The sequence below is a fragment of the Vibrio aquimaris genome, from assembly GCF_009363415.1.
GTDB lineage: Bacteria > Pseudomonadota > Gammaproteobacteria > Enterobacterales > Vibrionaceae > Vibrio > Vibrio aquimaris.
Map to the genome: position 1 here is coordinate 2247885 of NZ_CP045350.1, position 115343 is coordinate 2363227.

The window sequence follows — 115343 nt, forward strand, 5'->3', positions numbered from 1 at the left end:
ATGGAAAACATAAACATCAAATACATGATGACAAAAAAGAATGGAACACCAACCCACTTGTTAAGAATGATACTATCCACTTTTTCAGTAAAGCTATGGCTAAGCTTACCTTCCGCCCTACGTACTCGCTTACATTGCTGATGCAAAAAGGTATACTTGGTATCAGCAACCAATAAATCTATATCAATTTCTAAAGCTTTCTGAGCCTGAATAACTCGATTTCTATCTTCTGCAGCTAAAGCATTGAGTACTAATAGATCATTTTCCAGTCCGCGAATTGATAAAGCCCTAGGGGATGCTTGCTCATGATCTTGGAATATCGATTGAAGACTATCGATAGCGCTTTCAAATTCCTCAGGATAGGTAATATCCAATTCATCTAAAGCGACTCCCAAAACCAAGGTTTTGTGTAAACATTCTTTAAATCGTTGAACTTGACTACGATTATTTGCTGATAAAGCAAAAACAGGGCAGCCGAGCATTTTTTCTAATGCTTTGACATCTATGGTTTGGCGTTCACGCTTTAGGGCATCCATCTTGTTTAGGACAACCAGCATAGGTCGTCCTAACTCTCTAAGTTGAAGCGTCATGTACAAACTGCGCTCTAAACAAGTTGCATCTACAACATTAATGATTAAATCCGTTGGATGCGTCAGGACAGCTCTGGAAGCAATCGACTCGTCGATACTATTTCCATCATTACCGCTATCGAGGGCATAAATACCGGGTAGATCGGTTAGAAGAAAGTCATCCCCCGAATGAGTATATCGACCCGTTTTCTTTTCGACTGTTACTCCTGCCCAATTACCCACTTGTTGTTTTGAACCAGTCAAGCCATTAAATAATGTTGTCTTACCGCTATTTGGGTTTCCAACAGTGAGGATTTGATACTCCATTATTGAATCTCCACCACTATTGAGTCTGCAATCTTTGTTCTTACCGCAAGGGACACTCCCCTGATCTCAACTTGAAGTGGATCTCCCATAGGTGCTTTACGAATAAGGGTTACAGGTGTGTTAGGCAGTAGCCCCATAACCATGAGCTTTTTTCTAACATCATTTGATAGCTGTGAAAAACCAGTAATCTTTGCTTTCTGCCCTTGGCTTAAGTGTGACAATTTCATAAAAGAGGCCAATTAAAGATAAAAATGAGAAATATTAGCATTAAGACTTTCGATCTTAACTTGTGTAAATTTTGTAAATCTTGTCCGAAATCAAACATTGCAGATTTGCAACGTTGTTTACGTTAATCCAAAGCCGTTAATTACGTTAAAACATATAAAACCGAATGTTCTATTCTTGTTGTTTCCATTCGAATAACAAATCAAATTTTAAAAAAAAACATTAAATATCAACAAAGTAGATAATATGTCGTTTTTTTATTATTAGCTTGGCGTTAATTTTATAAGTAAAACAATGACCTAGCTTTATAGTTAACCGAGTCAACAGGGAACGCCCCTGGTGGCAATTCCAGAGGTGGTGCAACCCGCACCACTCCGGCAGCAAGCGAAGGTGTCATTGACGCCCGTGGTATAGTCCCCCGGCTATACCACGTAATTTTTTACGCATCATGCCAGAATCCCAAGCCTTAGCAACTCTAAAATACCTCTCAATTAAAACTCAGATGACGCAAAAAAAGCCACTTGAACTTTACAAGAAAGTAAGTCAATGAATTCACAATAGTTTAGATTGATGCGGCTTTTCGAGTGTTATGATGGGTAACAATTTAAATAATCTTTGTTGAATAAAACACTAGTCTCGTGCTGCCACAAATTGCGTTGGAGATACGCCAAATCTGTGTCTAAAACGCCGACTAAAATACGATGGGTCGTTGAATCCACATTCAAACGCGACATCGGATACTTTTTGTCCATTTAACAAACGGCGGCATGCGTAATCAAGACGAATTTCAGTCAGGTAATCAGTAAATGTTCTTTCGGTAGCTGACTTGAACCTACGCTGCAAACTCCGCTCTGAAGTGTACATCTGCTTAGCAGCTGCCGCTGTTCCAAATTCAGAGTCAGAGTAGTTGGTAATCACCAAATCCTGCAGTTTTTTTAGCCACTGATCACTTGGATTAAGATCCGTAAAACTTGGGTCAATACGTTGAGTTATCGAGTCTTCATCAGACTGACTGCTCTTAGGCCAAGTAAACTCTGTCAGTTGTAATCCATTAGAGATATATCTTCTGAAAGTTCCACCGCTTTCTTTTACTAAGGCTTCTATTTCACTCCATGTCTGACAAGAATGGAGCAAAACGTCATCCATTCCCTGAACATTTTCTGACATAGAAAATGTGACCGTCTCTTTTTCATGACGGTACGTCATGTAAACTCTTTGCCCTTTAGCGCAGCGACGAATTAAATTATCGACAAGCAAGTTAAATACACGATCCAGATTTGCAATATAAAGGGTGACGTACGTGTCTTCACTGTGTTCTAAGTCAGTCTCAATCGACAAGCCGACATTAATGATCTCTTCTTGCCAACCATCAAGTACAGACTTAACGATAAGAGCTAGACTGTAAGCTGGTAATGTACCACTGCTCATCGCTCTGTAATTAAGAAGTAAGTCCAACTCATGGTTAATGTAACGATAAAGCTGCTGCTTACTTTTCTTGTTATCTGCCGTAATCTTTGCTGAAAAGTCCTTCAGTCTTACTTTCAGATCCTCTATCAGTTGCTGATACAGAATACGACGGACTTGCAGCTGCTTTCTTAGATGCTCATTGTTGGTTAGGAGGATTCTGCTTTGATGACGCAACTGGTTTGTTTTCAGTGCAATTTGTGATTTGAGTATTCTGTTGGTTTTGACCGCTAAACGAGAACGCCAATTTATCAAGCTAATCACAAAAGCAATAAATATCAGAAGGTAACATAGAGCAGCATATCCTCCCATATACCAAGGAACATCGACAGAAAAAATAAACTTCTCTGTGTCGGTTACCACTTCTCCATTCACCTCACCTCTCACTTCCAATACATAATGACCAGGTAAGGAATGAGCGAGTGTGATAGAAAACCCTGAGATTGATATCCAGTTATCATTTTTGCTCAAACGGTATTCAAGTTTTAGATCGCTCACACTGGGAAGAGCACCAAATTGAAAAGAAAGTGAATCACCAAATTCTGCGTGTGGAAACTCTAAAACACTACCCAGAGAATACCGAGATTGATTAATTCTCACTTCGCTTAGAATAATACGAGTTTTTGGAAGAGAGCTAACATTGAGTTTTTCAATATCAACTGTGATTAGATCATTCTTGGAACCAAGAAGAATACTTTCATGGCTAAATAAAGCACCAGAAGCACAGAGCCCCGTCTGAAGTTCATTATCAATCAAGCCAAAAGGTTCACCATAGTGTTGGCGGAGTTGCCCACTTGAATCATACCGTGTTAAACCACCGGTGGAGCTTAACCAAACTGCACCTCTTGTGCTGGTGAGACATTTCAACACAAGATTAGGGTTCGCCAAGCTTAATGCGTTAATCTGCAATTTATTTACATCAAGAATAAAAGCACCATAGCGGCCTGCAACAGCAAAATATCCGGGCTCAATCCCATCAATACTGACTATGGCCCCATGCTTATTTGATTCATTGATATAGTGAACTTGACCATTATTAACCACGTAGACGCCATGATCGGTACCCAGTACCAATTTACCTTCTTTGTCGATATCCATATCGTTTAACTGAGCATCTAATTCCCCGTTTGTCATCCACTCTGAAGCAAACTGCAGTAGCTCGCCATTTACCGTGTCGTATCGCCAAATACGCTTCTCATCAGCCCCCCATATACCTTCATTGCGATCAATGACCAACAGATCGGCAGAAATAGTTTGCATAAAACTTGGTAGTTTATCTAGAAGTAAAGAACCAGAGGAAATATCAAGAGATAATACCCCTTCATCAGTGGCCAGCCAAAGCGTTTCATTAAGTTCAACCGCATCGTTAACCTGTCCTTCAAACACAAGTTGACTTGAGTTTGGGTTATCGACGAAAAATTTACGCAAACCAAGCCTCGTCACAAGCCAAAATCTATTTTCCTGATTGGCCTTTTTAAAACGGATAAACTTTTCTTTGGTCAAACCATCATTTAACAAAGAGCTGGGTAATCGACTGAAAAAACGAGAAAATTCTGAGAAAAAATAGATACCCGAATCACTAGCAACCCAGATTTCGCCTCGTTTGGAATGAATAACAGAGTATATTTCTTGTCCCACAAAATACTCTATTTGCCTTAAGCTATCTTTGGAGGTGCCTGCAAAAGAGAGAAACTCTAAACCATTAATCGTTCCTATCCAAAAACCTTTTGGTGCTCCCGCCAGACTTAAGACTTGTCGACTTGAGACTTGATAGCTCGGTAAATCAGGATGTTGTAAATCTATGATATAAGCACCTATATCGGTACCAACAACGAGTTTTTGACCAACTAACGAGTAGTGAAGGTCTGTAATATTTTTTGTATCTAAGTTTACAAAACGTTTAAAGCTAACTGATTGCGAGTCCGATGCATAAAGGCCATGATTTGTCGCTAGCACCCATCCAACATTGGTTAACTCCGCATCACTCACGCTTAAATCAGAAAATTGACTGTATTGCTCCAATTTATCAAGTGAGTAGGAGGAGAAAGCCTTACTGTCGACTTGGTAGGTATAAAACCCTGATTGATCGGCAACCCATACATAGCGCCCTGATGTACCAATGTTTCTAATTTCAGAACCAGATGACAGGCTAAATACTAACTGTTCAGGTTTCCCTGGGAGAACACGATAAACTTCATGTCCTGAAGAAAGCCAAAATGTATGATCCAAAAAAGCTAACTGACTAGGCTGTATTGGAATGTTAAATTCTGAGTTAGGTAAAACGTTTTGCCCATCAAAAAAGAACAATTTGTTATTCTGGTCTTGGAACCAAAGACCATCCGTTTCGCCAGGAAAAAGCGTCTTAGCAACAAACACTTGGCCTTTTGATTGTGTGGGAATTGGGTAAGGAAGTGGAGAAAACCACTCTTCTGCCATGGCTAGGCGAACTAAAAGTGAGAGTACTAAAAAGCAAATTGCCCTTTTCACTGCACATTCCTTTGCGCTGTTACCACATCCAAAAGAGTAAAAATCCCAAAATAAGTATTGGGATCTTATTTTTATTACTTACAATTGAATCATTTAATTAATTGATTGTTCGATAAAAAATATCTTATTTGTAGTCCAGAAACAAGATATTGATTCAAAAAACACCTGCCTAATAACAAACTCCGAGAAAAGTGATATCAAGCTGTGTTTCGAAGCAACACTCTTAATTGCTCAAACATGTAACAAAACTATCAGCCATAGACTGAATAAAGACAAAGTAACTATCCGGACCAACTTTTATATCAGTGCCAAGTGGATCAAGTTCACCTTTTTTCGCAACGCTACCACGAAGTACTGAATCAATCACGGCTGGTGAAAACTGTGGCTCTGAGAATACACATTTAGCATCACCTTTAGATAGTTTCGTTTTGATATCAATCAGCGTCTTAGCTCCCGGTTTCCTCTCCGGACTCACTGTAAACTCTCCAATATGATTTAGGCTATAATCTTGCTCAAAGTAGCCATACGCATCGTGAAATACGTAATATCCAACTTCTTTAACTGGATCTAACTGCGCCCGCCATTTGTTAGCATACTCTGCAAGTTTGTTGACAAAACTTTGATAGTTGGACTGATAAACAGTCTTATTTTCAGGATCAATCAGCGCAAGCCTTTCACTCAAAGCCTTTGCTATTTGCGCACTTTGTTTTAAACCAAGCCAAACATGAGGATCATGGCTACCATGATCATGGCCTTCATGGTGATGTTCCTCTGGTGCAAATGCCCTGAGATCGAGATCGTTTATCTCGCTAATCGTAAGAATATTTTGACGACCTTCGAGCACTTTAGCTAAAAAGGGTTCTAAGTCGTGGCCATACCATACAACAAGGTCGGCTTTCTTCAGGCGTTTAACATCCGATGGTTTTAGGGCATAATCATGCGGAGAAGTTCCAGCGTCTAGCAGTACCTCTGGGTTGGAAATTCCTCTGGTAATTTCGAAACTAATCATCTGTATAGGCTTAATACTGGTCAATACTTGACTCGCATTAACGCTACCAATAAGTAGCATGGACAGAAGAGGGGCAAGGTATTTCATAAGTCAATATCACTAATCTGTGGTGTTAAAGTTTGACAGATGTTACATTATAACAATAGTTTTTTGCAAATGAGTCCTATTCATGTCGACATTAGTCGAACTACAACAAGTCAGTGTTCAATTTGGTGAGCGTAAAGTTCTTGATAAGGTCAGCCTAAGCATCAAAAAAGGTGAAATCACTACTTTAATCGGTCCAAATGGTGCTGGGAAGTCTACCTTAGTTAAAGTACTTTTGGGGCTTCAAGATCAATACCAAGGTACTGTCACCAAAGTAAATAACATCAAGATTGGCTATGTCCCACAAAAACTTAAGCTCAACGATTCTCTTCCTTTAAACGTTCAACGTTTCATGAAACTTGCGGGTAAATATAGCATTCAAGAACTAAGGGAAGCCCTTAACTTGGTTGGCGCTGAACATTTAATAAAAGCCAGCATGCATTCACTCTCTGGAGGAGAATGTCAACGCGTATTACTTGCAAGGGCGCTGCTTCAACGGCCCGATTTATTGGTGCTTGACGAACCTGCACAAGGTGTAGATGTGCAAGGTCAAATCGATTTATACGATCTAATTGACACTATCCGCCATCGTTTTCAATGTGCTGTTTTTATGGTCTCTCACGATTTACACCTTGTTATGGCCAAAACTGACGACGTCATTTGCCTGCATCATCATGTTTGCTGCTCTGGTGCTCCCGCAGTGATAACAAAACATCCCAGTTATATTGCTTTATTTGGTGCAGCAAAAAGTGAATCTCTTGCGTTTTATCATCATCAGCACGATCACCATCACCATGATCTCGCCGGTGAGCCTGTTTCAGGCAACGCCGCAACATGTTCAAACCATTCACACGGTCACCACCATGATTGAATTTTTATTGCCTTCAATGCTTGCCGGACTTGGCATTGCCATTATTGCCGGCCCACTTGGTTCCTTTGTGGTATGGCGAAAGATGGCATACTTCGGAGACACCTTAGCTCACGCCTCACTGATGGGTCTAGCGTTAGGTTTCTTGCTCGATATCAACCTTTATTTAGCTTTAACGGTTTGCTGCCTAGCCTTGGCATTGATTTTAGTAACGTTACAAAGGCAACAGTTGGTCGCAACAGACACATTATTAGGAATATTGGCACACAGCGCTCTTTCTTTGGGACTCGTCGCGGTGAGCTTTCTTGACAATGTGAGAATTGATTTAATGAGCTATTTATTCGGTGACTTGCTGGCCGTCACACCAGAAGACCTTCTCTATATTTTCTCCGGTGTTATCATTATCTGTGGCGTGCTTTATTATTTTTGGCAGTCCTTACTCGCAACGACAGTAAGCGAGGACCTCGCCGCCGTCGAAGGACACAATATAGAATTAATGCGTCTAGTCCTTATGATTTTAGTCGGATTAGTCATTGCCATTGGGATGAAGTTTGTTGGCGCACTTATCATTACTTCGTTATTGATTATCCCAGCCGCTACTGCAAGGCGTCTAGCTCAAACCCCAGAGCAAATGGCATCGATAGCCTCGGTCATAGGTGCAATTGCGGTTTTAGCGGGTTTGAGTATGTCTTGGTATTATGACACTCCAGCGGGTCCCTCAGTCGTAATAAGTGCCACAAGCATGTTTATGTTGGCTCAGCTTTATCGACCACGAGGCTAAAAGAAAAAGGCTGATGTAAATACATCAGCCTAATAGCAATCAAACTAGACACCAATCATTAAGCGCCTTCGTTATGTAGCTCCAGATTCGCTAGGTCTTGCTGAATTTCTCGCTGAGTTTTAACATCATCGCTGCGCAAAGACTCTAAGAAATCAAGATACTTTTGATCTATATCCCCGGTGACATAATCACCATTAAAAACTGAAGTATCAAATCTAGTTATATCGGTATTTCCCATACCTACGGCGGTGATCAAGTCTTCTAAGGTCTGAAAAATGAGTTCGTCTGCTCCTATTTGCTTACAAATCGCATCATTATCACGACCGTGAGCGATTAATTCATTCGCACTTGGCATATCTATCCCATATACGTTAGGGAAACGTACCTCTGGCGCAGCAGAAACCATGAAGACCTTTTTCGCTCCTGATTCTCTGGCCATTTCTATAATTTGCTCAGAGGTGGTTCCTCGAACAATAGAATCATCGACTAGCAGCACATTTTTATCCTTAAACTCAGAACGAATCGCATTGAGCTTACGACGAACAGACTTTTTGCGTTGCTGCTGTCCAGGCATTATAAACGTTCTACCGACATAACGGTTTTTCACAAAACCCTGGCGATACGGTTTATCTATGGCCTGAGCGATTTGCAGGGCAATGTCACATGACGTTTCCGGTATAGGTATTACAACATCAATATCCAAATGGCTGAAATCTTCGTGAATACGAGCACCAAGTTTTTTACCCATTTCAACACGGGCACTGTATACCGAGATTTTGTCGATAAATGAGTCCGGGCGCGCAAAATAAACAAACTCGAAAATACACGGATTCAGTGTAGGATTATCAGCACATTGTTTGGCATGTAACTTCCCATCAAACGTGACATAGATCGCTTCACCAGGAGCAAGGTCGCGCACAAAATCAAACCCAACAGCATCAAGAGCAACAGACTCTGACGCAACCATATATTCTTGCTGGTCGCCAACCTCACGCTTACCTAAACAAAGTGGCCTGATTCCATTTGGATCACGAAAAGCAATCATGCCATGGCCGATAACCATAGCAGAAACCGCATACGCCCCCTTAATAGTACGGTGCACATTAGTTACAGCTCGGAACACATCCTCTGCCGTTACATTGCCTTTAACCGTGTCAATTTCGTGGGCAAGGACATTGAGCAAAACTTCAGAGTCTGAGGTTGTGTTTACATGACGGCGGTCTTTCTCGAATAGTTTCTCGCGAACTTCAGCGGCGTTAGTCAGATTTCCATTATGGGCAAGAGTAATACCAAATGGTGAGTTGACGTAGAAAGGTTGTGCTTCTGAAGCGCTAGAGCTGCCTGCAGTTGGGTAACGCACATGACCTATTCCCACCGTCCCTTGAAGACGTTGCATGTGCTTAGCTTCAAACACATCTTTGACTAAACCATTCGCCTTTCTCAGACGAAAACGATTGCTTTCTATGGTACAAATACCCGCGGCATCTTGGCCACGGTGCTGCAACACAGTCAGTGCGTCATAAATAGACTGGTTTACAGGCGTTGCACCCACGATTCCAACAATACCACACATGTCCTAACCCTCGATTTGCGACAATGGCTGGCGCACTAACGTGCACCAGATAAGAAACTCGACGTAGCTTGTATGTGCTCAAAAAAAGGCTCAATGATACGGCTAAATTCCGGCACCAACTGCGAGCCTTTCCACCACTCTGAATCTGAAAACGAGGTAAACGTATCCATAAAAAACAGCGCAGCGGAAACAATGAGAACACCTCTCAAGCCACCAAAAACAACACCTAACACTCTGTCTGTTCCGGACAAACCTGTCTTCTGCACGAGTTGAGCAATGACATAATTAACTATAGCGCCCACAACAAGTGTTGAAACAAACAATACGGCTATCGCAGCTCCGTTGCGAAACATATCGTCTTGTATATTGGAAAAATACACTGCTAACTTAGCATAGTACTGGCTGGCGATAAAAAACGCCGCAAACCAAATAACTAACGACAATGCTTCTTTTGCGAAGCCACGAACTAAACTGATCACCGCCGATAGGCCGATCACACCTAAAATGACAACATCTAATGAATTCATCGGTTCTAACATCTTAAGTTGGCGCGCATTTTAACAGAAAAAACGCTAACGCAAACGTTTTCTTATGGATTTAATGGTTTAAATTTGAGCAATTGGCCTTTTGAGCCGGTAATTTTATCCAACTCTACGAGTTGACGCTCAAGTTTACTCTTCGATACATCAGGACCAATAATCACTCGTGTAAAACCATTTTCGAGCTTCGCATGGGCCTGATATCCCCTTTTCTGTAAATCTTTCACCACATTTTTTGCGTTTTCAGCATTCTTTAGTGCCATAAGCTGAATAATCCACGCGCTATCAACATAAGCATTTTGATTTGGGAGTTCTTTTGTCGACACAGCCACCTGATCTTTGACCTCAGTCGATAGTGACTGAGGAGATTCTTGCACAACTTCAATAGGACTCTCAGGCAAACTAACTGGGTCTTCAATAGGTTGCCGAATTTCAAAGCTCTCAACTGCGCTATCAAGCTCAGGTTTTATTGGAATACTAGCCACACCCTCTTTGTAATGCGTTTTTTTACCATCAAGCACATCAGGTAATACAATAACTCCAATGGAAACCAATACTATGGTTCCCATTAAACGTTTTTGAAACTTACTGGCCATTTATTCTCCTCGGCTCTTCCAATACTCAAGCACTTCCCCAACTGTGAGAAAAGATCCAACAACAAGTATGACGTCATTCGCCTCAGCGTCTTCCAATGCGGTTGTGAAAGCATGCGTCGGGGTTGAAAATGTCTTAACATTATCCGGCAAAAATTGACACAGTTCGTCTGCATTCGCTGCTCTAGGACCGTTTAACGAAGCTGGATACCATTCATCTGCTACCGAAGATAGGGTATCCAAAGTCGCTTGAATATCTTTATCATGAAGCATTGCGACAACAGTTCGAACTCTCCGGTTAGAGTATTTAAGCTGGATTTGCTCAACCAAATACGCAGCAGAATGAGGGTTATGCGCCACATCTAGAATGATACAAGGCTTATGTTGAAGGACCTGCATCCTCCCAGGAAGCTGTGCTGCCTTTAACCCTTTGACTATATTGATGTCTGATATATCTAAGTTAGCCGTTGCCAAAGCCATAAGTGCCGTGGCTGCATTTGGCAAAGGCAATGATGGGATGGGAAGCTGCTCTAAACGATAAGAACCATGACTCCAACACCAATTATGCTCATCTATAACTTGGTAATTATACTGAATTCCAACCTGATATAACTCTGCACCAATGTCGTCGGCATGAGCAGCAACTGTCGATGGAGCTTTGGGTTGACCACATACGGCTGGCTTACCAGAACGATAAATGCCCGCTTTTTCAAAGCCGATTACTTCAATATCATCGCCAAGCCAGTCGACGTGGTCGATAGCCAGGCTTGTGATAACAGAAACATCATGTTCAACGACATTGGTCGCATCTAGCCGGCCTCCTAAGCCAACTTCAAGTAGCACCACATCAACACGCTCTTTTTGAAACATACGCAGTGCCGCCAAGGTCCCAAATTCAAAAAAGCTTAAACTGGTATCTCCACGTACAGTTTCAATGTAGTCAAAAGCCTGAGTGTGCTTCTCATCTGCCATTTCTAGTCCATTGATGCGGACACGCTCGTTGTAACGGATGAGGTGTGGTGAACTATATACACCTACGGAGTAACCTGCATCAAGGAGTATAGCCTCCATCAAAGCACAGGTTGAACCTTTGCCATTCGTCCCAGCGACAGTAATGATAGTTGGAGCAGGCTTGGTTAGATTGGCCAATTCAGCGACGGCCAAAACACGCTCAAGGTCGAGATCGATTGCGGAAGAGTGGATATTTGTCAAATAATCAAGCCACATCGATAATGGGGATGTGGCTTGAGGTGTTTGGAGATGATTCATCTAACGTTAACCAAATAATTGAGGTTGTTTGTTAGTGACTACTTTACCCTTTTTCACCCGCTTCTGGTACAGAATAAGCGGCTTCATTTTGTGAGTTGTTTATAGAAACAACGAGAGGTGAAGGTTTATTGGTCATTTTAGCCATCAAACTACCAACACGCTGACGCATTTCTCTACGATCAACTATCATATCAATCGCACCGTGGTCAAGTAAGAACTCACTACGTTGGAAGCCTTCTGGTAAATCTTCTCGTACTGTTTGTTCAATCACTCGACGACCAGCAAATCCAATTAATGCTTTAGGCTCACCAATATTGACATCGCCAAGCATAGCTAAACTCGCTGAGACTCCGCCCATAGTTGGGTCTGTCATGACAGAGATAAAGGGTAAACCTTGTTTCGACAAACGCTCAAGTGCAGCACTGGTTTTTGCCATTTGCATAAGAGACATGAGCGCCTCTTGCATACGTGCTCCACCACTGGCTGAAAAACATACTAGGCCGCATTTATTTTCTATCGCTGCCTCTACAGCGCGAACAAAACGAGCGCCAACTACAGAGCCCATAGATCCACCCATAAAGGAGAATTCAAACGCACAGGCTACGATTGGCTGTCCCAGCAGTTCACCTTTCATAACAACTAAAGCGTCTTTCTCACCGCTGCTCTTCTGAGCAGAAGAAATACGATCTTTATATTTCTTAGAGTCTTTAAACTTCAGTTTATCTTGCGGCTCTAACTCATCCGCTAGCTCAACTCTATTATTTTCATCCAGAAATGTCTCTAAGCGACGACGCGCAGGCATGCGCATGTGATGGTCACATTTCGGACATACTTCTAGGTTACGCTCTAATTCAGCATGATAGAGTACCTGCTCACATGAGGTACACTTAGTCCATACACCTTCTGGTATAGATGCTTTACGAGAACTAACAATATTGCTTTTTTCTAAAATCTTTTCAAGCCAACTCATGGAAGACCTTTTCTTTAACTAGCCTTCGCTGTAGGCGAAGGACAAAAATTCTCAATTTACGCGAGAGGATTAAAGCATATTAAATGCCAAGTGTAGACAAAAAACTGGTTGTACCTATTAACTACCTAACCTCTCAAACCCTATAAAGAATTGATCATTCGAACAATTTATTACAGCTTAGTTCAAATCATCTGGCAAAAACAGTGGCCCCAGTGGTGGTTGAGGCAGTTCAAATTGCTGTGGATAATCCACACTGACTAGGTATAGACCTTGAGCTTTCGCCGTCGCACCGGCTAGCTTGCGATCTCTTGCTTTCAGCAGCCAATCGATCCACTCAGGAGCTTGCTCACCTCGCCCTACGCATATCAAGCTACCCACAATATTACGTACCATATGGTGAACAAACGCATTGGCCTTAATATCAACCACTACATATTGACCATGTCGTGTCACATTCAGGTGCATAACGTTTCGCCAAGGGCTTTTGGACTGGCAATGAACGGCACGAAAAGAGGTAAAGTCATTTTCGCCTAGTAAACATTGACCAGCTTGGTGCATTTTAGCGATATCAAGCTCACCATGATAATGGCTCACACCCGAAGATAGAATCCCAGGTCGTAGAGCATTATTGAATATGATGTACCTATATCTTCGTGCGGTTGCAGTAAAGCGAGCATGAAAGTCTTTAGGGACTTCTTTAGCCCATCTTACGCAAATATCACTGGGAAGATTAGCATTCACTCCCATAGTCCAAGCCACCATTTTTCTACTTGCATCTGTATCAAAATGAATGACTTGCCCTGTACCATGAACGCCTGCATCAGTGCGACCTGCACATTGAACTTCTACTGGATGGTTAGCGACGATAGTCAAAGCATGCTCCAGTTTTTCTTGAACACTTTGAACTTCCTTCTGACGCTGCCAACCAAAGTACTGACTACCATTGTACTCAATACCTAATGCAATTCTCATTGGACTACTCTCTTCGAAAGTTGGCCAAGGAGTATATACATTTTGGCATCAAATGGTAAGAGGCTAAGTGTTAGTCACTTACCCTCGGCCATTGATTGTATCAATCAAGTTTTTAGCCTCTCGTCGAATTTCGTCACTACCGTCAACAATCGCTTCCTCTAATAACTTAATCGCTCCTTCTGGATCATTCATTTCAATGTATATTTTCGCCAAGTCGAGCTTACCAGCAGCCTCAGAGTTATCATCAACATCAACATCTCCCGTATCGCCAATAACATCAGGAAAATCACTTAAACCAACATCAAGCTGAAGATCTTCTTCCTGTATATCCTGCTGCTCATCGTTATCAACTTCGGCCATTAATTCGTCAATGGACTTGAACTCGCTTTCATCTGGAACGAAGTCCTCGAGTTCTTCTTGATCTTCCCAATTTTCGTCTAAAATTTGAGCTTGCTCTGGGCTGTTGTTTTCATCCCAAATGCCCTGTTCATCTTCGGGGATATCATCTGTAATCTCTGCCTGCTGTTCTGGGGAAAGATTAAAACCATTCCAATCTTCTCCGCCCACTTCCAGCATGGCTTCAATATCTAAGCCAGCACTGTCGGAAGTTATTGAATCTGGAGACTCAAAATCAAAACTCCCCTCTAACTCATTAGTATTCTCAGACAGCAACTCTTCAAAAGCCGACTCATTGTACTCGTTATTTGCAAGCTCTTGAGCAGCTTCAGATGGGATCTCACTCAGTGACGGTATGTCAACTTCATCAAGCTTAAAATCTTCCTCATTACTTTCTGGCTCTGGCTCTGGCTCTGGCTCTGGCTCTGGCTCTGGCTCTGGCTCTGGCTCTGGCTCTGGCTCTGGCTCTGGCTCTGGCTCTGGCTCTGGCTCTGGCTCTGGCTCTGGCTCTGGCTCTGGCTCTGGCTCTGGCTCTGGCTCTGGCTCTGGCTCTGGCTCTGGCTCTGGCTCTGGCTCTGGCTCTGGCTCTGGCTCTGGCTCTGGCTCTGGCTCTGGCTCTGGCTCTGGCTCTGGCTCTGGCATTTTAGGATGGTCGCCATCATCTGTGTCAACTGATAAAGGCGCTTCTGGACCAATTTCTTCTGTAGAACCCTCACCATATTTAGGTATGTCTAAATCGGAGAGATCAAGAGAGGGCTTCTCTTGCGTGACACCTGATGGTGATACTTCTTCGCCTAACTCAGCTGCCGCGTCTTCTTCGGTAAATTCTGGAAGCTCTGCATCATCAAGCTGGGCCATCTCTTCAGATTCTGCTGGTGCGTCTGGCTCTGCTTCTTCGCCTAACTCAGCTGCCGCGTCTTCTTCGGTAAATTCTGGAAGCTCTGCATCATCAAGCTCGGCCATCTCTACAGATTCTGCTGGCGCATTTAACTCTGTTTCCTCGCCTAACTCAGCTGCCGCATCTTCTTCGGTGAATTCTGGAAGCTCTGCATCATCAAGCTCGGCCATCTCTTCAGATTCTGCTGGCGCCTCTAACTCTGTTTCCTCGCCTAACTCAGCTGCCGCGTCTTCTTCGGTGAACTTTGGAAGCTCTGCATCATCAAGCTCGGCCACCTCTTCAGATTCTGCTGGCGCCTCTAACTCTGTTTCCTCGCCTAACTCAGCTGCCGCGTCTTCTTCGGTGAACTCTGGAAGCTCTGCATCATCAAGCTGGGCCATCTCTTCAGATTCTGCTGGTGCGTCTGGCTCTGCTTCTTCGCCTAACTCAGCTGCCGCGTCTTCTTCGGTAAATTCTGGAAGCTCTGCATCATCAAGCTCGGCCATCTCTTCAGATTCTGCTGGTGCGTCTGGCTCTGCTTCTTCGCCTAACTCAGCTGCCGCGTCTTCTTCGGTAAATTCTGGAAGCTCTGCATCATCAAGCTCGGCCATCTCTACAGATTCTGCTGGCGCATTTAACTCTGTTTCCTCGCCTAACTCAGCTGCCGCATCTTCTTCGGTGAATTCTGGAAGCTCTGCATCATCAAGCTCGGCCATCTCTTCAGATTCTGCTGGCGCCTCTAACTCTGTTTCCTCGCCTAACTCAGCTGCCGCGTCTTCTTCGGTGAACTTTGGAAGCTCTGCATCATCAAGCTCGGCCACCTCTTCAGATTCTGCTGGCGCCTCTAACTCTGTTTCCTCGCCTAACTCAGCTGCCGCGTCTTCTTCGGTGAACTCTGGAAGCTCTGCATCATCAAGCTGGGCCATCTCTTCAGATTCTGCTGGTGCGTCTGGCTCTGCTTCTTCGCCTAACTCAGCTGCCGCGTCTTCTTCGGTAAATTCTGGAAGCTCTGCATCATCAAGCTCGGCCATCTCTTCAGATTCTGCTGGCGCCTCTAACTCTGTTTCCTCGCCTAACTCAGCTGCCGCGTCTTCTTCGGTGAATTCTGGAAGCTCAGCGTCATCAAGCTCGGCCATCTCTTCAGATTCTGCTGGCGCCTCTAACTCTGTTTCCTCGCCTAACTCAGCTGAGGGATCATCTTCAATTAGCCAATCATCATCTTGAGGTATGCCAAATTCATTTGGAATGGCTTCAGGCATTGGAGCTACCTGAGAAGTTTCTGATTCAAGATCTACGTCTTCATCAAGCGTGGCTGGCTCTAGCTCCTCGGCAGGCGCTTCCATTTCCGGCAACTCAGGCTCTTCAGAGACTTCGGCTTCTGCCGCTTCTGGGTCAAGAGCAAGGTCTTCATCAAGCGCAGCTGGCTCTAGCTCCTCGGCAGGCGCTTCCATTTCCGGCAACTCAGGCTCTTCAGAGACCTCGGCTTCTGCCGCTTCTGGGTCAAGAGCAAGGTCTTCATCAAGCGCGGCTGGCTCTAGATCCTCGGCAGGCACTTCCATTTCCGGCAACTCAGGCTCTTCAGAGGCCTCGGCTTCTGGGTCAAGACCAAAGTCTTCATCAAGCGTGGCTGGCTCTAGCTCCTCGGCAGGCGCTTCCATTTCCGGCAACTCAGGCTCTTCAGAGACCTCGGCTTCTGCCGCTTCTGGGTCAAGAGCAAGGTCTTCATCAAGCGCGGCTGGCTCTAGCTCCTCGGCAAGCGCTTCCATTTCCGGCAACTCAGGCTCTTCAGACACCTCGGCTTCTGCCGCTTCTGGGTCAAGAGCAAGGTCTTCATCAAGCGCAGCTGGCTCTAGCTCCTCGGCAGGCGCTTCCATTTCCGGCAACTCAGGCTCTTCAGAGACCTCGGCTTCTGCCGCTTCTGCGTCAAGAGCAAGGTCTTCATCAAGCGCGGCTGGCTCTAGATCCTCGGCAGGCGCTTCCATTTCCGGCAACTCAGGCTCTTCAGAGGCCTCGGCTTCTGGGTCAAGACCAAAGTCTTCATCAAGCGTGGCTGGCTCTAGCTCCTCGGCAGGCGCTTCCATTTCCGGCAACTCAGTCTCTTCAGAGACCTCGGCTTCTGCCGCTTCTGGGTCAAGAGCAAGGTCTTCATCAAGCGCGGCTGGCTCTAGATCCTCGGCAGGCGCTTCCATTTCCGGCAACTCAGGCTCTTCAGAGGCCTCGGCTTCTGGGTCAAGACCAAAGTCTTCATCAAGCGCGGCTGGCTCTGGCTCCTCGGCAGGCGATTCCGGTTCTGGCAGATCAGACTCTTCAGACACCTCGGCTTCTGCCGCTTCTGGGTCAAGAGCAAGGTCTTCATCAAGCGCGGCTGGCTCTAGCTCCTCGGCAGGCGCTTCCATTTCCGGCAACTCAGGCTCTTCAGAGACCTCGGCTTCTGCCGCTTCTGGGTCAAGAGCAAGGTCTTCATCAAGCGCGGCTGGCTCTAGATCCTCGGCAGGCGCTTCCATTTCTGGCACATCTGATTCTTCAGAGGCCTCAATTTCTGCCGCTTCTGGGTCAAACTCAGGTTCTTCACCAAGCGCAGATGAATCTTCGTTTTCCTTTGGTGCTTGTGACTGTTCTTGCTGAGCGAGAATATCCTCTTCTACGGCATCACCATCTGAAGAAGATAATGAGTCTGTACGTGCAGAAACCGGCGCATCATTAACTGCCTGGGAACTGATCTCGGACGGTTCTTCTTCAGCGAATGCTGAGGTCGTCTCATCACTGTCTGGCTCTGGCTCTGGCTCTGGCTCTGGCTCTGGCTCTGGCTCTGGCTCTGGCTCTGGCTCTGGCTCTTCAGAGCTTATTTCAGGCTCTGATTGATTCACAACCTCTTCTAGAGCGTTTTCGCTTTCTGACGACGTCTCAAGGTCAAGCTCATCCAGTAAAGGATCACCTTCAGGAGCAGCACTTAGCATGTCGTCCATAAAGTCTTCACTAGAGAAGTCATCTTCGACCATTGCAGAATCGACTGTGCTGTCACCTGCGATATTTTCCAGCTCATCGCCTGCTGTAGTGTCAGTCTGACTATCGATATCTACCAATTCTTCGAATAAATTGGTAGCTTCATCACCAAGATCTTCTGTTAATGCCCCTTCTTCTTGCTCATCTACCAACAACTCGTCGAGAGTTTCTGTCGAATCGAGGTCAAGAGTATCATCAGCAGTAATTAGTTCATCAAATGCACTTTCATCACTTACAGCCTCTGTATCGCCGATATCATCTATTGTACCGACGCTGTCGTCATGGTCACCAAGAGATTCGTCGAGAAGCTCAGTTTCGCCCGGTAACTCTGCATCTCCATCTTCATCAATAAGCTCATCAAGCAAATCAATGCTGTCTTCTGAAACGTCTACCGAGTCTTCACTTAGGGCTTCGTCGAGAAGTTCGGTCTCACCGGGTAGCTCTGTGCCTGCGTCTTCGTCAACGAGTTCATCGAGCAAATCCGTACTATCTTCTGAGACATCTACCGAGTCTTCACTTAGGGCTGCGTCAAGAAGCTCAGTTTCACCGGGTAGCTCTGTACCTGCATCCTCGTCAATAAGCTCATCGAGCAAATCCGTACTATCGTCTGAGACATCTATAGAGTCTTCACTTAGGGCTTCGTCAAGAAGTTCGGTCTCGCCGGGTAGCTCTGTGCCTGCATCCTCATCAATAAGCTCATCGAGCAAATCAATGCTATCGTCTGAAACATCTACCGAGTCTTCGCTTAGGGCTTCGTCGAGAAGTTCGGTCTCACTGGGTAGCTCTGTGCCTTCATCTTCATCAATAAGCTCATCGAGCAAATCAATACTATCGTCTGAAACATCTACCGAGTCTTCGCTTAGGGCTTCGTCGAGAAGTTCGGTCTCACCGGGTAGTTCTGTGCCTACGTCTTCGTCAACGAGTTCATCGAGCAAATCTGTACTATCTTCTGATACATCTACAGAGTCCTCAGCGAGGGCTTCGTCGAGAAGCTCGGTCTCACCAGGCAGTTCAGTATCCGAGCCTTCATCTAAAAGTTCATCTAATGTAGATGCCGGATCCTCATCAGTGTCAGCGCTTCCGGGCTCGTCAAGTAAGGTATCAAAATCTAAATCGTCATCTGAATCACTTTCGTTAAATAAGTCGTCCAACAAAGATTGATCTAACTCGTCAGCGCCTAAATCCTCTGATTCACCGTCCGCAGCAAGCAAAGAATCCAGTTCATTATCAGTTATGTCATCACTGTCGTCGGATAAATCAAATGCGCTTTCAGGTTCATCGCCTTGTGTGGGCGCTTCATCAGCGCCAGATTCATCACTACTTTCATCCAACTCGGCAAGAGATTCATCTAACTCTCCATCATCTCCGATACCTGCGAATGGATCTTCACCATCTTCGCCTTCAAGATTAAAGTCGAGATCATTATCTTCTAAGTCAGCAAAGACATCCTCTTCGTCTGAAGCTCCTTCTTCAAGCTCATCAGAGAATAATTGTTCTTCATCTGAAGACTCTCCGAACAAATCATCATCGAGTAGGAGGTCATCTTCCACATCATCATCAATTGGTGGAGGAGCAACTGGCGCCGTCTCAGGTGCTGGCTCAGCTGATGCAGACGCTTGTGGCTGCTCTTGGGCCTCTTTTTTACGACGACCAAGAAGCGTCATAAGAACCAATCCGATCAGCAGACCTGGTATAATCGCCATAGCCGCGACAAAAGCCGTGCTCGAAAGTAAATCGTCCAAAGCTGTAGGCTTAAGTCTTTGTTCCTCAGCAAGCCTCTCTCGCTCTGCTTCGATAAGCTTTTCAACTTCACTGCGAATACGAGATTCATCGCCTAGCTCATCTTTAAGTACGTCAACTTCAGATTGAACATCGGCTAGCATTAGCCTCAGCTTGTGATTTTTCTCTTCCAGAGCTAACAGTTCGCTTTCTGAATTTTCAAGCTGTTTCTCAAGAGATGTAACTTGATGCTTGTGCTCTCTTTGGACAATTTTCTCTAAGCTACTTGTTGGTTTCTCTGAACTGTCTTTAACCATGGACTCTTTCGCCATGGTCTCTTGTTGAAGTTCTTTCGCTTCAGCTTCCACCACTTGAGGGGGAACAGGCGCCTGAGCTTGTGGTCTACGCACTGTTGGCGCAGCAGTACCCGACAAACGAGCTTGGTGAGCAGCCATAATATTAACGGCTTCTTGAGTTGAGACACCTTGAGCTTGGGCAAGAGAGGGGATACGAAGCGTGCTGCCGGGGATCAATTCGTGTATATTTTGGTTAGCAAAAGCTTGGGGATTAAGTTGGTATATGGCAAATAGCGTTTGCTGAACAGTAACACTAGCCGAAGGTCGTAAACGGCTGGCAATGGACCAGAGGGTTTCTTGTGATGTAGTAGGTCCATAGAAACGTGAAGGCTCGTTGACATTGCGTCTTTGCCCTGAAGCAAGGTCGGAATATCGTGATGTAGCCCGAGGTTCATTGTCTGGTCCCGTTAGACGAATGCTCTCGGCAATAACAGTCGATGACTGAGTCACGACTGCCAATAATAAAGGCAGCAATAGACACTTAAAAATTCGAAGCATAGAAGGCTCAGCTATGTGCTCAATAAATTTTACTGTAATGATCTGTTAAATATATCGGATAAACACGCTAAAACTATAGACGCATAGCTAAAAAATGTGTTGCTGGCGCCATATTCGTATTAATCTCACGCTAAATTTGGAAATTAGATTAAAAAAGCCTCACGCGAATGTGAGGCTTTGCTATGGAAAACGTCTAGGGTAAAAGCCCCACAGACACTCTTGTTAGTAATAATCCCGAATTAATACTTCGGCAATCTGGACTGCGTTGGTCGCAGCACCTTTACGTACATTATCAGCAACCACCCAAAGATTAATCCCGCTATGATGACTAATGTCATTGCGAATCCGACCAACCATGACATGGTCTTTACCTCCGCCATCTCTTACTTGGGTAGGAAAATCTGCACCGTGAAATACTTCAATACCTTCTGTTTGTTCCAGTAAGTTAACAACTTCTTGGGCATCAATTGGAGAACGAGTTTCGATATGAACCGCTTCCGCATGCCCATAAAATACGGGAACACGAACACAAGTAGGATTTACCATGATTGTTGAGTCGTTGAAAATCTTTTGCGTTTCCCACACCATTTTCATTTCTTCTTTGGTGTAGCCGTTATCCATAAACTTATCGATTTGAGGAAGGCAGTTAAAAGCTATCTGCTGAGAAAATTGTTCATTTTCCGCTGGCATACCATTGAGAAGCTTTGCCGTTTGACCAGCAAGTTCGTCGACTCCTGATTTACCGGCACCAGAAACGGATTGGTATGTAGACACGTTGATCCGCTCTATACCAACCGCATCTTGGATCGGTTTCAGAGCAACGAGCATTTGAATCGTAGAACAATTTGGGTTGGCAATAATATTACGATTACGAAACTCCGCAATCGCCTCTGGGTTCACTTCAGGCACCACGAGCGGGACATCATAGTCGTAGCGAAAGTTAGATGTATTATCTATAACAATCACACCGTCATCTGCTGCAATCGGCGCCCATTTTGCAGACAAGTCCCCACCTGCGGAGAATAAGCCAATATGAGCTTGAGACCAGTCGAAGTTTTCTACATTTTCAACTTGCACTGTTTTACCGTTAAAACGATAAGTTTTACCTTCACTGCGCTCACTTGCTAAAAGAAAAATATCGCCAACAGGAAATTTACGCTCTTGGAGTACTTCCAAAATGGTTTCACCTACTGCACCAGTAGCGCCTAAAATGGCAACGTTATATTTTTGGCTCATTGACTTCTTACCTCAATTTTAAAACCTAGTTCTGCTAGCGGCCCAAGGTTCGCTTCTATGCTGCCTCGTAGCGTTACTGCACTGTATTCTCTGCGGTTCCAATAGTGTTTCCGCATTTTATCAAAGGCCCCTTGGTTATCAATCTCACGACGAAATAGAGCATCATCCTTACGCACATCATAAACAAGCTGAGTTAAATTATGTAAAACTGCTTCATCCCATTCCCGATCGAGAACTAATTCAGGCACAGGCGCGTTAGGCAACAGCTTATTTTCATGTGCACGCAAATCGTCATTCAAAAATTCACAATAGCGATTAAAAATCATAGTTGTGCCGCGAGCTTTACCCTCGAGTCCATATCCAGCAATATGAGGAGTTGCAAATGCGAGTAAAGGTAGTAGGTCCATATCTACCTCTGGTTCAAACTCAAATACATCAAGAGCAGCTATAAAGCCGTCTTGTTTAATCAAACGTGCTTTCAACGCGGTGTTATCAACCACAGGTCCCCGAGCAGCGTTGATTAAAATTTGGTTGCCTCGGAGTTTATCCAATACATCCTTATCGAACAGGTGATAAGTCGGGTTTTCACCATCACGCACTATGGGTGTATGGACAGTAATGATATCAGCTTGTTCAATTAACTGCTCAAATGGCGTAAATGCACGGGAATCCCCTTCTTTCTCCTTAGGAGGATCATTGACAAGTACCTTAACCCCTATCCCTTGGAGGCATTTTTGTAAGTAGCTACCCACTTGACCGGCCCCAACAATTCCAACCGTTTTATCGAATATAGAAAACCCGTGCTGCTGGGCAAGCACCATAATGACACTCACCACATACTCTGCGACTCCAACTTTGTTACATCCAGGAGCAGCAGTAAAGACAATACCTTTTTCATCAAGTAAGGCTTTGTCAACATGGTCCATACCCGCAGTGGCAGTGCCAACAAATCGAAGCTTATTTGCCTTGGATAATAGTGATTGATTAATTTGAGTGACCGAACGAATCATAAGCGCATCAACATCGATCAGATCATCTGCAGTCAATGTACGACCCGGTTTTAAAACAACTTCTCCTAATTGACTGAACAATTGCTCAGCATAAGGCATATTTTCATCTATGAGGATTTTCATGGCTTGACAAGTTTACGATTAGAAACTGATACGATTGTGCAGAAAAGCACGACTGGTGTCGAGCATTAGCTGATCATGACAACAAACGCCGTTTATTGAAAAAGAAAAATGCCTAGCAAATGCTAGGCACTAAAAAATAGATTCAGCCTCAGCTGACTTATAATTTAAGCTTGGTACTTTTTGATGACCAAAGTAGCGTTTGTGCCACCGAAGCCAAAGCTGTTTGACATGACAGTAGTAAGCTCCGTTTCACGCGTTTCCATCACGATATCTAGGCCTTGCGCGGCTTCATCAAGGTTCTCAATATTAATGCTCGGTGAGATAAAGTTATTATCTAGCATTAGAGTTGAATAAATAGCTTCGTGAACACCTGCAGCACCTAAAGCATGACCTGTCATTGCCTTAGTTGCAGAAATCGCAGGGCTATCATCACCAAACAACTCTTGAATTGCACCAAGTTCTTTAACATCACCTACAGGCGTTGAAGTACCATGGGTGTTGACATAGTCTATGGTTTCAACATCTTGCATCGCCATTTTCATACAGCGAACCGCTCCTTCACCAGAAGGCGCAACCATATCATAACCATCCGAAGTCGCCCCGTAACCGACAATCTCACCGTAGATTTTCGCTCCACGAGCCAGTGCATGTTCTAGCTCTTCGACCACCAACATGCCGCCACCACCTGAGATGATGAAGCCATCTCGATCCGCATCATAAGTACGTGATGCTTTCTCTGGCGTATCATTGTACTTAGTCGACAAAGCGCCCATAGCATCAAACATCATGGTTTGAGACCAATCTAGTTCTTCACCACCGCCAGCAAAAACGATATCTTGCTTACCAAGCTGGATAAGTTCCATCGCATGTCCAATACAATGTGCAGAGGTTGCACAAGCAGAACTCATCGAGTAGTTAACACCGCGAATTTTAAACGGAGTGGCAAGACAGGCAGACACAGTAGATGACATGGTACGTGGCACCATATAAGGTCCAACACGCTTAACCCCTTTAGCTCTCATAGTGTCAACCGCTAAAGCTTGGTTCAATGCAGAAGCACCACCAGAACCGGCTACGATACCCGTCCGATCGTTAGAGACTTGTTCATCAGTTAAGCCTGCGTCTTCTATCGCTTGCTGCATTGATAGGTATGCATATGCAGCCGCATCACCCATAAAGCGCATCTGTTTACGGTCGATGTACTCAGCTGGATTGATTTTTAAATCACCCCAAACTTGTGAACGTAGACCTTGTTCTTTAAACTGCTCAGAGGCAGTGATACCAGATTTACCTGCTTTAAGAGACGCTAAAACTTCTTCGACGTTGTTACCGATACTTGAAACAATACCCATACCGGTGATTACGACTCGTTTCATTATGACATTCCTATAATTCAAAAATCAGCTAGATGATAACTAAGTTGCCTGTTAAAAGTGGTCAGCTTTCCCTGAAAACCGTACAATCGCAACAAGTTTATTGTCTACATCACAAAAATTCACGGATTATGACCTCGATTACCAATGCTAAATTGGACTGGAACGACTCAGGTACCCCTGTGTCAGACACGTTTGATGATGTCTATTTCTCTAATGTTAATGGTCTTGAAGAGACCCGCTACGTATTTCTGCTACAAAATAATCTACCTCAAAGATGGCAAGATTATGACCAACGTCGATTTGTTATTGGAGAAACAGGCTTTGGTACTGGTCTTAACTTCCTTGCGGTTTGGCAGTGGTTTGAAAAATTTAGAAGTCAAAACCCAAATGCGCCACTAAAAGAACTGCATTTTGTGAGCTTTGAGAAATACCCATTGAGTCTAAAAGACCTAGTCACAGCACACCAAGCTTGGCCAGAATTAGCTCAATATGCACAAGAGCTCCAATCACATTACCCAACCGCAGTCCCTGAGTGCCATCGTATTGTCCTTGCTGATGGTGCAATTACGCTTGATCTATGGTTTGGAGACATAAAAGATTGCTTACCTAAAGTCCCTGTTGAAAGAAATGGAATAGTTAACGCGTGGTTTTTAGACGGCTTTGCTCCAAGCAAAAACCCTGATATGTGGAGCCAGACCCTTTTTGATGGAATGGCAAAGTTAGCCAAGATAGATTGCACATGCGCCACATTTACCGCTGCAGGCTTTGTAAGGCGAGGACTCATAGAAGCTGGCTTTACTATGAAAAAAGTCAAGGGCTTTGGCACTAAGCGAGAAATGATAACGGGCCATCTAGAACAGAGAAAATTACACACGAACTACAAACCTTGGTTTCAGCGCCACCAAAGCAGTTCTGCAGAGTCCATTGCCATTATAGGTGGAGGAATAGCCAGCGCCACATTGGCAAAGGCACTCATTCGTAGAGGGAAACGAGTGACCTTATATTGCCAAGATTCGAAACCTGCACAAGGCGCTTCAGGCAACCGCCAAGGTGCTGTATATCCTTTACTTAATGGATCGCACACTGGCGTTTCACGAGTATTCGCCCCTGCTTTTTTATTTGCTCGTCAATTTTTTCAGCAAGTGGCTACCTCAGTTTCCTTTGATCATGATTGGTGCGGTGTCACCCAGTTGATGTGGGATGAAAAATCACGGGCCAAACTAGAGCGTATGTTGAATGCCAATTTCAGCCCTGAGCTTGTGAAAAGGCTCGATGCTGTTCAAAGCAATCAAAAAATTGGATTAGATGTTGATGTTGACAGTGTCCACTACTCTCTCGGAGGTTGGTTATGTCCTGCGCAACTGACACAAGGACTGATTGATGAGCTCTCAGAGCAAGCGCTATTTGAAGCGCACTTTAATTCAAAAATCACCGATATGATTCTTAATGATAACGGTTTTAGCTGGACTCTAAAGACTCATAATAACGCTTTTGTTCATGATACCGTTATTGTTGCTAACGGCCATCTATTCGACGAACTTAAACAAACAAAGTCTATTCCTCTGGGCAAAGTAAAGGGACAAGTTAGTCATATTCCAACAACACATAAGTTAAGTCGCTTGAAAACCGTTCTTTGTTACGATGGCTATTTAACCCCTGTAAATGTGAACAATGGTCACCACTGCATTGGTGCGAGCTATGACAGAAACAAGATTGACGACCAATTTGATCCTATCGCTCAGCAAGACAATGGTGAAAAAATCATCAGGTGTGTGAGTAACCAGAGTTGGCCAAAGCAAGTAGATACTTCAGAAAACCTTTCGCGCCAAGGCATCCGCTGCGTAAGCCGAGATCATCTGCCTTTTGTGGGTAATGTCGGTGATTTAGAGCAGATAAAAAAAGAATATGTCAATTTAGTGCATGATACTGTAGAGGATGCTAAGGAAGTTCCACACTATCCTAACCTATTTTGCATGTTAGGTTTGGGATCTCGCGGATTAACTTCTTCTCCTTTGCTCGCAGAAACACTAGCATCACAAATTTGTGGCGATCCTCTTCCTTTACCCATTGACGTATTAGAAGAACTGCATCCAAGTCGAATGTGGGTGCGGAAACTAAGAAAAGGCAAGTCGATTAGCGAAGGATAGTCGCGCTCAGTAATAAAAATGAGGCAAATCAGCTGGGGGTATTCAGCCCCCGCGAGGATGACCTTAAGTTACAACGAGAGAAATCGTTGTAGGGCTGCTAGTCCGAATTTAGCTTATCAATTGCAGACTCTAATTGAGAGCTCAACGACGAATTGGTCAACTTGCCTGATTCCATGTCAAAGTTATCGTAAAAGCTTGGAATAGATAGCGATGCTTTAACTTTTGCCCCAAAATAAGGTGCTGATACTGTCGCTGCTGCTAACACACTTGCAGCGCCCCCAGGTCCTGTAGAGGTAGCGAGATATAATGCAGGCTTATCGGCAAACACATTTCTTTCGATGCGCGTCGCCCAATCAAACAAGTTTTTGTACGCCGCAGCGTAGGACCCATTATGCTCGGCAAAAGAAATAACGAGTGCGTCAGCTTGAGCAATATCAGATAGAAACTCTTTCGCGCCGCTTGCTTGGCCAATCTCTTTCTCTTTATCTTCACTAAACAAAGGCACATCGTAGTCGTTCAGGTTTAACACCTTAACTTCAGCACCTGAAACTAGGTTAGCAGCATAGCCAGCCAGTGTCTTATTAATGGATGTCGAGCTGGTTGACGCTCCAAAAGCAACAATTTTCATGAACAAACTCCTTGTTATAACTTATTATGCAAACAAGAGAGTATCGATAAATGCTAGGTCTAACAAGAACAAAAAACACAACAGGACATTCGAAAATTCCGAACAATCAAAAAGATGATGTTAACTCTAGACTATGCTTGATTTACCAACTCTAGCCAAAGATCATTAACAATAGTTCTATCCGCAGGGGTGAGTTCTGAACGTGCATCATCCAAGCTGGCCTGTATACGCAGTTTCAGTTCTTCCACATCACTAATACCTTCTTCTTCGCATGCGGCGGCAGACAGAGATATGTGCCCTCGCAAGTACCCCCCAGCAAATAATTCATCATCGGAAGCAGTGGAAATTCGTGTATCAATCAACTCTAGTAGCTGCTCTTCAAATTCAATAATCATTGTACTCTCATATCTAATCAGTTTGCTTCTCAAAAAGAATGGCAAGCTTCTCACATTGAGAATTTCAACGCAAACCCTTGCAATATCAAGGCCTCATTATGGCACGCCGTGTACTTTGATGTAGATGGTGACTTCTATGCGAGCAACAACAGTAATGGTTATGTCTTTAAAGTGAGCATCAATGGGACAAGTTCTTCATCAGAGTTTTTTACTTATGGTCCATCGAGCAGCTCAAATGATGGTGCACGTTGTGCTCTTGCACCTGCAGAACCAACAGAATATATGGAAGCATCCTTATTACTCGAAGCGTATGATAAGTTTGATGATTATGCTCAAGATGCCAGTGGACGCACAGAACCAACTTGGTACGAATACTTTCAAAATAACAAAATATTTATAGACTAACGGAGATAGGATTATGCATAACGTACACATAAAATTCCTACTAGGACTTGCGATGCTAATGACTATCTCAGCATATGGTGGAGGCGGCGGTGGTGACGGTAGTGGCGGTAATACAGGAAGTACAACTCCTAGCACATCACCCAGCAATGCAGCAACAAGTACAGTTCGCTTAGCAGATATAAAAATCGACCCTAACAACAGTTTAACGTCAGTATATGAGGTTGATATTAATGTGCCTCTACCGCACCTAGCGACTTCTCAAGTATACATCTCGATATGTGACAATTCGGGTGGTGGTATTGAATCAATTAACTATGATAATTGCCTGCTTAAAGCAGCACTTCAATTAGGAGCAGGGAGTTACCAACTCCGAGTCCCTAATCGTTGCGAGTCATTAATTGCTGTCGTCAATGTTATAGAGCCTAACACTAGTCCTCTGGTTTACACACTGAATCATAATAATCAACCTGAGACCATTTGGCTGATTCAATAGTGCACTAGCAAAACAAAAATGAGCCATCAAATACCGCTCGTTTTTATTTTACTTCAAATAGAGAGTAATCAAGCTCTGGTTGATGATAAAAGGACCTCAAGGCGGTTGACAACATATCCACTCGTAGAGGTAAGCCATTAGTCAAAATATCACCGACTTCTTTATGTACTCTTTTCATAAATGCCAATCTATCGGGCTCAAACTCACCGTTAAGATTGTCACAGCTTACGGTGAATGGAAAACCCGCACTGACAGATAAAATCCATTCATAAGCTTGTGGACGTACCTCCACTTTTTCAAATTCAGCTTGAGTAGATTGATTTCGACCGTCAGGCTCATACCAGTAGCCAAAGTCTTCTTGTAAACGACGCTCTGGACCTGCTACGCACCAATGCGCTATTTCATGAAGCGCTGATGCATAGAATCCACGAGCAAAAATAATCCGATGATGGACATTTACATCATCTGCCGGTAGATATATGGGTTCATCCTCTCCAAGCTCTAAACGAGTGTTGTACTCTAGAAAGAATGTAGCATTAAAGATACTGATTAAATCTTGATAGTGGTGGTGCATTAATTGAAGCGTTGTTATAGATAGATCTCAGACTATTGTCTCATGTCCACTCTCAGTTGCAACATTTGAATTCATAACATTAGAAATAGTTATGCGAAAGCCTATTTTCTAGTGAGAAAATATCATTCGTCATAGATCACATTTCCGACTAAAATCCTATTGATTATTTTCAGAATAGTCAATTTATCTGTCATTCATCACCAAAGGTGAAACAATGTTATTAAGCATTTTATATATCATTGGCATCACGGCTGAAGCCATGACTGGAGCGTTAAGTGCTGGTCGAAGAAAAATGGATTGGTTCGGAGTCATGCTCGTCGCTAGTGCAACAGCCATTGGTGGTGGAACAGTGCGTGACATTTTGCTCGGACATTACCCTTTAGGCTGGGTTGAAAACCCTCACTTTCTGGCCATCACTTGTATTGCAGGGATAATAACCACTGGCTTAGCTCGATGGATTATTAAACTCAAAGGGCTGTTTATACGTTTAGATGCGCTTGGACTAATCGTTTTCAGTATTATTGGAACTAAGGTCGCGATGGGGATGGGTCTCCATGCTCTAATTTGTATCGTATCAGCATTGGTTACTGGTGTATTTGGAGGACTACTGCGCGATCTGATTTGTCGCCAAACGCCTCTGGTATTGCACGAAGAGCTTTATGCATCAGTGGCAATAATTGCCTCTGGTTTGTATCTAACACTCCTTGAATTTGGGGTGCATGATGTAACAGCAACCATCTCTACTTTAGTGATTGGCTACTTGATTAGGATGGCTGCTGTTCGTTTCAAATGGCGCTTACCTTCTTTTCATCTTGAAGGTGAAGGCTCTGTTCATTGAGCCCACATTGACTTGAACTAAAAAGGCTCCAACAGGAGCCTTTTTAACAATTAGATTTTAGGAGTATCAGTGTGAACCCCGAAATTTTGCCCACGATGGCGCAGTAAGTGATCCATAACCACTATCGCCAGCATAGCCTCAGCAATTGGGACAGCACGAATACCAACACATGGATCGTGACGCCCCTTAGTGATAAGTTGAGTAGATTCACCTTGTTTAGTGATCGTATCTCCCGGCACCGTGATGCTTGACGTAGGTTTGAGTGCGATATTAGCAACAATATCTTGTCCAGTGGAAATACCACCCAAAATTCCACCAGCATGATTACTACCAAAACCATCTGGGGAAAGCGTATCACGATGCTGGCTGCCTTTTTGGCTAACTACATCAAACCCATCACCAATTTCAACACCTTTAACGGCATTAATGCTCATTAATGCGTGTGCTATGTCAGCATCTAATCGATCAAAAACAGGCTCTCCCAAACCAACAGGAACATTGGTAGCTACAACTTGTAACTTTGCACCAATAGAATCTCCTTGTTTTTTTAGATCTCTTATCAACTGATCGAATGCTTCAACTTTGTCTACATCAGGACAGAAAAAGGCATTGTTTTCAATTTCATCCCAATCAACTGAATCGATCGATACATCCCCCATCTGAGCAAGATAAGCTCGAATTTCAATGCCAAACTCTTGTTTGAGATACTTTTTCGCCACAGCACCCGCTGCCACTCTCATCGCCGTCTCTCGTGCTGAAGAGCGGCCTCCCCCACGATAATCACGAATTCCATACTTTTGGTGGTAGGTATAATCCGCATGACCAGGGCGAAATTTATCTTTTATCTCGGAGTAATCTTTCGAGCGTTGATCGGTATTTTCGATCACTAAACCAATCGATGTGCCTGTCGTTTTGCCTTCAAATACACCGGAGAGAATTTTCACTTCATCAGGCTCTCGACGCTGAGTCGTATAGCGAGAGGTACCAGGACGACGGCGGTCAAGATCGATCTGTATATCTGATTCTGTAATTTCTAATCCCGGTGGGCACCCGTCGATAATACAACCTAATGCGATACCGTGACTTTCTCCAAATGTGGTTACTCGGAAATGTTGTCCGATACTGTTTCCTGCCATTCCTTCCTTTACCTCAGACTGTAAATAATAACTTACACTTTAAATGTTAATAATTTCATAGTCGCTTTATTAGAGATCGATGTAAACCCCTAAACCGATCTATTTTGCTTTTAACAATACAAAAACGCCAAGCTATAACTAGCTTGGCGCGACTTTCAGGACAAGCCATTACCATTAATCTTTATAGATGGAAAATTCTTGAGCATGTTCCAGTAGCTGTGCATGAGTCAGCATAAACACACCATGGCCTCCATTTTCAAACTCTATCCAAGTAAATGGTATATGTGGATATTGCTCTATCATATGCACCATAGAGTTACCAACCTCACAGATAAGAATACCCTTTTCTGTAAGGTAGTCAGGTGCGTTCGCAATAATACGCCTTACTAATTTCAAACCGTCAGTGCCAGCAGCTAAGCCAAGCTCAGGTTCGTGAGTAAACTCATCTGGTAGGCTGTTCATGTCTTCCTCATCCACATAAGGTGGATTAGAGACAATTAAGTTGTATTTCTCTTGGGCAAGATCTCTAAATAAGTCTGAGCGGATTGGGAACACTTGCTGCTCCATGCCATGGTCCTGAACATTTTGCTCGGCCACCTGCAATGCATCAGTAGAAATATCGATCGCATCCACTTCAGCTTCTGGAAAGGCATGGGCACACGCAATAGCAATACAGCCACTTCCCGTACATAGGTCCATGATACGAACTGGCTCTTCAATAAGCCATGGCTGAAATTCCGCTTGAATAAGCTCTCCGATTGGGGAACGAGGAATAAGCACTCTTTCATCAACAAAGAACTCTAGACCACAAAACCAAGCTCGATGGGTTAAATAAGCGGTGGGCGTTCGCTCATTGATACGCTTTACCACTCTTTCAACAACGCGCAGACGTTCACTGCTAGTTAATCGGGAGTTTAGAGCATGTGGAGGAACATCGATAGGCAAGTACAATGTAGGAAGAATAAGCTGTAACGCCTCATCCCATGCGTTATCAGTGCCTTGTCCATAAAATAGGTTAGCGGCGTTGAACCGACTTACCGTCCAACGAATCATGTCCTGAAGGGTGTGTAACTCTGACACAGCCTCTTCTACAAAAATCTTATCCAAATTTACCTCCGAAAAGCGCTACAATACTGCCAATAGCATTTTATTTAAGTATCTATAACCGAATGAGTAAGAAAGACACCGAAATTAATGACGATTTCGCCCTTTTTAAGGATGCAGTACAAGGCGTTAAAAAGTTACGTCAGGATACCATAGTCCAGCAACCAAAAAGAAACACTAAGCAAAAAGAAATCACACGCCAAGCCCGTGAAGCGAGCGACACAGAGTTTTACTTTTCTGACGAATTTGTACCATTACTCAGTGAAGAAGGGCCAATGCGTTATGCCCGAGATGATGTTTCTAGTTATGAAGTTAAACGTCTTAGACGCGGTGTATACGTCCCTGATGTATTCCTAGATATGCATGGCATGACACAAAATGAAGCTAAACGCGAACTTGGCGCTATGATCGCTTATTGCACAAAAAATGAAATCAGTTGTGCCTGTGTTCAGCATGGCATTGGCAAACATATACTAAAGCAGAAAGCACCACTTTGGCTGGCCCAACATCCTGATGTAATGGCATTTCACCAAGCACCTCTCGAGTTTGGTGGTGATGGTGCACTACTGGTGTTACTCTCTATCCCAGAAAAATAAGAATCACTATTAGATTCTGCTACTTTCGGTATTGCGGAGGAATGGGTAAATCAGATGCTTTGAAGTTTGGCCTTTGACCGCCACGTTTGCGGTATTGTTTAAGTTGGAAAACGTAAGCAAGTACTTGAGCGACCGCCGTAAACAAGCCATCTGGAATGGCTTGCTCTAACTCAGTGGAATGATACAAAGCTCTCGCTAGAGGAGGGGCTGGGATCACATAGATATCATGCTCTCGAGCTACTTCTCGAATTTTTAATGCCATATGATCGCTACCTTTGGCGACAACAATAGGCGCTTTATCAATATCTTGCTTATACCTCAATGCAACGGAAAAGTGCTCTGGGTTGGTCACTATGACGTCAGCTTGAGGCACTTCTGCCATCATTCGCCTCTGAGCCGCTTCCCTCTGGAGCATACGAATACGACCTTTAACCTCTGGCTTGCCCTCAGTGTCTTTGTATTCGTCTTTGATTTCCTGTTTTGTCATCTTAAGCTGATTAGCGTGCTGCCAAATCTGAAATGGAATATCAATCGCGACCACAATCAGCAATGAACAACTAATCAAGAGCACAAAATTAAGCAGTATATCTAAGGCATGGAAAATATTTTGTGGGTACACATCTAGACTGAGCTGAAAGAGATCTTCCTGGGCTGCATCGATCAAATAAAACGCGGCGCCCGATACTAAAATAACTTTTAAAATTGACTTAAGCAGCTCTACCCAACTTTGTACCCCGACCATTCGCTTCAAGCCACTTAAGGGGTTCATTTTAGACCACTTCGGCATGGCGGCTTCAACAGAAAAACTAATCCCACCTATACCAGCGGCACCAGCAAATGCAGCGACAAAAAGAACAAAAAGAATGATAATGAGCGGCCAAAATAGTGCTCCCATAGCACCGAAAGCGATATCAAAAAGCTTGGTCAGGTCAAAGATCTCTTCTCGGGAGAGGCTGAATAATCTTCCCATCAAAGTGTAGAGAGAGCGAGAAAGCCATTCCCCAAACCACATAAGAGCTATGGCTCCAACAACTAATACTGAAACCGATGCTAGTTCTTTTGAGCGTGCAACTTGGCCTTTTTCACGCGCCTGTTGCAATCGCCTGGGCGTGGCCTCTTCGGTACGTTCTTGACCGTCTGATTCTGCCAACTTAGCCCCCTAGCAATCCAAGCGAATAAAGCGACATACTTGCTGCTCTCCTTGTAACCAGAATAGCTCATAGTGGCTGTACAAACCCGAGATAATGTACCAACAAAGCAACAAGCCTACGATCAACGCAAAAGCAAAACCAAGAGAGAATATATTCAGTTGAGGTGCAGCACGGGTCATAACACCAAAAGACAAATTAATAGTTAGCAAAGCAATAATGCCAGACAAAGACATGCTCAGCGCTACCTGAAACATAATACCGAGCCAAAGAGCCAGTTCTCTAAAGTCAACCGTATTGAGCGATCCGCTACCAATAGGTAATGACTTAAAACTCATCACAACCAACATGATCATTTTAAGGTGACCATCTGTCGCCAAAAAAAACATAGTCGCCAAAAACATAAACAATTGACCAAGTAGCGGTGTATTTTGGCCGTTGGCAGGATCGACCATAGACGCGAAACCTAAACTTGACTGCATACCCAGTATTTGACCGAGAATAACGAAGGTTTGAATCATAAACTGGGTGATTGTTCCCATAGCAACACCAATGATAATCTGCTCAAGGACCGTCATAAAGCCTTGAAAAGAAAGAAGCTCAATATTATCGGGAACAACAGGTACTGCTGGCATGGCTGCAAAAGTGATCGCTAACCCCAAATAAAGGCGAACCCGCGTCGACACAAATCTTGCACCAGTCACCGACATCACCATCAACATGGCCGCAATCCGGGTGTAGGGCCAAAAGTAATTGGCAATCCAATCCAGTATTACGCTAGTCGGATACTCCATTCTCTACCACCCTAATATAAAACCTGAGGTAAGCGTTCAACGATCGAGAAAAAGTACTCCATGAGCATTTGTGTCATCCAGTGAGCAAAAAGCATCATAGCAAGTAGCGTCACTACCAGACGTGGTAGAAAGCTTAATGTTTGCTCGTTGATTGACGTCGCCGCCTGAAAAATTGCCACAATCAATCCAATTAATAGACTGGGAATAATAATGGCACATACCATAAGGAGTACCATCCATAACGCATCTCTAAATAATTCGACAAATAGCTCAGGCGTCATGCTCTTCTCCCTTTATAAGGCAAAGCTACCTGCCAATGTTGACAGGATCAGATTCCAACCATCAACCAGCACGAATAACATCAATTTGAAGGGTAAAGAGACAATCATTGGCGATAGCATCATCATACCCATAGCCATAAGAACAGAAGCAACCACTAAGTCTATAATCAAAAAGGGCAGGAATAGCATAAAACCTATTTGGAACGCTGTTTTCAATTCAGAAGTAATAAACGCAGGTATTAATACCGCCATAGAGACATCTTCTGGTCTGCGAACATCAGAACCAGATATATTGACAAAGGTCTCCAAATCTTTCACTCGAGTTTGCTTGAGCATAAAGTCTTTCATCGGTATTTGAGCTAAGTCAAACGCTTTACGTGCCGTGATTTGTTCATTGATATAGGGCTGAATTGCATCTGTATTTATCTTATCAAGGACAGGAGACATGATAAAAAACGTCAGGAAAATAGCGATACCGATAATCACTTGATTAGACGGTGTTTGCTGTAGTCCCATAGCCTGACGAAGAATCGACATCACCACAACAATTCGAGTAAAAGAAGTCATTAAAATAACCATGGCAGGCAGAAAACCCAACATGGTCATTAGCGCCAGTATTTGTAGGTTAATCGAATAATCTTCACTACCGTCAGGATTGGTAGTCATGGTAAACGCGGGGATGCCACCACCACCGCCGCTGGAAAAGCTGCTAGTGGAAATGGTTCTTGCTGCTCCCTGATCCTTCTCCATTGCAGAAACAGTGACCGCTTGCGATGGCGCTGCATTAGATGGAATGGGAGTAGGAAGGGATTCTTCAGATAACGACAGCGTCGGATACGCTGTCAAAAAAAAAGCCAGAATGAATGGTAAAAACTTACTAGTGTTTATCATTTTTTTTCAATATCTGAGTCAGTTGAGTTGCAAAAGGCGTATTCGCTAGAGCTGATTTACTAAGCTCTTCTTGGTTCAGAGGTTTCTCCAATTTGGAAATCAGTTGTACCGACTGTGACGTCACACCAACTAAGAACTGCTCTTCTCCAGCTTGCACAATCACTACGCGCTCACGAGTACCAACTGGTAACTGACGAACAATACTTAACCCGCCTTGATTCATCATTGATGGCACTCGCATACGTTTTAATAACCATGCGAGAAACAAGATAAACGCCACAACAAATATCAAAGAGCCAAAGGTTGTTGCCCAGTCCAGTTGTTCATTACTGGCTGTTTCAGCCAAAGCTAATGGTGAGATAGGTAACAGAGCCAAGAGGTTGAGCCTGTTTTTACAACTTGTCATAACCTACCTTAGTTTCTTAATTCGTTCAGTCTGACTAATGACATCTGTTAAACGTATACCAAACTTATCATTGACGACGACAACTTCACCGTGGGCAATCAAGGTTCCATTAACCAATACATCCAAGGACTCACCAGCTAAGCGCTCAAGTTCAACAACCGAGCCTTGGTTAAGTTGTAACAGGTTACGAATACTAATTTTCGCACGCCCTACTTCCATAGAGATAGTCACTGGTATATCTAAAATGGTGTCAAGCTTACGGCGCTCATCGTCTGAAATCGGAGATGAAGTATCTTCGAGCTCATCCAGCTGCGCAGACATTACTTCATCGACGTCTACCTCAGGAGCATCAGGATCCTCACCAAGCGCAGCAGCCCATTCATCAGCCAGTTTTTGATCTTCATCCATACTTAATTACCTATTTTCTAATCTTCTATTTCTCCGTCATCTTCTTCTAGTTCAGAGATGACGTCTTTACCCAAAAATGCGATGTCTGTTTTCACTACATCAGGACGTTTAATTTTCTCAGACACTTGTACTGCCAACATTTCACCTGAGCGTCCCATTTTGACTCGATATGTGGGAAGCTCCTCGACGAACATAGTGGCATTTTCTGGCATAGCAACAGGAATGATATCACCAGGTTGAAGTTCCATCAGGTCTCTCAAAGAAATATCATGCTCAAGCAGGTTGACCCTAAAATTAATCGGGACATCCATAATTTCCTCTCGCAAAGCACTACTCCAACGGACATCAGCCTCCATTTTGTCAGACTGAACACCAGCATCAAGCAACTCTCGGATAGGCTCAACCATGGAATAAGGCATAACCACGTGGAAATCACCGCCGCCACCATCAACTTCAATATGGAATGAGCTAACAACAATAACTTCAGTTGGACTCACTATGTTGGCCATACTCGGGTTCACTTCCGAGTCAAGATACTCAAACTCAACACCCATTACAGGCGACCATGCTTCTTTGTAGTCCTCAAAGACGATTTTTAGTAGCAACTGGACAATTCGGCGCTCGGTTGGCGTAAACTCACGGCCCTCAATTCGAGCATGGTAACGTCCATCACCACCAAAAAAGTTTTCCACCAGTATGAAAACTAAACGCGCTTCCATTGTGATCAATGCGGTACCTTTAAGTGGCCTAAAACGTACCATGTTTAGACTTGTTGGTACGTAGAGTGTGTTTTGGTACTCACCAAACTTCATCATTTGAACGCCGTTAATGGACACTTCAGCCGCTTTTCTGAGCATATTAAACAAACTGATCCGCATATGACGGGCAAAACGTTCGTTAATGAGCTCGAGTGTCGGCATTCGACCACGAACAATCCGGTCTTGCGACGAGAAGTCAAAATCTACTGACGAACCACCACCGTCGCCACTACCGTCGCCATCATCATCGACATCATCCACACCGTGGAGAAGCGCATCAATCTCATCTTGGCTTAATAAATCGGTCACTCATCACCTACTGTATTACAAAATCAGTAAACAACACACGTTCAATTACTGGCTGCCCTACGGCTCGATTTAAACTCGCCTTGATATCGTTTGTTGCTTTGTCTCTAAGTTCCACTCTGCCGTTCACACTTCTTAGTTGCTCAACCGTAGCCGAAGCAAAGGTGCCCAACAACGAGCTTTCAATTAAAGGAGAGTGGTAACGAGCTAAGTTCTCATTTTCAAACCCTCTCACCATTAATTGCACTTTAATCTGCACCAAACGTTCTTTGGTATCACCAGTCACGTTGAAAAGAAAAGGCTGGGCAATATTGACATAGGAAACTGGCTCTGATGAAACCTCGACTTCCTGCTCAACAACTTCTCCCGCTTCTTCTTCACCTCCAGAACCCATCATAAAAAATGCAGCCCCGCCACCACCCACTAGCAATACAACAACAGCGATGATAATAATTAACAGCTTACTTTTACCTTGGGGAGCTTCTGTTTCTATTTCTTCGTCGGCCATATCCGTGGTTCTCTATTTTGCTTACTTTTCTATAGTTTAAGCGTAATAACTGATTCCATCACGCTTTGTTGTCACATTCAAATCAAGATTGACGCCTGGTTCAAGGTTTTCTTCACTAGAAAAGGCCTGATGGCTGTCGCCTTGACCATTACCCGAGTTATTTCCAGCATAGCGATTCTGCTGCCCGGAAGACTGCTGCTGAACCGATGAATCACCCAGTTGTACCCCTTGCTGAGCCAACATTTCTCTTAAGCGAGGCATAGATTGTTCAATCACATCTCTGGCTTGCTGGTTTGCAACTGTAAAATGTACCGTTGCACCATCTCCCCCTACATTTAAGCGAATTTGCAATCGCCCAAGCTCTGGAGGATCAAGACGAATATCTACATTCTTAAGGTTTTTAGACATCATCATCTGAACACGCTCAGCAACTTGGTCACCGGCAAGCTCTCTATTTAACGGCAAAGGTGCTTGAGCCGAAGCTTGCTCGGCACGCAATTGTGTTTGTCCAGCACCAACCTGTTGCCCAGCAGCCTGAGATAATTGCTGAGCTAAACCAAACTCTTGGCCTGATGCCGCTCCTTGCTTAGCCCCTGATTGAGAAAGCTTCCCTAATGCCCCCAAAGTTTTAGCACCCATTGCGGCCTTTAACACAGCCTGCTCACTGGCGACAGGGGTAGCGGCAACCTGCTGAAGCTGATTAATAGACACATCATTCGCAAGCGGGACGTTTGGTGTAGGCGCAATAATATGCTGACTATTCGCTAAGTTGGATGATTGAGAAGCTTGATTCAACACTTGGGAGGTTGACTGGACAACAGAAGCTTGGAGCGCCTTATGTTTTCCATCAAGTTTTTGTAACATCTCATTACTTACCGCTTCTTCAGGTGATGCTGACCAAGGGATAGCCGACGTTGCCATTGCAGGTGTTGCTTCTACTGCCTCTACCGGGTTAGCCTGAACATTAGCACTCTCAGCTATATTTGTGCTGTGTGGATTAAGGTCAGCGCTTCGCAACTCAGTATGTACTGCTTTTGCTACTGGAGTAATATGACTTGGCAATTGCTCAGACATAGCCTGCGCCTTCGCAGATTCAACAATTTGCTCTATTTCATTACCTGAGAGACCTTGCTCTTTAAGCTGATGCTTCAAGCGCTCAATGTCTCCTTCAATCGCAAGCTTCACCTGTTCTACATCAAGCGCATCTAGTTTGTCCGCTTTATTCACACTTGAAAGCTTGTGTGCCATTAATTCAGTGGGAAGAACGGCGTCTGACGGCATCTGTTCAGATTCAATAAACTGCTTAGCTATTTCAGGGATGTCTGCATATTGCTCTTGAGAAATAGCCTGAGCCAACGATGCCGACTCTATGCTATCAATGCCACTAGACAAGTCGGTTGTTGCCGACTCTATGCTATCAATGCCACTAGACAAGTCGGTTGTTGCCGCCTCTATGCTATCAATGCCGCTAAACAAGTCGGTTGTTGCCGCCTCTTTACCGATGGCTTGCCGTAAAATGGTTTGATTATGATGAGTGTTTAGGTCGTCACTAACGAGGATCTGATTATCGATACCCTTAAGTGGCAACTCCTTGCCGAGTTGGTCTTGTAATGCTTTGTTCGCATCGTCCAACCTTCCGAGTAATTCACCATTTTCGGATACTATTTTCTCCGCATCAGATTCGAGTAAATTGCTAGGTATTGCTGGTCCGCTCTTTTGCGCCGCTCCTTCGGCTAAAACTTGCGATTGATCTTTAAGGCTGTCAGCATCAATATGCTTTTCTGAATCGGATACGTTATTTTTAACGAGAAGGGGAACGTCCTCATTACCGACGTCACCATCAAGGCTAACCTCTTGTTCTAGCATCAACTTAGTGCTTTCTCCTCCTTCAACAGGAGAATCCACTGTCACTCCATCTGCTGATTGCTTTTCACTGGACTCACCTTTTATAAACGCAGCTAACTTAGCAAAAAAACCTTCTGATTGCTCAGTCTCTGCGGACTGGGATGTCGTCGAGGTTGCTTTAGAAAAGTCGGAAACTTGGGTTATATTCACATTCATAAACAGAGCACTCACATACGATTGAGAACAGCCACAGACAATCATTAGAACAATCATCAGCGACGCAGCAATATTTAACAATGATTGAGCAAAAAGCGAGCCAAGTCGTTTAGTCATACAAGATTATTGACTCTACCTAGTACTAGTTTGCAGATCGGCGCGCATACTGGACTGTAGCAAACTCATCCATTTGCTTTTGTTCGCGGATATGCTGTATTCGCTGCTTTTCTTCTTGTTTTTTATCGATAAGCCATTCATAAGATCGGCGCTGCTTGCGGCATTCCGTCCAATTATGCTCACAATTTTCTACTTGAGAGATGAAATGTTGCTCTGCCTGCTTCTGTTTAGAAAGAGTCTCATCCAGTGTTGTTAAAAATCGGTTCAAATGCATATATTGGCTGGCCGTCAAACCCTGCTTACCTTTTTCGACAAGCTGATCACAATAGTCCAAGCGGTAATTCTCTATTTGTTTCAACTGTTGATAATAGTCATCTAGCTCAGCTCTGGCTTGGCTGAGCGCAAGCACCGCTTGATTTTCACGTTCTTTAGCTTGTTCAAGAAGAAATACCATCGCATTATCCATACATTACTCCTCCGTTTGAACTTGCAGCAAGTTACGCAACATACTGATGCTCATATCAAAGGGGACGGTTTCTTTCATTCCTTGCTGTAAGTAAGCATCCAACCTAGGTTTGAGTGTAAACGCACTGTCTATCGCAGGATCTGAACCAGGCTTGTAAGCACCAATAGAGACTAAGTCTTGGTTTTTTCTACAAACCGATAGAACCTGCCGCACAGCTTTGGACATCAGAATTTGTTCTTCGCCTGTCACCTGTGGCATCACTCGACTGACTGACTTTTCAACATCAATCGCTGGGTAGTGTCCAGCATCTGCCATTTCACGCGACAATACAATATGGCCATCAAGTATCGCCCTTGAAGCATCAGCAATCGGGTCTTGTAAGTCATCTCCCTCAGTAAGAACAGTGAAAAAAGCCGTAATTGAACCATGCTCTTGACTGCCATTGCCTGCCCGCTCTACCAGAGAAGGAAGCTTGGCAAAGACAGAAGGTGGATAGCCTTTAGTTGCAGGCGGCTCACCAACAGATAAGGCGATTTCACGCTGGGCTTGTGCAAAACGGGTGAGAGAATCCAATAAAAGTAAGACATCAAGGCCTTGATCGCGAAAATATTCGGCTATAGTCAGTGCTGTTTGGCATCCCTTTAGACGCATGAGTGGAGAAGAATCTGCAGGTGCTGCAACAACAACAGAGCGCTGACGACCATCAACGCCAAGTATGTCATCAATAAATTCTTTCACTTCGCGCCCACGCTCACCGATAAGACCCACCACTACGACTTGCGCAGTGGTTCCTCTCGTCATCATGCCCAAAGTGACTGATTTACCCACACCAGAACCAGCAAATAAGCCAATACGTTGGCCTTTACCCACAGTAAGTAAGCTGTTGATTGCTTTTATCCCAACGTCTAAGGGCTCAGAGATAGGCTTTCGAGAAAGAGGATTGATAGGATCAGAATTAAACTTGGCGCGCTTATCCGTGTACAGGGGCCCAAGCCCATCGAGCGGATTACCAACACCATCGATAACACGCCCAAGCAATTCCATCCCGACAGGCAAACCAGAATCTGTCGCTAAGGGCGTCACTTTGGCTCCTGGTAGAACCCCTGTTATTTGCTCACTAGGCATGAGGAATAAATTATCGCCCGAGAAGCCGACAACTTCAGCATCCATGTGGCCATGTATCGTTTCAACCTGACATAAACTACCGATCGGCGCTCGGCACCCAGCCGCTTCTAATGTAAGCCCAACGACACGAACCAACTTACCCGAAGCGACAGGGCGACAAGTCAGGCTATCCGTTTGATAATGCGAGAGACGTTCAGCAAGCGCTAACATTAGTCACCACCTTGATGATGATTTGCGCCACAGAAGTTATCGAGAACACTACGGATTCTGTCCTCTAATCGATAATTAACACTGGACTCACCCGCTTCAATTTGTAAGTCACCTGGGTTGAGTGCGGGTTCAGACACCAGCAGCCAATTACGAAACTCCAGCTCCCCCTCACCATATGCAGAACGCACAATCTCAACATCATCAGGATGCAGTTTGACCGTAATCGAATGTCCAGATACTGGCAGGGATTCGACAGATTGCTTAACGGTATCTAACACCACTTTAGGATTGATTTTAACTTCAACATGGACAACTTCTTTGACCAAAGTTAGCACCATATCAACGATCTGTTTTTCGACTTGTACATTAAGCAGTTCAAGAGGCTGAGCAAACTGATTAGCCAAATCAACAAAAGTACTAATTTGCGCCTGAATAAGCTCTTGTCCAGCTTCTACTCCTTCGGCTTTGCCCGTTTCAAAACCTTCCTTGTGGCCCTCAGCGTTTCCTTGCTCTTTTCCTTTTTCGTACCCTTGCGTAAAACCCGCTTCTTGCCCTTGTAACAGTCCTTCTTCATAAGCTTGCTGCTTAATTTGTTCTATTTCTTCTTCTGTTAGCTCTTGCGGTGGTTCTGGCTCTGACTCTGGAAGTGCTGGCATCCAACTGGGGTCATAATTCAAGGCGGTCTCTTTAGCCTGAGAACGAGTTTCCGAAGAGTAATCTGGCATACCCCACAACTCAGTTTTATGAGCAAGGTCCCCTTCTTCTATACGCAGGTATCCGCGTTTTCTTTCATCTGACATGACCAAATTACCTAATGTTCAAGACTATAAGAATTCATCGGCACCACCGCCAAGAACAATTTCACCGGAGTCAGCCATTTTACGTGCAACGGCCAAAACCTCTTTCTGCGCAGCTTCAACGTCAGAAACTTTAATTGGCGCCATGGCTTCAAGGTCATCAGCCATAAGTTCTGCCGCTCGTTTAGACATATTCTTAAAGATTTTTTCACGCAGAGCATCATCTGCGCCTTTGAGTGCTCTCTGAAGAGACTCTTGCGGAACATCACGCAGCAGTTTTTGGATACCTGAATCGTCGACTTCGATAAGGTTTTCGAATACAAACATAAGATCTTGAATCTGTGTTGCCATATCTTCATCTTGCTCACGGATTTGCTCCATCATGATGCTTTCCATCTGGTTATCCATAAAGTTCATGATTTCGGCCGCAGCTTTAGTACCACCAATTTTCGCGGCTTGAGCACCCGCCTGACCGGCAAACTGTTTCTCCATGATTTCATTCAACTCAGCAAGGGCTGAAGGCTGTACTTCCTCTAACGTGGCAATTCTCATTACTAAGTCAAGGGCATCACGTTCGGCAAACTGTGTCAAAATTTCGGCTGACTGATCGGGCTCTAGATAAGAAAGTACTATAGTTTGAATCTGAGGGTGCTCGTTGATAATGATACTGGCCACCTGACGAGGATCCATCCATTTTAGGGAATCCAAGCCTTTCGAGCCTGTGCCAAGTAATATCTGGTCAACAAGGTTGTTAGCTTTGTCTTCGCCTAGAGCAGCAACTAAAGCATTACGCATAAAGTCTTCACTACCCATACCTATATTGGTGTATTTCTGGATATCTTCCAAAAAGGCCCGATGAACAACACTCACCTTCTCTTGGTTGAAGCTAGCAGCCTGAGCCATTGCACTACCTACGCGCTGTACTTGTTTGGGCTCTAGATGGCGAATGATGCCAGCCGCGTCTTCTTCATTAAGACTCAGCAAAAGGATCGCCGCACGCTCTTCACCGGGTACACTTTCAATATCCAAGGTGTTTTCTTCGCCCTCACCTTGAGGGGCAACGTCATTAGCCATCTTCCATCCAGTTCTTCACTACTTGTGCCGCAAGTTCAGGCTCATTCGCTACCAGAGCTCGAACCGCTTTCAACACGTCTTCATCTTTATGGAGGTTTGGTAAGTCTATGCTAGAGCCAAACTCAAACAATTCTCCACCGTCCATGTCCCCGCCAATAAGGCTTGTTTCACCATCGGCCCCAATGGGTAAACCATCAGGCCCATACATGTCCTCATCATCGTCCGAAGCAGGGTTCAGTAGTTTGGTCATTGCTGGGCGGACCAAAACAAGAACTATCACGATAATGACAAGCGCACTGGCTAACCATCTCATCCAATCATTAAAGTTCTCGTGCTCCCAAATCGGCACTTCACCGATGACTTCCACTTCGGGTTCTGCAAACTGCATACTAAGGACGTTGAGTAAATCACCTCGACTTTCATTGAAACCTACTGTACCAATCAATACCTCGCGAATGGACTTCAATTCAGCATCAGAAATCGGTTGATAAGTCGTTTCACCCGTATCAGGGTTGGTCGTAGGACGATTTTTTATCGCAACAGCAACCGTTTGACGGTTAACAACACCAGTCTGACGTCGCTCATGACTGATCGTAGTATCCAGTTCAAAGTTACGCGTCGCTTCCTTATGCACAGAGCCTTGCCCAAGCAAAGACCCGTCCTTCATTTGAGCAACGTCTTGCGGTATTGAGGCATCTGCAGGAGGTTGGTTACTAAGGGCACCCGGGACACCAGCGACGACATTGCCATTATTATAGTCTTCCAAGGTGTACTCGCTTCGAGTAGAAGGTGTGTTGGGGTCAAAGCGCTTACGGGTTTGCTCCACTGCGCTGAAATCTAACTGGATATCGACCTGCGCGGTGTAGTTACCAAAACCCAGAATAGGAATAAGCACAGAGTCAATTTTCTCACGCAGTGCTTCTTCTTGTTTTCTCTCGAGCTCATGCTCTTTGCGCCGAGCTGCTGAAGCGGGATCTTGAGAGCCTGAACTCAAAAGACGACCATGTTGATCTGTGACAGTGATGCGGTTTGGCTTCATACCAGGGACCGCACTTGCAACTATATCAACGATCGAATCGACCTCTTCTTGTTTTAGAGAAGCTCCCATACGAAGAGTGAGGAATACAGAAGCAGACGCTTCCTGATTATGCCGAACAAACACGCTTCGTTTTGGTAAAGCAAGTAGGACACGTGCTTTACGTACATGTTTCATTTCCTCGATCGCTTTAGCAAGTTGAAGCTCTCGACTGAGTTTCAGACGTTCTTGCTCCAAACGCTGCGAAACGCCAAAACCCATATCCTGCATTAATATGTCATTTCCAGCCTGCTTTTCGCTATTCAAGCCAGCACGAACCATATTTAACTTGATTGAGTTATACTCGCTGGCAGGCACAGAAATCGTATTACCATCAAGGTTATAATCTATTTTTTCTTGATCAAGGTAGTCTAGTACAGGTATCAGCTCCTCCGTCTCATACGCCCCTAATGGACGCATTTCAGGCTCTCGAACCCAGAAAAATAGCATCACAATTAAGGCAACACAAATGGAGATAGAGAAGACAAGTACAATCTGACGAAGAAGGTCAAGATCTCCAACAGCCATATCAAATTTCTTTGAGCTCTGTTCGTTCAAATCTGGATTTTGAATATCAATATCCAAATCGGATGCGGCTACCACACCTGTATCCGGCGCATCTTCCGCTACAGCTAGCTCTGTTGATGGGGTTTCTTCTTCTGACACAGACAGTACCTATCGCTTAAACTGGCATATTCATCAATTCTTTGTACGCTTCGACAAGCTTATTGCGCACTTGAATTGTTGCTTCAAACGCAACGCTCGACTTGTTTCTCGCAATCATAACGTCAGACAACGAAATATCGTCGTCACCTCTGTCGAAACGCATTTGTAAGTTGCTTGATGACTTAGCTAATCCGTTGACATTATTAATTGCGCTGTTGAGCATATCCTTAAAGTCAGCACCAACTTTCTGTCCCGTTACTGCAGGCTTTGTATTGGCTGCCTCAAACATCATGGCTTGTAATTCGCCTTGAAAACTATCCACTTTCATTGAGCACCTCAACCGTCAACTCTTTGACCATAATCCTTGTTGTTAGAATAATCTGCAATCTACATGCCATAAATATTTGGCATTAACACCCATACTTTAGTTGGGGATTTCAATGCCTGCATCTCTCATTTTTGCAAGCTTGTAGCGCAGCGTCCGAGGGCTAATACCCAGTTTCTCAGCCATGTCTTTACGCCGACCATTGCACTCTGCTAACGTGTCGAGAATAATCGCAAACTCCTGCTCTCGTAATTCGCCTCCTAAACCAGAGGACACTGGGAACTCGCCTTCTACTTCAGCCAATGGCTTTATACTAGGCGCGCTAATCTGACCGGTTTCCACTATGTGCTGCAAGCTGCACGCGTCTTGCCAATCAAGTCCTTCAAGAAGGATATGTTCGGCGTTAATCTGCTCATTTTCACTTAAAATAAGCGCTCGTTGGACCACATTATCCAATTCACGAACGTTACCGGGCCAATGATAAGCATGGAGTTTATTTAAGGCATCAACAGCCAAGTTAGGAACAGGAAGCCCTAATTTTTTGCAATGACGTTCAACAAGGTGCCTAGCAAGAGGCTCGATATCATTTTTACGCTCGCAAAGAGCTGGCCAAGCAAGAGGAAACACATTTAACCGATAATATAAGTCTTCTCGAAAATTTCCTTCTTGGACATAAAGTTTTAGATCTCGGTTACTCGTTGCTAAAACACGCACATCAAGTCTAATGCTTTTGCGGCTTCCCAAACGTTCAACTTCTCGCTCTTGCAGAACACGTAGTAACTTAGCCTGAAGATTCAAATCCATCTCGCTGATTTCATCGAGAAGAATTGTTCCACCTTGGGCTTGTTCAAATTTCCCTGGACACGCTTGTACAGCACCAGTGAACGCCCCTTTTTCATAACCAAATAGAGTCGCTTCTAACATGTTATCTGGAATAGCCGCACAGTTAATTGCGACAAAAGGGCCATCTTTACGATTTGATGCATTGTGAATGTAACGTGACATGACTTCTTTACCCGAACCACTGGGGCCAAGCACCATAACATTCGCGTCTGTTTTAGCTACTTTATCCGCCATGGCCAATAATTTAAGACTTTTATCGTCCGCAACAACAGCATCACCATTATCGTCAGATTTACTGGGAGCGTATCGACTAACCATATTGAGCAAAACTTCAGGCGCAAATGGCTTGGCCATATAATCGATAGCTCCGTCTTTCATCGCAGAAACAGCATCTTCAATATTCGCATATGCCGTCATCAGTAGAACTGGAATGTTTGGCCAATGCTGCTTGATGTTGCGCAGTAGGGCTAGTCCTCCCATCCCTGCCATTTGCACATCAGTTACCACTATATCAACAGAATGTGATTTGAGCTTGAGCAGCGCATCTTCTGCGCTGTCAGCTTCTAACCATTCATATCCTGCAAGGGCAAGAGTATCAACCAAGGCTTCACGCAAGCCTTCATCATCTTCCACGATCAGTACTTTGCTTTGCGTCATTATCCTTCTCCTTTGATTATCTCGGGATTATTCTGCGAGCTGCTTTCAAGAGGGATGCAGATTGTAAAACATGCTCCTTCTCCTTGCTCAGAAATAAGCTCGAGCCTTCCATCGTGAGCACGGCATACCATCTGTACAACAGCAAGTCCAAGCCCTGTTCCTTGAGAGCGAGTTGTAAAAAACGGCTCCATAATTTGATCTTGTAGTTCTTTCGGCACACCAGGCCCATTGTCCTGAACCGAAATTTTAAGCTCATTGCGCACAGGTCTAAAAAAAACGTCGACTTGAGAGTCTTTGCCAGAAATTTGTATCGCGTTCATCACTAAGTTACTTAGAGCCGATGCTATGGCGTTAGCATTACCTAGAAGTTGAGCTTCTTCTTGTTCAACTTCTAGGTGGTAATCAATCTGATTGTTTTTTAGAGCCGTCTCAACCATTGGGGAAAATTCAGAGACTAATTCGGAAACAGTAAAAGATTTAACCACCTTGTTGTCACCGCCTTTGGCAAACAGCAACATATCATTCACTTGTTTTTCTAAATCGTGTAAGCGGTCCATCAACTTAGCTTGGAAGCGTTGTTTAGTTGACGAAGGTAAGTTAGGCGCACTTAGATTTGACGCGTAAAGTATAGCGCTGGACAAGGGAGTACGTACTTGATGTGCCAGTGAGGCAACCATTCGTCCAAGCGAAGACAAGCGTTGAAGATCACTTATGCGCGACTGTAACAGTCGTGTTTCGGTCAAATCAGTGATAAGTATTAGTTGTCCTGTAGGTGAAGCAGAGATAGCAAGCCTCACTTTACGCCCATTTCGTAAAGAGACTTCATGTCCATCATCCTCTCTAGGAGCAAATGCCCCCTGAATAACTTCAAACCACTTTTGTCCAACGAGCGGCATTTCCAGTAGTCGCTGAGCTTCTGGGTTGGCTTCATGCACAACACCCTGTGTGTCTAACAAGATCACTCCTGCTGGCATGACATCTAATACTTGTTTGTATCTCTCAACTTGCTCTTCAATAGTACCAAGTGGTGTTTTATTCGTAGTAGCTTGAGCTGCTTGCATGTCGTATTTCTGCCTTTAAAAACAACAATAGTCTGAAATGCAAGAAGCAAGCCAGACTATTATCTTTTATATTCAACAACTTAAATCAAAGTCAGAATTTTGACAACACTAAGAATTGACACAACTAACGTTGGACATTGTACTTTCTCATCTTCTCTACTAGCGTTGTACGTCTCATACCTAACATATCTGCAGCACGAGCAACCACGCCATCTTGCGCCTCTAAAGCTTGATTAATCATACTCACTTCTATCTCTGCAATCATTTCCTTGAGGTTAACCCCCTCAGGAGGAAGCTCTTGAGGAGCATGGACATGTTCTTGCATTCCCTCTGACTTATCGAGACTAAAACCTTCAGAGAATATGTCTTGTAGGGCATCACGCTCTTGCTCCTCAACGGAAGCAAATGCATTATACTCAGGGTGAAATTCAGGAATATCACTGTAGCGATACTTGGTCGGCAAATGATTAACATCAACTAAGCTATTTGGATAAAGAATTACCATCCTTTCGACCAAATTGGCCAGTTCCCTAACATTACCTGGCCAATTATGCTCCATGAGTGAGTTAATAGATCTTGGAGTAAAACAAATTGGCCGAGTACCTTCAGACTCCATACGAGCCATTAATTCTTGGAGTAAAAGAGGCACATCGTTAATACGATCACGTAAAGGAGGCATTTCAATAGGGAAAACGTTTAGCCGATAATACAAGTCTTCTCGAAAAGACTCCTCTTTTATCATATTGTCGAGGTTTCGATGAGTAGCAGCGATAACCCTGACGTTAACTCTTATGGTTGCATTACCACCAACACGTTCAAAGCATCTTTCCTGTAATACTCTGAGGAGTTTAACTTGCATTGGCATTGGCATATCACCAATCTCGTCCAAAAACAAAGTACCGCCTTCAGCTAATTCAAAACGTCCTTTACGCGAAGTAATCGCTCCTGTAAAAGCCCCTTTTTCATGGCCAAATAGCTCGCTCTCTAACAAGTCAGGGGGGATAGCACCACAGTTTATTGGCACAAATGGTCCAGTCTTGCGTGCAGAATGGTAGTGAATATTGCGAGCGACGACTTCTTTGCCTGTTCCAGACTCTCCCAGTATAAGCACATTAGCTTCTGTCGAAGAGACTTGCTCTATAAGGTGTCTTACTTCCTGTATTCCAATGCTCTGACCAACCAAACTGCGAAACAAGGTGTCATCACGAGAAGAAGCAGTATGGTTTATCCCTTGGCGCCCGAGAAACTCTTTACAGTGGCGTAGGGCTTCGCTCAGTTGAGGATAATTTAAGGGGTACTCCAGTTCACCAACATAATTGGTCATCTCTTCAACTGGATAAGTGTGAGGCCCCAGCATAAGTAAAGGAACGTGAACGGATTTCAGTAGTTGGCCATTTAATTGGGTGGAAAAACCTTGGTTATTCATAGAACCAAGAATACAGCCAGTCCAAACACTAGACCAGTCTACGTCGTTTAACTGTGCAGAGCTTATCGCCTCACACGGTTCTCCAACGAACTCTAGTATGTTACGCAAACCGACGCGCGCCTGCGCATCGTCTTCAATTACGAGCAGCTTTGCTAAACCTTGCATAGGTGAGATTTATTGCCTTAATTTTCAAACGTTATGGCTGATATTTTGTTCTGGCGACTAATCTAACTATAGAACAGGATTAGTGATAGACAATTTATAAAATTAAGCCACAAACTTAGCCACTAAACGAGTTAGTGGCTTATATTCTATTTGATAAAAAAATAAAGGCAACCAAGCATTTAGGTGATGTGATGCTTATACCAAAAGATTTGAGTGAAATATCTGTTTAAAACGTAGATTAAATCAACATTTTAATTCAATTTCCCGCATCGCTTGCAGTTAAATTGTGATACTCAGCGGGTATTTGTTCCCAAGCAGACTTAATTTCACGGATTATCTCAATAACATCATCAATAGGCTGAGGATCATTTTTATGATTAGCTTCGGTGATTTGAGAAATCATAAATTCATAGAGTTGATCAAGGTTTTGCGCAATGTCACCACCGTCATCCATCGACAAACAGCTACGCAAACTGATAATAATGTCCAGCGCCTTGCCCAGCCTTTCTCCCTTTATCGGAATATTGCCTTGCTCCATTGCCGCTTTACCTTGAATCAAACGTTCAATAGCGCCTGCCATAAGCATTTGAACAATCTTATGCGGGGAGGCAGCACTGAGCTGGCTATCTACTGATACCTTCTTGTAAGCCTGTAATGAACCACGCATAACAACCCTCTTTATAAAAATTTTTTGTACTGCTGAACCGACTTATTGCCGTAGCGATACTTTTTCAAATCACTGCCAAGTTCTGCGGTTTTCTTTTGCATTAACTCAACAGTCAACTGAGTGCGCTTTATGGCATCATGCCATTCTGGTAGCTGTGCTAACTCATCATTCTCATTTATTATACTAATCAAGGTTAGCAATATCTGTTCCCTTGTATCGACCTGATCAAGAATTTCTGCAGAGTTAATCTCAACCTCTGCAAGCTTAAGCGTAATTTTGCGATCTAAGTCACTAAGTTGTGACAAGGTTTTCAAAAAATCATCCGCCAAGTGCATTCATCATACTCGCTAACTGAGACTGCATATTACTTGTAGCATCCTGCATTGCCGAAAATTTGGCGTGTGTGCGTTTTTCAAGACTTTCCATGCGTCTATCCAAAACGGCTTGATCATCATCAAGACTGTAGTTTCGGTCAATCATGGTTTGTTCACGAGTCCTAAGCGTCCCTGTAACGCCAGTTATTCCTTGAATAGCCTCTTCTACTTTCTTTGCAAAACCCTGATTACCACCAAAGAAGTCCTCTAACTTGTTAAAGTTATTATTAATTTGGCGATCTAACATATCATAATTGATTTCTAACGTACCTTGACGAGTCGTTGCTATACCAAACTCTGTCAGTGTTTTAAGGTCATCAGAGGCAGGCTCAATTGGCGCTGAAAAGACTGATTTCAGTCTGGAGTCTGCATTTCGTACAACACTTTCTCCCGCTAGCGGGCCGGCTTGACCAGTTCTTGGATCAACGCCTGCTAGCTCTTTGGATACTTGATAAAACTGGTTATAAGCAGCGACAAACTGTTCAATATCAGCGCGAACTCGCAAGCGGTCATATTCGATGTCAATTTCGGAGGGCGCTTTGTTCCTGTCCGAGCGTCCCTTTAACGTCAAATCGACGCCTTCAATGGCATCTTCAATAATATTATTATCGCTAGAAAGTTGAGCCACGCCATCAAGCAGCACTTTGGAATCTTGAGCAGCCTGAACCTGTGTCATACCTCGGTAGGCATCAAAAGACTCTTGTGCCGATTGTAAGTCAGCTTGAGCTTTGTCAATACGTTCTAGGTACTCTCTTTCTTCTTGAGGTAATTTTGACAGTTCAATCTGCTTTGCTTCTTCAGGCGTCAATTCGCCAGACAGTACTTTTGCATCTAGAGAGGCTTTCTCTTGCGCTAATTTCTCTTCAAGATCGGCTTTCTTAGCTTCAAGAACCGCTTGTGCTTCTTTGGGGGTAACATAAGAATCTGTCAAAGTCCCTGATGCAGACGGGCTCCAGCCCGGAACGTCGGGCGCTTTTTCTAACGCTTTTGCATCAAGTTGAGGCTCTGGTTCCCAATATGAGTCCAACAAAGTCCCAGATGCCGTATCTGTCCAACCTGGAATCCTCTCTTCAGGTCTAAGGTATTGGCTTGCTTGCGTACCAGCGGTTGCGGCTGCAACAGCAGCGACATCTGATAATTCATTACCCGCACTTGCATCTTTAGCTGCATTTGGATCAGCAGCGATTGCCGCTTGTTTGGAAGCATCGGCAATTTCTTGATCGACAACTTTTGCCGCTTTAATATTGTTTTCTGCTATTCTATCCGCCACAGCCTGCTCTTCGTCAGTCAATGGCTTTATTAAATCTTGCGCTGTCGCTCGCGCTTCTTCTAGGTCTTTGACGCGCTGCTCTAACGTTTTATATTCGAGTTGTTTAAGGAGATTACCAGGCTCTGCTTCAGCACTTAAGGTCAGTGCATTCTTTTCACCTGAGTTGCTTGAGGCAACAATAAGGCGCGGACCTTCAACATCATTAATAACTGAGGCGCGAACACCCGGGTTTGCTTTACTTTCATTGATGCCGCGAACAATATCAGTAAGCTTTGAATTGTTTTTTACCTGTACTGTAAATTCCTTATTATCTAAAGAAATCTGCAGCTTGCCCGGGCCATACTTTGCATCTTGCGGCATTACATCAGATGCAATTTTATGACTCTGGGCAAGCTGCAACACATCAATAGCGTATCTACCAGCGATAGCTTCAGTGGTTGCTGTCGCAGAAACGACGGTTTCATCTGTCGATTCAACCTTTCTTGCGGCGAAAGCTTTCTCTTGGCGAAAGCTCACCATCAAGTTTTTCATCGTATCCAACGACTCTCTGAGCCGACCGTAAGCACTGATACTGGAATCAATTTTGTCACGCTCACTGTCAATTCGTTGCTGTTTAGGAACACGCTCCGAATCAACAACTTTGCTGACCATGGCATTGATATCCATGCCAGAATTCATCCCTACGGGGCCAAAGCTCATTCAATCACCTCAAAATACGATCAAACCGTCTGGTTCAGAAGTCCCGACGAATATCGAGCTGTCTGATCCCTCAGGCGTCGCAGTATTTCTAACATTTCCTCATCGGGTATCTGGCGAATAATATCACCAGTATCCGCTTCATAAATGGTTACTACATCCCTTCCCGACTCTTCATCGACCCGGAAAGATAGGCCAGTGTTGATGGACGAAATGAAATCATTCATTTGCTGTACCATACGTTGCCGCTCAGCCCTGTTGAGCTTTTCACGTTGTTGAGACGCTTCAATTGCTTGTTCAACAGCTTGAGCAGCTTGCTCTCTCACCTCGGTCGTAGAAACCTGTTCTTTCCGCGAGGAAACTTGTTGTGCACCACCATACTTTGAAGCAACTTTAGTGCCACTTTCTGAGCCGTAAGGCTGGATGTTCGATGTGTTGGATGGTATTTCCATAACAATCTCCCTTCCACCTTATAGGTTGGTAACTTGGTTACCTACCAATAAGCTCGTTCGAACCTACTGGTTAACCTAATAAGCTAAGAGCTGCTGATGGTGACTGTTTGGCCTGCGCCAAAACAGACGTACTCGCCTGCTGCAAAATCTGCGACTTAGTCATTTCAGTCGTTTCTTTTGCATAGTCTGTATCTCGAATACGACTACGAGATGAATTCACATTCTCGTTTATGTTATCCAAGTTACTGATCGCATGGCCAAAACGGTTCTGGAATGCCCCTAACTCCGCACGCTGACTATCTACAGTCGTTAAAGCGCCATCTATGATGGAGACTGCCATTTGCGAGCCAGCAACAGTAGAGACATCAACATCAGCAACCGTCCTATCTTCTGCTGCTCCAAAACCAATTTCGCCACCCAACGCACCACCAATAGTGACATCAGATGCGACTCGGTTATTGGCAGCAAATAGTTGCAATTTACCTTCTTCGCCAACAGACGCCTTAATATCTGGACTCTGACCATTGATGTAAGTAGCGAGCTGTTCAATATCATCGCCCTCTTTGGCATTAATGGTTAGTGTCTGAGCTTCACCATATACATCAGTATAGTCGAGTGTAAGGTCGGTTGAGCCTTGAGAAACTCTCCAATCCGTAGCTTGTCCTGTCTGAGCAACATAAGCTTTGCCTCCCATACCTTCATTATCAGAGCGCAGATTACCCATGGTGAGCATGACTGCCTCACCTGAGCCAGCGCCTATCTGGAAGGATTGGCTACCATAAGTACCGTTCAAGAGTTTGTTACCACCGAAAGAAGTTGTCTCGGCAATACGGTTAAGCTCATTATTGAGTGCAGCGACCTCTTCTTGAATCGCAAGACGTTCCGAACGTGAGTTCGAACCATTCGCCGATTGAAGGGATAGATCCCGCATACGTTGAAGGATGTTTGTCGTCTCGTTCATTGCACCTTCTGCGGTTTGTGCAATTGAGATACCATCGTTAGCGTTTTTCACCGCCATGTCTAAACCACGACTTTGCGATGTTAAACGGTTGGATATTTGAAGCCCTGCTGCATCATCCCGGGAACTATTAATTTTGTACCCCGATGATAAACGCTCCATTGATCTCTGCATGCCGTCAGCCGACCCATTAAGGTATCGCTGAGCAGTCATCGCAGACACATTCGTGTTTACGTTAATTGCCATACTGATCTCCTTAGGCATTAAGGTGATGTACCTTAGCGTCTCTCACCTCGCTTTAGCACATCTCATTTCTCTCAGTCTTGTTAACGGCTGAGCAAATATATCCTTTAGAGAAAAGTTTGAAAAAAAATTCCCAAACAGAGCAAATATGCAACAAAGTTATTTAAAATCAGACAATTAAAATGCAAAAAAAAATCCAGCCTAAGCTGGATTTTTTTCTTTTATTTAGACTTAACCAAGTAGGTTTAGAGCCGTATTTGGTGTTTCTTTTGCTTGAGCCAAGATTGAACTGGACGCTTGAGATAGAATCTGTGACTTGGTCAGTGCAGTTGTCTCTTTGGCAAAATCGGTATCTTTGATTCGACTCTTAGATGCATTCACATTCTCATTGATGTTATCCAAGTTAGTAATTGCATGAGTGAATCGGTTTTGGAAAGCACCAAGTTCTGCGCGGTGACTGTCGACGTACTTTAGAGCTGAGTCCACAATCGCGACTGATTGCTGGGCTCCACCCACTGTTGTAACATCGATAGTATCAACAGTGACCGCCTCTCTTGGTCCCATACTTAAGTCACCCGCTAACCCACCACTAAAGGTCACATCACCCTGGACCTTATCTGTGCCAGCAAAGATTTGTAGTTTACCCTCGCCGTCTACTGAAGCACTGACTAACTCAGTTTGACCATTAATGTAAGTAGCCACTTCTTCAATATCATCACCGACTTTTGTATTGATAGTAATGGTTTGTGCGTTGCCTTCATTATCAACAAGGTCCATCGTGATGTCATTTGTACCTGCTTCAACAACCCAGTCTTTATCTTTACCGTTTGCTGCGTGATACATACCACCACCCATGCCAACATTGTCAGAACGCATATTATTAAGGGTTAGCATCACAGCTTCACCGCTGTTAGAACCAATTTGGAAAGCGCGGGTTGAATAAGTACCGTTAAGCAATCTATTGCCACCAAATGATGTGGTTTCCGCAATACGGTTTAATTCATCGTTAAGAGCCGTCACTTCTTCTTGCAATGCAATTCGCTCTGAACGTGAGTTTGAACCATTTGCTGATTGAAGAGACAAGTCTCTGATACGTTGTAAGATGTTAGTACTTTCGTTCATAGCACCTTCTGCAGTCTGAGCAATTGAAATACCATCATTGGCATTGCGTACCGCCACATGAAGCCCCCTACTCTGAGATGTTAATCTGTTTGAGATTTGGAGACCCGCTGCATCATCTTTTGCACTGTTAATCTTAAAGCCTGAAGATAAACGTTCCATTGATGTTTGCTGCGCGTTGTTAGCGCTGTTTAGGTAACGTTGTGCTGTCATTGCTGCTACGTTGGTGTTTACATTCACTGCCATGGTGATTTCTCCGTTTGATTTTCCTGTGTTGCGATTCCCGACGTCTCGGAAAATCAAAAGTAGTTCTCTCAAAGTTACTTTTATTAACGGCTCTATTTCTCAAACCTTGAGAATTTTTTTGCGTTATTTTTGAAAAAAATATGCTGGGAGAAGTAAATTTGATCAAAACTCAAAAAACATTAAAAAGGTGGCATTTTTCTCTATAGCTTTAATGAAGATTGCCGAATCGGCGATGAGCTTAACCAAGCAAAGTTAGAGCAAGGTTTGGCTGTTGTTTGGCCTGCGCAAGAATAGAGGCACTGACTTGCTGTAAGATTTGCTGCTTGACCATTTGAGTGGTTTCTTTTGCATAGTCAGTATCTTTAATACGACTCTTTGATGCCGCTAAGTTTTCGTTAATGTTGCCAAGGTTGCTGATCGCGTGCCCAAAGCGATTTTGCATCGCTCCCAACTCAGCTCGATGGCTATCGACATACTGCAAAGCCGTATCGATTACAGCGACGGCTCGTTGTGCCCCTCCAACCTCAGAAATATCTAAGTTATCAACCGCTTCATAACCAGATAATCCTATTTGAAGCTCATTGGCCAAGCTGCCAGAGAAAGAAATGGTGCCTGATGTTTCTTTGCCCGCCATAAAAATCTGCAACTGTCCATCTTGATTAACCGAGGCTGAAACCTTACTCGTTTGGCCATTAATATAAGTAGCCAGTTCTTCAATATCATCACCAACTTTGGCTTCAATTTGAATCGACTCCTGCTGACCAAAAACATCGGTATATTGCATCACTAATATTCTGGAGCTTTGTTTAATTTGCCAATGTTGATCGACTTTGTTGGCGGATAGATAGCTAAAACCACCCATTTCTAGCGAGTCTGAACGCATATTGTTCAACGATATTTGAACCGCTTCACCTGAACTTGCACCAATTTGGAAAGCAGAACTAGAAAATGAGCCATTGAGCAACTTTCGACCACCAAAAGAGGTAGTTTCAGCGATTCTATTCAATTCATCATTCAAAGCCGCCATTTCTTCTTGTAATGCCAGTCTCTCTGAGCGGCTATTTGAACCATTTGCAGATTGTAAAGACAGGTCGCGCATTCGTTGCAAAATGTTAGTAGACTCGTTCATCGCTCCTTCGGCGGTTTGCATGATGGATATTCCATCATTGGCGTTGCGCATCGCAACACTCAAACCTCTCATTTGCGATTCCAGACGATTAGAAATCTGTAAGCCAGCAGCATCATCTTTTGCACTGTTAATACGATAGCCTGAAGATAACCTCTCCAAAGACTGGTTCAACATGTCTGTTGCATTGGTTAAATACCTTTGCGCCGTCATTGCTGAGACATTGGTATTAACAGTGATGGCCATAACGTTTAGTTGTATTACTCATGAGGACTAATACTTATATCGGCAAAAAAAGATTTTCTTTAGCTTTTTATCGCCTACAAGCCGCCCGCTAAATCCAAGTAGTTGCCGGTAGAAAACGATGATTTTTCACAGGCAAGCCAATAGATAGCTTCGGCAACCTCCTCAGGCAAACCGCCTCGCTGCATTGGAATATGACTTTTTAGCCTATCGACACGCTCAGGCTCTCCACCATCCGAGTGCATTTGGGTATGAATCAACCCAGGGCGAACACAGTTAACTCTTATTCCCTCTTTTGCCACTTCAAGAGACAAACCCTTGGTCAAGGTATCGATTGCGCCTTTCGATGCAGCGTAATCAATATATTCATTAGGGGAACCTGTTCTGGCCGCCGTTGACGATACGTTAACTATGACGCCTCCTAAACCTCCATGACGAGTCGACATTCGCTTAACCGCCTCTCGGCAACATAAAAAGTAACTCGTCACATTATTGGTCAAAATAGTATTGATACGCTCGGCATTCATCTCATCTAAGCGCATCTGTGTTTGCAAAATCCCAGCATTATTAACAAGAACCGTTAATTGGCCGAGCTCTGTATCTACCGTATCAAACAAACGGCAAACTTCGACTTCTTGAGACACATCCGCTTGCACAGCAATGCAACGTCCACCACTCGAGTTAATCTCATTGGCAAGGGCAGTCGCCACGTTAGAGTTAGACTTGTAGTTAATGCACACGGCATAACCATGATGAGAAAAAAGCTTGGCGGTTGCAGCTCCGATGCCGCGCCCACCTCCGGTAACAATAACGACTTTAGAATGGTTCATGAATTTACATTTATACGCTGAAAAGAATTTAAAACACTATAAATAACAAAATCTTAAATTACAAAGCTAATGAGATGAATGTGATATAACCAACACAAGCTAGTAAAAAGCCGAACACTGAGGTTCAGCTTCATTTTCTTAATTGGTCGCTGAACTTATTTTATGGTCAGCGTTTTTAGCATTTGGGCTGACGGGGCAAAAAAGTAAGCGCCTGTCACCGCTTTTGAAAAACGTAGTAACTGATCATATTTGCCATCTGTGACCGCATACATGCTTTCTAGCATCGCCTTGAAATTGTGCAGAGTATGACAATAAGCAATAAATAATAGGCCGTGATCACCTGACACACTGCCATAAGGTAAGCTGTGGCGAACGATCTTAAGCCCTTTACCTTCTTCTTTTATATCAACCCGTCCGACATGAGAAGCGGCGGGGACATTGTCTAACTCAATAGAATCAGCTTTGGTGCGTCCGATCACTTTTTCTTGAGCTGAAACATTGATGCGATTCCACGCTGGTAAGTTATGCACAAAACGTTGCAACATTACATAGCTACCCCCTGCAAACTCACCTTGTGGGATTATAGCGACTTCTTGGCGCTGGTCGCCATGTGGGTTTTCTGTACCATCAATAAACCCTGTCATATCACGTGCATCTAGATATCGATAGCCATATGTTTCATCAACAACCGAAACGTATTCGGCTATGTTCTCAAATAACTTACATAGAAGATGAACATGTAAATCATGACGCTTTGAATGGCAATGTATTAACACATCAACATCTGTGCTAGGTGCCAGCATATCCCCTTCTCCTAGCTGCGGAAAATCTATCAGTTCTTCTGGAACAGGGGCATCAAGCTGGCTCCAAAAAGATCGGGTAAAAGCGATCGAAAGCATTAAATCAGCACCGGTTTGCTGGCTATTAAGCTCTTCAACCAAAGCTGGTAGTGATTGTAACTGTTTTAAAACTTCTGCTTGATTTTGCTTCACTTTCAACAAAGTGTACTGAGCAAAAGGACTCGCTTCAGGAAGAATGGCACTTTGAGGGGTCGACATAGTTGTGTCCTCACATTTAATAATTTCTCAGTGTATTATGCTTATTGTAATTTTAATAACCAGGTTATCAATAGGTTATTTAGTTTGTTATCTTGGGCTGATGCCTCAAGCTCTCTCTTACGTGACGGCTATTGTAGGTATAAAGCATAAACCATAACAGGATGACAAGGGTAATCGCACTGGACCATTGAAATACACCGTGTTCAAGATAGACATGGTAAACAGTTTGAGAAAACTGTCCGGATATAATCAAGAGAGTAATAGGTTTAGCGACACTGAGGATTTTGCTCACCCACCCTCTATCTGGGCTTCGTAAGCCAATTGCCCACATCAAAGCTAAACTTGGCAGCCCCATACCAAGGTCTAAATAAAACAAAGCATGGTCAGGGTAAATAATATCAAGAATTTGAGCGCCATTTTCCCTGCTTGCACCAGCTAGAATGAAAATCACCCAAGCTTTAGCGAGAAACAGCCAACCTAGCCAAAGCCACAAGGGAGCCTTGAGAAAGCCATGTTTATCATATTGTTCTAGACTGTAGCGCACGATAACGTCATAACTATTAATAATCACCCTACTTTATACTATTCATCCGATATTGCTATCTCTTGATAAAATTAAACCGTGTTAGAATACCCTTATTAAGGTTCACTCAGCATACGACTAATGAAAAACAAAGTATCTCCTTCACCTGAAACTCAACAAGAAGCGTTAAAGATAGCAAAAGCGACTCAAAAACCCGGTCAGACTAAAGAACAAACAAAATTAATAGCTCAAGGGATAGAGAAGGGTATTGCTCAGTACAAAAAACAACAAAAAGAAAAAGCACGCCAAGCAGACAAAGCCAAAAAGAAATTAAGGAAAGTCAAACATACTCAACTTGAAGTCGAGACCAACATAGGGACTGAGAGTACCCACTCTACGGCAAGTCACCCATGGTTTTCTTTTATCCCTTGGACCCTACTTGTTGTAAGCTGGCTTGGCTTCATTCTTTATGCAGTAAAGCTCTAATCTTAAAAAAGCAATGTGCTTATCACCCTTTTGCAAACTGCGCATTGAACCCCAAGCTTGTTTCTATATCTGTTCGTCTATCGGACACCCACTGGTAATCAAAAGGGCCCCAGTTAGAAAGTTGATAATAGCCGTCATTATGGCGGCGTCCATCTTGAACAAAATTTAGCTCAATACCAATTCTGGGTAATGCTTTAAGAACATCTTGAATAGTGCGACGTGGCCAGCCCGTATTTTCAATAAGTTTGGGGACATTAGGCCTATCAAGATTTTGCACCAATAATGCTAAATATAAGCGCCTTGCGAAAATAGGATTCAGCTCCATTGACACCTCCTAACAAATAAACAAGGTCATTATTTCTGTTTTGTAGACTCATGCGTTGCGTTCGATCAATAACCACTCCATCACCAAAGATTGAATGCATGTTTTGCATAGATAAAATAGTTTGCTCACACTTTTGTCTATATTGATACTTCCTGCTAGGATGCCCAAAGCGTCAATAGAGTTTATTTAAAGGTTAAGTTATGACAATCACCATGTATGGCATTCCCAATTGCGATACCATCAAAAAAGCGAAGAAATGGCTAGAAAAGGAAGGAATAGAATTCCAATTCCACGACTATAGAAAGCACGGAATTAACAAGGATATGATTGCAGTATTTTGCCAGCAGCTTGGTTGGGAAAATGTCGTTAACAAGCGTGGTACAACCTATCGCCAATTAAGCCAAGAACAAAAAGATAACCTAAATGAAGAACTGGCAATAGCGCTGCTAAGTGAACAACCACCTATGATAAAAAGGCCGATTCTGGTTACAGATAACCATTACCATCTTGGCTTTAAAGCCGAACAATACTCCGCTATCTTCTCTGCTGTATAAGGAATTAGAGAATGACTGACACACCTACTTTGGCACTCGCAAAAGACCTGATTAGTCGCCAGTCGGTAACCCCTGTGGATGCAGGTTGTCAAAATGTAATGATAGAACGCTTACAAGCACTAGGGTTCAAAATAGAAGTGATGGTTTTTGAAGATACCACTAACTTCTGGGCTCGTCGTGGAACCGAAGCTCCGCTGTTTGCTTTTGCTGGACATACAGATGTTGTCCCAGCAGGTAATCTAGAACTTTGGGATACACCACCTTTTGAGCCAACCATCAAGGATGGGTTCCTCTATGGTCGCGGTGCAGCAGACATGAAGGGCTCACTCGCTTCAATGGTTGTTGCAGTTGAGCAATTTATTGCCCAGAACCCAAATCACAAAGGCTCGATTGGCTTTCTCATTACTTCCGATGAGGAAGGGCCATTTATCAATGGTACTGTTCGAGTCGTAGAGGCTCTGATGGAACGTGATGAAAACATTGACATGTGTATCGTTGGCGAGCCCTCTAGTACTGAAGTCGTTGGCGATGTAGTAAAAAATGGTCGCAGAGGCTCTATCACTGGCGACTTAACAGTCAAAGGTATTCAGGGACACGTAGCTTACCCTCACCTTGCAAAAAACCCAGTACATCAGTCTCTAATGGCTCTGAATGAATTGGCCGAAACAGAGTGGGATCAAGGTAACGACTATTTTCCGCCCACCAGCTTTCAGATCCCAAATATTCAGGCAGGAACTGGGGCTTCGAACGTGATCCCAGGCGAGCTCAAGGTTCAGTTCAACCTGCGCTATAGTACTGAACTGAATAACGACATGATTGTTAAGCGGGTAAAGGACACACTAAGTAAACACAACCTAGATTATCAATTGGATTGGACCTTCAACGGAGACCCATTCCTAACCGATACCGGCGACTTACTTGATGCTGTTGTTACCGCTGTTGGAGACGTCAATCAAACTAAACCTGAGTTGCTAACCACAGGTGGCACCTCAGACGGCCGCTTTATTGCTCGTATGGGAGGTCAAGTTGTTGAACTGGGTCCCGTTAATGCCACTATTCACAAAGTTAATGAGTGCGTGAAAATTGACGATCTTGAGAAACTGACCAATATGTATCAAAAGACACTGGAGAATGTATTGGCATGACAATGACGCCTGAGCAGCTGGTTGGTAAAGTAAACACACATCTCATCGACACTCACATTGGCGAGCAGTCTTTACTTGTACATACCATGGTCACAGGCGACCTTCAGTTGCTGAGAGACGCAGCCGTTCAAGCCGGATTTGATTTCCATATAGCGAGCGGATTTCGCGATTTTGAACGACAAAAATCCATCTGGGACCGCAAGATAACGGGGCAACTCCCAACTCTCAACCAAGATGGCCAGCCTCTTGATATCAGTAACCTTTCAGAGCGCGAAAAGATCTATGCCATCTTACGCTGGTCTGCGCTGCCGGGCGCAAGTAGACATCACTGGGGAACTGACTTCGATGTGTTTGATAAAGCAAGCTTACCTGAAGGCATTAAATTGCAATTGGAGCCTTGGGAATACCTCACTGGTCATCAGGCTCAGTTTTATCAATGGCTGCAAAATAATCTCAGGAAATTTGGCTTTTTCTTTCCCTATGCAGAGGATAGAGGTGGTGTGGCTGCCGAGCCCTGGCATATCAGTCATAAGGCGACGGCATCACTATGTTTATCCCTTTTTGAACTTGGCACTTTAAATGACCAAGTTTCAAACTGCGGTTTAAAGGGAGTAGATTCAGTGCTCGCAGAGTTAGATACTATATACAATCAATACATTATCAACATCAGCACTGAGGCAAGTTAATGGATTTACTGACTAACCCTTGGGTTATCATTGTTATTGTTTTAAGTGTGGTGATCGGAAACATCGCAGCACTTAAATACACAGCCAAAATGAAATTTGGCCAGATGGAAAAAAAAGAATCGCCACAAGAAGACTCTAACAAGCCCTCTGAAAATAACGAACAGGACCCGCCTCAATAGCAGGTTCTTTTACTTAATGTGATCCCATGAAATATTCGAGACTATTCTGCACTCTTCGCATTTGAAGTGGAAAATATCGAGCTTAGGCTCAGCAAGTAACCAATCCCCACAGCATTTTGGGCATTTACGCTGTTTTTCAGTCTCTAGGTTTTTGCCACCTACACGATACTGATAATAATATGTTGGTATTTTGGTCAGGTGCTCTATACGGCCTCGTAAATCCCAGCCGCGCTTAAACAACACGCTATCCACATCACATATCTCATGCAGCGCGGCATGCTCAGCTCTGCAAGCGCCAGCCATTTGAATTTCGTCACAAGCTTGCCACTCGGTCTGCCACTTAATTAGCGCCTTATGATCGCCATTCAAGGTCGGAGAATTACGATAGAGCGGTATTGGCAGCAAGGTATCACCACTTCTCAACGGAGAACAGGTATGCACGTAAGTGGTATACAGTACTTGCCAACTCGGCATAGTATCTTCCGCAGCTTGTTCGGAGTTAAGATCACGTCCAAGAAGACGCGCTTTAGGTGTCAGCAGGCTGGCTTCTGATAATGTATCTAAGCAAACTTTGACAAAATCAGAATGATAATCGGGATGCAAACTATCTTGCTCTGGGCAAACGACACGTACAAAGAACTCTCCATCACCCATAACAATAGGAAACTCTCTTCCCAAAACCTGGCCATTGTAGCGTAGTGCATCCATCAAGCCGTTTATCGCTTTATCGACCGCGGTGATTGTGGTGTTATCAAAACACTCAAATTGAAGCTCTATTACATACATAGCTACACCACCGGAGTTAGCTGCTGAAGAAACTCAGAAATGTTCTTGGCTAACACGTCTCGTTTATCAGTTCCCAGTCGTTCTAGAATGACATTCCCTGAAAGATTACAGATAGAAATGACATCAAGTTCTGCATCCGTTGTGGCAATAAAGACGGTAGGCTTTAGCTTTAAACGACGCTGAGTAACTAAGTGGCCCAGTATATTTTCCTGCAAACGAATGAAATCCTCATCATTCCATACTTGAAGTAACGTTAGCTCATTGTCATTCCAAGCGGCGCCCATATCAGCACTATACTGGCAACCATAAAACGCCTTAATATCTTGATGAAGGGTTAAATCAATGCCATGTTCTAGGTTTGAGAAATCCACTTCTTGCTCGCGAGAACAAGCCTGCCATTCGACCGAGTCACCTTTTTTAGCTGTTACACAAGGAGAAATAAAATCGGATAACTGATCACTTACTGGCTGGTGGCCATGGCATTCAAAATATGTATTGCGGTACTTTTCACTGAATAAAACTAATGCAAGAAGGGCTTGTCCAGCCATGAAATTCTCCAATATGAGTCGCCTTTTCTATACACGACATTGTCTATTAATCTGGCTGTTCTAATCTAAAAGAAATAGCTAGCATGAGCATATATTCAAGCGTTCCAACCCTTGCTTGGCTATTACACAATCTGAATTTACTATGCTTTGAGGCTTTCTGTATTTCAAACAATTCCAACTTGGTTCAAGTTTAATGAAACTAGAGGTCAGTATCAAACAACAAGCAACCTTTGCAATTGATTCTACAGAATCAATTGCATCAATAGTGGGGTGAAGATGATTTTACTGATATCATCTTTCTTTGCTGCTAAAGATAGCTAAAGTACGAGCAGATATGAGGATTGAGATAATATTATGGAGGTTTTGCGTTTGAGTCGATTGCTGGCACTACTTGTTTTTCTACTACCAGCCTTGGTATCCGCTTCCACTGTTTATTCATCAGCCATGCTCAATGAAGCAGATTCCTTAGTCAATATTGTTCCCAAACAATCAAAAATATTGGCCTCTAATTATCTGACGCAAAGAAAGCTTATGGCCCAGTCGGAAAAAGGGCCTTCAACTATGTCTCGTGATGATTCAGACACGCGATTTAGGACACCAAGCAGTACAATTGATGCCTTAAAAATATTAGCACGCGCAGAGTTTAACCTTGGTAACCCTAAAGAAGCAAAGCGCTACATTAAGCAAGCCAAAACACTCACTGATGAATATAACCTACCCTACCTTGGCTTGGAACTGAGCTTGCTTGAACTACGCCTCAATTGGAAGGCTAATGGCATTTCTCCTTCAATAGAAACCAAGCTCGATGAGATAGAGCAAGAATTGAACTCGATACATAACCCAGAGCAGGTAGCCAAAGGGCTCACCTACCAACTTGTCATGTTAAAAGCCGATATGGCTTCAAGCCAAGATCGAATCAAACTGGCAGAAACACTGTATAAACAAGCTATCCCTTTCATCGAGCAATCAAAAAACAGACAGAGTATTACTGACTACCACATTGCACTTGGTAAACATTTTTTAAACCACAAAATCTACAACAAAGCGCTATCTGAGTTGCTGATTAGTTACTGGAGTGCGATTGAAAATACGTCTGGATTACAATTAGCAGAAGCAAATCGTTTAATTGGCCAGCTATTTTATGAACGACGAGTTCTTGATAAAGCAGCCGACCATTTTTCTCAAGCCGCTGACTTTTATGATAATTATGAAAGTTCACCTATGCTTCCCCCTATTCTAAAACGAATGGGAGATATTTATTACCATCAAGGTAAATATAATCTTGCGCTGGTTCACTACTTCAATGCTATCGACCATGAGCGCTTACAAAACAACATCGAAAATGTCGTCGACATTCGACTTGCACTCGCTTCTACCTATTTAAAATTAGTCAATTTCCCACTCGCGGAGCAATATTTAACCCGAGCAAAAGAATTATTGAACTACATTGAAATACCAAAACTACAAGCTAAATATTTACTGCTAGAAGCAGGATTAGCGTCACACCAAGGGCAACCAAAAGAAGTATTAGATAAAGCCAACCAAGCACTGGGTATTGCCCTTGAACTTAATGATCTCAGTTTAGAAAAAAATGCCTATAACATGCTTAACCTCGGCAATGAGCTACTTGGAAACTACAAACAAGCACTACGCTACCTGCAACAATATAATGCATTGGCTGCTATCGAACAGAAAGAACTCAACCTGATTAATGAAGATGATTTTAGACAACAAAAAGATGTTGTTGAGCAAACACTGCACTTAGTCGGTCAAAAAGAGCAGCTAAAAAAAACGCAAAATGAGTACCATAAATTTCAAAAAATCTCTTTAACTTTGTTTGTCACTTGCGCTTTGCTTTTTGTCTTCTTACTGCGTCGCGGGCATATTATTAGCGTTCAAAAAGAAGAAATTGATGAACTAAATGATGAGCTTTATGCTCACTCACGTTCTGGCCTCAAAAACCTTCGCATGCTGAGTGTAAAATTGCCAGCCTCATTGGAAGCAAGTAGCCACAAATTTGAAAAATGGCACGCTGGTGATCTTATCCATGAACCACTGAGCGATAGGTTACACTTTGTTATGATAGACTTACCTTTTCTGCGTAACCTATCCCTCCAGCAAGGCTACACTGAAGGCTTAAAAGTTGAGAAGGCTTTTGGCCTATTTCTCAAAGAAAAAATTGAACACCCAGCCCGTGTATATCATTTCTCGGATGCCAATTTGCTCTATATTGAACCTGACAATGGGAACACCACTAAACCTGAACAAGTTTTCGAAAAGATCCAAGGTTGGGTTAACGAATTTACTCAAAAATATCGACTCAATAACATAGTGCGCATTGGAATGGCCGATTATCCATTTTTACCTCGTGCATATACCGCGATAAATGATAAAGAGCTGCTGGATATTCTGCTTATGTCAACCAATGCGGCTCGTTCTTTGAGCATGGAGGAAAACACGAGCCAGTGGGTTTACCTAAAAGCAATAAAAAATGCGCCTGCTGCCAGCTTAGCGACGGGCAACATTCGTAAGGCCTGCAAGCATTCCATTAACCAAGGCCTTATCAAAGTCCATTCTTCTTATCCCAATGAAGAAAACATCAAAAAGCTTTTAAAAGAAGAATAAACTATCATGTTGATTTAGGTGTAGAAGATGAAAAACTGATTTAAAAGCCATAAAAGTGTTTTAAATCAATACCATACCCAACCAGATATTAACATTATTATCAACAAGATAACCTCTTTACAATATACTTTTGTTTGGGCTAAGCCTGATAAAAATACAAATATACAGGCTCTGAGCATTAATCATCAATGAACAAAGACTTAAACCATTCATGCTACCTATTATTGATGTATATATATCAATCAGTTAGCTTTATTTATCACCAAAGCATGCTAAGCTTAGAACAGTCTCTTGGATTTCATATACGAGATTAAACCGCTTTCATTACGAGACAAACTCATAATAAGAAGTATTATCAGGAAACTTCTCTTATCAAGGAGGTCACCATGATCACTCATATTAGTCCTGCGGGTAGTATGGATCTGCTTTCTCAACTTGAGGTTGAGCGTCTTAAAAAAACTGCCGCTAGTGATCTGTACCAGCTCTACCGAAACTGCACCCTCGCAGTGCTTAACTCAGGCAGCCATACAGATAACTCAAAAGAGCTACTCGACAAGTACAAATCATTCGATGTCAACGTTGTCCGTCGTGAACGTGGTATCAAACTGGAGCTAAGCAATGCACCTGAGCATGCCTTTGTGGATGGCAACATAATAAAAGGAATACAAGAACACCTATTCTCGGTGCTAAGGGATATTGTCTACGTCAATATGCATCTTGCAGATAATCAAAGGTTGAACTTAACCAATGCCAGTCATATCACTAACCTAGTATTTGGTATTTTACGCAATGCTGGCGCCCTGACTCCGGGAATCGAACCAAACCTTATTGTGTGTTGGGGAGGGCACTCTATCAATGCCACTGAATATCAATACACTCGAGAAGTAGGCAACGAGCTCGGTCTTAGAGAGCTCAATATATGTACGGGCTGTGGACCAGGCGCTATGGAAGGGCCAATGAAAGGAGCAGCAATTGGTCACGCCAAACAGCGTTATTACGAACAACGTTATCTAGGACTAACCGAGCCCTCTATTATTGCGGCTGAGCCACCTAACCCCATTGTCAATGAACTGGTGATTATGCCCGACATTGAAAAAAGGCTAGAAGCATTCGTTCGTATGGCCCATGGTATTGTTATTTTCCCAGGCGGTGCAGGAACCGCAGAAGAGCTTCTCTACATACTGGGTATAATGATGCACCCCGATAACTCTGAGCAGCCACTTCCTATTGTCCTCACGGGACCAAAAGAAAGTGAAGCCTACTTCCAATCAATCGATAAATTTATTGGTGATACTTTAGGTAAAGATGCCCAGCGCCACTACGAAATTGTGGTCGACGACCCTGAAAGAGTGGCAAAAATCATGAAAAGTAAAATGGTAGACGTCCGTCAGCATCGCAAAGATATTGGCGATGCGTATAGCTTCAACTGGTCACTCAAAATCGAGCCTGAATTCCAGTTACCTTTTGATCCAACTCACGACAACATGGCAAGCTTAGATTTACACCTAAACCAGCCACCAGAGAACCTTGCGGCCGCCCTACGCCAAGCCTTTTCTGGCATAGTAGCAGGTAACGTCAAAGCCGAGGGGATACGTGAAATTGAACTCCATGGCCCGTTCAGTTTAGATGGTGACGCGATCTTAATGAAGAAGATGGACAAACTGCTAAGAGACTTTGTCGAACAAGATCGTATGAAGCTTCCAGGGGGCAGTGCCTACGAACCATGTTATAAGATCAAAACCTCTGAGTAGTTACTAACTCACAGCGGTGAGCCTATTACAAACAGGTCCTAGTAATCTGTGTATCTTACTATACAATAAGGGCTTTCTAAGCCCTTTTTCTGGTTATTATGTCTATCCACCTTGTTATCATCGATGCTCTTAATCTGATACGACGCGTCCACTCAGCACAACCCAACTCTGATGATATAGCGAGAACGATAACCACAACCACGCGAACTCTAAATAAGATTATTAGTGAGTCTAATCCTACTCATATTGTTGCAGTTTTTGATCATCATCTTCAGGAGAGAGGATGGCGAGCAGATATCCTGAGTGACTATAAAAGCAACCGAAAACCTATGCCCGAAGCGCTATATGCTGGCTTAGATGCCATACAGGAAGCTTGGTGGGAACTTGGGGTAGATTCTTTGCTTTCATCAGGTGATGAAGCAGACGATCTTATCGCAACACTTGCAGTCAAAGTCGCTAATAGGAATCAAACTGTCACTATTATCTCAACGGACAAAGGCTACTGCCAACTATTATCGCCAAGACTCCAAATACGCGATTATTTCCAACATCGCTGGCTCGATGCTCCTTTTATAGAAAAAGAGTTTGGCGTTCAACCATCACAGCTCCCTGATTACTGGGGCTTAGCTGGGATAAGCTCAAGCCAAATCACAGGGGTGCCAGGAATTGGGCCAAAAGCGGCCAAGGAAATCCTAACCAAATACCGTGATATAGAGCACGCTTACATATCTGAGGAGCTTGAAGCCAAATATAAGAAAAAGCTCAACGAACATATTGATACTGCCCGACGGTGTAAAACAGTGTCAGCTCTAAAAACCGATATCGATCTTGGATTTAACTTGCAAGACATTCGCTATCAAGGCGCTAAGGTTGATTGAATATTTTCAATCAACCTTAAGACAATGAATAGTAAAACTTATTAGTGAGGAGAGATATTTGACAAACACTGTATGTGGACAGTGATTTCTTCTCGATCGTGGTAGAGATGCTTCGCTTGAAGTTTAAACTTAACTTTATTCTCGATCAGAAAGAGTTTGAGGTTTTCAATATCCTCTAATACTTCATCGTAGCGACCTTTCATCGGCAATTTTAGGTTAAAAATGGCCTCTTTAGCCCAACCAGAAATTAACCACTCTCCCATAAGCTGAGCCACCCGAGAAGGTTTCTCTACCATATCACAGATAAGCCAAGTTACGTTTTTACGTGCTGGCTCAAACTTGAATCCATCTTCTTGATGATGCTTTACTTGACCTGTTTCCATCAGGCTATCAGCCATCATGCCGTTATCAACAGCGTGAACAAACATAGATCGCTTAACCAATTGATATGTCCAGCCACCAGGACAAGCCCCCAAATCAACACCCCACATCCCCGAGGCCAATCGTTCGTCCCACTCTTCTCGCGGAATGAAAACATGAAAAGCTTCCTCAAGTTTTAGAGTTGATCGGCTCGGCGCGTCCGCAGGAAATTTAAGTCGCGGGATCCCCATAAAAAAGGGCGAATTATTACTCGGCAATGAATAACCCACAAAACAATGGCCAGGAGCAACAAAACAGATGTGTAACACTGGTTTTTTAGGGCTGTCTTTGGCCAACAGAATCCCTTTACCACGCATTGCTTGGCGCATAGGTACAGTGAATTTTCGGCAAAACTTTAGCAATTCTTTTGCTTCATTAGTATCGGGGGTTTCGATGCGTATGTCACCACACTTGGGAAAACCCGTGATATCAGACAAGCTCGCTAAAATAGGAGAAATACGGTCTTCACGAGGAAGCTCTTGAACTTCAGCCGCAACAGCAAACATCTGACGAGCGAAAATCAACGCTTTAAAGTCAAGCTCCTTAACTAAGCGCTCAGCATCACCCTTTTGGTAGCATTCAAACAGGACATAACCTGTATTATTTTTTAAACGAGGGAAGCCAAACACTTCAAGTTGTGTTGCACGATCCTGAATTTCTCCAGCGCACTCTTTCTCAAAACCTGAGCGACAGTAGAGCATTAAGTGTTTCACTGATTTACCTCTTTAATTTGTAGCGCCGCAAACACAAACAGTCCCCATCCAAGAATAAAAGCGAGACCGCCGAATGGCGTGATTGGCCCAAACCATTTCACTCCGCTTAACGCCAAGGCGTAGAGACTACCACTAAAGCAAAAGATGCCGATAATAAAGCAATTTGCAGCAAGGGCGAAATATTTTTGTGATTTATCAGCAAACCCCGTAGTCAGTAATACTCCACAAAGTATGATGGCAAGTGCGTGAATCAGCTGATATTGCACGCCAGTGTAAAATACATCGAGCATCTGGGCTGGTAATATATTTTTAAGCCCATGAGCAGCAAATGCACCTAATATAACGCCTAGTCCAGCAAATACACCGCCGACCCCCACTATGGACCTAATCTTCATTGTATGTTCCTAAGATAAAATCAGCGAGATACTGTGTCGCTAGCGTAATATTTTCCGATTCACTGTATCCAGAGCTTTTACGAGGCTTAAAACTATGATCGCCATCAGGAATGAACTCGACACAAACTCTATCTGAGAATTCAAATTCATCAAGTTCATCTCGTTTTCCAAATGCATCTCTCTCTCCTTGCAAAATAAGACAAGGTTTATCAAGCTTGGCTAAGTGTTCACCTTTGTAGTTTTCTGGCTTACCCGGAGGGTGGAATGGAAACCCCAAACAAGCTACCCCAGCGACGAGGCTTTCTTCAGCGAGCAAACTTGCCATTCTCCCGCCCATTGATTTTCCTCCAATCACAATGGGTTGTTTGGCAAATTGGTTTATCACCTCTCTGTATGCTTCTAATAGCTTAGGAGCACGATCTGGAGGACGCCGCTTACCATCAAGAGAGCGCTTAACCATATAAGGAAAATTAAAGCGAACCACCTGGATACCTCGTTGCGACAAACCCTTTGCAATCGCATCCATAAAATCATGATCCATTCCGGCCCCTGCACCATGAGCAAAAACAAATATTGGCTGATCGCTTTTACCTTCTATCAAAAAATCACTCATCCAACAGTTCCTCTTGCTCACTCTGAGCTTTCGCTAGCATCCAATCTCTAAATGTGGCTATTCTTCCCATGTCTGCCTGCTTTTCATGACACACAACGTAAAATGCATTCTTAGAAACTAAAACCTGATCAAAAGGCGCAATCAAACGACCCGCTTCCATTTCAGGTTGTGCAAGAACATTATTTCCTAACGCGATGCCCTGCCCATGAGCGGCTGCTTGAAGCACCATAGTAGAATGACTAAAAATTGGGCCATGATTGACATTAACACCTTCTATCTCGTGTTCTTTTGCGAACTGCTTCCAATCTTTACGCGATGTATCATGTAACAAGGTGTGCTGCTTAAGATCGGCGAGCTTGTCTAATGCTTTATTTCCCATTAATAGAGAAGGTGAACAAAGAGGGATCAGAAACTCTTGATAGAGTTTATCAGCACGCAGGCCGGGCCAATTTCCTCGTCCATAATAAATTGCAACGTCGACATCGTCGGTCAGAGACCCTTCATCCATATCAACAGCTTTAATTCGAACATCTATGTCTGGCTCTTGCTGATTAAAGTCAGCCAAACGCGGAACCAACCATTGAATAGCGAAGCTAGGAGGTAAACTAATCGTCAAAGCCCCTTTTTCACTGCGTTCGAGCACTTTATCGGTAGCCTCAGCGAGTAGCGTAAAAATATCTTTAATGTCGAGAAAGTAACTTTGCCCTTCCTCGGTAAGCAACAAAGAGCGGTTACGTCGCCTAAATAATTTTAGGCCTAAGAACTCCTCCAAAGCCTTAATTTGATGGCTTACCGCTGCCTGAGTCACAAATAACTCCTCTGCTGCTCTAGTAAAGCTCAAATGACGAGCTGCGGCCTCAAAAACTTTAAGGGAGTTTAGAGGGGGCAATCTTCTCGACATAGTATTTGTCTCCAAGTTGGATAAGTTTTTCTTATCTGAAACATTATAAAATGTCCATTGCCTATCGGCCAGAGAAATTCTATATTTCCCCCTGCAGCAAGAGTCAGAACGGCTTTATTCCCTCTGGGAGTGAATTGACATATTGTTGCGATGTTGTGTTTGCAAACTCGTATTTCGAGTTAGGTAGATTTCTACCGAGTTTCATCTCTCTAACTAGAGATGAAGCGATACTTCCTGTATTTATTTTTTTGACCTGTCTGTCAAATTATTTAACACCGCCTTATGGCGGTGTTTTTTTTATCTGCTAAACGACAAAAAAGATAAGGAAGTATAAGCAATTAGAAGAAGCGCTGATATGCTTGGCTAGCAGCGCGTTGGAAGGAGCCTAGATTAAGGGCGATAAACTTTGATATTAGTAAAGCCTTGGTCTTGAAGGTATAGAGCTTGTAAGCGACTCATAACACCACGATCGCAATAAAGTAGGTAAGTTTTACTTTGGTCCAAATCCCCAAACTGAGTACCCAATTTGTAGAAAGGCAGATGTATCACTTCTACTCCATCTATCTCAAGCGGGCTATCCTCTTCTTCCTCAGGGCTACGAATATCAAGAACTGTCGCATGTTGCTCAACGGCTTGAACCAACTCGATTTCAGGCGCAGCCTCCTCGGCTTCTTTAGCTATATCACGAATGTCCATTTGACGAGCATCTCTTACGACCTGCTCTAGGATTTCCAAATCAAATTTCTCTTCTTCCGCTTCTAACTTCGCTTTGATCGCTTTAACTGTCGGTTTCTTAGAAATCACACCACAATATTCAGGCATCGTCTTAGCAAAGTCTTCAGTGCCAATTTCACGAGCTAAATCAATGATATCTTCTTTATCCCAGTTAATTAACGGACGTAAAATTAAAGTATCGGTGACTGTGTCAATATGGCGAAGATTGGTCAGCGTTTGGCTCGATACTTGACCAATAGCTTCTCCGGTAACCAAAGCTTGGATACCAAATTTATCGGCTATCTTGCCCGCTGCTCGCATAAACATACGTTTAAGGATCACACCCATTTGACCGTCATCTACTTTCTCAAGGATTTCAGCCACAACCGGTTCAAAGTCTACAGAAATAAAACGGACTTTAGCTGAAGAGCCGTACTTATTCCAAAGGAAATGAGACACCTGCTTAACACCTATCTCATGGGCTGGCCCACCGAGATTAAAGAAACAGTAATGTACTTTAGAACCACGTTTAATATGAAGGTAGCTCGATACACCTGAGTCAAAACCGCCAGAAATCAAACTCAAAACATCTTCTTGAGTTCCAAGTGGGAAACCACCTAAGCCTTTATAGCGAGCAATGACATGATTAAGTTTATCCCCCGCAACCTCAACTTTTATCGTGACATCAGGTTTGTGAAGTTTAACACTCGCACTGTCAACGGCTTGATTTAGACCGCCACCAACGTAACGCTCTAACTCAATAGACGTAAAATCATGTTTTCCTCGACGCTTAGCTCGGACAACGAAAGTTTTACCCTCTATTTTCGACCGGTTAAGTTCTAATACTTGCTCGAAGATGTCATGCAAGTCGGTGAAGTCAGACTGTTTTACCTCTAGGACATGATGGATGCCTGGTGTGTGCGTAAGGATCTCTACAGTTTCTTTGTGATAACGATCTGATTCAGAGGTCACTTCGATATGATCACGACGATTAAATACTGCAACAGATTCTGTACGACTCTTGATGATATTGCGAATATTGCATTCAAGAATCTTTGTGAAGCGCTTGCGCACCGATTCACTTTTAACAAAAATTTCAGGATGGGGCTTAACGATAAATTTCATAGTTCACTTCACAACTCAACAGATACGGCAAATTGGAGACTTTACTACTAGCTTCTTATAGTAGTTTACGGAAGCTATACTCCAAAGGCGCAAGATTATACATGAACCATAGGCCATAAAAAAGGCGAGCACTTAGCTCACCTTGTAATTTAGTTGGAGTTAGGTAATGTAGGAACCTCATCACTCAATAGCGCTTCTCCTTGCATAATACTGATTTCTACACGCCGATTTCTCGATCGCTGAGCTTCGGTATCATTCGGCCCGAGAGGTTGAGTATCTGCCATACCTCGAACTTGAAGACGTTGATGTGAGAAGCCTCGCACCTTTTCCATTTCTTGAGCAACGGACACAGCTCTCTGAGAAGAGAGGTCCCAATTTGAGCGATATAGCTCAGAATCTAAAGGCTGATTATCCGTATGGCCTGACACTCGAATAATGCCCGGAACGTCCTTAACTAAATCCGCGATTTGACGCACTAGTGGTCTGAATTTAGGCTGAAGAAATGCCGAACCTTGGGGAAAGGCGCCTTTTTCCCTAATTCGAATATCGATCTGTTGGCCAAGATTTTCTATCTCAATCGCCCCTTCATCAATCTCACGCTCCAAAGCTTTTTTGATGCTTTCCATCAATGTTTCAAGCTCTTGTGACATTTCTGCTGACTGCTGCTGCTGACTTTCAGACTCAGCGTTTTGACTGTCTTGAGTCGAGGTATCTGGCGATTTCCCCCCCGTCTGCTTACCCTCGTCTTTTTGGGTACCACCCGCTCTGTCGGACTCTCCTTCTTGAAACTCCAAAGTTTGTTGGGTTATGTCTATTGTCTGCTGCATGATGACATCGATAGGCGTGGGCTCAGGACGCCCTGGGCGAAATTCTTGGGCAATGATACTCGTACCTTTGGGAATATCTTTGACTTCAAGTCGGTTTTGAACACCAAAAGCAAACTTCATAGAGCCTGCGATCTGTTTAAATTTCAACACATCCATTTCTGAGAACGAAAGCAGAAGTACAAAGAAACACATCAAAAGTGACATTAAGTCAGCAAACGTTCCCATCCAAAGAGGCAACCCGGGAGGAGGACATTTACAACCTTCTTCATCATCCATAGCGGTTTCCTTACTCTGAATCTACATCGAGAACACGCTTACCTTCGTTCAGGTAATTTTTTAGATACCCATCAATAACTCGAGGGTTTTGTCCATCTTGAATCGCTAGCACGCCATCCATAATCAAGCGGCGGTTAAGCTTTTCTTGTTCCCGACGCAGTGAGAGTTTATCGGCAATCGGGAAAAAGACCATGTTGGAGAGTATCGCTCCATAGAGCGTCGTCAATAGTGCAACAGCCATTGCTGGGCCAATCGCTTTAGGATCATCCATGTTTGAGAGCATGGCAACCAAACCAACCAAAGTACCGATCATGCCCATCGCTGGAGCTACGTCTCCAAAGGCTCTAAATACGCTGGTACCGAATTCATGTCGCTCATCAGTCAGGACAATATCTTTTTGCAAAGCAGCGCGCACCACATCAGCGTCATGGCCATCAACAAGCAGGTCTATTCCTTTTTGCATGAAGTTGTTGGTAATTTCCATCTCTTCTAGTGCCAGAAAGCCACCTTTACGCGCAGCATCAGCCATTTCGACCACTTTAGCGATTAGGTCTTCAGGCTCATCGGCCTTAAACATGAAAGCCTTACCAGCAATTTTTCCCGCTCCAAAAAACTGCCCCATAGTAAATTTCATTAGCACAACGAATGTCGAGCCACCCACTACGATAAGAATCGAGGTAACATCAACGAACATCATGATGCTTCCACCCAATATCATCGCCATGATGACAAAGGCAAAGCCTCCAATGAGTCCTAGCAGTGTTGCTAAATCCACAAAGCACTCCTCATGCTATCTTTTATAAGCCTCTGATAAATTATATCGGCAACACCTTCAGATCTTTAGTCTTTTATTGGTACTGCTCTCACACAACTATAGATCTTATCGCCGCATAGTAAACAGCACATCTCTCAGGATGCAGTCTTATAACCACAATAATAGACACCCACATTCGCTTTTTCGATCAATTTTCCTTGGTTAAATTTGACCATGACCACCTCCTAATGTAACTTTCGTGCATCTTCCAAAATGTAGATAATACTATGGCGAGCAAGAAACCAGAAAACATGTCCTTTGAAGCGGCAATTGAGGAGTTAGATTTGATTGTCGAACACCTTGAAAAAGGCGACCTAGCCCTTGAAGATGCTCTGAAAAAGTTTGAACGCGGCGTGACTCTTGCTCGAGAAGGGCAAGCCAAGTTGAATGACGCTGAGCAAAGAGTGAGTATTTTACTAAATAATGATGATAGTGCTCCTCTTACGGAGTTCAAGTCACCCCAGTCAGAATAATCACCAGAAAAAGAGTTGCTCTTATGCATGAGGCGTTAACCTCTTTACAAAAAAGAAATAATCAACAATTAGAGCATTGGCTTGGTCAATGTCCTCATTCAGGGCAACCGCTGATAGAAGCCATGCATTATGGTTTACTGCTCGGTGGTAAACGTGCTCGGCCATTTTTGGTTTACATTACTGGCCAAATGCTTGGATGCCAACTTGATGAACTCGATGCTCCTGCGTGTGCCGTTGAATGCATACATGCCTATTCACTTATCCATGATGACTTACCCGCTATGGATAACGACGAACTAAGGCGAGGGCAGCCAACCTGCCACATCAAGTTTGATGAATCGACTGCAATTTTAACGGGCGATGCTCTACAAACTTTGGCATTTACCATTCTTGCCAATGGGCATTTAAGCGCACAAGCAGAACCAAACCGCATCAAAATGATCAAAGAGTTAGCCGAAGCTTCAGGTGCAAATGGCATGTGTTTAGGTCAAGCACTGGATTTGGCCGCTGAAGGGCGCCATATTTCATTAGAAGAGCTGGAGACCATTCACCGCAATAAAACGGGTGCACTCTTAAAATGTGCGGTACGTTTGGGCGCTCTGTCAGCAGGCACTATAGGCGAGGCAGTTTTACCTCAGTTAGATAAATACGCGAATGCCATTGGCCTTGCCTTTCAGGTTCAAGACGATATTTTAGATATCACCAGTGACACCAAAACGCTCGGCAAACCTCAAGGTTCTGACCAAGCGTTGGAAAAGAGTACCTACCCTGCACTTCTGGGTTTAGATGGTGCAGTTAACAAAGCTCACACTCTTTTAAAAGAAGCCCTTCAAGCATTGGAAACAATACCATACAATACTAGATTACTCGAAGAGTTCGCCCGATATGTCATCGAGCGCAAGAACTAAACAATAAGCGCCTATATATGACTCTTGATATTTCTAAATATCCAACACTGGCATTAGCCAACACACCGGATGAATTACGTAGCCTTCCAAAAGAATCGCTGCCTAAGCTATGTGATGAATTACGCACTTACTTGCTAAATTCTGTTAGCCAATCAAGCGGTCACCTTGCATCAGGTCTAGGAACCGTAGAGCTAACCGTCGCACTGCATTATGTCTATAGTACCCCATTTGACCAACTTGTATGGGATGTGGGGCATCAAGCCTACCCACATAAAATTCTCACTGGCCGCAGAGATAAACTGCCAAGCATTCGCCAAAAAGGAGGATTACACCCTTTCCCTTGGCGAGAAGAAAGTGAATACGACACCTTGTCTGTTGGTCACTCTTCTACCTCGATTAGCGCCGCATTAGGCATGGCAATTTGCGCTGAAAAAGAAGATAAAAACCGCAAGGTTGTCAGTGTGATTGGTGATGGTGCTATTACAGCAGGCATGGCTTTTGAAGCCATGAACCATGCTGGTGACGTACATTCAGATATGCTGGTCGTTCTCAACGATAATGAAATGTCCATATCGGAAAATGTTGGTGCGCTCAATAACCATTTGGCTCAAGTATTATCTGGTAGCTTATACACCTCCATACGCGAAGGAGGAAAAAAAGTCCTTTCGGGTGTCCCGCCTATCAAAGAGCTAGTTCGAAGAACGGAAGAGCACCTTAAAGGCATGGTGGTACCTGGCACTCTATTTGAAGAGCTCGGCTTTAACTACATTGGTCCTGTCGATGGACATGATGTCTGCGAGTTGGTCAAAACACTAAGCAATATGCGCGAGCTGAAGGGCCCGCAATTCTTGCATATCATGACCAAGAAAGGAAAAGGCTACGAGCAAGCTGAAAAAGATCCAATTGGCTATCATGCTGTCCCTAAGTTTGACCCAAACCATACTACTCTGCCCAAGGCTAAAGGAAGTCAGCTAACTTTTTCAAACATTTTCGGCGATTTCTTGTGTGATATGGCCGCTCAAGATCCCAAATTAATGGCGATTACCCCTGCTATGAGAGAAGGTTCGGGGATGGTGCGTTTTTCAAAAGAGTTTCCAGAGCAATATTTTGATGTTGCCATTGCAGAGCAGCATGCCGTTACTCTAGCCGCTGGTATGGCGATTGGTGGCAACCATCCGATAGTCGCGATATATTCAACATTCTTACAACGTGGCTATGATCAACTCATACATGACGTTGCTATTATGAACTTGCCTGTCATGTTCGCTATTGATAGAGCTGGCTTAGTCGGTGCTGATGGTCAAACACACCAAGGGGCTTTCGATTTAAGCTTTATGCGCTGTATCCCCAACATGGTCATCATGACACCAAGTGACGAAAACGAATGCCGCCAAATGCTCTATACCGGGCATAAACACCAAGGCCCAAGTGCTGTGCGATACCCCAGAGGAGCAGGTGTTGGAGCAGAAATTGATATAGAATTCACTGCTATACCACTAGGTAAAGGTCGCGTAATTCACGAGGGTAAAAAAGTTGCTATCCTCAACTTCGGTACCTTCTTGGATAACGCTCGACATGCCGCTGAAAGCCTTGGCGCTACGCTCGCTGATATGCGCTTCGTTAAACCTTTAGATAGCGATCTAGTAAGAAAGCTGATTGATGAACATGATGTGATTGTCACAATAGAAGAAAATGCCATTGCAGGCGGTGCTGGTGCTGGTGTTGTCGAGTTTATGATGCAAGAGAAGCTTATAAAACCAGTTCTGAATTTAGGTTTGCCAGATAAGTTTATTGCACAGGGAACCCAACAGGAGCTACATGCCGAGCTAGGGTTAGACGCAAAAGGCATCGAGGAATCAATACAAGCCTATTTGGCCAAATAAGCATCGAACAATTTTGAAGCCCTCAAAAGGAGGGCTTTCAGCCTATTTTTTAAATCTTCCAGCCAAACTCTTCATATATTCTCAGCCAAGTTTGATCAACTTTTGCATCAATAGAAATGTATTCCTTTGAATATGGGTGAATGAATTCTAATTGTGATGCATGAAGAAGCAATCGATGAGAGTCGTATACTTCTCTGAATAGTTTGTTATGTTTTCCATCCCCATGCGTAGTATCTCCCACAATAGGATGACGGAGATGGGCCATATGCCTTCTGAGTTGATGTTTTCTCCCTGTTAAGGGCTTTAACTCCATCAAACAGTATCGAGTAGTCGGAAAGCGCCCTGTAGAACGAGGAATCTCTACTTTTTCGATAGGTCGATAGTCAGTAATCGCTTGCTGCGGTTCTTTTTCTTGTTCAGCATGTTTATCCGCTATCTTATCCAGTTCAACCTTCAAGTCATAATCTAAACGCCCGGATTCTTCTATCCAACCGCGAACAATCGCATGATAAGTTTTATTCATTTCATGGTTAGCAAACATAGGCATCACTTGAGAAGCCACTTCACTCGATAGTGCAAAAATTAATACCCCTGATGTTGGCCTGTCGAGACGATGGAGCGGAAAAACATGCTGCCCGATTTGGTCACGCAGAGTTTGCATTACAAACTGAGTTTCATGTTTATCAAGCCAACTGCGGTGCACAAGCATTCCCGCTGGCTTATTAACCGCAACAAAATACTCGTCGTGAAAGACAACCTCTAACATCAAGCGCACTCCTCATCAATGGCTCTAATTAAATCAATTAACTCATGGTACTCATGGTTACTCTTCCAGCTCTCTTCAAAATAGGGGGTTAAACAAAAGCCTGTAGGTAAGGGCATTTCTCTTTCTATTAAATCGGCCATCTTGGGTATAAAAATCCATTGTAGCCATTCATGTGGTTGTAACGTATCGACCGCAAATGGCTGATTGCTCTCTAACAGGTGTTTATCCGGTCTTGTAGACTGCCATAACTGCAAGACCCTCATTTGCCCAGTAAGTTGCTCCAAAAACACCTTCATTTGCTGATTATTTGCCATAAAACATATGTGTAAACCTTGAAATTAAGCTCAAGAATACCATCTATATAAGAAATTTAGTTAGGACTATTAATCAATGGCTACGATTCATACACTCAGCCAACTTCTAATCCAAAGCGATTGCCAATATCAGGTGTACGACCTTGGACGTCGCATAAAACACATTGATAATAAGACTTTTTCAGATGTCGAGCATGGCCTTCAGCCCTACCCTTACCCGTTACAACGCAAAGCTCATCTCGCCGTTTGTTACTGGAATGAAAGCAAACAACCATGGATCTGGTTCTTAAAGTTTGAATTAGATGAGCGAGGACTCCTTAAGCAAGCAGATGTAGGAAACTTTCTTAAATACGTCATCGAAGCCATGGGAACTCGTATCAATAAAGAGATGACGCAAGAACAACAGCAAAAGTTGGCCAATAATCCCTATACCTTCAAGCCTGCGGAAGACAAAATGGCTGTATTCCATAGCCAGATTCGAGCTTTGCTATCTCTGCCTTGCAGTCAATATTATGAACATGCACAGTGCTACTTCTCAGGAGAACTTGGATGGAATAAGTGGCAAACTGTTGGGCTACAAGGTGTCACTGATATTTGTGCGCGCCTAAGCGAAGAACAGAACGGTGTGTATGTACGCAAAGCAATCAAGCAAGTACCAAACGAACCTTTATACGCTCTACTTGGCGCTCTTGAGCATTCTTGCCTGCCAAATAAACTAGCAGATCGGCTAAAAGAATTTGCCTTCGAGAAAATCAATCAACAATGCCCAGACATTTTCCTGATTGGTGCGTTGACCCGTGCACTCTCAGGTGCAGATGACCAGTATTTGTACCCTGTAGTTCAGGAGGTCCTTTCATCGGCGCGCTTAAGTCACCAAGAGGTGCTCATTGGAATCGCGGGACGCTGCTGGCACATATTGACAAGCCATGACTTGGCGGAACAATTTTTACTGAGGTTGGCACAAACGGGTAATCAAGCTTTATTTAATCAGTTATTTGCTGACCTAGTCATGTTACCTGAGCTAAGAATGGTATTACTGCCCTTGCTGCACTCAACACCATCTCCAGAGCTGGCAAATGCGCTAGCTCAGCTCCAGCAAGTAACAAAAGGATAGTTAATGATTGGGAATCTGTTTACCATACTGGCCCTATTTTTTATCGCTTTTGTTTTCTGGCAACAGAGGCAGCAAGCTGAATTAGCTAAAATAATTGCAGCTAAAAAATGTAAGCAACTTGATTTGCAACTACTGAATATCGCGCTAAAGAAGCACTGTGCTAGAACGCCTGATGGCCGCTGGTATTGGCACTCTATTTATCAATTTGAATTTTCTTCACTTGGTGATGACTGCTATCAAGGACAATTGATTATGCGTGGCTTGAGCTTGATACAAGTGAAAGTTCCTCCTCATCGAATGTGAATACATAACGAAAATGCAATACGTCAGCATAAATATCGCCTTGTTGTTCAAAGCCTAGCTTATCCAAAACCCGGATTGCGGGGATATGACAACTATCTACTTTGGCGCTCACTTGCGGCAGTTTTAAATCCGTTAATGCTTTGGGTAAGAAAGCCCCGATCACTTCACTTGCCACCCCTTTTCCCCAATAGGCTTTATCAAACATAAAGCCTAATTCTGGTTGTCTATCTAAATCATGAATAAATACATGACCGATATAGTCTCGTGAGTGGTTATCAAGAACAGCAAGGGAGTATATGCTCGGGTCATAGAGAATACGTTGGAATAGGCGTTTAGCAGAAGATACAGTATGTAAAGCTTCTCGTTTATTATAATGCCTGACACAATAACTCAGCATTAAAAACTCTGATTGTAGAGATTCAGTATAGGGAATAAGTAAAGTTCGACGAGTTGCAATAATCATGGCCCCACCTATTGACAGCGTGCCCCCTGCATTGCAGGGGGCACTTTAATTTCTCGAGAAGAGAAATAAGGCCGAAAGTCATACCAACTAAGATAATTTATTGTTGTAAGTTATTACTTTTTGACGTTGTTAGTTTAAATCATGACTAAGCCAATACATCCTTGATGCATTACATCTTATTGGCTGTTTGCCTAGTTTTACTGCCTAGTCACCAAGATACACTGTGCTGAATGCTGGTGAGCTTTCATTTTTTATTTTAAGTATCAGTGCCCTAGCGACAGACACACTATATAAGATTCCGTAATATAAACAATGTAAGAAATCACTTTACTACTAAAGCTCCCAGCAAATAACAAATTAAAAAACTTAATAATCATACACTTAAGAACATTCACACCTCCCACTAATGATAAAACTAAATTTTATCTCACGAGGACTATAAGAGATCTCTTACAAGAGAGATAAGTGTTTTCTATTCGCATTAGGGGATGAGTTTAAGTATGATTAAGACACACCAAGAGCAAGGAGAACCTATGCTTACTCAGGATGTTAGCCATGAGTTAACTGAAGTTTTACAGCAAATCCAGTCAGAAGGAAAAGAGCCGACGGTGGCACTTGTCAGAGCTCGTTTGAATACATTTGTTCCTATCCCTGCTTTAATAAAAGTGATAAAAGACTGGAAGCATTCAAAGCATGTCCCAAAGGTGGAAGTTTCAGCGAAAGAGATTAACAGCGATGAGAAAATCGCAAAGTTAGAAAAACAAATCACAGACCTAACGATGAGACTCGATAAACTAGAAAAGAAATTTTCTCAAAGTTAACTTTTAGGTTCAATATAGATATAAAAAAGGCTCAGCAATATGCCAAGCCTTACACTGTACTTTAAAAAGTAGATTACCAGCCAGTTACTTCACGTAGACCTTTACCGATATCAGCTAGAGACTTAACCGTCTTAACGCCTGCTGCTTCTAGAGCTGCAAACTTATCTTCCGCTGTACCTTTACCACCAGAGATGATCGCACCAGCGTGGCCCATGCGCTTACCTGGAGGAGCCGTAACACCAGCAATGTAAGAAACAACTGGCTTGGTGACGTTCTCTTTGATAAATGCAGCTGCTTCTTCCTCAGCAGTACCACCAATTTCACCAATCATTACGATGGCTTCAGTTTCAGGGTCTTCTTGGAACAGCTTAAGGATATCAATGAAGTTTGAACCTGGAATTGGATCGCCACCAATACCAACACAAGTCGACTGACCGAAACCTTCATCTGTCGTCTGCTTAACGGCTTCGTATGTAAGCGTACCAGAGCGAGACACGATACCTACTTTACCTTTTTTATGGATATGACCAGGCATAATACCAATCTTACATTCATCTGGAGTGATTAGACCTGGACAGTTAGGACCGATCATGCGAACGCCAGTTTCTTCTAACTTCACTTTCACGTCGATCATATCTGTAGTAGGGATACCTTCAGTGATGGTTACGATAAGCTCGATACCCGCATCAATCGCTTCTAGGATTGCATCTTTACAGAAAGGTGCTGGTACGTAGATAACTGTCGCTGTTGCACCAGTTGCTTCTACGGCTTCACGTACTGTGTTGAATACAGGAAGACCTAGGTGAGTTTGACCACCTTTACCTGGAGAAACACCACCAACCATCTGTGTACCGTATGCGATAGCTTGCTCAGAGTGGAAAGTACCTTGGCCACCAGTGAAACCCTGACAGATTACTTTGGTGTCTTTATTAATTAGTACAGACATTATTTGCCCTCCGCAGCAGCAACAACTTTCTTAGCTGCGTCAGTTAGCGACTCAGCTGCAATGATATCAACATCAGAATTAGCAAGAACTTCGCGACCTAGGTCAGCGTTAGTACCTTCTAGACGAACAACGACTGGTACGCTTACGCCTACCTCTTTAACTGCACCGATAATACCTTCAGCGATCATGTCACAACGAACGATTCCACCAAAGATGTTAACTAGTACTGCTTTCACATTGTCATCAGAAAGGATGATCTTGAATGCTTCTGCTACGCGCTCTTTGGTTGCACCGCCACCTACGTCAAGGAAGTTGGCTGGTTTACCACCGTGTAGATTTACAATATCCATGGTACCCATAGCAAGACCAGCACCATTCACCATACAACCAACATTACCGTCTAGTGCTACGTAGTTCAGTTCCCACTGAGCAGCGTGTGCTTCGCGCTCATCTTCTTGTGAAGGATCATGCATTTCACGCAGTTTAGGCTGACGGTAGAGAGCATTAGAATCTATGTTGATCTTGCCATCTAGACAAAGTAGGTTACCTTCGCCTGTTACAACCAAGGGGTTAATCTCAAGCAAAGCAAGATCGTACTGTGCAAACATAGCACCCAGTCCCATAAAGATCTTAACAAACTGCTTAATCTGATCACCTGATAGACCTAGTTTGAATGCTAGTTCACGGCCTTGATATGCCTGAGGGCCAACAAGTGGGTCAATGGCGGCTTTATGAATAAGTTCTGGAGTTTCTTCCGCCACTTTTTCGATTTCAACACCACCTTCCGTTGAAGCCATAAACACGATCTTGCGAGTTGCACGATCAACAACTGCGCCTAAATACAGCTCATTTGCAATATTTGATGCTTCTTCAACAAGTATCTTGGTCACTGGCTGACCGTTAGCATCAGTTTGATAAGTGACTAGGTTTTGGCCTAACCACTTCTGCGCAAACTCCTTAACGCCATCTTTTGTGTCATGTAATTCAACACCACCAGCTTTACCACGTCCACCTGCGTGCACCTGACATTTAACGACTTTCTTCTCTGTGTTTATTCTTCCCGCCGCTTCGAAAGCTTGCTGAGGAGTGTCACACGCATAGCCTTCAGGCACAGGCAAACCGAATTCTGCAAACAGCTGTTTGGCTTGATATTCATGCAAATTCATTTTGTTATTCCGCTTGTTTTCCCTTGGAGGGGTTTATTATGTCCATGACGTTTACATCTGTAAACACAAACGTCTGTAGGGTCTTCTCAAGTAAACCGCTAACAATGTAACGATTCAAATGAAGGCGGAACGCTGAACCTGTTCCGCCTTTTAAAAACCATTACCACTAAATTAAAACATTCAATCAGCGGTAAGAGTTAACTATACGTCAAGAAGTAGACGTGCAGGATCTTCAAGGAGCTCTTTGATCGTAACCAAGAAACCTACTGACTCTCGACCATCAATTAGACGGTGATCGTAAGAGAGGGCAAGGTACATCATAGGCAAGATTTCAACCTTTCCATCCACAGCCATAGGACGATCTTGGATTTTGTGCATACCAAGAATTGCAGACTGAGGTGGGTTAATGATAGGGGTAGACATTAATGAACCAAACACACCACCGTTTGTGATTGTGAAGTTACCGCCCATAAGTTCATCAACAGTAAGTTTTCCATCACGACCTTTGATAGCTAGCTCTTTTATGCCTTTTTCAATCTCAGCAAAACCTAACGTGTCACAGTCCTTAAGCACAGGAGTAACCAAACCGCGCGGTGTAGAAACTGCCATGCTGATGTCGAAATAGTTATGATAAACAATATCGTCACCATCTATCGACGCATTTACCTCTGGGAAACGTTTTAAGGCTTCAGTAACCGCTTTAACATAGAAAGACATGAAACCGAGACGAATACCATGACGCTCTTCGAACTGATCTTTGTATTGCTTACGTAGGTCCATAATAGGCTTCATGTTGACTTCATTAAACGTCGTCAACATAGCAGTGCTGTTTTTCGCTTCAAGCAGACGATTAGCTACTGTTTTGCGCAAACGTGTCATAGGCACACGCTTCTGACTACGAGCTGCCGCAGGAGCATCAACACTTGGTGATGCAGCTGTCTCAGGTGCAGATTTAGCACTAGCTAGATGAGCCTCGATGTCTTCACGAGTAATACGACCACCCACACCTGTGCCCTTTACTTGGCCTGCATCTAAGCTGTGCTCAGCTAATAGACGGCGCACTGCTGGGCTTAGAGCGTCGCTTGTCTCTTCAGTAAGAGAGGCGGTGTGACGCTTATCAGGAGAGGCTTCAGCAGCCTCCGTTTTATCTGGTGTTGGCTCGCCAGCAACGGCACCTGGGTTGAGCTTAGCAATAAGTTGCTTGGAAAGAACGGTTGCTCCCTCCTGTTCAATTATCGCTTCAAGAACACCAGCTTCAGGTGCTGGTACTTCCAAGACTACTTTGTCCGTTTCAATATCAACCAGTACTTCGTCACGCTCTACTGCGTCACCTGGTTTTTTGTGCCATGTTGCGACTGTCGCATCTGCAACAGATTCAGGTAAATCTGGAACCAGAATTTCAATTGTCATATCTGTTTCTTCCTTTCACTTCTAGTTCTTAGTTCGAAGTTGTTGTATTAACGGTAAGCGCATCTTCAACTAGCGCTTTCTGCTGTTTTAAATGTACCGACATGTAGCCAACCGCTGGCGAAGCAGACGCTGCTCTACCTGCGTACTTGAGATCCGCTCCAGCAGGAATCGCCATGCGGAAGTTATGCTGACTACTATACCAAGCGCCCTGGTTTTGAGGCTCTTCCTGGCACCAAACGTAATCTTTCACATTTGTGTACTGTTCGATCGCCGCTTTGACTTCTTCCAGTGGGAAGGGATAAAGCTGCTCAATACGCACGATGGCAACCTCTTCCTGCTCATTGCTGCGACGCTGTTCTAGCAAGTCAAAGTAAACTTTCCCTGAACAAAAGACCACTCGCTCCACTTTGCTAGGATCTAAATTGTCAATTTCAGCAATGGCGGGTTGGAAAGTGCCTTCGGCTAACTCGTCGAGAGTCGATGTGCACAGAGGGTGTCTCAACAGTGATTTAGGAGACATAACTATAAGAGGTCTGCGCATTGGCCTTACCACTTGACGTCTTATCATGTGATAAACCTGAGCCGGCGTTGAAGGAACAACAACCTGCATGTTTTGTTCAGCGCACAACTGTAAGTAACGTTCTAAGCGAGCTGATGAGTGCTCAGGACCTTGCCCTTCATACCCATGAGGAAGCAACATAGTTAAGCCACATAAACGTGCCCACTTCTGTTCACCTGACGAAATGAATTGGTCTATAACTACTTGAGCTCCATTAGCAAAATCGCCAAATTGAGCTTCCCAAATGGTAAGACCACCTGGCTCTGCAGTAGCGTAACCATACTCAAACGCGAGAACGGCTTCTTCTGATAAAACAGAGTCGTAGACTTCGAACGGACCTTGTTTATCATGTACATTTGCGAGAGGTATAAAAGTACTTGCATCGGTCTGGTTGTGGAGCACTGAGTGGCGGTGGAAGAAGGTACCACGCCCAGAGTCCTGACCAGAAATACGGATACGCTTACCATCGTCAACCAAGGTTGCATATGCTAAGGTTTCTGCCATACCCCAATCTAGTGCTTTTTCGCCGCTCATCATTGACATACGGTCGTTGTATAGCTTATTGACTCGGCTTTGCAGCCTGTGGCTATCTGGGTATTGGCAAATGCGTTGCCCTAGTTCAACAAGACGCTCCTTGCTGTAGGTACTATCCCACGCTACATCCCAATCGTGCCCAATGTATGGGGACCAATCGACAGAATGCAGTGCCATAGGTCGCCATTCTTTTACAACGACTTCACCACGGTCAAGCGCATCACGGTACTCATTAACCAGCTGAGTTGCAGTATCAATACCGAACTCGCCGCGTTCAATCAAAACATCAGCATACAGCTTACGGGGTGTAGGGTGCTTTTTGATCTTTTGGTACATCAAAGGCTGAGTTGCATTTGGCTCATCTGCTTCATTGTGACCATGTCGGCGATAACATACCAAATCAATCACAACATCTCGTTTGAACTCGTTTCGATAATCCAATGCAATACGTGTGACAAACGCGACCGCTTCGGGATCATCTGCATTAACATGGAAAATCGGCGCCTGAACCATCTTGGCGATATCCGTACAGTACATTGTCGAACGAGTATCATTTGGATTGGACGTTGTGAAGCCGACTTGATTGTTCACAACAATACGTACAGTACCACCAACCCGGTAACCTCGAGACTGAGACATGTTGAAAGTCTCAGCAACAACACCCTGTCCCGCAATCGCCGAATCACCATGAATAGTAATCGGAAGTACTGTGCTTCCGTCAGTGTCACCTAAACGATCCTGACGCGCACGAACAGACCCTATGACCACTGGGTTAACAATTTCTAAGTGGGAAGGGTTAAATGCTAGTACTAGGTGAACATCGCCGCCTGGCGTTGAGAAATCAGCGGAAAAACCTTGGTGATATTTAACGTCACCCGTGCCCCAAGTTTCATCATGCTTGCCAGCAAACTCGTCGAACAGATCTTGAGGCTTTTTACCGAGCACATTGACCAACATATTCAATCGGCCACGGTGCGCCATACCCACGACAACTTCACGCATGCCATTTTTACCAGCATGCCTAATGAGTTCCTTCATCATAGGAATGAGGGCATCACCACCTTCGAGAGAAAAGCGTTTAGCTCCTGGGAACTTGGCTCCCAGATAGCGTTCCAGTCCTTCCGCTGCAGTCAGCTCTTCTAAGAACTCTTGCTTCTCTTGTTTCGAGAATGATGGTTGACCAACAACTGACTCGAGTCGCTGTTGAATCCAGCGCTTTTGCTCAGTGTTTGTCATGTGCATATATTCTGCACCAACAGAACCACAATAAATTTTGTTCAAGGCTGAGTGGATATCCTTAAGCAACATAGTCTCTTGACCAATTGCAAAGGAGCCAACATTGAACGACTCTTCAAAGTCTTCTTCGGTGAGGTTGTGGAATGTGGGGTCTAGCTCCACCACCGTAGGGCGTTGCCATAAACCGAGGGGATCAAGTTTCGCTGCTTCATGACCGCGAAAGCGGTAGGCATTAATCAGCTGGAGAACTTTTACTTGTTTTGCGTCGACATCTGGGTCACTAACTTGGACATTGTAATGCTTTGTTTCTTGAGCGAGACGCCGGAAGTAGTCACGGATACGTGAATGAGGCTGTTCTTTCACCTCTTCTGAAGGCTTGGGCAAACCTTCAAATACACGTTTCCACTCCTCACTTACCAGGTCGGGATCACTTAGATACAGTTCGTAGAGATCTTCTACATAAGTTGCATTGGCGCCAGCCAAGTGTGAAGACTCGAGCCATGCCTTCATCACGCCGTTGTGCATATTTTCCCTTAACCAGTAGTTTTCACGTTTGCTTCGGTCTATGCCGAGCTATAGAAAGCCAGCTACCAAAGTAGCTGGCAATTTTGTTATCAATTTACACCGAACGATTAACCAACATAGATTTAATATGACCTATGGCTTTCGTCGGGTTGAGTCCTTTAGGACAAACACTTACACAATTCATGATGCTATGACAACGGAAAACGCTAAATGCATCATCAAGATTTGACAAGCGTTCATCGGTTGCAGTATCACGGCTATCAATCAACCAACGATAAGCAGCTAATAGACCAGCAGGTCCAATGAATTTGTCCGGGTTCCACCAGAATGACGGGCATGACGTGGTACAGCACGCACACATAATACACTCGTACAAACCATCTAAATGAGCCCTCTCGTCTGGAGACTGCAGGTTTTCACGAGACGGCGGCAGAGCATCATCGTCAATCAAGAAAGGTTTTACCTTAGCGTAATTATCATAGAACTGGGTCATATCGACGATTAAGTCGCGTACCACAGGCAGTCCAGGCAATGGACGAATCACTAATTTTCGTCCTTTTAAAGCGGACAAAGGCGTGATACATGCAAGACCATTTTTGCCGTTCATATTCAAACCATCGGAACCACAAACCCCTTCTCGACATGAGCGTCGAAAAGCGATAGTCGGATCTTGCTCTTTCAGCAGAATTAACGCGTCTAACACCATCATGTCAGAGCCTTCATCGACCTCAAGAACGTAATCCTTCATGTAAGGCTTTTTGTCTACATCTGGATTGTAGCGATACAAAGAGAAGTTCAGTTTCATAATTCAATCCTCCCCTAGTATGTACGAACTTTAGGCGGAAATGCGTCACGATGAACTGGTGTCATATTAACATCGCGTTTTGCCATTGCTTCCGTTTCCGGATTGTAAATTGAATGACACAACCAGTTTTCATCATCGCGCTCTGGATAATCGAAACGCGCATGCGCTCCACGACTCTCAGTGCGGTAATTTGCAGCCACCGCAGTAGAAAAAGCCGTTTCCATCAAGTTATCTAGTTCCAAACATTCAATACGTTGAGTGTTGAATTCTGATGACTTGTCGGCAAGATGGGCATCTTTGAGACGTTCACGAATAACTTTAAGTTCTTCCAAACCTGTCGCCATTGCATCACCCTCACGGAACACAGAGAAGCTATTTTGCATACAGGTTTGTAGATCTTTACGAATCTGAACAGGGTCTTCCCCGCCGGTGCTATTTTCCCATCGCATAGTTCGAGCTAGTGATGCTTCAATGTCAGATTCTGTAGCAGGACGAGCTTCTGCCTGCGCAGCCAAAGTCTCACCAAGGTGAAGACCCGTTGCTCGGCCAAATACGACTAAGTCAAGCAGAGAGTTACCTCCCAAGCGGTTAGCACCGTGTACAGAAACAGAGGCAATTTCACCACAGGCATACAGACCTTGAACTTCAACATCACTGCCATCAGCGGTTTGTTTAATCGCTTGTCCAGAAACCTGAGTTGGAACGCCACCCATCATGTAGTGACAGGTTGGAATTACGGGGATTGGCTCTTTAACTGGATCGACGTGAGCAAAGGTTCTTGAAAGTTCACAAATACCAGGTAGACGAGACTCAAGAACATCTTTACCGAGATGATCAAGCTTAAGCTTGATATGTGGTCCCCAAGGACCATCGCATCCGCGACCCTCGCGAATTTCTATCATCATTGAACGAGCAACAACGTCTCGACCAGCAAGATCCTTAGCATTCGGAGCATAGCGTTCCATGAATCGCTCGCCATCTTTGTTTAGAAGATAACCACCTTCTCCACGACAGCCTTCTGTTACGAGTACGCCCGCTCCAGCTATACCAGTTGGGTGGAACTGCCACATTTCCATGTCTTGCATAGGAACGCCAGCGCGTAATGCCATGCCTACACCATCACCAGTGTTGATGTGTGCATTCGTTGTCGATGAATAAATTCGACCCGCTCCGCCTGTCGCTAATACCGTTGCTTTAGACTTGAAGTAGCATATTTCACCGCTTTCCATGCAGATAGCAGTACAACCCATTACGGCGCCATCTTGGTTTTTCACCAAATCTAACGCGTACCACTCAGAAAATATGGTAGTTTTGTACTTAACATTTTGCTGATAAAGGGTATGGAGAAGAGCGTGACCTGTACGGTCAGCAGCAGCTGCTGTTCTAGCAGCTTGCTCTCCGCCGAATTCTTTCGACTGGCCGCCAAAAGGACGCTGATAAATGGTTCCGTTATCAAAGCGAGAAAATGGCAGCCCCATTTTTTCTAGTTCAATAACAGAATCAGGACCATTTTTACACATGTATTCGATAGCGTCTTGGTCGCCGATATAATCTGAACCTTTGACAGTATCGTACATGTGCCACTGCCAATCGTCCTTGTGCGAGTTACCAAGGGCTACTGTGATACCACCTTGAGCAGAAACAGTATGTGAACGAGTAGGAAAAACTTTTGACAGCAAAGCACAGGTTAGGCCTTGCTCTGAGATTTGCAGTGCTGCACGCATGCCTGCACCACCAGCGCCGATTACTACGGCATCAAATTCGCGAACTGGAATAGACACTTACGCACCCCACAAAATAAAGAGACCAGAAAAAAAGTAGCCAAATAACACTGCGATTACACCCAACTGAAGGAAACCGCGTAATTTGGTGCACTTAATGTAGTCTGTAAGAACTTGCCATAGGCCTATCCATGCGTGGATAAGCACTGATACCAAAGCAAGCATAGTAAATACTTTTGTGAAAGTGCCACCAAAGAACTGTGTCCATGATACGTAAGAAATATCCGCGAAAGCACAGAAGCTTACTAAATATATAGTGTAAAGAGTCATAATGATCGCCGATGCACGGATTAGCAAAAAGTCATGCACACCATTGCGACCAAAAGATGAAATGTGTTTTACCATACTAAAATCCCCGCCAATACTGACAGAACGACTGTTGCTGCAAATGCTACCTTTGCACTCATCGCGCCAGATTCCAGCTCTTCAAAATGACCTAAATCCATTAGCAAATGACGAATACCACCTGCTATATGGTAGGACAAAGCTGTCAAAATACCCCATAAAATAAATTTCACAATGAAACCGTCGACAATATCGACAGCTTGTGCATAACCTATTGGGGAAGACAGGGAAATGGATAGTAACCAAAGAAGTATCCCGATCGCGACAAACGTAATTACTCCCGAAACTCGGTGTAAAATGGATGCGATTGCAGTGATCGGAAAGTTTATCGTCTGTAAATCTAAATTAACAGGTCTTGACTTTCTTTCTTTCACGGGCTTGCTCACTCAGCTCCACTGAAGCATTTATAGTTATGAACGAAATCTGACAGCAAACCTATAAAAGTTAACATTTATTCAACAGCTAACACGTCCAAAAAACGTAATGAAGTTGCATAAAATTTTAACACCAAGGGTTGAAACATCACCTCACATATGCTCCAAACCTTCATTTTATAAGGTTTCAGTCAAAATTTACGGCGCCAATATACGGCTGACCATATTTTAGCACAATTGATGTAACAATTTTTGCTACATAGAACAGATTTTTAACCTTATACGTATAAAAAATCATAACAAGTGCACAAGTCGAAGCAGAATAATTGACTTTGATAACGAACACACGTACAAAAATGTTACACAAACATCCTGGACGGATTTAATAATAAACAAAGGAGATTGTTATGGCGGATAAGAAAGCGACCCTTCATGTCGAAGGGAAAGCGCCTATCGAACTGCCAATTATGGAAGGTGCTCTTGGCACTCCCGTAATTGATGTTCGAACACTTGGAGCAAACGGCTATTTCACGTTTGACCCAGGTTTTCTTGCCACTGCATCCTGTGAATCTCAAATCACCTACATTGACGGCGGAAAGGGTATCCTTTTACACCGTGGTTACCCTATTGATCAGCTTGCTAACAACGCTGATTATTTAGAGGTATGTTATATTCTTCTTTATGGTGAAGCCCCCACACGTGAACAGTACGAGCAATTTAAGCTCACAGTTACACGACACACTATGGTACATGAACAGATCGCGAGCTTTTTCCACGGATTCCGACGTGACGCTCACCCAATGGCCGTTATGTGCGGCGTAGTTGGAGCATTGTCTGCCTTCTATCATGACTCCATGGATATCAACAACGATACTCACCGCGAAATCACAGCATATCGTTTGTTGTCGAAAATGCCGACACTTGCCGCAATGTGTTACAAGTACTCGATTGGTCAGCCTTTCATTTATCCACGTAATGACTTGACCTATGCTGAAAACTTCCTGCATATGATGTTTGCTAACCCTTGTGAGGACTATGAAGTCAACCCCGTTGTCGCGAGAGCAATGGATAAGATATTCACTTTGCATGCGGATCATGAGCAAAACGCATCGACTTCTACTGTTCGTCTAGCTGGTTCTTCTGGTGCTAACCCATTCGCATGTATTGCCGCAGGTATCGCATCATTATGGGGACCTGCTCATGGAGGCGCAAATGAAGCATGTCTCAAGATGCTTGAAGAAATAGGTAGTGTTGATAAGATCCCTGAGTACATCGAACGTGCGAAAGACAAAGATGATCCATTCCGTCTAATGGGCTTTGGTCACCGAGTCTACAAAAATTACGATCCACGAGCGACGGTTATGCGTGAAACCTGTCATGATGTTCTAGAAGAGTTGAACATTAGCGATCCACTACTTGATGTTGCCATGGAGCTAGAGCGTATTGCTCTATCTGACGAATACTTCGTTTCGAAGAAACTGTATCCAAATGTTGACTTCTACTCAGGTATTATTCTTAAAGCCATCGGTATCCCCGTGTCTATGTTCACCGTAATCTTCGCGTTATCGAGAACAATAGGTTGGATTGCACATTGGAACGAAATGCATAGCGACCCTCTTAACCGCATTGGCCGTCCAAGACAGCTCTACACAGGCAAGAAGCAGCGTAACTTCAAGCCTTTGCATGACAGAGACTAATTAACACCTATAAGCTCATATGAAAACAAAGGCCGACATAACGTCGGCCTTTATTAAATTCGATAACTCTATTCAACATTTACACTGGGTTGTCTATGTCGACAAACTCGACGTCTAAACCATGCTCTTTTGCCAGCCATTCACCTAACGCTTTTACTCCATACCGCTCTGTAGCATGATGTCCTGCAGCAAAGTAGTGAATATCCATTTCCCTTGCGATGTAAGTGGTTCTCTCGGATATTTCACCGGAAATAAACGCATCTAGGCCATGCTTAACCGCTAGCTCAATATAATCCTGCCCCCCACCGGTACACCAGCCCACAGTTTCGATTAACTTTTCGCTATTTTCGGGTGCAATATGTAGTGGAGAACGATTCAGGGCCTGATTAATTCTTTGGGCGAATTCTTTTCCTGTGACAGGATGGTTTAATCGGCCAAACATAGCAACCGACTGAGGGTGCCCTTCCAGCCCCCCTTCAACTTGAATATCGAGACGTCGTGCCAATTCGGCGTTATTGCCTAATTCTGGGTGTATGTCCAGTGGCAAGTGGTATCCATACAAATTGATGTCATTTTTTATCAGAGCGCGAATTCGATTGCCTTTCATTCCCCGAATTGGCTCGGGCTCACCTTTCCAGAAATAGCCATGATGAACAAGCAATGCATCCGCTTTCTTCTCTATTGCTTTTTCAACCAAAGCTTGAGAAGCGGTCACTCCTGTGACTATAGATTGAACCTCCAACTTCCCTTCTACTTGGAGCCCATTGGGAGCATAATCTTTTACCAATTGAGGAGAGAGTTTTTCGTTTATAATTTGCTCTAATTGTGTATTTTTCATCTTAGCTTCCAAAAATCAATCTTTGCACACAGTGTATTGCAACAATATTTAGGATGCTAGTTTCAATCTAATCTATTTAAAATGCTAATAGACTTTTGATTTTACGGATACTAGGCATTAGATATGAGTAACATGTTGCGCTTTTACCATTGGATTTCGAATACACCTCCTTTGTTTAAGCTAACTCCCCCTTTTGAATCTCTACAGTCACTATCTGTTCAGCTTCCTTTGGATACTGACTATCGAGGTAACCCCAGATTGGGTTTCATTTACCAATACTTATCGACTCAACTGCTAATAAGTAGTGGCCGTTACAGCCTAGAATTAGAAGAGCTTCAAATCAATGACACTAATGGTCAAACATTAGGTGCCATTGATCTCATCCTTAAAAATCACCAAACCAATATGCAAGAACACTGGGAAGTCGCGATTAAGTTTTATCTCCTTCACCAAGGCGTTTGGTATGGACCTAATGCACACGATCAATTAGATAAAAAATTAGATAGAATGCTGTCACATCAGTTAAAAATGAGCAGTTCCACAGCATTTTTAGCCGATCATCCTGAAATGAGTCGTTTATCTGAACATCTGCTTTTACAAGGTCGACTCTACGTTAACCCTTTTTCATCGGAAGTGACTCCCACCCACTGTTTAGGATATGAAATAAACCCTTCTCAGATTTCAGGGTTTTGGTGTTTCGAGAAACAATGGGAAAAAATTGCTGAGCCACTTTACGAGCTAGATAAACAGCATTGGGCTACTGGCATAGAAAAGTTTGAACGGCCACTGGAAAAACCAAATGGCCGTTTTGTTCACGCACAAACTCAGCAGAAAGTATTTTGGTTTATCGTCCCTGACGATTGGCCGAAGAGACAAAAACCCTGATAGCCCTCAATATAAAAAGTTGGCTATTGCTGCCAACCCTTTTTATCACAACCATTAACTATCATAAACCTGCGTTTTTGAACACCTGATTAACGATATCTTGGGCTTCTAACTCTATTTGTTTTAAGTGTTCCTCGCCCTTGAAGCTCTCACAATATATTTTATAAATATCCTCAGTACCGGAAGGGCGAGCTGCAAACCAGCCATTTACGGTGGTGACTTTAAGGCCACCAATAGCAGCACCGTTGCCCGGGGCATGAGTCAGACGAGCGGTGATCTTCTCTCCAGCAAGGTTTTCTGCCGTAACCATGTCAGCCGAAAGCTTTTCTAACACTTGCTTTTGAGGACCGTTTGCCGTGGCCTGAAGACGGCTATAGTGTGAAGCCCCATGCTTGGCAGTAAGATTTTGATAATACTCTTGAGGATTCATACCCGTTACTGCCGTAATTTCGGCCGCAAGTAAGCAAAGAATAATCCCGTCTTTATCTGTAGACCAAGGTGTACCATCTATGCGCAGAAATGAAGCGCCAGCGCTCTCTTCACCACCAAAACCAAGTTTTCCTTGATACAAACCGTCGACAAACCATTTAAAACCAACAGGCACTTCACAAAGCTCACGCCCTAAATCACCGACTACACGATCGATCAATGCGCTTGATACTAATGTCTTACCGACAGCTACTGATTTACTCCAGCCTTGACGGTGACGATACAGATAATCAATACATACTGCGAGAAAATGATTAGGATTCATCAACCCACTTGGCGTCACAATTCCATGACGATCATAATCAGGGTCATTGCCGAAGGCTAAATCAAAATTATCTTTATGCGCCAGTAAACCAGCCATCGCATAAGGAGATGAGCAATCCATACGAATTACACCGTCTTTATCCAAACACATGAACTGAAAAGAAGGATCAATGGCATCATTAACTAGAGTTAAATCTAACTCATAGCTTGTCGCAATTTGACGCCAATATTCAATACCGCTTCCTCCAAGAGGATCAACCCCTATTTTGAGGTTTGCGTTTTGAATCGCCTCCATATTAATGACATTCTTTAGATCTTCTACATATGGGGTAATTAAATCACGTTCAATAAAACGCTCAGATGGCTTAGCATTTGTAATGGAGACTCTGTTAACACCGACAAGCTTCTCAGCAATAAATGCATTAGCGTAGCTTTCAATTGTTTTGGTTAACTCACCTTCTGCCGGCCCGCCGTGTGGTGGATTGTACTTAATACCTCCATCCTGGGGCGGGTTATGAGAAGGGGTTATAACAATGCCGTCAGCTTTCGACGTACTTAAAAGGTTATGAGTCAATATGGCATGTGAAATTCCTGGGGTAGGTACATAACCATTACCCTGCTGCACTATCACTTGAATATCATTCGCGATCAGAACTTCGATAACACTATAAAATGCAGGCTCAGAAAGCGCGTGGGTATCTTTGCCGATAAACATAGGACCTGTGATACCTTTCTCAGTGCGAACTTGCACTATGGCTTGAGCAATAGCCAAAATATGGGCTTCATTGAAGGTGCACTTACTTGAACTGCCACGGTGACCAGAAGTACCAAATTTAACTTTGTGATCAGTATTTAAAGGATCGGGCTGAAAAAGATAATAGTTGGAAACAAGCTCAGGTAGGTTATGCAAATCTTGTTGTTGCGCTCTTGTTCCTGCGCGAGGGTGTATCGCCATTATCAGCTTCCTCTCTTTAAAATCTAAAAACTCAAAAACCCCACAATACTCAATAAGTACTGAGTATTATGAGGTTAAATCCAAGAATGATCAGATTGAATTGGTTACTTTTTCAATTAAGTCAGCAGGAAAGTGCATCCTTGCCATTAATTGGTCAACCATTTGACGTTTACGACTGGTGTTATTGTTGGTAATTACCCAAAACGGCGAGCCAGGGATTGCTTTAGGTTTCGTCGTGTTGCCATTTTCTAATAAGGTTTTCTCGTTATTGGCAAAGTAAACACGCTTGCGCCCTTTGACTAGAGTTGCTTCAGAAAAGCCTTGAGGATCAAGACGATTAAGTGTTGATAACACCAACATAAAACGATCAATCGCCTTTTTGAGACCTGCAAATTCATCTGAAATAAGTAAAGAGCGCATGGCTTTTACGCTATCGATTCTTTCATCTTTTGCAGCATCTCTGCTCACAACAATTCCTTTCGCCTGCATCGCTGCTTTCATTGGTGTCGTTTGCTGCTCTTCTGCATTAACATCCAAAAGGCGTCGTAAGATATCGGAAGCACTTTCACCAATGTGTTGGGTTTGACCTGCGATGTAACGGTATAGATCCTCATCAACCTCAATTGTTTTCATTCGCTTTTCACAATCTCTATGTTTAAACTCTGTGGGATTATATACCTAACTACCCTCAATATGCGAGTTTCAGTTCTGTTATACCGATCAGATTCATTGCCTAATGAGGTACTACGTTAAATCAGTCACGAATATAGAAAAATGTCACAACTGCTTAACTATAAAATTGAAGGTGAAGGCCAGCCCATTGTGTTACTCCATGGCCTATTTGGTAATCTTGATAATCTTGGTTTACTTAGCCGAGAGCTACGCCAAAACTATCAAGTTATCTGTTTAGATCTGCGAAATCACGGCCTTTCTTTTCAATCGTTAGAGCATAACTATCAAGTTATGGCTCAAGACGTGATGACTACGCTCGAGCATATAGGAGTCAAAAACTACATCTTAATTGGTCATTCCATGGGCGGAAAAGTAGCAATGAAGCTTGCAGAACTTGCCCAGTTAGAGGTTGAGAAACTAATCGTATTGGATATGGCGCCAGTCAGCTATTCTATAAGTCGCCATGACAACGTATTTAATGGACTTAAAGCTGTGCTCGAACAAAAGCCTACTTCTCGCCAACAAGCGATGCAAATTCTTGAGCACCATATCGAATTGCCCGGGGTGAGACAGTTTTTAGGTAAATCACTATATAACAACGGTCAATACTTTGAGTGGCGCTTTAATGTATCAAGCCTTTGGGATAACTACTGGGAAATCCTAGGCTGGGAAAACATTAACACCATCAGCACGCCGACTTTATTTGTCAAAGGGGGAAACTCCGACTACCTTGCCACCGAACATCAAACTGACATACAGCAACAATTTTCCAATGCCAAGGCGCACATAATAGCAAACACTGGCCATTGGCTTCATGCTGAAAAACCACAAGAAGTATTACGCGCAATCGGGAAGTTTATTCAATAATGATAGAATGGGTCTCGTTTACCCATACCCGTTAACTTTACCTTTTAACAATGGTATAGTTCAGCGCAAGTAATTTGGCATAAAGGGATTCCATGCTATACGACTATATGAACATTTTAGAGTCAATTGGGCTCGATTTGCTTTTTGCGTCTATCTTTTTCTTAATCGGTATGGCAATAAAAGATGTTCTCAAAGCTGGGAATGTACCCCCGTTCGGTCGTCGTATTGTTTGGCTCGTGCTCTTCCTTGGCTGTGCTGGTTTTATCGCTAAAGGCCTGATTCAATTAAGCTGGGAAGGCACTGGGCTAGGTTAATTTCCCATGATTTAAGCCACAACACATATTGGTAAAGGTAACGAATTTATGGCAAGTGTAGGCATCTTCTTTGGTAGCGATACAGGTAACACTGAAGCAATTGCAAAGATGATTCAAAAACAACTCGGTAAGCAACTGATTCATGTTCAAGACATCGCAAAAAGCAGTAAGGAAGACATAGATAACTTCGACTTACTACTATTAGGCATTCCAACATGGTACTACGGTGAAGCTCAATGCGACTGGGATGACTTTTTCCCTGAACTTGAACAAATTGACTTCTCGACCAAACTCGTTGCTATCTTTGGCTGCGGTGATCAAGAAGATTATGCAGAGTACTTTTGCGATGCTATGGGCACTGTCCGTGATATTGTTGAATCTAAAGGCGGCACAATTTTAGGTCATACATCAACTGAAGGCTACGAGTTTGAAGCATCCAAAGGTCTTGTTGAAGGTGATGACAGTTTGTTTGTAGGTCTATGTGTTGACGAAGACCGTCAGCCAGAGCTGACTAACGAACGCGTGACAAATTGGTGTAAGCAAATTCATGAAGAAATGTGCTTAGCAGAACTTGAGGGCTAACCCTCAAGTGAATAAGGTCTTCAGGTTGGAAGGCCTTATTATGCAGCTTGCTTCTCTTCGGCAGTCTGATTTCTATAATCTGGCTTTTTACGTACATACAGCTGACGCTTTACTTCTGAAACCACATTCCCATCATTGTCCTTTACAAAAATCACAAACTCTGGAAATGACTTATCTCCATTGACAGTTTGTTGCAATATACTATCCAGCATTTCCTGTGTAACAATAAACTCAGCACAAAGATCGCTTTGTCCTGGCTTGATAAAATTAATGCTCGCCTGCTTATCCCAAACAAAATATCCATCGCCTAAGATACCCATCAACATCAAACAGTAAATAGGGTCAGTTAAAGAGAAAATACTGCCTCCATATTGAGTACGATTGGCATTTTTATTCCACCAGCGCAACTTAAGCCTTACTTTGACCTCACGGAAATCCTCGCTAATTGAAACAATTCTGATACCTGCTCCCCAAAAGGGTGGCCATATGTTCAAAGCAAATTTAACTACCTTAGGTCTGTATAACTTGCTGACTAATTTACCCATACTTATCTTCCAAACTTACACTCTTGACTCACAATGTTAAAGGATTGTAACTGGTCTGATGAGATCCTACAGTGATGTTAAACTCGTTTATGAGATTAATAATAGTAACCCTTTGAAGTTCGTGGTTTATTGTTACCGTCTACTACCCTATAATGGTAGCAATAGTGAACTCTGCTCATTGCAGAGGTTAATTGATGGGAAAATTTATGTCGGACAACAACCAAGCTCTAAAGGATGCTGGTCTAAAAGTTACCTTACCAAGGTTAAAGATCTTGGAAGTACTACAACAACCTGAGTGCCAACATATCAGTGCAGAAGACCTGTACAAAAAGCTGATAGATCTTGGTGAAGAAATCGGCTTGGCAACAGTTTATCGTGTTCTGAACCAGTTTGATGATGCAGGAATTGTCACTCGACACCATTTCGAAGGTGGAAAGTCGGTATTTGAACTTTCAACCCAGCACCATCACGATCATCTAGTTTGTCTAGACTGTGGTGAAGTAATCGAGTTTGCAGATGACATTATCGAAGAAAGACAGAAGCAAATCGCTGCCGAATATAATGTTACTCTTACTAACCACAGCTTATATCTATACGGTAAATGCAATACAGGTAACTGTAAAGATAACCCTAATGCCCATAACAAGAAATAATGACCGCCATTTCCTGTTAGAACGCGTACAAGAAATATAAAAAACCCACATCTGTTTAGTGTGGGTTTTTTCTAATTCATATCTAATGAATTACTTAGCCTCAATTTTAGCCCAGGTATCTCTCAAACCAACAGTGCGGTTAAACACCAAAGCTTCGGGTTTTGAGTCGACAGCATCGGCACAGAAGTAGCCCATTCGCTCAAACTGAATCCCTTTTTCCGCTTCAGCATCAACTAAACTTGGCTCGACAAATCCATCCATCACAATAAGCGACTCAGGATTAACAGACTGAGTAAAATCATCTGCAGCAGCAGGGTTAGGCACAGTAAACAAACGATCGTATAAGCGAATTTCAGCTGGCACAGCCTTATCTGCTGAAACCCAATGGATAACACCTTTAACTTTACGACCATCTTCAGGGTTCTTACCTAATGTGTCGGCATCATATGAGCAAAAGATTGTCGTGATGTTACCTTGCTCGTCTTTTTCAATACGTTCAGCTTTAATGACATAAGAACCACGCAGACGAACTTCTTTACCTAAAACGAGACGTTTGTACTTCTTATTCGCTTCTTCACGAAAATCTTCGCGTTCAATCCACAGCTCACGAGAAAACGGAACCTCACGTTCTCCCATCTCTGGTTTATTTGGATGGTTTGCGACTGTAAGTGACTCTATCTTTCCTTGTTCAAAGTTTTCAATAACCACTTTGACAGGGTCAAGTACCGCCATCGCTCGCGGCGCATTTTCGTTTAAATCGTCTCGAATACATGACTCAAGCGATCCCATTTCAATCATGTTGTCTTGCTTGGTGACGCCGATGCGCTTACAAAACTCACGAATAGAACCAGGAGTAAAGCCACGACGACGCAAACCTGAAATGGTTGGCATGCGCGGGTCATCCCACCCATCGACTAGATTTTCAGTGACTAGCTGATTGAGTTTACGCTTAGACATTACCGTATATTCTAAGTTTAAGCGGCTAAATTCATACTGATGCGGCTGACAATCAATTGTAATATTGTCTAAAACCCAATCATACAAACGGCGGTTGTCTTGAAATTCCAATGTACACAAAGAGTGTGTGATGCCTTCTAGTGCATCAGAGATACAATGTGTAAAATCGTACATCGGATATATGCACCATTTATCGCCCGTCTGGTGGTGCTCAGCAAAACGTACGCGATATAGAACAGGATCCCTCATCACCATAAATGATGAAGCCATATCGATTTTGGCACGCAGACACGCAGAACCTTCTGCAAACTCACCTGTACGCATTTTCTCAAACAGAGCTAGGTTTTCTTCCACGCTACGATCGCGGTAAGGGCTGTGCTTACCTGGCTGAGTCAAGGTACCTCTGTACTCTCGAATTTCATCAGGGCTCAACTCTTCAACGTATGCCAAGCCTTTTTCAATTAATTCGATTGCGAACCCATAAAGCTTATCGAAATAGTTAGATGAATAACAAACTTCACCGTCCCATTCAAAGCCTAACCAGCTAACATCATTCTTAATAGACTCAACATACTCTACGTCTTCTTTTTCTGGGTTAGTATCATCAAAACGAAGATTACATTTACCCTGGTAGTCCTGAGCAATACCAAAATTTAAGCAAATTGACTTAGCATGACCTATATGCAGGTAACCATTCGGTTCCGGCGGAAAACGAGTATGTACGCTAGCATGTTTACCATCCGCTAAATCCTTATCTATGATTTGGCGGATAAAGTTCGATGGACGAGCCTCAGCTTCACTCATCTATATCACCTCAATGGTTGTAGTATTGTTCAGAAAAGTAGTCAGCAAGAAGCAATAGACATGCTCCAAGCAGTTAATGCCTAATAATCCACAATTCTTCGCCATTACACAACTACAACCTAGTGTAAATTGGCAAATATTGATTCATTTTTACCAATTAAGCGTAAAACAACCCAATTGTTCGACCGTCATACTCTACTTTGGGCCTAAAACAACAAAGCCTCCCGTAGGAGGCTCTAGAATGAGTAATCTATCTTAAGTTGGGATCACAACCGAGGACAGGTCTTCATCTTTAGGAATTTTCTTCATTTCACCTGCCACTATCTCAGCAAGTGGACCAAGAATAACTTGAACGTTATTAGCGCCCAGTTTCACTACCCCCATTGCTCCGAGGTTCTTGAGGGTAGACTCATTAATCACACTGGTATCTTTAATCGTTAAACGCAAGCGCGTGATACAAGCATCAATTGCAGTAAGATTTTCATGTCCGCCAAGGGCCTTGAGGTATTGCTTGGCAAGCTCTGATGAGCTACCTGAAGCGACAAGCTCAGAGGAATCCTCATCTTCACGACCTGGTGTTTTAAGGTTGAACTTCACAATCACAGTACGGAAAACCGCATAGTAAATACAGAAGAAGACTAAGCCTTGGGCTATCAACATATACCAATTTACAGCAAGTGGGTTTCGTGAAGAAAGAACCATGTCAACAAGGCCAGCAGAGAAGCCAAAGCCTGCGATCCATTGCATTGAAGCCGCGATATAAACCGATATCCCTGTTAATAAAGCGTGCAGTCCATAAAGCATAGGTGCAAGGAACATGAACGAAAACTCAAGCGGCTCAGTCACACCAGTAAAGAAAGAAGCAAAGGCAGCAGCAAGCATGATAGATGCAACTTTTTCTTTGTTCTTAGATTTCGATGTATGGTAAATCGCCAGCGCAGCACCCGGTAAACCAAACATCATAATAGGGAAGAACCCTGCCTGGTACATGCCAGTCACACCAACGATACCTGTGCCCTCAGCAATAGATTTTGCTCCGCCAAGGAAATTAGGAATATCGTTTATGCCTGCAACATCAAACCAGAAAACTGAGTTGAGTGCATGATGAAGACCAACTGGAATCAAAAGTCTGTTAAAAAACGCATATATACCAGCACCTAGCTCACCCATTCCTTGAATCGACTCACCAAAGCTCACCAACCCACCGTAAACCGAAGGCCAAATATACATCAAAACAAAGGCGATAAAGATACCTGCAAAAGAGGTTAAAATCGGAATCAAACGTTTACCGGAGAAAAATGCCAGCGCTTTGTGAAGCTCAACATGTGAAAAGCGATTATAGATCTCAGCTGAGACAATACCCACTAAAATACCGACAAATTGGTTGTTAACCTTGCTGAATGCAGCAGGCACGGCACTTATATCAATGCCTTGAATTTGTGACACCGCAGCGGGAGAAAGCAAAGTGGTAACCACGAGGAAACCAACAAAACCAGATAACGCAGCCGCACCATCCTTATCTTTAGACATACCATAGGCAACACCTATAGCGAAAAGCACAGACATATTGTCAATGATGGCGGAACCTGCCTTAATACAAAAAGCCGCAACTGCGCTGTTCGCTCCCCAACCGGTTGGATCTATCCAGTACCCGATACCCATCAATATTGCAGCAGCAGGGAGCGTTGCGACGGGTACCATCAACGCCTTACCTACTTTTTGGAAATATCCAAGAACATTCACTGTCAGTTCCCCCTATAGGATTTAATATTTTCTTTTATGGTATTCGGTAACTTTTTTTAGTCACCCAATTTAGTTCTTCCAGTTTATGCCTTTAATTTCGCCCTGCAAATTTAAACCTTATCAATTGTGACTATTATCACCAGATTTAAGGCTATAGAGAGGTTTTTGCTAGCAAGATCATAAAACTTATTTTACAATTCAAAAAAATGGTAATTTGAGTGACGTTTTAAGTTTACTTATCGTAAGCGCAAAAATAAAAAACGAAGGATGAATATAGATCTCAATAACGTTCTCAATGACATTGACTTAGATAAGTTTGTTTAAGCATATGACCTGCATAATCTATTGATTACCATTCATTGATTAGGATAATTTACCTCTAATTGCAGTTCACAAATAAAGTTAAAAAAACCTTATGCATATACGATCACAACAACAATGGCCAATGCATAAATTTAATTAATGAGGATTCGCTAACCATGTATGCGCTAACTAATTGTAAAATTTTCACGAGTAAGGACATTCTCATTGATCATGCCATCGTGATTAAGGATCAGCTGATTAGTGCTGTATGCCCGAGAGCGGAACTCGCTCACGATATCAAGGTCATTGATTTAAATGGCGCGAACCTAAGCCCTGGTTTTATCGATCTTCAACTCAATGGCTGTGGCGGTGTCATGTTCAATGATGCGATAAACTCTGAAACACTCGAAATCATGCATAGAGCAAATCTAAAGTCAGGATGTACTAGCTACTTACCGACGCTAATCACGTCATCTGACCAAGATATGATCCAAGCAATCAAGGCGACGAGAGAGTATCAGGCTAAATACCAGAATCAGTCTCTAGGGTTACACCTCGAAGGGCCTTATCTGAATAAAGCAAAAAACGGCATTCATAATATCGACTATATTCGCCCGTCTGATGATGAGATGATTCAGTTAATTTGCGACCATTCTGATGTCATTACTAAAGTGACGCTTGCACCTGAGCATAATGCACCCGAGCATATTCAACGTCTTAAGCAAGCTGGGATTACAGTATCAATCGGCCATTCAAATGCGACTTATTCACAAGCTCGCAAAGGTTTTGAATCAGGCATTACCTTTGCCACCCATTTATTTAATGCTATGTCGCCAATGGAAGGTCGCGAGCCTGGTGTCGTCGGGGCTATTTTCGATACACCTAGTGTGTATGCCGGTATTATTGCTGATGGGCTCCATGTTGATTATGCGAATATTAGAATTGCTCATAAAATCAAGGGGGAAAAGCTTGTATTAGTGACTGATGCCACAGCTCCTGCAGGTGCAAACATGGATTACTTTATTTTTGTCGGTAAGAAAGTATATTACCGCAATGGCAAGTGTGTTGATGAAAATGGCACACTGGGCGGCTCTGCGCTGACCATGATTGAAGCGGTTCAAAATACAGTAGAGCATGTCGGTATCGCTTTGGACGAAGCACTACGAATGGCAACATTATATCCTGCACGGGCAATAGGCGTTGACAATAAATTAGGCCTAATACGTCAAGGTATGATTGCAAACCTCGCCATTTTTGATCGTGATTTCAATGTTCAAGCGACAGTTGTTAACGGACAATATGAGCAAAGTTGAGAATGAATGGCGGACAAATAGGTAATGTAGACTTAGTAAAACAACTAAACAGCGCAGCCGTTTATCGATTAATTGATCAACAAGGCCCAATATCGAGAATCCAAGTTGCCGATGTAAGTCAACTAGCACCTGCTAGTGTGACAAAAATAACCCGTCAGTTACTCGAGCGTGGATTAATAAAAGAGGTCGCTCAGCAAGCTTCTACAGGTGGCAGGAGAGCGATATCTTTGACGACAGAGGTCGCTCCCTTCCATTCAGTCGCAATCCGCCTTGGAAGAGATTACATACAATTTAGCCTCTTCAACCTCGGTGGTGAGGAGCTACTATCAGAGTCCCAAGAGTTCTTTTACACAACACAGGACGACTTAGTCGACGGTTTGACCGCCTACCTCAGGCAATTTATCGACTCCCACCAAACCATCATAAACCAACTTATTGCGATAGGTATTATATTACCCGGACTTGTAAACCCCGAGAATGGTGTTGTTGAATACATGCCCAACATCAAAGTAGATAACCTTGCACTGGCTGACATCATAGAGCATAACTTTCACGTACAATGTTTCGTGGGTAACGATGTTCGTGGCATGGCTTTAGCCGAACACTACTTTGGAGCAAGTCAGGATTGTCAAGATTCTATACTGGTGAGCGTTCACCGTGGGACTGGTGCTGGTATTATCGTGAATGGGCAAGTTTTTCTCGGATTCAACCGTAATGTGGGCGAGATTGGTCATATTCAAATTGATCCGTTAGGCGAACAATGTCAGTGCGGCAACTTTGGTTGCTTGGAAACCGTCGCAGCGAATCCCGCGATTCTTGATCGGATTAAAAAGCTGATCAAGCAAGGGTATGAATCCAGCTTGAGCGGTAAAGAAGGTTTGACTATCCAAGATGTATGCGAGCATGCCAATATTGGCGATGAGCTTGCCAAACAAAGCTTAATCCGAGTAGGCAACCAACTTGGCAAAGCGATTGCGATAACGATTAACCTTTTCAATCCTCAGAAAATTGTTATAGCGGGTGATATAACCCAATGTAAAGATATTGTCTTCCCTGCCATTCGGCGTAATGTGGAAAATCAATCATTGACCACTTTCCACAATAATCTGCCCATAGTAGCATCTGAAATTGATAAAAAGCCGACATTAGGCGCATTTTCAATGATCAAACGTGCCATGCTCAATGGTGAGTTACTGCAAAAATTACTAGAAGATTGAGCGCGATATCTTCCTTCATAAGTTAAACTTACGGGTTACACAAGTAGCCCGTTTTTAATTGCATAAGAATCATATATATATGGAACTCGTCTTACTCTCTGCTGCTTTTCTCGCTGGCTTTGTTAGCCTTAAATGTCATTTACCACCACTAGTTGGTTTCCTCCTAGCAGGCTTTGCTCTCCATGGTTTCGGCTTTGAAAGTAATGAGACCATAGTAACACTTGCCGATCTTGGGGTAACCATACTGCTGTTTTCTATAGGGTTGAAGTTAGATATAAAAACACTTTTATCCAAAGAGATTTGGGCAGGCGCCACTCTGCATAACTTGTTTTCTACCGCACTATTCTGCGCGGCACTATTTGGCTTAAAGTTTCTCGGAATAAGCTCCTTAGCCATTATGTCACCTGAGCAACTTTTGTTGTTAAGTTTTGCCCTATCTTTTTCAAGCACTGTTTTTGCCGTCAAAACCCTGCAAGAAAAGGGGGAGATGAACGCTACCTATGGCACCATTGCGATTGGTATTCTTGTCATGCAGGATATTTTCGCAGTGATATTCCTGACCGCATCAACCGGAAAAATCCCCCACTGGTACGCCATTATTTTGTTTGCCCTACCGCTTCTTCGCCCATTATTTTACAAAATACTCGACTGGGTGGGCCACGGGGAAATGCTGGTTCTATTTGGTATTTTCTTTGCCTTGGTTGTGGGAGCTGGGCTATTCAAATTCGTTGGTATGAAGCCAGATCTTGGTGCTCTAATTTTGGGTATGTTGCTCGCAGGCCACAGTAAAGCATCGGAGTTATCCAAAGCCCTGTTTAACCTCAAAGAACTCTTGTTGGTATGCTTTTTCCTAAATATCGGTCTGTCTGTCCAACCAACCATGACAGGGTTAGCATTAGCACTACTATTTTTGCTCCTTTTACCCATAAAAGGGGTTCTGTACTTTGCTGTGCTTAATGCCTTTAAATTCAGAGTAAGAACCTCTCTGCTCGCTTCACTTAGCTTGTTTAACTTTAGTGAGTTTGGCCTTATTGTTGGGGGGCTCGCATTTAAACTCGGCTGGCTTAGCAGCGACCTACTGGTTGCTTTGGCACTTGCGGTATCGATTTCTTTTATTATCGCCTCACCACTTAACCGCAAAGGACATGAACTCTATCGTCGTTCAGGACACTGGCTAAAAGAACATGCAGCAGAAAGCCTAAACAACCGAGATAAATTGATTAATCCTGGCAATGCACAAGTGTTAATTCTCGGTATGGGACGAATTGGTACAGGTGCATATGACGAAATAGTCAGCCGTTATGGCAAAGTAAGCCTCGGAATTGAAGTAAGAGAAGATACAGCAGAGGAGCATCAGCAAGAAGGGCGAAATGTCATTGCCGGCGACGCAACAGACCCTGATTTCTGGGAGCGAATTTTGGATACAGCGAACGTTAAATTAGTACTACTTGCTATGCCTCATCACCAAGGAAATCAAATTGCCTTAGAGCAATTAAAGCAAAGAGGATTTAGTGGTCAAACGGCTGCCATTGCCGCCTATTCAGATCAAATAGAGAGTCTACTCGAAGAGGGAGTAGACGCAGCCTTCAATGTATATAGAGAAGCGGGTACTGGTTTTGCTCGCGATGTCTGTGACCAGCTTAACCCTCAACTGACCCCAAAATAACCTTCCTCATTTGCAAGGCAGTACTTTGCTGCCTTGCAAAACACTCGTCGTTTTTTGTCTATAAAACAGACTGACATTAAAATACATTCATAAAAGAACCAATTAAATTAAATTAAATTTAGTCCAAACTAGTTTGTATAAACTTTTTTGTTATTTCTTGTTGATTTTTTTAACCAAAATGGCAGATTTTAGCTAACAGGTTAAAAAAGATTTATAAAGGAACTCATATGTGCTCTATCTTCGGTATTCTTGACATAAAAACAGATGCCCAAACACTGCGCTCAATCGCACTCGAAATGTCCAAAAAGCTGCGTCATCGTGGTCCTGATTGGTCTGGGATCTACTCTTCTGATAGAGCTATTCTCGCTCATGAGCGTCTTGCCATCGTCGGATTAAATAGTGGTGCACAGCCTCTGTTTAGCTCTGATAAAAAGCACATATTGGCGGTTAATGGAGAAATCTACAACCACAAAGAACTTAGAGCTCGCTACGAAGGGAGATATGATTTCCAAACCGACTCTGACTGTGAAGTTATCTTGGCACTTTATCAGGATATGGGTGAAGAACTCCTTGAAGAACTCAACGGAATCTTTGCATTCGTGCTCTATGATGAAGAAAAAGACCAATACCTTGTCGGTCGTGATCATATTGGAATTATCCCGCTATACCAAGGCTATGATGAGCACGGCAACTACTATGTCGCATCTGAAATGAAAGCATTAACGCCAGTATGTAAGACCATCAGCGAGTTTCCCCCTGGCAGCTTCTATAGTTCCAAAGATGCAGAGCCGAAACGTTACTATGTTCGCGATTGGAACGAATATGCCGCAGTACAAGGCAACACAACCAGCAAAGAAGAGCTAACCGCTGCACTTGAAGCCGCTGTCAAACGCCAGTTGATGACAGATGTGCCTTATGGCGTGCTTCTATCTGGTGGTCTAGATTCATCCATTACTTCAGCCGTTGCGAAGCGTTTTGCAGCAATGCGTATCGAAGATGATGAAAAGTCAGAAGCTTGGTGGCCTCAACTGCATTCATTTGCTGTCGGTTTAGAGGGCGCTCCCGATCTTAAAGCGGCAAGAGAAGTGGCTGAAAAAATTGGCACAGTTCATCATGAAATGACCTACACCATTCAAGAAGGACTTGATGCTATTCGAGATGTTATTTACCACATTGAAACCTATGACGTAACAACCATTCGTGCATCTACGCCTATGTTCCTTATGGGACGAAAAATAAAAGCCATGGGCATTAAAATGGTCTTATCTGGTGAAGGTGCCGACGAAATCTTTGGTGGTTACCTCTATTTCCACAAAGCACCGAATGCTCAAGAGTTTCACGAAGAAACAGTACGCAAGCTGCTAGCACTTAACATGTTTGACTGCGCGAGAGCCAACAAATCTCTAGCAGCTTGGGGCGTTGAAGGACGAGTACCATTCCTTGATAAAGAGTTCATTGATGTTGCCATGCGCTTAAACCCACAAGATAAAATGTGCGGCAACGGAAAAATGGAAAAGCACATACTACGCGAATGTTTTGAACATTACTTGCCAGACTCTATCGCATGGAGACAAAAAGAGCAGTTTTCTGATGGTGTCGGTTATAGCTGGATAGATACCTTAAAAGAAGTCGCAGAAAGTAAGATCACAGATCAACAAATGGAAACGGCGAAATTCCGTTTTCCTTACAACACACCGACCACAAAAGAAGGTTATGTCTACCGAGAAATATTTGAAGAGCTATTCCCTCTTCCATCGGCAGCAGAATGTGTACCAGGTGGACCTTCGGTAGCCTGTTCTTCAGCAAAAGCGATTGAGTGGGATGAGTCTTTCCAAAACTGTGTAGATCCATCAGGAAGAGCGGTTCAGACAGTGCACAATGACGCTTACTGAGTCTACGACAAACTCTAACTGCATCTAGTTCTGTGCTGATCACCCCTTGATGTTGTGACAAACAACATCAAGGGGTGATTTATTATAAGCCTGTCATATCTGCGAGGAAAGCACAACACCTCACACATAAGCAATTGAGTTATAACGCAATATTAAAACATATATCAAAAAAACATCATGTATATGACAAGAAAATGTCATAACCCACCCCTCATAAATGCAAACTTAGTTCCATAAAAAAATCCAGCCAAAATAACAAGATTAATTACACCTATTTTTCAAAAGGTTATGCGCGAACCATAAATGACACTGATAAATTAGTATATTGCAGATATTTTAACTAATTAGTATATGTACTAGCATATTAAATTCTTTAATGGACTAGATTAGTAAAATTTATGGCAAATCATCGACAAATACTCGGCCATCCTCGAGGCCTATTTCTATTGTTCGGTACTGAACTTTGGGAACGTTTCTCTTACTATGGTATGCGCGCCATTTTAGTGCTGTATTTAACAGATAAAACAATCAATGGCGGCCTAGGCTGGACAACCAAAGACGCACTAGATTTGTACGGTATCTACACAGGCCTTGTCTATATCACGCCTTTAATTGGCGGCTGGCTTGCAGATAACTACCTCGGCCAACGCAGGTCCATACTGATAGGCGGCGCGCTAATGGCAATTGGCCAATTTACCCTAGCATTACCTGCTGAAATGATTGGTATGAGCACTCTTCACAGTTTTTATCTCGGTCTCGCTCTGCTGATTGCTGGTAACGGTCTATTTAAACCCAATATTTCGACTATGGTTGGCGATCTCTATCAAGAGGGTGACAACCGCCGTGACGGTGCCTTTACCATTTTCTATATGGGTATCAACTTAGGCGCATTATTAGCCGGAATCATTGTCGGCTCGGTTACTGGAGAGTTTGGCTGGAAGTCAGGTTTTGTAGTTGCTGGTATCGGTATGGTGATTAGCCTTGTCATGCAAATGGGCTTAGCTCAATCTTGGCTTGGCGACATTGGTATGGAACCTTCTGCCAAACGTGAACTTGCCAACAAAAAGTCGCATAGAAAAGAGCCACTCACCAAAGAAGAATTCGATCGCATCAAAGTCATTTTGGTCATGAGTGTATTCACGATTGTCTTTTGGGCAGGGTTTGAACAAGCTGGTGGTTTGATGAACATTTACACCCAGCAATACACAGATCGTATGATCGGCGGTTTTGAAGTTCCTGCAGCTTGGTTCCAATCGCTAAACCCGTTTTTCATTATTACTCTAGCACCAATACTCGCGGTTTTATGGGTCAAGCTGGGTAAACGAGAGCCTAACTCTCCGGTTAAATTTGCACTTGCAATGTTCTTCCTAGCTTTAGGTTTCCTATGTATGGTCGGCGCTGTGATGGAGCAAGGTGGCGACACGAGTGTCAAGACTTCTATGCTTTGGCTAGTAGGCGCTTTCTTCTTCCATACATTAGGCGAGCTTTGCCTCTCTCCAATTGGATTGTCTTTGGTCACTAAACTCGCTCCTCTTCGCTTAGCTTCTTTGATGATGGGCGCATGGTTTGGCTGTACTGCGATTGCAAACTACGTCGCGGGCTACGTCGGCTCACATGTGGGCGAACTTGGCGCTATGGCTATCTTCAGTGGCATTGCGGTCACAGCGATTGTTTCTGGAGTTATCTTATTACTCTTCTCCAATACACTTGTCCGCTGGATGCACGGCGCAGAATCTCCGATTAGCAATGCAGAGCAAGTTGAAGAGCAGCAGAGCCTAGCGGTATAATCATTATTAAGCATACAAACAAAGCGCCCGACACTAAGTCGGGCGCTTTTTTGTGTTAGCTAGCACTAACTTTGGTAATCCTACTCACTTTCTCTTTACTAGCTGAGACAGAACGAATATAAACACTGCCTTGCACTCTTGGCCGCTGGCTATCTATATAGGTTTTCCACTCCTGTCCATCTATTGAGTATTGCAACTCCACACCAGGGAAAGCACTGTTCATCATAAGTTTACCCGCTTCGATTCGTCCACCAGGTATAGGAAGACGGTAATCAATGCCTGCTTTTTCAAGTTTTGCCAATTCACGTTGACCAAGGAGGTTGGCGAAGCGGTTGTAGTCGTTATTTAATTGCGCCTTATCTACCCGATGAGTCTCTTGAGAATACTCCACTCCAGCTTTGACATCGTTTTCCCAATCTCCTTTATGCCAAGCTCGCTCAGCCGCAGCCAACACTCGTGGAAACACCATATACTCATATTGCTCATCATCTCGAACCGTCTCTGACCAGAGCTGGGCTGATAACCCATAAAAAGGTCCAGCGGCAATATCTGTGCTTCCAGAGAAGCCCTTACCATCTCGATCTAATGATGTTTCAGCATTCTGCGGCATGTTTTCTGGAGCAAAGCTGAACATTTTTCTTGTATCAGTTGCACGCGTTGCCCAGTAGTATCCACGCTCTTTGGGGTCTACTTCATAAGGCATATCCATGTAGACATAATCAGGGTTTGAGACAATGACATCGTAGCCTTTACTCGCCCATTCATACACAGACTTTGTTCCTCCCCAGTACAGCACATCCCAAAAATTCACACGAGTATTGGCAGTGGCAAAGGACGCTGGCCCCTCACTATATTTGAGGCCATCTTGCCACGCTTGAAAACTCGCGATTTGCTTGTCTTTTGCTATTTTCGCAACCTGCTCGGCAAAATAACTCGGTAAATGAGCAAAATCGCTTACGGCACCACTGGCCACCAGCTCCTGACACTGAGGAGACTTAGCAAAGGGCTTGTCTTGTTTTGTAAGATCTATATTGCCTTTCCATTCAACCTTATCCGCGGTATTACTATCTTGAAATCCCGCGCCAAGTTTTATGTTTTTCGCTTCATCACCACCAAAATGCCATGTGGTTAGTGGCGCTCCTGCCTCTTTATACATGGCCGCAACTTCAGAGATGACTTTATCCACAAACCTTGCCGATGATGGCAGGCACGGGTTGATAAAACTCTTCTTATCGTAAAACTGCACAGTCGTAACATTTGATGTATCTTGAGGATCAAGTAAGCGATATTGGTTAGCCTCTTCTACCTTATTCTCTTGCATTAGACGCTGATACCTAGCTTCCATTGAGACCACAGCCGCTCTCGCATGTGCTGGCATATCAATTTCAGGAATCACCTCA

The 115343-nt window shown here is 43.5% G+C and carries 106 protein-coding genes and 1 pseudogene (2 of these 107 cut by a window edge); 32 read left to right on the forward strand and 75 right to left on the reverse strand.

The features are described 5' to 3' along the window. From feoB to znuA, 4 genes are all read right to left on the reverse strand, one after another. A protein-coding gene (gene feoB, locus FIV01_RS10370; RefSeq protein ID WP_152430935.1) for a Fe(2+) transporter permease subunit FeoB crosses the window boundary here: on the reverse strand, positions 1-896 show its start. It extends 1378 nt beyond the left edge of the window; the window shows 896 of its 2274 coding nt (coding positions 1-896); it begins with the start codon at positions 894-896; its stop codon lies beyond the left edge, outside the window. After that, positions 896-1123: a FeoA family protein gene (locus FIV01_RS10375; RefSeq protein WP_152430936.1), complete on the reverse strand. Its 228-nt coding sequence runs from the start codon at positions 1121-1123 to the stop codon at positions 896-898. The genes feoB and FIV01_RS10375 overlap by 1 nt, the downstream gene beginning before the upstream one ends. Before the next feature lie 628 nt (positions 1124-1751). Then, positions 1752-5072, reverse strand: a complete 3321-nt coding sequence (locus FIV01_RS10380; RefSeq protein WP_152430937.1) for an AraC family transcriptional regulator — start codon at positions 5070-5072, stop codon at positions 1752-1754. A 223-nt stretch (positions 5073-5295) separates the two neighbouring features. Then, the gene (znuA, locus tag FIV01_RS10385; RefSeq protein ID WP_152430938.1) at positions 5296-6168 is read right to left on the reverse strand and encodes a zinc ABC transporter substrate-binding protein ZnuA; all 873 of its coding nucleotides are present in this window, start codon (positions 6166-6168) and stop codon (positions 5296-5298) included. An 82-nt stretch (positions 6169-6250) separates the two neighbouring features. Between znuA and znuC the strand changes: the two genes are divergently transcribed. Both znuC and znuB read left to right on the forward strand, forming a co-directional pair. Next, complete coding sequence (znuC, locus tag FIV01_RS10390) at positions 6251-7036, forward strand: zinc ABC transporter ATP-binding protein ZnuC (protein WP_152430939.1); 786 nt, start codon at positions 6251-6253, stop codon at positions 7034-7036. After that, positions 7029-7814 (forward strand): zinc ABC transporter permease subunit ZnuB, encoded by a 786-nt coding sequence (znuB, locus tag FIV01_RS10395; protein ID WP_152430940.1) that lies wholly within the window; start codon positions 7029-7031, stop codon positions 7812-7814. The genes znuC and znuB overlap by 8 nt, the downstream gene beginning before the upstream one ends. Before the next feature lie 58 nt (positions 7815-7872). Here the strand turns inward: znuB and purF are convergent, their stop codons facing one another. From purF to fabB, 10 genes are all read right to left on the reverse strand, one after another. Continuing rightward, positions 7873-9387: an amidophosphoribosyltransferase gene (gene purF / locus FIV01_RS10400; RefSeq protein ID WP_152430941.1), complete on the reverse strand. Its 1515-nt coding sequence runs from the start codon at positions 9385-9387 to the stop codon at positions 7873-7875. A 35-nt stretch (positions 9388-9422) separates the two neighbouring features. Beyond that, positions 9423-9914, reverse strand: coding sequence for a CvpA family protein (locus tag FIV01_RS10405; RefSeq protein ID WP_152430942.1), 492 nt, complete (start codon positions 9912-9914; stop codon positions 9423-9425). Positions 9915-9976: 62 nt separating this feature from the next. Next, entirely contained in the window at positions 9977-10522 is a 546-nt protein-coding gene (locus FIV01_RS10410) for an SPOR domain-containing protein (RefSeq protein ID WP_152430943.1), read from the reverse strand. Continuing rightward, the gene (gene folC, locus FIV01_RS10415; protein WP_152430944.1) at positions 10523-11788 is read right to left on the reverse strand and encodes a bifunctional tetrahydrofolate synthase/dihydrofolate synthase; all 1266 of its coding nucleotides are present in this window, start codon (positions 11786-11788) and stop codon (positions 10523-10525) included. A gap of 43 nt (positions 11789-11831) precedes the next feature. Then, positions 11832-12758, reverse strand: coding sequence for an acetyl-CoA carboxylase, carboxyltransferase subunit beta (accD, locus tag FIV01_RS10420; RefSeq protein ID WP_152430945.1), 927 nt, complete (start codon positions 12756-12758; stop codon positions 11832-11834). Between the two features lie 177 nt (positions 12759-12935). Beyond that, positions 12936-13730, reverse strand: a complete 795-nt coding sequence (gene truA, locus FIV01_RS10425) for a tRNA pseudouridine(38-40) synthase TruA (RefSeq protein ID WP_152430946.1) — start codon at positions 13728-13730, stop codon at positions 12936-12938. A gap of 78 nt (positions 13731-13808) precedes the next feature. Next, positions 13809-20579 carry a FimV/HubP family polar landmark protein gene (locus FIV01_RS10430; protein WP_152430947.1) on the reverse strand — a complete coding sequence of 2257 codons (6771 nt, stop codon included), beginning with the start codon at positions 20577-20579 and terminating at the stop codon, positions 13809-13811. A 222-nt stretch (positions 20580-20801) separates the two neighbouring features. Further along, complete coding sequence (locus tag FIV01_RS10435) at positions 20802-21815, reverse strand: aspartate-semialdehyde dehydrogenase (protein WP_152430948.1); 1014 nt, start codon at positions 21813-21815, stop codon at positions 20802-20804. Continuing rightward, complete coding sequence (locus FIV01_RS10440) at positions 21812-22948, reverse strand: 4-phosphoerythronate dehydrogenase (RefSeq protein ID WP_152430949.1); 1137 nt, start codon at positions 22946-22948, stop codon at positions 21812-21814. The genes FIV01_RS10435 and FIV01_RS10440 overlap by 4 nt, the downstream gene beginning before the upstream one ends. 164 nt (positions 22949-23112) lie before the next feature. Next, positions 23113-24324: a beta-ketoacyl-ACP synthase I gene (gene fabB, locus FIV01_RS10445; protein ID WP_152430950.1), complete on the reverse strand. Its 1212-nt coding sequence runs from the start codon at positions 24322-24324 to the stop codon at positions 23113-23115. A 128-nt stretch (positions 24325-24452) separates the two neighbouring features. Here fabB and mnmC point away from each other — a divergent pair, with 128 nt between their 5' ends. Then, the gene (gene mnmC, locus FIV01_RS10450) at positions 24453-26471 is read left to right on the forward strand and encodes a bifunctional tRNA (5-methylaminomethyl-2-thiouridine)(34)-methyltransferase MnmC2/FAD-dependent 5-carboxymethylaminomethyl-2-thiouridine(34) oxidoreductase MnmC1 (protein WP_152431715.1); all 2019 of its coding nucleotides are present in this window, start codon (positions 24453-24455) and stop codon (positions 26469-26471) included. Positions 26472-26568: 97 nt separating this feature from the next. On the opposite strand, the gene FIV01_RS10455 is transcribed toward mnmC, so the two are convergent. Continuing rightward, positions 26569-27099 carry an NADPH-dependent FMN reductase gene (locus FIV01_RS10455; RefSeq protein WP_152430951.1) on the reverse strand — a complete coding sequence of 177 codons (531 nt, stop codon included), beginning with the start codon at positions 27097-27099 and terminating at the stop codon, positions 26569-26571. A gap of 131 nt (positions 27100-27230) precedes the next feature. Further along, positions 27231-27494: a YfcL family protein gene (locus FIV01_RS10460; RefSeq protein ID WP_152430952.1), complete on the reverse strand. Its 264-nt coding sequence runs from the start codon at positions 27492-27494 to the stop codon at positions 27231-27233. Positions 27495-27599: 105 nt separating this feature from the next. Between FIV01_RS10460 and FIV01_RS10465 the strand changes: the two are divergent. Both FIV01_RS10465 and FIV01_RS10470 read left to right on the forward strand, forming a co-directional pair. Next, positions 27600-27782: pseudogene (locus tag FIV01_RS10465) on the forward strand (LruC domain-containing protein); the annotation flags it as partial. Between the two features lie 130 nt (positions 27783-27912). Next, positions 27913-28392 carry a hypothetical protein gene (locus tag FIV01_RS10470; protein WP_152430953.1) on the forward strand — a complete coding sequence of 160 codons (480 nt, stop codon included), beginning with the start codon at positions 27913-27915 and terminating at the stop codon, positions 28390-28392. Between the two features lie 43 nt (positions 28393-28435). Here FIV01_RS10470 and FIV01_RS10475 read toward each other — a convergent pair whose 3' ends face one another. Continuing rightward, positions 28436-28966, reverse strand: a complete 531-nt coding sequence (locus FIV01_RS10475; protein ID WP_152430954.1) for an elongation factor P hydroxylase — start codon at positions 28964-28966, stop codon at positions 28436-28438. A 214-nt stretch (positions 28967-29180) separates the two neighbouring features. On the opposite strand from FIV01_RS10475, the gene FIV01_RS10480 reads away from it, so the two are divergent. Continuing rightward, positions 29181-29804 carry a trimeric intracellular cation channel family protein gene (locus tag FIV01_RS10480; RefSeq protein WP_152430955.1) on the forward strand — a complete coding sequence of 208 codons (624 nt, stop codon included), beginning with the start codon at positions 29181-29183 and terminating at the stop codon, positions 29802-29804. A 50-nt stretch (positions 29805-29854) separates the two neighbouring features. On the opposite strand, the gene aroC is transcribed toward FIV01_RS10480, so the two are convergent. Continuing rightward, complete coding sequence (gene aroC / locus FIV01_RS10485) at positions 29855-30940, reverse strand: chorismate synthase (RefSeq protein ID WP_152430956.1); 1086 nt, start codon at positions 30938-30940, stop codon at positions 29855-29857. A gap of 174 nt (positions 30941-31114) precedes the next feature. Beyond that, positions 31115-32047 carry a 50S ribosomal protein L3 N(5)-glutamine methyltransferase gene (prmB, locus tag FIV01_RS10490; RefSeq protein WP_152430957.1) on the reverse strand — a complete coding sequence of 311 codons (933 nt, stop codon included), beginning with the start codon at positions 32045-32047 and terminating at the stop codon, positions 31115-31117. A 62-nt stretch (positions 32048-32109) separates the two neighbouring features. On the opposite strand from prmB, the gene smrB reads away from it, so the two are divergent. After that, positions 32110-32640 carry an endonuclease SmrB gene (gene smrB / locus FIV01_RS10495; RefSeq protein ID WP_152430958.1) on the forward strand — a complete coding sequence of 177 codons (531 nt, stop codon included), beginning with the start codon at positions 32110-32112 and terminating at the stop codon, positions 32638-32640. Between the two features lie 19 nt (positions 32641-32659). On the opposite strand, the gene flhB is transcribed toward smrB, so the two are convergent. The 28 genes from flhB to FIV01_RS10635 form a co-directional block, all read right to left on the reverse strand. After that, entirely contained in the window at positions 32660-33790 is a 1131-nt protein-coding gene (flhB, locus tag FIV01_RS10500; RefSeq protein WP_152430959.1) for a flagellar biosynthesis protein FlhB, read from the reverse strand. A 9-nt stretch (positions 33791-33799) separates the two neighbouring features. Beyond that, positions 33800-34582: a flagellar biosynthetic protein FliR gene (fliR, locus tag FIV01_RS10505; protein ID WP_152430960.1), complete on the reverse strand. Its 783-nt coding sequence runs from the start codon at positions 34580-34582 to the stop codon at positions 33800-33802. 11 nt (positions 34583-34593) lie between these two features. Further along, positions 34594-34863, reverse strand: a complete 270-nt coding sequence (gene fliQ, locus FIV01_RS10510; RefSeq protein ID WP_114786702.1) for a flagellar biosynthesis protein FliQ — start codon at positions 34861-34863, stop codon at positions 34594-34596. A gap of 12 nt (positions 34864-34875) precedes the next feature. Continuing rightward, positions 34876-35754 carry a flagellar type III secretion system pore protein FliP gene (gene fliP / locus FIV01_RS10515; protein ID WP_152430961.1) on the reverse strand — a complete coding sequence of 293 codons (879 nt, stop codon included), beginning with the start codon at positions 35752-35754 and terminating at the stop codon, positions 34876-34878. Further along, complete coding sequence (gene fliO, locus FIV01_RS10520) at positions 35741-36160, reverse strand: flagellar biosynthetic protein FliO (RefSeq protein WP_152430962.1); 420 nt, start codon at positions 36158-36160, stop codon at positions 35741-35743. The genes fliP and fliO overlap by 14 nt, the downstream gene beginning before the upstream one ends. A 3-nt stretch (positions 36161-36163) precedes the next feature. After that, complete coding sequence (gene fliN, locus FIV01_RS10525) at positions 36164-36568, reverse strand: flagellar motor switch protein FliN (RefSeq protein ID WP_152430963.1); 405 nt, start codon at positions 36566-36568, stop codon at positions 36164-36166. Between the two features lie 17 nt (positions 36569-36585). Further along, on the reverse strand, positions 36586-37635 hold the full coding sequence (gene fliM, locus FIV01_RS10530; protein WP_152430964.1) for a flagellar motor switch protein FliM: 1050 nt from the start codon (positions 37633-37635) through the stop codon (positions 36586-36588). A gap of 7 nt (positions 37636-37642) precedes the next feature. After that, positions 37643-38140, reverse strand: coding sequence for a flagellar basal body-associated protein FliL (gene fliL / locus FIV01_RS10535; protein WP_114786697.1), 498 nt, complete (start codon positions 38138-38140; stop codon positions 37643-37645). A 36-nt stretch (positions 38141-38176) separates the two neighbouring features. Further along, positions 38177-40318, reverse strand: a complete 2142-nt coding sequence (locus FIV01_RS10540) for a flagellar hook-length control protein FliK (RefSeq protein ID WP_246210397.1) — start codon at positions 40316-40318, stop codon at positions 38177-38179. 25 nt (positions 40319-40343) lie between these two features. Next, a complete protein-coding gene (fliJ, locus tag FIV01_RS10545; protein ID WP_152430965.1) occupies positions 40344-40784 on the reverse strand; it encodes a flagellar export protein FliJ in 441 nt (146 codons plus the stop codon). 3 nt (positions 40785-40787) lie between these two features. Beyond that, a complete protein-coding gene (fliI, locus tag FIV01_RS10550) occupies positions 40788-42119 on the reverse strand; it encodes a flagellar protein export ATPase FliI (protein WP_152430966.1) in 1332 nt (443 codons plus the stop codon). Further along, the gene (gene fliH / locus FIV01_RS10555) at positions 42119-42919 is read right to left on the reverse strand and encodes a flagellar assembly protein FliH (protein ID WP_152430967.1); all 801 of its coding nucleotides are present in this window, start codon (positions 42917-42919) and stop codon (positions 42119-42121) included. The genes fliI and fliH overlap by 1 nt, the downstream gene beginning before the upstream one ends. A 24-nt stretch (positions 42920-42943) precedes the next feature. Next, the gene (gene fliG, locus FIV01_RS10560; RefSeq protein ID WP_114786692.1) at positions 42944-43990 is read right to left on the reverse strand and encodes a flagellar motor switch protein FliG; all 1047 of its coding nucleotides are present in this window, start codon (positions 43988-43990) and stop codon (positions 42944-42946) included. Then, entirely contained in the window at positions 43983-45668 is a 1686-nt protein-coding gene (fliF, locus tag FIV01_RS10565; RefSeq protein ID WP_415846713.1) for a flagellar basal-body MS-ring/collar protein FliF, read from the reverse strand. Before fliF ends, fliG begins: the two co-directional genes overlap by 8 nt. A gap of 79 nt (positions 45669-45747) precedes the next feature. Then, the gene (gene fliE, locus FIV01_RS10570) at positions 45748-46059 is read right to left on the reverse strand and encodes a flagellar hook-basal body complex protein FliE (RefSeq protein ID WP_152430969.1); all 312 of its coding nucleotides are present in this window, start codon (positions 46057-46059) and stop codon (positions 45748-45750) included. Positions 46060-46155: 96 nt separating this feature from the next. Then, complete coding sequence (locus tag FIV01_RS10575; RefSeq protein WP_152430970.1) at positions 46156-47556, reverse strand: sigma-54-dependent transcriptional regulator; 1401 nt, start codon at positions 47554-47556, stop codon at positions 46156-46158. Then, complete coding sequence (locus FIV01_RS10580) at positions 47556-48617, reverse strand: sensor histidine kinase (RefSeq protein WP_152430971.1); 1062 nt, start codon at positions 48615-48617, stop codon at positions 47556-47558. The genes FIV01_RS10575 and FIV01_RS10580 overlap by 1 nt, the downstream gene beginning before the upstream one ends. A 124-nt stretch (positions 48618-48741) precedes the next feature. After that, positions 48742-50208: a sigma-54 dependent transcriptional regulator gene (locus FIV01_RS10585; RefSeq protein WP_152430972.1), complete on the reverse strand. Its 1467-nt coding sequence runs from the start codon at positions 50206-50208 to the stop codon at positions 48742-48744. A gap of 256 nt (positions 50209-50464) precedes the next feature. After that, positions 50465-50875: a flagellar export chaperone FliS gene (gene fliS / locus FIV01_RS10590; RefSeq protein ID WP_152430973.1), complete on the reverse strand. Its 411-nt coding sequence runs from the start codon at positions 50873-50875 to the stop codon at positions 50465-50467. Positions 50876-50886: 11 nt separating this feature from the next. Beyond that, a complete protein-coding gene (locus tag FIV01_RS10595) occupies positions 50887-51210 on the reverse strand; it encodes a flagellar protein FliT (RefSeq protein ID WP_152430974.1) in 324 nt (107 codons plus the stop codon). Then, positions 51194-53218 carry a flagellar filament capping protein FliD gene (gene fliD, locus FIV01_RS10600; protein ID WP_152430975.1) on the reverse strand — a complete coding sequence of 675 codons (2025 nt, stop codon included), beginning with the start codon at positions 53216-53218 and terminating at the stop codon, positions 51194-51196. The genes FIV01_RS10595 and fliD overlap by 17 nt, the downstream gene beginning before the upstream one ends. A gap of 20 nt (positions 53219-53238) precedes the next feature. Next, entirely contained in the window at positions 53239-53667 is a 429-nt protein-coding gene (flaG, locus tag FIV01_RS10605) for a flagellar protein FlaG (RefSeq protein ID WP_152430976.1), read from the reverse strand. 70 nt (positions 53668-53737) lie between these two features. Further along, positions 53738-54871 carry a flagellin gene (locus FIV01_RS10610; RefSeq protein WP_152430977.1) on the reverse strand — a complete coding sequence of 378 codons (1134 nt, stop codon included), beginning with the start codon at positions 54869-54871 and terminating at the stop codon, positions 53738-53740. A gap of 228 nt (positions 54872-55099) precedes the next feature. After that, on the reverse strand, positions 55100-56233 hold the full coding sequence (locus FIV01_RS10615; RefSeq protein WP_152430978.1) for a flagellin: 1134 nt from the start codon (positions 56231-56233) through the stop codon (positions 55100-55102). 238 nt (positions 56234-56471) lie between these two features. After that, on the reverse strand, positions 56472-57605 hold the full coding sequence (locus tag FIV01_RS10620; protein WP_152430979.1) for a flagellin: 1134 nt from the start codon (positions 57603-57605) through the stop codon (positions 56472-56474). A 74-nt stretch (positions 57606-57679) separates the two neighbouring features. Beyond that, the gene (locus tag FIV01_RS10625; protein ID WP_152430980.1) at positions 57680-58432 is read right to left on the reverse strand and encodes an SDR family oxidoreductase; all 753 of its coding nucleotides are present in this window, start codon (positions 58430-58432) and stop codon (positions 57680-57682) included. A 155-nt stretch (positions 58433-58587) separates the two neighbouring features. Continuing rightward, on the reverse strand, positions 58588-59490 hold the full coding sequence (locus FIV01_RS10630; protein WP_152430981.1) for a Dyp-type peroxidase: 903 nt from the start codon (positions 59488-59490) through the stop codon (positions 58588-58590). A 79-nt stretch (positions 59491-59569) separates the two neighbouring features. Continuing rightward, positions 59570-60034 (reverse strand): DUF2919 domain-containing protein, encoded by a 465-nt coding sequence (locus FIV01_RS10635; RefSeq protein ID WP_152430982.1) that lies wholly within the window; start codon positions 60032-60034, stop codon positions 59570-59572. A gap of 120 nt (positions 60035-60154) precedes the next feature. Here FIV01_RS10635 and FIV01_RS10640 point away from each other — a divergent pair, with 120 nt between their 5' ends. Beyond that, on the forward strand, positions 60155-60499 hold the full coding sequence (locus tag FIV01_RS10640) for a DUF2956 domain-containing protein (RefSeq protein ID WP_152430983.1): 345 nt from the start codon (positions 60155-60157) through the stop codon (positions 60497-60499). Positions 60500-60521: 22 nt separating this feature from the next. Here FIV01_RS10640 and FIV01_RS10645 read toward each other — a convergent pair whose 3' ends face one another. After that, positions 60522-60824 (reverse strand): winged helix-turn-helix domain-containing protein, encoded by a 303-nt coding sequence (locus FIV01_RS10645; protein WP_152430984.1) that lies wholly within the window; start codon positions 60822-60824, stop codon positions 60522-60524. Between the two features lie 200 nt (positions 60825-61024). On the opposite strand from FIV01_RS10645, the gene FIV01_RS10650 reads away from it, so the two are divergent. The 4 genes from FIV01_RS10650 to FIV01_RS10665 are packed head-to-tail and all read left to right on the forward strand — an operon-like array spanning position 61025 to position 63388. After that, entirely contained in the window at positions 61025-61378 is a 354-nt protein-coding gene (locus FIV01_RS10650; protein WP_152430985.1) for an ArsC family reductase, read from the forward strand. A gap of 11 nt (positions 61379-61389) precedes the next feature. Further along, the gene (gene dapE, locus FIV01_RS10655) at positions 61390-62523 is read left to right on the forward strand and encodes a succinyl-diaminopimelate desuccinylase (RefSeq protein WP_152430986.1); all 1134 of its coding nucleotides are present in this window, start codon (positions 61390-61392) and stop codon (positions 62521-62523) included. 2 nt (positions 62524-62525) lie between these two features. Further along, positions 62526-63209: a M15 family metallopeptidase gene (locus FIV01_RS10660; protein ID WP_152431717.1), complete on the forward strand. Its 684-nt coding sequence runs from the start codon at positions 62526-62528 to the stop codon at positions 63207-63209. Beyond that, a complete protein-coding gene (locus FIV01_RS10665; RefSeq protein ID WP_152430987.1) occupies positions 63209-63388 on the forward strand; it encodes a DUF2897 family protein in 180 nt (59 codons plus the stop codon). The genes FIV01_RS10660 and FIV01_RS10665 overlap by 1 nt, the downstream gene beginning before the upstream one ends. A gap of 9 nt (positions 63389-63397) precedes the next feature. Here FIV01_RS10665 and FIV01_RS10670 read toward each other — a convergent pair whose 3' ends face one another. Further along, positions 63398-64174, reverse strand: coding sequence for a Zn-ribbon-containing protein (locus tag FIV01_RS10670; protein WP_152430988.1), 777 nt, complete (start codon positions 64172-64174; stop codon positions 63398-63400). 2 nt (positions 64175-64176) lie between these two features. Then, positions 64177-64722 carry a SecY-interacting protein gene (gene syd, locus FIV01_RS10675; RefSeq protein WP_152430989.1) on the reverse strand — a complete coding sequence of 182 codons (546 nt, stop codon included), beginning with the start codon at positions 64720-64722 and terminating at the stop codon, positions 64177-64179. A 354-nt stretch (positions 64723-65076) separates the two neighbouring features. Here syd and FIV01_RS10680 point away from each other — a divergent pair, with 354 nt between their 5' ends. The 3 genes from FIV01_RS10680 to xni all read left to right on the forward strand — a co-directional run bounded on the left by FIV01_RS10680 (position 65077) and on the right by xni (position 69976). Beyond that, positions 65077-67347, forward strand: coding sequence for a tetratricopeptide repeat protein (locus FIV01_RS10680; RefSeq protein ID WP_152430990.1), 2271 nt, complete (start codon positions 65077-65079; stop codon positions 67345-67347). Between the two features lie 386 nt (positions 67348-67733). Continuing rightward, positions 67734-69098, forward strand: a complete 1365-nt coding sequence (ppnN, locus tag FIV01_RS10685; protein ID WP_152430991.1) for a nucleotide 5'-monophosphate nucleosidase PpnN — start codon at positions 67734-67736, stop codon at positions 69096-69098. Between the two features lie 98 nt (positions 69099-69196). After that, a complete protein-coding gene (gene xni / locus FIV01_RS10690; protein ID WP_152430992.1) occupies positions 69197-69976 on the forward strand; it encodes a flap endonuclease Xni in 780 nt (259 codons plus the stop codon). Between the two features lie 41 nt (positions 69977-70017). On the opposite strand, the gene rlmM is transcribed toward xni, so the two are convergent. The 7 genes from rlmM to pomA all read right to left on the reverse strand — a co-directional run bounded on the left by rlmM (position 70018) and on the right by pomA (position 76735). Then, entirely contained in the window at positions 70018-71109 is a 1092-nt protein-coding gene (gene rlmM, locus FIV01_RS10695; protein WP_152430993.1) for a 23S rRNA (cytidine(2498)-2'-O)-methyltransferase RlmM, read from the reverse strand. Next, positions 71106-71504, reverse strand: coding sequence for a DUF423 domain-containing protein (locus FIV01_RS10700; RefSeq protein ID WP_152430994.1), 399 nt, complete (start codon positions 71502-71504; stop codon positions 71106-71108). The genes rlmM and FIV01_RS10700 overlap by 4 nt, the downstream gene beginning before the upstream one ends. Next, positions 71494-72117 carry an alpha/beta fold hydrolase gene (locus tag FIV01_RS10705; RefSeq protein ID WP_152430995.1) on the reverse strand — a complete coding sequence of 208 codons (624 nt, stop codon included), beginning with the start codon at positions 72115-72117 and terminating at the stop codon, positions 71494-71496. The genes FIV01_RS10700 and FIV01_RS10705 overlap by 11 nt, the downstream gene beginning before the upstream one ends. After that, on the reverse strand, positions 72110-73018 hold the full coding sequence (locus FIV01_RS10710) for a transcriptional regulator GcvA (protein WP_114786657.1): 909 nt from the start codon (positions 73016-73018) through the stop codon (positions 72110-72112). The genes FIV01_RS10705 and FIV01_RS10710 overlap by 8 nt, the downstream gene beginning before the upstream one ends. A gap of 390 nt (positions 73019-73408) precedes the next feature. Beyond that, positions 73409-74857, reverse strand: coding sequence for a tRNA uracil 4-sulfurtransferase ThiI (thiI, locus tag FIV01_RS10715; RefSeq protein WP_152430996.1), 1449 nt, complete (start codon positions 74855-74857; stop codon positions 73409-73411). Between the two features lie 149 nt (positions 74858-75006). After that, positions 75007-75960: a flagellar motor protein MotB gene (locus tag FIV01_RS10720; RefSeq protein WP_114786653.1), complete on the reverse strand. Its 954-nt coding sequence runs from the start codon at positions 75958-75960 to the stop codon at positions 75007-75009. Between the two features lie 10 nt (positions 75961-75970). Continuing rightward, positions 75971-76735, reverse strand: coding sequence for a flagellar motor protein PomA (pomA, locus tag FIV01_RS10725; protein WP_152430997.1), 765 nt, complete (start codon positions 76733-76735; stop codon positions 75971-75973). 266 nt (positions 76736-77001) lie between these two features. Here pomA and xseB point away from each other — a divergent pair, with 266 nt between their 5' ends. Genes xseB through dxs form a run of 3 tightly spaced genes read left to right on the forward strand, consistent with a single transcriptional unit; the run spans position 77002 to position 80038 of the window. Further along, positions 77002-77247 carry an exodeoxyribonuclease VII small subunit gene (xseB, locus tag FIV01_RS10730; protein WP_114786650.1) on the forward strand — a complete coding sequence of 82 codons (246 nt, stop codon included), beginning with the start codon at positions 77002-77004 and terminating at the stop codon, positions 77245-77247. A 23-nt stretch (positions 77248-77270) separates the two neighbouring features. Then, entirely contained in the window at positions 77271-78155 is an 885-nt protein-coding gene (gene ispA / locus FIV01_RS10735) for a (2E,6E)-farnesyl diphosphate synthase (protein WP_152430998.1), read from the forward strand. 17 nt (positions 78156-78172) lie between these two features. Next, entirely contained in the window at positions 78173-80038 is a 1866-nt protein-coding gene (gene dxs / locus FIV01_RS10740) for a 1-deoxy-D-xylulose-5-phosphate synthase (RefSeq protein ID WP_152430999.1), read from the forward strand. 49 nt (positions 80039-80087) lie between these two features. On the opposite strand, the gene truC is transcribed toward dxs, so the two are convergent. Together truC and FIV01_RS10750 are read right to left on the reverse strand one after the other, a co-directional pair. Beyond that, complete coding sequence (gene truC / locus FIV01_RS10745; protein ID WP_152431000.1) at positions 80088-80804, reverse strand: tRNA pseudouridine(65) synthase TruC; 717 nt, start codon at positions 80802-80804, stop codon at positions 80088-80090. Next, positions 80804-81118, reverse strand: coding sequence for a YqcC family protein (locus tag FIV01_RS10750; RefSeq protein ID WP_152431001.1), 315 nt, complete (start codon positions 81116-81118; stop codon positions 80804-80806). Before FIV01_RS10750 ends, truC begins: the two co-directional genes overlap by 1 nt. Positions 81119-81194: 76 nt before the next feature. Between FIV01_RS10750 and FIV01_RS10755 the strand changes: the two genes are divergently transcribed. Together FIV01_RS10755 and FIV01_RS10760 are read left to right on the forward strand one after the other, a co-directional pair. Continuing rightward, positions 81195-82232 carry a DUF3549 family protein gene (locus FIV01_RS10755; protein WP_152431002.1) on the forward strand — a complete coding sequence of 346 codons (1038 nt, stop codon included), beginning with the start codon at positions 81195-81197 and terminating at the stop codon, positions 82230-82232. 3 nt (positions 82233-82235) lie between these two features. Continuing rightward, positions 82236-82535, forward strand: coding sequence for a DUF3301 domain-containing protein (locus FIV01_RS10760; protein WP_152431003.1), 300 nt, complete (start codon positions 82236-82238; stop codon positions 82533-82535). Here the strand turns inward: FIV01_RS10760 and FIV01_RS10765 are convergent. After that, positions 82483-82998, reverse strand: a complete 516-nt coding sequence (locus FIV01_RS10765; protein WP_152431004.1) for a GNAT family N-acetyltransferase — start codon at positions 82996-82998, stop codon at positions 82483-82485. The genes FIV01_RS10760 and FIV01_RS10765 overlap by 53 nt on opposite strands. A 533-nt stretch (positions 82999-83531) precedes the next feature. Between FIV01_RS10765 and FIV01_RS10770 the strand changes: the two genes are divergently transcribed. Beyond that, entirely contained in the window at positions 83532-83819 is a 288-nt protein-coding gene (locus FIV01_RS10770; protein WP_152431718.1) for a hypothetical protein, read from the forward strand. Positions 83820-83892: 73 nt separating this feature from the next. Here the strand turns inward: FIV01_RS10770 and sucD are convergent, their stop codons facing one another. From sucD to sdhC, 8 genes are all read right to left on the reverse strand, one after another. After that, a complete protein-coding gene (gene sucD, locus FIV01_RS10775; RefSeq protein WP_006881309.1) occupies positions 83893-84765 on the reverse strand; it encodes a succinate--CoA ligase subunit alpha in 873 nt (290 codons plus the stop codon). Beyond that, positions 84765-85931, reverse strand: coding sequence for an ADP-forming succinate--CoA ligase subunit beta (gene sucC, locus FIV01_RS10780; protein WP_152431005.1), 1167 nt, complete (start codon positions 85929-85931; stop codon positions 84765-84767). The genes sucD and sucC overlap by 1 nt, the downstream gene beginning before the upstream one ends. A 201-nt stretch (positions 85932-86132) precedes the next feature. Next, complete coding sequence (gene odhB, locus FIV01_RS10785; RefSeq protein WP_152431006.1) at positions 86133-87341, reverse strand: 2-oxoglutarate dehydrogenase complex dihydrolipoyllysine-residue succinyltransferase; 1209 nt, start codon at positions 87339-87341, stop codon at positions 86133-86135. A gap of 28 nt (positions 87342-87369) precedes the next feature. After that, a complete protein-coding gene (gene sucA, locus FIV01_RS10790; RefSeq protein WP_152431007.1) occupies positions 87370-90195 on the reverse strand; it encodes a 2-oxoglutarate dehydrogenase E1 component in 2826 nt (941 codons plus the stop codon). Positions 90196-90289: 94 nt separating this feature from the next. Further along, the gene (locus tag FIV01_RS10795) at positions 90290-91000 is read right to left on the reverse strand and encodes a succinate dehydrogenase iron-sulfur subunit (protein WP_152431008.1); all 711 of its coding nucleotides are present in this window, start codon (positions 90998-91000) and stop codon (positions 90290-90292) included. 14 nt (positions 91001-91014) lie between these two features. Then, on the reverse strand, positions 91015-92781 hold the full coding sequence (sdhA, locus tag FIV01_RS10800; protein WP_114786636.1) for a succinate dehydrogenase flavoprotein subunit: 1767 nt from the start codon (positions 92779-92781) through the stop codon (positions 91015-91017). Further along, entirely contained in the window at positions 92782-93126 is a 345-nt protein-coding gene (gene sdhD, locus FIV01_RS10805) for a succinate dehydrogenase, hydrophobic membrane anchor protein (RefSeq protein WP_114786635.1), read from the reverse strand. Then, on the reverse strand, positions 93120-93512 hold the full coding sequence (gene sdhC / locus FIV01_RS10810) for a succinate dehydrogenase cytochrome b556 subunit (RefSeq protein ID WP_152431009.1): 393 nt from the start codon (positions 93510-93512) through the stop codon (positions 93120-93122). The genes sdhD and sdhC overlap by 7 nt, the downstream gene beginning before the upstream one ends. Positions 93513-93907: 395 nt before the next feature. Between sdhC and FIV01_RS10815 the strand changes: the two genes are divergently transcribed. Next, on the forward strand, positions 93908-95197 hold the full coding sequence (locus FIV01_RS10815) for a citrate synthase (RefSeq protein WP_152431010.1): 1290 nt from the start codon (positions 93908-93910) through the stop codon (positions 95195-95197). Between the two features lie 79 nt (positions 95198-95276). On the opposite strand, the gene FIV01_RS10820 is transcribed toward FIV01_RS10815, so the two are convergent. Then, positions 95277-96035 carry a Nif3-like dinuclear metal center hexameric protein gene (locus FIV01_RS10820; protein ID WP_152431011.1) on the reverse strand — a complete coding sequence of 253 codons (759 nt, stop codon included), beginning with the start codon at positions 96033-96035 and terminating at the stop codon, positions 95277-95279. A gap of 123 nt (positions 96036-96158) precedes the next feature. Between FIV01_RS10820 and FIV01_RS10825 the strand changes: the two genes are divergently transcribed. Continuing rightward, positions 96159-96920 (forward strand): DUF1853 family protein, encoded by a 762-nt coding sequence (locus tag FIV01_RS10825; protein ID WP_152431012.1) that lies wholly within the window; start codon positions 96159-96161, stop codon positions 96918-96920. A gap of 61 nt (positions 96921-96981) precedes the next feature. Here FIV01_RS10825 and pgm read toward each other — a convergent pair whose 3' ends face one another. Both pgm and seqA read right to left on the reverse strand, forming a co-directional pair. Next, positions 96982-98628, reverse strand: coding sequence for a phosphoglucomutase (alpha-D-glucose-1,6-bisphosphate-dependent) (gene pgm, locus FIV01_RS10830; RefSeq protein ID WP_152431013.1), 1647 nt, complete (start codon positions 98626-98628; stop codon positions 96982-96984). Positions 98629-98718: 90 nt separating this feature from the next. Beyond that, positions 98719-99261, reverse strand: coding sequence for a replication initiation negative regulator SeqA (gene seqA / locus FIV01_RS10835; protein ID WP_152431014.1), 543 nt, complete (start codon positions 99259-99261; stop codon positions 98719-98721). Between the two features lie 141 nt (positions 99262-99402). Between seqA and FIV01_RS10840 the strand changes: the two genes are divergently transcribed. From FIV01_RS10840 to fldA, 3 genes are all read left to right on the forward strand, one after another. After that, complete coding sequence (locus tag FIV01_RS10840; protein ID WP_152431015.1) at positions 99403-100167, forward strand: alpha/beta fold hydrolase; 765 nt, start codon at positions 99403-99405, stop codon at positions 100165-100167. 92 nt (positions 100168-100259) lie between these two features. Continuing rightward, positions 100260-100481, forward strand: a complete 222-nt coding sequence (locus FIV01_RS10845) for a DUF2788 domain-containing protein (protein ID WP_114786627.1) — start codon at positions 100260-100262, stop codon at positions 100479-100481. A gap of 48 nt (positions 100482-100529) precedes the next feature. Beyond that, a complete protein-coding gene (gene fldA, locus FIV01_RS10850) occupies positions 100530-101063 on the forward strand; it encodes a flavodoxin FldA (RefSeq protein ID WP_114786626.1) in 534 nt (177 codons plus the stop codon). A gap of 38 nt (positions 101064-101101) precedes the next feature. Here fldA and FIV01_RS10855 read toward each other — a convergent pair whose 3' ends face one another. Then, positions 101102-101608 (reverse strand): DUF4442 domain-containing protein, encoded by a 507-nt coding sequence (locus FIV01_RS10855; RefSeq protein ID WP_152431016.1) that lies wholly within the window; start codon positions 101606-101608, stop codon positions 101102-101104. A gap of 206 nt (positions 101609-101814) precedes the next feature. Here FIV01_RS10855 and fcrX point away from each other — a divergent pair, with 206 nt between their 5' ends. Beyond that, on the forward strand, positions 101815-102261 hold the full coding sequence (fcrX, locus tag FIV01_RS10860) for a ferric iron uptake transcriptional regulator FcrX (RefSeq protein WP_114786624.1): 447 nt from the start codon (positions 101815-101817) through the stop codon (positions 102259-102261). Between the two features lie 90 nt (positions 102262-102351). Here fcrX and glnS read toward each other — a convergent pair whose 3' ends face one another. Both glnS and nagE read right to left on the reverse strand, forming a co-directional pair. After that, complete coding sequence (gene glnS / locus FIV01_RS10865) at positions 102352-104022, reverse strand: glutamine--tRNA ligase (protein ID WP_152431017.1); 1671 nt, start codon at positions 104020-104022, stop codon at positions 102352-102354. A gap of 255 nt (positions 104023-104277) precedes the next feature. Further along, complete coding sequence (nagE, locus tag FIV01_RS10870; RefSeq protein WP_152431018.1) at positions 104278-105765, reverse strand: N-acetylglucosamine-specific PTS transporter subunit IIBC; 1488 nt, start codon at positions 105763-105765, stop codon at positions 104278-104280. 479 nt (positions 105766-106244) lie between these two features. On the opposite strand from nagE, the gene nagA reads away from it, so the two are divergent. From nagA to FIV01_RS10895, 5 genes are all read left to right on the forward strand, one after another. Beyond that, positions 106245-107381, forward strand: a complete 1137-nt coding sequence (nagA, locus tag FIV01_RS10875) for an N-acetylglucosamine-6-phosphate deacetylase (protein ID WP_152431019.1) — start codon at positions 106245-106247, stop codon at positions 107379-107381. Between the two features lie 2 nt (positions 107382-107383). Beyond that, a complete protein-coding gene (gene nagC, locus FIV01_RS10880; RefSeq protein ID WP_152431020.1) occupies positions 107384-108598 on the forward strand; it encodes a DNA-binding transcriptional regulator NagC in 1215 nt (404 codons plus the stop codon). Between the two features lie 79 nt (positions 108599-108677). After that, positions 108678-110264, forward strand: a complete 1587-nt coding sequence (locus FIV01_RS10885; RefSeq protein WP_152431021.1) for a cation:proton antiporter family protein — start codon at positions 108678-108680, stop codon at positions 110262-110264. Positions 110265-110491: 227 nt separating this feature from the next. Continuing rightward, positions 110492-112156 (forward strand): asparagine synthase B, encoded by a 1665-nt coding sequence (gene asnB, locus FIV01_RS10890; protein ID WP_152431022.1) that lies wholly within the window; start codon positions 110492-110494, stop codon positions 112154-112156. A 398-nt stretch (positions 112157-112554) separates the two neighbouring features. Beyond that, positions 112555-113943, forward strand: a complete 1389-nt coding sequence (locus FIV01_RS10895) for a peptide MFS transporter (RefSeq protein WP_152431023.1) — start codon at positions 112555-112557, stop codon at positions 113941-113943. 55 nt (positions 113944-113998) lie between these two features. Here the strand turns inward: FIV01_RS10895 and FIV01_RS10900 are convergent, their stop codons facing one another. Beyond that, positions 113999-115343: the 3' portion of a beta-N-acetylhexosaminidase gene (locus tag FIV01_RS10900; protein WP_152431024.1), read on the reverse strand. It continues 1313 nt past the right edge of the window; only the last 1345 of its 2658 coding nucleotides appear in the window; the start codon falls outside the window, past its right edge; the stop codon is at positions 113999-114001.

Excerpts from the sequence above, each read along its gene's own strand:
- sucD (WP_006881309.1), bottom strand. The coding sequence starts at position 84,765 with ATGTCTGTACTAATTAATAAAGACACCAAAGTAATCTGTCAGGGTTTC.
- glnS (WP_152431017.1), bottom strand. The coding sequence starts at position 104,022 with ATGAGTGAAGCTGAGGCTCGTCCATCGAACTTTATCCGCCAAATCATA.
- FIV01_RS10705 (WP_152430995.1), bottom strand. The coding sequence starts at position 72,117 with ATGAGTGATTTTTTGATAGAAGGTAAAAGCGATCAGCCAATATTTGTT.
- FIV01_RS10610 (WP_152430977.1), bottom strand. The coding sequence starts at position 54,871 with ATGGCAATTAACGTAAACACGAATGTGTCTGCGATGACTGCTCAGCGA.
- fcrX (WP_114786624.1), top strand. The coding sequence starts at position 101,815 with ATGTCGGACAACAACCAAGCTCTAAAGGATGCTGGTCTAAAAGTTACC.
- FIV01_RS10625 (WP_152430980.1), bottom strand. The coding sequence starts at position 58,432 with ATGAACCATTCTAAAGTCGTTATTGTTACCGGAGGTGGGCGCGGCATC.
- xseB (WP_114786650.1), top strand. The coding sequence starts at position 77,002 with ATGGCGAGCAAGAAACCAGAAAACATGTCCTTTGAAGCGGCAATTGAG.
- FIV01_RS10895 (WP_152431023.1), top strand. The coding sequence starts at position 112,555 with ATGGCAAATCATCGACAAATACTCGGCCATCCTCGAGGCCTATTTCTA.
- fabB (WP_152430950.1), bottom strand. The coding sequence starts at position 24,324 with ATGAAACGAGTCGTAATCACCGGTATGGGTATTGTTTCAAGTATCGGT.
- znuA (WP_152430938.1), bottom strand. The coding sequence starts at position 6,168 with ATGAAATACCTTGCCCCTCTTCTGTCCATGCTACTTATTGGTAGCGTT.
- FIV01_RS10760 (WP_152431003.1), top strand. The coding sequence starts at position 82,236 with ATGATTGGGAATCTGTTTACCATACTGGCCCTATTTTTTATCGCTTTT.
- sucA (WP_152431007.1), bottom strand. The coding sequence starts at position 90,195 with ATGCACAACGGCGTGATGAAGGCATGGCTCGAGTCTTCACACTTGGCT.
- fliI (WP_152430966.1), bottom strand. The coding sequence starts at position 42,119 with ATGTTAGCGCTTGCTGAACGTCTCTCGCATTATCAAACGGATAGCCTG.
- seqA (WP_152431014.1), bottom strand. The coding sequence starts at position 99,261 with ATGAAAACAATTGAGGTTGATGAGGATCTATACCGTTACATCGCAGGT.
- xni (WP_152430992.1), top strand. The coding sequence starts at position 69,197 with ATGTCTATCCACCTTGTTATCATCGATGCTCTTAATCTGATACGACGC.
- FIV01_RS10720 (WP_114786653.1), bottom strand. The coding sequence starts at position 75,960 with ATGGATGATGAAGAAGGTTGTAAATGTCCTCCTCCCGGGTTGCCTCTT.
- odhB (WP_152431006.1), bottom strand. The coding sequence starts at position 87,341 with ATGACAATTGAAATTCTGGTTCCAGATTTACCTGAATCTGTTGCAGAT.
- FIV01_RS10750 (WP_152431001.1), bottom strand. The coding sequence starts at position 81,118 with ATGGCAAATAATCAGCAAATGAAGGTGTTTTTGGAGCAACTTACTGGG.
- thiI (WP_152430996.1), bottom strand. The coding sequence starts at position 74,857 with ATGAAATTTATCGTTAAGCCCCATCCTGAAATTTTTGTTAAAAGTGAA.
- sucC (WP_152431005.1), bottom strand. The coding sequence starts at position 85,931 with ATGAATTTGCATGAATATCAAGCCAAACAGCTGTTTGCAGAATTCGGT.
- FIV01_RS10575 (WP_152430970.1), bottom strand. The coding sequence starts at position 47,556 with ATGACGCAAAGCAAAGTACTGATCGTGGAAGATGATGAAGGCTTGCGT.
- flaG (WP_152430976.1), bottom strand. The coding sequence starts at position 53,667 with ATGGAAATACCATCCAACACATCGAACATCCAGCCTTACGGCTCAGAA.
- FIV01_RS10430 (WP_152430947.1), bottom strand. The coding sequence starts at position 20,579 with ATGCTTCGAATTTTTAAGTGTCTATTGCTGCCTTTATTATTGGCAGTC.
- FIV01_RS10375 (WP_152430936.1), bottom strand. The coding sequence starts at position 1,123 with ATGAAATTGTCACACTTAAGCCAAGGGCAGAAAGCAAAGATTACTGGT.
- FIV01_RS10755 (WP_152431002.1), top strand. The coding sequence starts at position 81,195 with ATGGCTACGATTCATACACTCAGCCAACTTCTAATCCAAAGCGATTGC.
- FIV01_RS10815 (WP_152431010.1), top strand. The coding sequence starts at position 93,908 with ATGGCGGATAAGAAAGCGACCCTTCATGTCGAAGGGAAAGCGCCTATC.
- FIV01_RS10770 (WP_152431718.1), top strand. The coding sequence starts at position 83,532 with ATGCTTACTCAGGATGTTAGCCATGAGTTAACTGAAGTTTTACAGCAA.
- FIV01_RS10475 (WP_152430954.1), bottom strand. The coding sequence starts at position 28,966 with ATGCACCACCACTATCAAGATTTAATCAGTATCTTTAATGCTACATTC.
- fliP (WP_152430961.1), bottom strand. The coding sequence starts at position 35,754 with ATGATAAACACTAGTAAGTTTTTACCATTCATTCTGGCTTTTTTTTTG.
- fldA (WP_114786626.1), top strand. The coding sequence starts at position 100,530 with ATGGCAAGTGTAGGCATCTTCTTTGGTAGCGATACAGGTAACACTGAA.
- FIV01_RS10405 (WP_152430942.1), bottom strand. The coding sequence starts at position 9,914 with ATGAATTCATTAGATGTTGTCATTTTAGGTGTGATCGGCCTATCGGCG.
- aroC (WP_152430956.1), bottom strand. The coding sequence starts at position 30,940 with ATGGCAGGAAACAGTATCGGACAACATTTCCGAGTAACCACATTTGGA.
- FIV01_RS10820 (WP_152431011.1), bottom strand. The coding sequence starts at position 96,035 with ATGAAAAATACACAATTAGAGCAAATTATAAACGAAAAACTCTCTCCT.
- dapE (WP_152430986.1), top strand. The coding sequence starts at position 61,390 with ATGACTGACACACCTACTTTGGCACTCGCAAAAGACCTGATTAGTCGC.
- FIV01_RS10460 (WP_152430952.1), bottom strand. The coding sequence starts at position 27,494 with ATGATTATTGAATTTGAAGAGCAGCTACTAGAGTTGATTGATACACGA.
- nagA (WP_152431019.1), top strand. The coding sequence starts at position 106,245 with ATGTATGCGCTAACTAATTGTAAAATTTTCACGAGTAAGGACATTCTC.
- folC (WP_152430944.1), bottom strand. The coding sequence starts at position 11,788 with ATGAATCATCTCCAAACACCTCAAGCCACATCCCCATTATCGATGTGG.
- FIV01_RS10700 (WP_152430994.1), bottom strand. The coding sequence starts at position 71,504 with ATGAAGATTAGGTCCATAGTGGGGGTCGGCGGTGTATTTGCTGGACTA.
- truA (WP_152430946.1), bottom strand. The coding sequence starts at position 13,730 with ATGAGAATTGCATTAGGTATTGAGTACAATGGTAGTCAGTACTTTGGT.
- mnmC (WP_152431715.1), top strand. The coding sequence starts at position 24,453 with ATGACCTCGATTACCAATGCTAAATTGGACTGGAACGACTCAGGTACC.
- FIV01_RS10845 (WP_114786627.1), top strand. The coding sequence starts at position 100,260 with ATGCTATACGACTATATGAACATTTTAGAGTCAATTGGGCTCGATTTG.
- asnB (WP_152431022.1), top strand. The coding sequence starts at position 110,492 with ATGTGCTCTATCTTCGGTATTCTTGACATAAAAACAGATGCCCAAACA.
- FIV01_RS10710 (WP_114786657.1), bottom strand. The coding sequence starts at position 73,018 with ATGTCGAGAAGATTGCCCCCTCTAAACTCCCTTAAAGTTTTTGAGGCC.
- FIV01_RS10885 (WP_152431021.1), top strand. The coding sequence starts at position 108,678 with ATGGAACTCGTCTTACTCTCTGCTGCTTTTCTCGCTGGCTTTGTTAGC.
- FIV01_RS10840 (WP_152431015.1), top strand. The coding sequence starts at position 99,403 with ATGTCACAACTGCTTAACTATAAAATTGAAGGTGAAGGCCAGCCCATT.
- nagC (WP_152431020.1), top strand. The coding sequence starts at position 107,384 with ATGAATGGCGGACAAATAGGTAATGTAGACTTAGTAAAACAACTAAAC.
- dxs (WP_152430999.1), top strand. The coding sequence starts at position 78,173 with ATGACTCTTGATATTTCTAAATATCCAACACTGGCATTAGCCAACACA.
- FIV01_RS10620 (WP_152430979.1), bottom strand. The coding sequence starts at position 57,605 with ATGGCCATCACTGTTAATACCAATGTCTCAGCAATGACGGCGCAAAGG.
- FIV01_RS10650 (WP_152430985.1), top strand. The coding sequence starts at position 61,025 with ATGACAATCACCATGTATGGCATTCCCAATTGCGATACCATCAAAAAA.
- FIV01_RS10540 (WP_246210397.1), bottom strand. The coding sequence starts at position 40,318 with ATGACTAAACGACTTGGCTCGCTTTTTGCTCAATCATTGTTAAATATT.
- fliG (WP_114786692.1), bottom strand. The coding sequence starts at position 43,990 with ATGGCTAATGACGTTGCCCCTCAAGGTGAGGGCGAAGAAAACACCTTG.
- FIV01_RS10440 (WP_152430949.1), bottom strand. The coding sequence starts at position 22,948 with ATGAAAATCCTCATAGATGAAAATATGCCTTATGCTGAGCAATTGTTC.
- fliN (WP_152430963.1), bottom strand. The coding sequence starts at position 36,568 with ATGGATGAAGATCAAAAACTGGCTGATGAATGGGCTGCTGCGCTTGGT.
- fliD (WP_152430975.1), bottom strand. The coding sequence starts at position 53,218 with ATGAGCTTTGGCCCCGTAGGGATGAATTCTGGCATGGATATCAATGCC.
- FIV01_RS10630 (WP_152430981.1), bottom strand. The coding sequence starts at position 59,490 with ATGTCGACCCCTCAAAGTGCCATTCTTCCTGAAGCGAGTCCTTTTGCT.
- FIV01_RS10435 (WP_152430948.1), bottom strand. The coding sequence starts at position 21,815 with ATGAGCCAAAAATATAACGTTGCCATTTTAGGCGCTACTGGTGCAGTA.
- FIV01_RS10480 (WP_152430955.1), top strand. The coding sequence starts at position 29,181 with ATGTTATTAAGCATTTTATATATCATTGGCATCACGGCTGAAGCCATG.
- FIV01_RS10595 (WP_152430974.1), bottom strand. The coding sequence starts at position 51,210 with ATGCACTTGGCGGATGATTTTTTGAAAACCTTGTCACAACTTAGTGAC.
- FIV01_RS10680 (WP_152430990.1), top strand. The coding sequence starts at position 65,077 with ATGGAGGTTTTGCGTTTGAGTCGATTGCTGGCACTACTTGTTTTTCTA.
- FIV01_RS10665 (WP_152430987.1), top strand. The coding sequence starts at position 63,209 with ATGGATTTACTGACTAACCCTTGGGTTATCATTGTTATTGTTTTAAGT.
- fliL (WP_114786697.1), bottom strand. The coding sequence starts at position 38,140 with ATGGCCGACGAAGAAATAGAAACAGAAGCTCCCCAAGGTAAAAGTAAG.
- FIV01_RS10645 (WP_152430984.1), bottom strand. The coding sequence starts at position 60,824 with ATGGAGCTGAATCCTATTTTCGCAAGGCGCTTATATTTAGCATTATTG.
- ispA (WP_152430998.1), top strand. The coding sequence starts at position 77,271 with ATGCATGAGGCGTTAACCTCTTTACAAAAAAGAAATAATCAACAATTA.
- fliO (WP_152430962.1), bottom strand. The coding sequence starts at position 36,160 with ATGACAAGTTGTAAAAACAGGCTCAACCTCTTGGCTCTGTTACCTATC.
- FIV01_RS10670 (WP_152430988.1), bottom strand. The coding sequence starts at position 64,174 with ATGTATGTAATAGAGCTTCAATTTGAGTGTTTTGATAACACCACAATC.
- znuC (WP_152430939.1), top strand. The coding sequence starts at position 6,251 with ATGTCGACATTAGTCGAACTACAACAAGTCAGTGTTCAATTTGGTGAG.
- sdhD (WP_114786635.1), bottom strand. The coding sequence starts at position 93,126 with ATGGTAAAACACATTTCATCTTTTGGTCGCAATGGTGTGCATGACTTT.
- pgm (WP_152431013.1), bottom strand. The coding sequence starts at position 98,628 with ATGGCGATACACCCTCGCGCAGGAACAAGAGCGCAACAACAAGATTTG.
- fliQ (WP_114786702.1), bottom strand. The coding sequence starts at position 34,863 with ATGACGCCTGAGCTATTTGTCGAATTATTTAGAGATGCGTTATGGATG.
- ppnN (WP_152430991.1), top strand. The coding sequence starts at position 67,734 with ATGATCACTCATATTAGTCCTGCGGGTAGTATGGATCTGCTTTCTCAA.
- truC (WP_152431000.1), bottom strand. The coding sequence starts at position 80,804 with ATGTTAGAGGTTGTCTTTCACGACGAGTATTTTGTTGCGGTTAATAAG.
- FIV01_RS10585 (WP_152430972.1), bottom strand. The coding sequence starts at position 50,208 with ATGCAAGGTTTAGCAAAGCTGCTCGTAATTGAAGACGATGCGCAGGCG.
- fliS (WP_152430973.1), bottom strand. The coding sequence starts at position 50,875 with ATGCGTGGTTCATTACAGGCTTACAAGAAGGTATCAGTAGATAGCCAG.
- syd (WP_152430989.1), bottom strand. The coding sequence starts at position 64,722 with ATGGCTGGACAAGCCCTTCTTGCATTAGTTTTATTCAGTGAAAAGTAC.
- FIV01_RS10640 (WP_152430983.1), top strand. The coding sequence starts at position 60,155 with ATGAAAAACAAAGTATCTCCTTCACCTGAAACTCAACAAGAAGCGTTA.
- smrB (WP_152430958.1), top strand. The coding sequence starts at position 32,110 with ATGAGTAAGAAAGACACCGAAATTAATGACGATTTCGCCCTTTTTAAG.
- znuB (WP_152430940.1), top strand. The coding sequence starts at position 7,029 with ATGATTGAATTTTTATTGCCTTCAATGCTTGCCGGACTTGGCATTGCC.
- FIV01_RS10455 (WP_152430951.1), bottom strand. The coding sequence starts at position 27,099 with ATGAAAATTGTTGCTTTTGGAGCGTCAACCAGCTCGACATCCATTAAT.
- FIV01_RS10660 (WP_152431717.1), top strand. The coding sequence starts at position 62,526 with ATGACGCCTGAGCAGCTGGTTGGTAAAGTAAACACACATCTCATCGAC.
- FIV01_RS10410 (WP_152430943.1), bottom strand. The coding sequence starts at position 10,522 with ATGGCCAGTAAGTTTCAAAAACGTTTAATGGGAACCATAGTATTGGTT.
- FIV01_RS10795 (WP_152431008.1), bottom strand. The coding sequence starts at position 91,000 with ATGAAACTGAACTTCTCTTTGTATCGCTACAATCCAGATGTAGACAAA.
- fliH (WP_152430967.1), bottom strand. The coding sequence starts at position 42,919 with ATGTCAGATGAAAGAAAACGCGGATACCTGCGTATAGAAGAAGGGGAC.
- FIV01_RS10580 (WP_152430971.1), bottom strand. The coding sequence starts at position 48,617 with ATGCAAGCAGCTCAAGCTACTACGAATAAAACACCACTTGGTACTATT.
- fliJ (WP_152430965.1), bottom strand. The coding sequence starts at position 40,784 with ATGGATAATGCGATGGTATTTCTTCTTGAACAAGCTAAAGAACGTGAA.
- fliE (WP_152430969.1), bottom strand. The coding sequence starts at position 46,059 with ATGAAAGTGGATAGTTTTCAAGGCGAATTACAAGCCATGATGTTTGAG.
- purF (WP_152430941.1), bottom strand. The coding sequence starts at position 9,387 with ATGTGTGGTATTGTTGGAATCGTGGGTGCAACGCCTGTAAACCAGTCT.
- FIV01_RS10470 (WP_152430953.1), top strand. The coding sequence starts at position 27,913 with ATGCATAACGTACACATAAAATTCCTACTAGGACTTGCGATGCTAATG.
- FIV01_RS10855 (WP_152431016.1), bottom strand. The coding sequence starts at position 101,608 with ATGGGTAAATTAGTCAGCAAGTTATACAGACCTAAGGTAGTTAAATTT.
- accD (WP_152430945.1), bottom strand. The coding sequence starts at position 12,758 with ATGAGTTGGCTTGAAAAGATTTTAGAAAAAAGCAATATTGTTAGTTCT.
- fliR (WP_152430960.1), bottom strand. The coding sequence starts at position 34,582 with ATGGAGTATCCGACTAGCGTAATACTGGATTGGATTGCCAATTACTTT.
- FIV01_RS10615 (WP_152430978.1), bottom strand. The coding sequence starts at position 56,233 with ATGGCAGTGAATGTAAACACCAACGTAGCAGCAATGACAGCACAACGT.
- FIV01_RS10825 (WP_152431012.1), top strand. The coding sequence starts at position 96,159 with ATGAGTAACATGTTGCGCTTTTACCATTGGATTTCGAATACACCTCCT.
- FIV01_RS10765 (WP_152431004.1), bottom strand. The coding sequence starts at position 82,998 with ATGATTATTGCAACTCGTCGAACTTTACTTATTCCCTATACTGAATCT.